The 112,090-nt window shown below is 60.7% G+C and carries 107 protein-coding genes (2 of these 107 cut by a window edge); 51 read left to right on the forward strand and 56 right to left on the reverse strand.

The window, feature by feature from the left end:
- The 5 genes from FBY12_RS15200 to pilG all read right to left on the reverse strand — a co-directional run.
- Nucleotides 1–2,341, reverse strand: partial view of an Hpt domain-containing protein gene (locus FBY12_RS15200; protein ID WP_145253627.1) — the beginning only. 3,629 nt of this gene lie to the left of the window's left edge; the window shows 2,341 of its 5,970 coding nt (coding positions 1–2,341); the start codon lies at nt 2,339–2,341; its stop codon lies off the left edge, out of view.
- A gap of 38 nt (nt 2,342–2,379) precedes the next feature.
- A complete protein-coding gene (locus FBY12_RS15205) occupies nt 2,380–4,437 on the reverse strand; it encodes a methyl-accepting chemotaxis protein (RefSeq protein ID WP_145253631.1) in 2,058 nt (685 codons plus the stop codon).
- Nucleotides 4,438–4,570: 133 nt separating this feature from the next.
- Nucleotides 4,571–5,125 (reverse strand): chemotaxis protein CheW, encoded by a 555-nt coding sequence (locus tag FBY12_RS15210; RefSeq protein WP_145253634.1) that lies wholly within the window; start codon nt 5,123–5,125, stop codon nt 4,571–4,573.
- Nucleotides 5,126–5,135: 10 nt separating this feature from the next.
- Complete coding sequence (gene pilH / locus FBY12_RS15215; RefSeq protein ID WP_101209186.1) at nt 5,136–5,501, reverse strand: twitching motility response regulator PilH; 366 nt, start codon at nt 5,499–5,501, stop codon at nt 5,136–5,138.
- A 60-nt stretch (nt 5,502–5,561) separates the two neighbouring features.
- Nucleotides 5,562–5,966, reverse strand: a complete 405-nt coding sequence (gene pilG, locus FBY12_RS15220) for a twitching motility response regulator PilG (protein WP_008152601.1) — start codon at nt 5,964–5,966, stop codon at nt 5,562–5,564.
- 225 nt (nt 5,967–6,191) lie between these two features.
- On the opposite strand from pilG, the gene gshB reads away from it, so the two are divergent.
- The 7 genes from gshB to FBY12_RS15255 all read left to right on the forward strand — a co-directional run bounded on the left by gshB (nt 6,192) and on the right by FBY12_RS15255 (nt 12,260).
- Nucleotides 6,192–7,163, forward strand: coding sequence for a glutathione synthase (gshB, locus tag FBY12_RS15225; protein ID WP_109502854.1), 972 nt, complete (start codon nt 6,192–6,194; stop codon nt 7,161–7,163).
- Nucleotides 7,164–7,268: 105 nt separating this feature from the next.
- The gene (locus tag FBY12_RS15230) at nt 7,269–8,168 is read left to right on the forward strand and encodes an energy transducer TonB (RefSeq protein ID WP_121733178.1); all 900 of its coding nucleotides are present in this window, start codon (nt 7,269–7,271) and stop codon (nt 8,166–8,168) included.
- 196 nt (nt 8,169–8,364) lie between these two features.
- Nucleotides 8,365–8,937 (forward strand): YqgE/AlgH family protein, encoded by a 573-nt coding sequence (locus FBY12_RS15235; RefSeq protein ID WP_092276814.1) that lies wholly within the window; start codon nt 8,365–8,367, stop codon nt 8,935–8,937.
- Nucleotides 8,937–9,374 (forward strand): Holliday junction resolvase RuvX, encoded by a 438-nt coding sequence (gene ruvX / locus FBY12_RS15240; RefSeq protein WP_005792259.1) that lies wholly within the window; start codon nt 8,937–8,939, stop codon nt 9,372–9,374. The genes FBY12_RS15235 and ruvX overlap by 1 nt, the downstream gene beginning before the upstream one ends.
- A gap of 82 nt (nt 9,375–9,456) precedes the next feature.
- A complete protein-coding gene (gene pyrR, locus FBY12_RS15245; RefSeq protein ID WP_121733179.1) occupies nt 9,457–9,960 on the forward strand; it encodes a bifunctional pyr operon transcriptional regulator/uracil phosphoribosyltransferase PyrR in 504 nt (167 codons plus the stop codon).
- 27 nt (nt 9,961–9,987) lie between these two features.
- Nucleotides 9,988–10,992, forward strand: coding sequence for an aspartate carbamoyltransferase catalytic subunit (locus FBY12_RS15250; protein WP_007913665.1), 1,005 nt, complete (start codon nt 9,988–9,990; stop codon nt 10,990–10,992).
- Nucleotides 10,989–12,260 carry a dihydroorotase gene (locus FBY12_RS15255; protein ID WP_145253638.1) on the forward strand — a complete coding sequence of 424 codons (1,272 nt, stop codon included), beginning with the start codon at nt 10,989–10,991 and terminating at the stop codon, nt 12,258–12,260. The genes FBY12_RS15250 and FBY12_RS15255 overlap by 4 nt, the downstream gene beginning before the upstream one ends.
- A gap of 106 nt (nt 12,261–12,366) precedes the next feature.
- On the opposite strand, the gene FBY12_RS15260 is transcribed toward FBY12_RS15255, so the two are convergent.
- The gene (locus FBY12_RS15260) at nt 12,367–12,801 is read right to left on the reverse strand and encodes a TM2 domain-containing protein (RefSeq protein ID WP_145253641.1); all 435 of its coding nucleotides are present in this window, start codon (nt 12,799–12,801) and stop codon (nt 12,367–12,369) included.
- Between the two features lie 250 nt (nt 12,802–13,051).
- On the opposite strand from FBY12_RS15260, the gene FBY12_RS15265 reads away from it, so the two are divergent.
- On the forward strand, nt 13,052–13,672 hold the full coding sequence (locus FBY12_RS15265) for a C40 family peptidase (RefSeq protein ID WP_145253644.1): 621 nt from the start codon (nt 13,052–13,054) through the stop codon (nt 13,670–13,672).
- A gap of 129 nt (nt 13,673–13,801) precedes the next feature.
- Here FBY12_RS15265 and FBY12_RS15270 read toward each other — a convergent pair whose 3' ends face one another.
- Nucleotides 13,802–14,836: a type IV pilus twitching motility protein PilT gene (locus FBY12_RS15270; protein WP_092276796.1), complete on the reverse strand. Its 1,035-nt coding sequence runs from the start codon at nt 14,834–14,836 to the stop codon at nt 13,802–13,804.
- A 57-nt stretch (nt 14,837–14,893) separates the two neighbouring features.
- On the opposite strand from FBY12_RS15270, the gene FBY12_RS15275 reads away from it, so the two are divergent.
- The 9 genes from FBY12_RS15275 (at nt 14,894) to FBY12_RS15315 (ending at nt 21,965) form a co-directional block, all read left to right on the forward strand.
- The gene (locus FBY12_RS15275) at nt 14,894–15,604 is read left to right on the forward strand and encodes a YggS family pyridoxal phosphate-dependent enzyme (RefSeq protein ID WP_145253647.1); all 711 of its coding nucleotides are present in this window, start codon (nt 14,894–14,896) and stop codon (nt 15,602–15,604) included.
- A gap of 34 nt (nt 15,605–15,638) precedes the next feature.
- Nucleotides 15,639–16,457 (forward strand): pyrroline-5-carboxylate reductase, encoded by an 819-nt coding sequence (gene proC, locus FBY12_RS15280; protein WP_145253650.1) that lies wholly within the window; start codon nt 15,639–15,641, stop codon nt 16,455–16,457.
- 24 nt (nt 16,458–16,481) lie between these two features.
- Complete coding sequence (locus FBY12_RS15285) at nt 16,482–17,069, forward strand: YggT family protein (protein ID WP_092276787.1); 588 nt, start codon at nt 16,482–16,484, stop codon at nt 17,067–17,069.
- A 523-nt stretch (nt 17,070–17,592) separates the two neighbouring features.
- Nucleotides 17,593–18,732 (forward strand): homoserine O-acetyltransferase, encoded by a 1,140-nt coding sequence (locus FBY12_RS15290; protein ID WP_145253653.1) that lies wholly within the window; start codon nt 17,593–17,595, stop codon nt 18,730–18,732.
- Between the two features lie 7 nt (nt 18,733–18,739).
- Nucleotides 18,740–19,360, forward strand: coding sequence for a methionine biosynthesis protein MetW (gene metW / locus FBY12_RS15295; RefSeq protein ID WP_121733186.1), 621 nt, complete (start codon nt 18,740–18,742; stop codon nt 19,358–19,360).
- Between the two features lie 26 nt (nt 19,361–19,386).
- The gene (locus FBY12_RS15300; protein WP_092276778.1) at nt 19,387–19,824 is read left to right on the forward strand and encodes a DUF4426 domain-containing protein; all 438 of its coding nucleotides are present in this window, start codon (nt 19,387–19,389) and stop codon (nt 19,822–19,824) included.
- Entirely contained in the window at nt 19,821–20,417 is a 597-nt protein-coding gene (gene rdgB, locus FBY12_RS15305) for an RdgB/HAM1 family non-canonical purine NTP pyrophosphatase (RefSeq protein ID WP_145253657.1), read from the forward strand. Before FBY12_RS15300 ends, rdgB begins: the two co-directional genes overlap by 4 nt.
- Nucleotides 20,414–21,619 carry a radical SAM family heme chaperone HemW gene (gene hemW / locus FBY12_RS15310; protein WP_145253660.1) on the forward strand — a complete coding sequence of 402 codons (1,206 nt, stop codon included), beginning with the start codon at nt 20,414–20,416 and terminating at the stop codon, nt 21,617–21,619. Before rdgB ends, hemW begins: the two co-directional genes overlap by 4 nt.
- A 22-nt stretch (nt 21,620–21,641) precedes the next feature.
- The gene (locus tag FBY12_RS15315; protein WP_121733189.1) at nt 21,642–21,965 is read left to right on the forward strand and encodes a DUF3392 domain-containing protein; all 324 of its coding nucleotides are present in this window, start codon (nt 21,642–21,644) and stop codon (nt 21,963–21,965) included.
- Between the two features lie 125 nt (nt 21,966–22,090).
- Here FBY12_RS15315 and trmB read toward each other — a convergent pair whose 3' ends face one another.
- From trmB to FBY12_RS15335, 4 genes are all read right to left on the reverse strand, one after another.
- Nucleotides 22,091–22,816, reverse strand: a complete 726-nt coding sequence (trmB, locus tag FBY12_RS15320) for a tRNA (guanosine(46)-N7)-methyltransferase TrmB (RefSeq protein WP_121733190.1) — start codon at nt 22,814–22,816, stop codon at nt 22,091–22,093.
- A 9-nt stretch (nt 22,817–22,825) separates the two neighbouring features.
- On the reverse strand, nt 22,826–23,620 hold the full coding sequence (locus tag FBY12_RS15325; protein WP_145253663.1) for a thiazole synthase: 795 nt from the start codon (nt 23,618–23,620) through the stop codon (nt 22,826–22,828).
- Between the two features lie 60 nt (nt 23,621–23,680).
- Entirely contained in the window at nt 23,681–23,881 is a 201-nt protein-coding gene (gene thiS, locus FBY12_RS15330) for a sulfur carrier protein ThiS (protein ID WP_167370430.1), read from the reverse strand.
- A 71-nt stretch (nt 23,882–23,952) separates the two neighbouring features.
- Entirely contained in the window at nt 23,953–24,333 is a 381-nt protein-coding gene (locus tag FBY12_RS15335) for a DUF423 domain-containing protein (RefSeq protein WP_092276757.1), read from the reverse strand.
- A gap of 74 nt (nt 24,334–24,407) precedes the next feature.
- On the opposite strand from FBY12_RS15335, the gene mtgA reads away from it, so the two are divergent.
- Complete coding sequence (gene mtgA / locus FBY12_RS15340; RefSeq protein WP_145253667.1) at nt 24,408–25,130, forward strand: monofunctional biosynthetic peptidoglycan transglycosylase; 723 nt, start codon at nt 24,408–24,410, stop codon at nt 25,128–25,130.
- Nucleotides 25,131–25,314: 184 nt separating this feature from the next.
- On the opposite strand, the gene rpoH is transcribed toward mtgA, so the two are convergent.
- The 4 genes from rpoH to ftsY all read right to left on the reverse strand — a co-directional run bounded on the left by rpoH (nt 25,315) and on the right by ftsY (nt 29,570).
- Nucleotides 25,315–26,169 (reverse strand): RNA polymerase sigma factor RpoH, encoded by an 855-nt coding sequence (gene rpoH, locus FBY12_RS15345; protein WP_007897890.1) that lies wholly within the window; start codon nt 26,167–26,169, stop codon nt 25,315–25,317.
- Nucleotides 26,170–26,281: 112 nt separating this feature from the next.
- Nucleotides 26,282–27,304, reverse strand: a complete 1,023-nt coding sequence (gene ftsX / locus FBY12_RS15350; protein ID WP_092276751.1) for a permease-like cell division protein FtsX — start codon at nt 27,302–27,304, stop codon at nt 26,282–26,284.
- Entirely contained in the window at nt 27,301–27,972 is a 672-nt protein-coding gene (ftsE, locus tag FBY12_RS15355) for a cell division ATP-binding protein FtsE (RefSeq protein ID WP_025215982.1), read from the reverse strand. Before ftsE ends, ftsX begins: the two co-directional genes overlap by 4 nt.
- Nucleotides 27,969–29,570 (reverse strand): signal recognition particle-docking protein FtsY, encoded by a 1,602-nt coding sequence (gene ftsY / locus FBY12_RS15360; RefSeq protein ID WP_145253670.1) that lies wholly within the window; start codon nt 29,568–29,570, stop codon nt 27,969–27,971. Before ftsY ends, ftsE begins: the two co-directional genes overlap by 4 nt.
- Before the next feature lie 343 nt (nt 29,571–29,913).
- Between ftsY and FBY12_RS15370 the strand changes: the two genes are divergently transcribed.
- The 6 genes from FBY12_RS15370 to FBY12_RS15395 all read left to right on the forward strand — a co-directional run bounded on the left by FBY12_RS15370 (nt 29,914) and on the right by FBY12_RS15395 (nt 37,393).
- On the forward strand, nt 29,914–31,269 hold the full coding sequence (locus tag FBY12_RS15370) for a pitrilysin family protein (protein ID WP_121733194.1): 1,356 nt from the start codon (nt 29,914–29,916) through the stop codon (nt 31,267–31,269).
- A complete protein-coding gene (locus FBY12_RS15375) occupies nt 31,262–32,752 on the forward strand; it encodes a pitrilysin family protein (RefSeq protein ID WP_145253673.1) in 1,491 nt (496 codons plus the stop codon). The genes FBY12_RS15370 and FBY12_RS15375 overlap by 8 nt, the downstream gene beginning before the upstream one ends.
- The gene (rsmD, locus tag FBY12_RS15380) at nt 32,752–33,366 is read left to right on the forward strand and encodes a 16S rRNA (guanine(966)-N(2))-methyltransferase RsmD (RefSeq protein ID WP_109502842.1); all 615 of its coding nucleotides are present in this window, start codon (nt 32,752–32,754) and stop codon (nt 33,364–33,366) included. The genes FBY12_RS15375 and rsmD overlap by 1 nt, the downstream gene beginning before the upstream one ends.
- A 135-nt stretch (nt 33,367–33,501) precedes the next feature.
- Nucleotides 33,502–34,863, forward strand: a complete 1,362-nt coding sequence (locus FBY12_RS15385; protein ID WP_145253676.1) for a pitrilysin family protein — start codon at nt 33,502–33,504, stop codon at nt 34,861–34,863.
- On the forward strand, nt 34,860–36,320 hold the full coding sequence (locus FBY12_RS15390; protein ID WP_145253679.1) for a pitrilysin family protein: 1,461 nt from the start codon (nt 34,860–34,862) through the stop codon (nt 36,318–36,320). The genes FBY12_RS15385 and FBY12_RS15390 overlap by 4 nt, the downstream gene beginning before the upstream one ends.
- Before the next feature lie 74 nt (nt 36,321–36,394).
- On the forward strand, nt 36,395–37,393 hold the full coding sequence (locus FBY12_RS15395) for a hydrolase (protein WP_145253682.1): 999 nt from the start codon (nt 36,395–36,397) through the stop codon (nt 37,391–37,393).
- 460 nt (nt 37,394–37,853) lie between these two features.
- On the opposite strand, the gene FBY12_RS15405 is transcribed toward FBY12_RS15395, so the two are convergent.
- Together FBY12_RS15405 and FBY12_RS15410 are read right to left on the reverse strand one after the other, a co-directional pair.
- Nucleotides 37,854–38,708 carry a sulfurtransferase gene (locus FBY12_RS15405; protein WP_145253688.1) on the reverse strand — a complete coding sequence of 285 codons (855 nt, stop codon included), beginning with the start codon at nt 38,706–38,708 and terminating at the stop codon, nt 37,854–37,856.
- A 33-nt stretch (nt 38,709–38,741) separates the two neighbouring features.
- Entirely contained in the window at nt 38,742–39,413 is a 672-nt protein-coding gene (locus FBY12_RS15410) for a TetR/AcrR family transcriptional regulator (protein WP_121733201.1), read from the reverse strand.
- 148 nt (nt 39,414–39,561) lie between these two features.
- Between FBY12_RS15410 and FBY12_RS15415 the strand changes: the two genes are divergently transcribed.
- The 5 genes from FBY12_RS15415 to FBY12_RS15435 all read left to right on the forward strand — a co-directional run bounded on the left by FBY12_RS15415 (nt 39,562) and on the right by FBY12_RS15435 (nt 44,270).
- Entirely contained in the window at nt 39,562–40,992 is a 1,431-nt protein-coding gene (locus FBY12_RS15415) for a coniferyl aldehyde dehydrogenase (protein ID WP_145253692.1), read from the forward strand.
- 28 nt (nt 40,993–41,020) lie between these two features.
- Entirely contained in the window at nt 41,021–41,566 is a 546-nt protein-coding gene (locus FBY12_RS15420; protein WP_145253695.1) for a twin-arginine translocation pathway signal protein, read from the forward strand.
- A 159-nt stretch (nt 41,567–41,725) separates the two neighbouring features.
- Nucleotides 41,726–43,321: a GMC family oxidoreductase gene (locus FBY12_RS15425; protein WP_145253698.1), complete on the forward strand. Its 1,596-nt coding sequence runs from the start codon at nt 41,726–41,728 to the stop codon at nt 43,319–43,321.
- 115 nt (nt 43,322–43,436) lie between these two features.
- Nucleotides 43,437–43,916 carry a pantetheine-phosphate adenylyltransferase gene (gene coaD, locus FBY12_RS15430; RefSeq protein WP_045059801.1) on the forward strand — a complete coding sequence of 160 codons (480 nt, stop codon included), beginning with the start codon at nt 43,437–43,439 and terminating at the stop codon, nt 43,914–43,916.
- Between the two features lie 102 nt (nt 43,917–44,018).
- Nucleotides 44,019–44,270 (forward strand): YfhL family 4Fe-4S dicluster ferredoxin, encoded by a 252-nt coding sequence (locus FBY12_RS15435; RefSeq protein WP_048722619.1) that lies wholly within the window; start codon nt 44,019–44,021, stop codon nt 44,268–44,270.
- A gap of 124 nt (nt 44,271–44,394) precedes the next feature.
- Here FBY12_RS15435 and FBY12_RS15440 read toward each other — a convergent pair whose 3' ends face one another.
- The 3 genes from FBY12_RS15440 to FBY12_RS15450 are packed head-to-tail and all read right to left on the reverse strand — an operon-like array spanning nt 44,395 to nt 46,443.
- Complete coding sequence (locus FBY12_RS15440) at nt 44,395–44,718, reverse strand: multidrug transporter (RefSeq protein ID WP_092276708.1); 324 nt, start codon at nt 44,716–44,718, stop codon at nt 44,395–44,397.
- Between the two features lie 54 nt (nt 44,719–44,772).
- Nucleotides 44,773–45,585 carry a bifunctional DNA-formamidopyrimidine glycosylase/DNA-(apurinic or apyrimidinic site) lyase gene (gene mutM, locus FBY12_RS15445; protein ID WP_145253701.1) on the reverse strand — a complete coding sequence of 271 codons (813 nt, stop codon included), beginning with the start codon at nt 45,583–45,585 and terminating at the stop codon, nt 44,773–44,775.
- Nucleotides 45,586–45,627: 42 nt separating this feature from the next.
- On the reverse strand, nt 45,628–46,443 hold the full coding sequence (locus FBY12_RS15450; protein WP_167370473.1) for an HDOD domain-containing protein: 816 nt from the start codon (nt 46,441–46,443) through the stop codon (nt 45,628–45,630).
- Nucleotides 46,444–46,672: 229 nt separating this feature from the next.
- On the opposite strand from FBY12_RS15450, the gene FBY12_RS15455 reads away from it, so the two are divergent.
- The 6 genes from FBY12_RS15455 to ilvD all read left to right on the forward strand — a co-directional run bounded on the left by FBY12_RS15455 (nt 46,673) and on the right by ilvD (nt 54,353).
- A complete protein-coding gene (locus tag FBY12_RS15455; protein WP_092276699.1) occupies nt 46,673–47,212 on the forward strand; it encodes a type 1 glutamine amidotransferase domain-containing protein in 540 nt (179 codons plus the stop codon).
- Nucleotides 47,213–47,376: 164 nt separating this feature from the next.
- Nucleotides 47,377–48,573 carry a class I SAM-dependent rRNA methyltransferase gene (locus FBY12_RS15460; RefSeq protein ID WP_092276696.1) on the forward strand — a complete coding sequence of 399 codons (1,197 nt, stop codon included), beginning with the start codon at nt 47,377–47,379 and terminating at the stop codon, nt 48,571–48,573.
- Nucleotides 48,574–49,010: 437 nt separating this feature from the next.
- Entirely contained in the window at nt 49,011–50,087 is a 1,077-nt protein-coding gene (locus FBY12_RS15465) for a SagB family peptide dehydrogenase (RefSeq protein ID WP_145253704.1), read from the forward strand.
- On the forward strand, nt 50,084–51,055 hold the full coding sequence (locus tag FBY12_RS15470; protein ID WP_145253707.1) for a diiron oxygenase: 972 nt from the start codon (nt 50,084–50,086) through the stop codon (nt 51,053–51,055). Before FBY12_RS15465 ends, FBY12_RS15470 begins: the two co-directional genes overlap by 4 nt.
- Nucleotides 51,048–52,253, forward strand: a complete 1,206-nt coding sequence (locus tag FBY12_RS15475) for an MFS transporter (protein ID WP_145253710.1) — start codon at nt 51,048–51,050, stop codon at nt 52,251–52,253. Before FBY12_RS15470 ends, FBY12_RS15475 begins: the two co-directional genes overlap by 8 nt.
- A gap of 258 nt (nt 52,254–52,511) precedes the next feature.
- Complete coding sequence (ilvD, locus tag FBY12_RS15480) at nt 52,512–54,353, forward strand: dihydroxy-acid dehydratase (protein WP_101209182.1); 1,842 nt, start codon at nt 52,512–52,514, stop codon at nt 54,351–54,353.
- 56 nt (nt 54,354–54,409) lie between these two features.
- Here the strand turns inward: ilvD and FBY12_RS15485 are convergent, their stop codons facing one another.
- Nucleotides 54,410–55,477, reverse strand: coding sequence for a haloacid dehalogenase-like hydrolase (locus FBY12_RS15485; RefSeq protein ID WP_145253713.1), 1,068 nt, complete (start codon nt 55,475–55,477; stop codon nt 54,410–54,412).
- A gap of 254 nt (nt 55,478–55,731) precedes the next feature.
- Here FBY12_RS15485 and FBY12_RS15490 point away from each other — a divergent pair, with 254 nt between their 5' ends.
- Nucleotides 55,732–57,123 carry an L-cystine transporter gene (locus FBY12_RS15490; protein ID WP_145253715.1) on the forward strand — a complete coding sequence of 464 codons (1,392 nt, stop codon included), beginning with the start codon at nt 55,732–55,734 and terminating at the stop codon, nt 57,121–57,123.
- Nucleotides 57,124–57,236: 113 nt separating this feature from the next.
- Here FBY12_RS15490 and FBY12_RS15495 read toward each other — a convergent pair whose 3' ends face one another.
- The gene (locus FBY12_RS15495) at nt 57,237–57,749 is read right to left on the reverse strand and encodes a dihydrofolate reductase (protein ID WP_145253718.1); all 513 of its coding nucleotides are present in this window, start codon (nt 57,747–57,749) and stop codon (nt 57,237–57,239) included.
- Nucleotides 57,750–57,834: 85 nt separating this feature from the next.
- On the opposite strand from FBY12_RS15495, the gene FBY12_RS15500 reads away from it, so the two are divergent.
- The gene (locus tag FBY12_RS15500; protein WP_145253721.1) at nt 57,835–59,205 is read left to right on the forward strand and encodes a DUF2868 domain-containing protein; all 1,371 of its coding nucleotides are present in this window, start codon (nt 57,835–57,837) and stop codon (nt 59,203–59,205) included.
- The gene (locus FBY12_RS15505; RefSeq protein WP_121733212.1) at nt 59,198–60,571 is read left to right on the forward strand and encodes a GTPase/DUF3482 domain-containing protein; all 1,374 of its coding nucleotides are present in this window, start codon (nt 59,198–59,200) and stop codon (nt 60,569–60,571) included. The genes FBY12_RS15500 and FBY12_RS15505 overlap by 8 nt, the downstream gene beginning before the upstream one ends.
- Before the next feature lie 395 nt (nt 60,572–60,966).
- On the opposite strand, the gene FBY12_RS15510 is transcribed toward FBY12_RS15505, so the two are convergent.
- From FBY12_RS15510 to FBY12_RS15545, 8 genes are all read right to left on the reverse strand, one after another.
- Nucleotides 60,967–61,389 carry a hypothetical protein gene (locus FBY12_RS15510; protein ID WP_145253724.1) on the reverse strand — a complete coding sequence of 141 codons (423 nt, stop codon included), beginning with the start codon at nt 61,387–61,389 and terminating at the stop codon, nt 60,967–60,969.
- Nucleotides 61,390–61,473: 84 nt separating this feature from the next.
- The gene (locus FBY12_RS15515) at nt 61,474–62,040 is read right to left on the reverse strand and encodes a phosphonate degradation HD-domain oxygenase (RefSeq protein WP_145253727.1); all 567 of its coding nucleotides are present in this window, start codon (nt 62,038–62,040) and stop codon (nt 61,474–61,476) included.
- Nucleotides 62,040–63,173: a TIGR03364 family FAD-dependent oxidoreductase gene (locus tag FBY12_RS15520; RefSeq protein ID WP_145253730.1), complete on the reverse strand. Its 1,134-nt coding sequence runs from the start codon at nt 63,171–63,173 to the stop codon at nt 62,040–62,042. Before FBY12_RS15520 ends, FBY12_RS15515 begins: the two co-directional genes overlap by 1 nt.
- Before the next feature lie 119 nt (nt 63,174–63,292).
- Nucleotides 63,293–64,318 (reverse strand): putative 2-aminoethylphosphonate ABC transporter substrate-binding protein, encoded by a 1,026-nt coding sequence (locus tag FBY12_RS15525; protein WP_092276662.1) that lies wholly within the window; start codon nt 64,316–64,318, stop codon nt 63,293–63,295.
- 33 nt (nt 64,319–64,351) lie between these two features.
- Complete coding sequence (locus tag FBY12_RS15530; protein WP_145253733.1) at nt 64,352–66,076, reverse strand: putative 2-aminoethylphosphonate ABC transporter permease subunit; 1,725 nt, start codon at nt 66,074–66,076, stop codon at nt 64,352–64,354.
- Nucleotides 66,076–67,152, reverse strand: coding sequence for a putative 2-aminoethylphosphonate ABC transporter ATP-binding protein (locus tag FBY12_RS15535; RefSeq protein ID WP_145253736.1), 1,077 nt, complete (start codon nt 67,150–67,152; stop codon nt 66,076–66,078). The genes FBY12_RS15530 and FBY12_RS15535 overlap by 1 nt, the downstream gene beginning before the upstream one ends.
- Nucleotides 67,153–67,377: 225 nt before the next feature.
- A complete protein-coding gene (locus FBY12_RS15540; RefSeq protein WP_145253739.1) occupies nt 67,378–68,241 on the reverse strand; it encodes a LysR family transcriptional regulator in 864 nt (287 codons plus the stop codon).
- 14 nt (nt 68,242–68,255) lie between these two features.
- Nucleotides 68,256–70,586 (reverse strand): heavy metal translocating P-type ATPase, encoded by a 2,331-nt coding sequence (locus FBY12_RS15545; protein WP_145253742.1) that lies wholly within the window; start codon nt 70,584–70,586, stop codon nt 68,256–68,258.
- A gap of 84 nt (nt 70,587–70,670) precedes the next feature.
- Between FBY12_RS15545 and cadR the strand changes: the two genes are divergently transcribed.
- Nucleotides 70,671–71,120: a Cd(II)/Pb(II)-responsive transcriptional regulator gene (cadR, locus tag FBY12_RS15550; RefSeq protein WP_121733221.1), complete on the forward strand. Its 450-nt coding sequence runs from the start codon at nt 70,671–70,673 to the stop codon at nt 71,118–71,120.
- Nucleotides 71,121–71,244: 124 nt separating this feature from the next.
- Here the strand turns inward: cadR and FBY12_RS15560 are convergent, their stop codons facing one another.
- From FBY12_RS15560 to FBY12_RS15570, 3 genes are all read right to left on the reverse strand, one after another.
- Nucleotides 71,245–72,216 (reverse strand): thymidylate synthase, encoded by a 972-nt coding sequence (locus FBY12_RS15560; protein ID WP_121733222.1) that lies wholly within the window; start codon nt 72,214–72,216, stop codon nt 71,245–71,247.
- 50 nt (nt 72,217–72,266) lie between these two features.
- Nucleotides 72,267–73,073 (reverse strand): prolipoprotein diacylglyceryl transferase, encoded by an 807-nt coding sequence (gene lgt / locus FBY12_RS15565; RefSeq protein WP_092276640.1) that lies wholly within the window; start codon nt 73,071–73,073, stop codon nt 72,267–72,269.
- A 94-nt stretch (nt 73,074–73,167) separates the two neighbouring features.
- Nucleotides 73,168–73,950: a sulfite exporter TauE/SafE family protein gene (locus FBY12_RS15570; protein ID WP_092276637.1), complete on the reverse strand. Its 783-nt coding sequence runs from the start codon at nt 73,948–73,950 to the stop codon at nt 73,168–73,170.
- A gap of 132 nt (nt 73,951–74,082) precedes the next feature.
- Here FBY12_RS15570 and FBY12_RS15575 point away from each other — a divergent pair, with 132 nt between their 5' ends.
- A complete protein-coding gene (locus FBY12_RS15575; protein WP_145253745.1) occupies nt 74,083–74,829 on the forward strand; it encodes an NRDE family protein in 747 nt (248 codons plus the stop codon).
- A gap of 209 nt (nt 74,830–75,038) precedes the next feature.
- Here the strand turns inward: FBY12_RS15575 and ptsP are convergent, their stop codons facing one another.
- Both ptsP and FBY12_RS15585 read right to left on the reverse strand, forming a co-directional pair.
- Nucleotides 75,039–77,318: a phosphoenolpyruvate--protein phosphotransferase gene (ptsP, locus tag FBY12_RS15580; protein ID WP_145253748.1), complete on the reverse strand. Its 2,280-nt coding sequence runs from the start codon at nt 77,316–77,318 to the stop codon at nt 75,039–75,041.
- 22 nt (nt 77,319–77,340) lie between these two features.
- Nucleotides 77,341–77,820: an RNA pyrophosphohydrolase gene (locus tag FBY12_RS15585; RefSeq protein WP_007945562.1), complete on the reverse strand. Its 480-nt coding sequence runs from the start codon at nt 77,818–77,820 to the stop codon at nt 77,341–77,343.
- Between the two features lie 143 nt (nt 77,821–77,963).
- Here FBY12_RS15585 and FBY12_RS15590 point away from each other — a divergent pair, with 143 nt between their 5' ends.
- Complete coding sequence (locus FBY12_RS15590; protein WP_145253751.1) at nt 77,964–78,620, forward strand: HAD family phosphatase; 657 nt, start codon at nt 77,964–77,966, stop codon at nt 78,618–78,620.
- Nucleotides 78,621–78,742: 122 nt separating this feature from the next.
- On the opposite strand, the gene FBY12_RS15595 is transcribed toward FBY12_RS15590, so the two are convergent.
- Both FBY12_RS15595 and ilvA read right to left on the reverse strand, forming a co-directional pair.
- Complete coding sequence (locus tag FBY12_RS15595) at nt 78,743–79,168, reverse strand: DUF2269 domain-containing protein (protein WP_145253754.1); 426 nt, start codon at nt 79,166–79,168, stop codon at nt 78,743–78,745.
- A 39-nt stretch (nt 79,169–79,207) separates the two neighbouring features.
- On the reverse strand, nt 79,208–80,722 hold the full coding sequence (ilvA, locus tag FBY12_RS15600; protein WP_145253757.1) for a threonine ammonia-lyase, biosynthetic: 1,515 nt from the start codon (nt 80,720–80,722) through the stop codon (nt 79,208–79,210).
- Between the two features lie 318 nt (nt 80,723–81,040).
- Between ilvA and rpiA the strand changes: the two genes are divergently transcribed.
- Nucleotides 81,041–81,712: a ribose-5-phosphate isomerase RpiA gene (gene rpiA, locus FBY12_RS15610; RefSeq protein ID WP_092276620.1), complete on the forward strand. Its 672-nt coding sequence runs from the start codon at nt 81,041–81,043 to the stop codon at nt 81,710–81,712.
- Between the two features lie 113 nt (nt 81,713–81,825).
- Here rpiA and FBY12_RS15615 read toward each other — a convergent pair whose 3' ends face one another.
- From FBY12_RS15615 to FBY12_RS15635, 4 genes are all read right to left on the reverse strand, one after another.
- Complete coding sequence (locus FBY12_RS15615; protein WP_145253760.1) at nt 81,826–82,743, reverse strand: SdiA-regulated domain-containing protein; 918 nt, start codon at nt 82,741–82,743, stop codon at nt 81,826–81,828.
- A gap of 130 nt (nt 82,744–82,873) precedes the next feature.
- Complete coding sequence (locus tag FBY12_RS15620; RefSeq protein WP_145253763.1) at nt 82,874–83,803, reverse strand: SdiA-regulated domain-containing protein; 930 nt, start codon at nt 83,801–83,803, stop codon at nt 82,874–82,876.
- A 247-nt stretch (nt 83,804–84,050) separates the two neighbouring features.
- Complete coding sequence (locus FBY12_RS15630) at nt 84,051–84,716, reverse strand: fumarylacetoacetate hydrolase family protein (protein WP_101208159.1); 666 nt, start codon at nt 84,714–84,716, stop codon at nt 84,051–84,053.
- A 37-nt stretch (nt 84,717–84,753) separates the two neighbouring features.
- Nucleotides 84,754–86,148 (reverse strand): FAD-binding oxidoreductase, encoded by a 1,395-nt coding sequence (locus FBY12_RS15635; RefSeq protein ID WP_145253766.1) that lies wholly within the window; start codon nt 86,146–86,148, stop codon nt 84,754–84,756.
- Nucleotides 86,149–86,352: 204 nt separating this feature from the next.
- Between FBY12_RS15635 and serA the strand changes: the two genes are divergently transcribed.
- Nucleotides 86,353–87,582, forward strand: coding sequence for a phosphoglycerate dehydrogenase (gene serA, locus FBY12_RS15640; protein ID WP_092276607.1), 1,230 nt, complete (start codon nt 86,353–86,355; stop codon nt 87,580–87,582).
- Between the two features lie 62 nt (nt 87,583–87,644).
- Here the strand turns inward: serA and FBY12_RS15645 are convergent, their stop codons facing one another.
- Nucleotides 87,645–88,076, reverse strand: a complete 432-nt coding sequence (locus FBY12_RS15645) for a DUF4399 domain-containing protein (RefSeq protein ID WP_145253769.1) — start codon at nt 88,074–88,076, stop codon at nt 87,645–87,647.
- A gap of 135 nt (nt 88,077–88,211) precedes the next feature.
- Here FBY12_RS15645 and FBY12_RS15650 point away from each other — a divergent pair, with 135 nt between their 5' ends.
- Complete coding sequence (locus tag FBY12_RS15650; protein ID WP_121733229.1) at nt 88,212–88,799, forward strand: transporter substrate-binding domain-containing protein; 588 nt, start codon at nt 88,212–88,214, stop codon at nt 88,797–88,799.
- A 1,788-nt stretch (nt 88,800–90,587) separates the two neighbouring features.
- On the opposite strand, the gene FBY12_RS15655 is transcribed toward FBY12_RS15650, so the two are convergent.
- Together FBY12_RS15655 and FBY12_RS15660 are read right to left on the reverse strand one after the other, a co-directional pair.
- Entirely contained in the window at nt 90,588–91,073 is a 486-nt protein-coding gene (locus tag FBY12_RS15655; RefSeq protein WP_145253772.1) for a DUF523 domain-containing protein, read from the reverse strand.
- A gap of 2 nt (nt 91,074–91,075) precedes the next feature.
- The gene (locus tag FBY12_RS15660) at nt 91,076–91,708 is read right to left on the reverse strand and encodes a 2OG-Fe(II) oxygenase (protein ID WP_145253775.1); all 633 of its coding nucleotides are present in this window, start codon (nt 91,706–91,708) and stop codon (nt 91,076–91,078) included.
- Nucleotides 91,709–91,816: 108 nt separating this feature from the next.
- Between FBY12_RS15660 and FBY12_RS15665 the strand changes: the two genes are divergently transcribed.
- Nucleotides 91,817–92,548: a DUF2059 domain-containing protein gene (locus FBY12_RS15665; protein ID WP_092276591.1), complete on the forward strand. Its 732-nt coding sequence runs from the start codon at nt 91,817–91,819 to the stop codon at nt 92,546–92,548.
- A 130-nt stretch (nt 92,549–92,678) separates the two neighbouring features.
- Here FBY12_RS15665 and FBY12_RS15670 read toward each other — a convergent pair whose 3' ends face one another.
- Nucleotides 92,679–93,626, reverse strand: coding sequence for an alpha/beta hydrolase (locus tag FBY12_RS15670; protein ID WP_145253778.1), 948 nt, complete (start codon nt 93,624–93,626; stop codon nt 92,679–92,681).
- A gap of 97 nt (nt 93,627–93,723) precedes the next feature.
- Here FBY12_RS15670 and FBY12_RS15675 point away from each other — a divergent pair, with 97 nt between their 5' ends.
- Together FBY12_RS15675 and FBY12_RS15680 are read left to right on the forward strand one after the other, a co-directional pair.
- Nucleotides 93,724–94,302 carry a DUF6436 domain-containing protein gene (locus FBY12_RS15675; protein WP_145253781.1) on the forward strand — a complete coding sequence of 193 codons (579 nt, stop codon included), beginning with the start codon at nt 93,724–93,726 and terminating at the stop codon, nt 94,300–94,302.
- Nucleotides 94,303–94,420: 118 nt separating this feature from the next.
- Nucleotides 94,421–96,823, forward strand: coding sequence for a penicillin acylase family protein (locus FBY12_RS15680; RefSeq protein ID WP_145253784.1), 2,403 nt, complete (start codon nt 94,421–94,423; stop codon nt 96,821–96,823).
- Between the two features lie 110 nt (nt 96,824–96,933).
- Here the strand turns inward: FBY12_RS15680 and FBY12_RS15685 are convergent, their stop codons facing one another.
- Nucleotides 96,934–97,839 carry an AraC family transcriptional regulator gene (locus tag FBY12_RS15685; protein WP_145253787.1) on the reverse strand — a complete coding sequence of 302 codons (906 nt, stop codon included), beginning with the start codon at nt 97,837–97,839 and terminating at the stop codon, nt 96,934–96,936.
- Nucleotides 97,840–97,949: 110 nt separating this feature from the next.
- Between FBY12_RS15685 and FBY12_RS15690 the strand changes: the two genes are divergently transcribed.
- A complete protein-coding gene (locus tag FBY12_RS15690) occupies nt 97,950–98,291 on the forward strand; it encodes a carboxymuconolactone decarboxylase family protein (protein ID WP_092276575.1) in 342 nt (113 codons plus the stop codon).
- Nucleotides 98,292–98,464: 173 nt separating this feature from the next.
- On the opposite strand, the gene FBY12_RS15700 is transcribed toward FBY12_RS15690, so the two are convergent.
- Nucleotides 98,465–99,430 carry a GlxA family transcriptional regulator gene (locus FBY12_RS15700; protein ID WP_145253790.1) on the reverse strand — a complete coding sequence of 322 codons (966 nt, stop codon included), beginning with the start codon at nt 99,428–99,430 and terminating at the stop codon, nt 98,465–98,467.
- A 339-nt stretch (nt 99,431–99,769) separates the two neighbouring features.
- Between FBY12_RS15700 and FBY12_RS15705 the strand changes: the two genes are divergently transcribed.
- Entirely contained in the window at nt 99,770–100,411 is a 642-nt protein-coding gene (locus tag FBY12_RS15705) for an HD domain-containing protein (RefSeq protein ID WP_145253794.1), read from the forward strand.
- 116 nt (nt 100,412–100,527) lie between these two features.
- Here FBY12_RS15705 and FBY12_RS15715 read toward each other — a convergent pair whose 3' ends face one another.
- From FBY12_RS15715 to FBY12_RS15750, 8 genes are all read right to left on the reverse strand, one after another.
- The gene (locus FBY12_RS15715) at nt 100,528–101,418 is read right to left on the reverse strand and encodes an ABC transporter permease subunit (protein WP_092276566.1); all 891 of its coding nucleotides are present in this window, start codon (nt 101,416–101,418) and stop codon (nt 100,528–100,530) included.
- A complete protein-coding gene (locus FBY12_RS15720; protein ID WP_178076580.1) occupies nt 101,415–102,296 on the reverse strand; it encodes an ABC transporter permease subunit in 882 nt (293 codons plus the stop codon). The genes FBY12_RS15715 and FBY12_RS15720 overlap by 4 nt, the downstream gene beginning before the upstream one ends.
- Before the next feature lie 35 nt (nt 102,297–102,331).
- Nucleotides 102,332–103,474 carry an ABC transporter ATP-binding protein gene (locus tag FBY12_RS15725; protein WP_109502942.1) on the reverse strand — a complete coding sequence of 381 codons (1,143 nt, stop codon included), beginning with the start codon at nt 103,472–103,474 and terminating at the stop codon, nt 102,332–102,334.
- A 73-nt stretch (nt 103,475–103,547) separates the two neighbouring features.
- Complete coding sequence (locus FBY12_RS15730; protein ID WP_145253797.1) at nt 103,548–104,645, reverse strand: polyamine ABC transporter substrate-binding protein; 1,098 nt, start codon at nt 104,643–104,645, stop codon at nt 103,548–103,550.
- 239 nt (nt 104,646–104,884) lie between these two features.
- A complete protein-coding gene (locus FBY12_RS15735) occupies nt 104,885–105,982 on the reverse strand; it encodes a polyamine ABC transporter substrate-binding protein (RefSeq protein WP_121733328.1) in 1,098 nt (365 codons plus the stop codon).
- Nucleotides 105,983–106,164: 182 nt separating this feature from the next.
- The gene (locus tag FBY12_RS15740) at nt 106,165–107,529 is read right to left on the reverse strand and encodes an aspartate aminotransferase family protein (RefSeq protein WP_121733329.1); all 1,365 of its coding nucleotides are present in this window, start codon (nt 107,527–107,529) and stop codon (nt 106,165–106,167) included.
- A 57-nt stretch (nt 107,530–107,586) separates the two neighbouring features.
- Nucleotides 107,587–108,945 (reverse strand): glutamine synthetase family protein, encoded by a 1,359-nt coding sequence (locus FBY12_RS15745; RefSeq protein WP_121733330.1) that lies wholly within the window; start codon nt 108,943–108,945, stop codon nt 107,587–107,589.
- A 50-nt stretch (nt 108,946–108,995) separates the two neighbouring features.
- The gene (locus tag FBY12_RS15750; RefSeq protein WP_145253800.1) at nt 108,996–109,376 is read right to left on the reverse strand and encodes a gamma-glutamyl-gamma-aminobutyrate hydrolase family protein; all 381 of its coding nucleotides are present in this window, start codon (nt 109,374–109,376) and stop codon (nt 108,996–108,998) included.
- Between the two features lie 279 nt (nt 109,377–109,655).
- Between FBY12_RS15750 and FBY12_RS15755 the strand changes: the two genes are divergently transcribed.
- Nucleotides 109,656–111,032 carry a glutamine synthetase family protein gene (locus tag FBY12_RS15755; RefSeq protein WP_054616983.1) on the forward strand — a complete coding sequence of 459 codons (1,377 nt, stop codon included), beginning with the start codon at nt 109,656–109,658 and terminating at the stop codon, nt 111,030–111,032.
- A gap of 215 nt (nt 111,033–111,247) precedes the next feature.
- Complete coding sequence (locus FBY12_RS15760; protein WP_121733331.1) at nt 111,248–111,886, forward strand: TetR/AcrR family transcriptional regulator; 639 nt, start codon at nt 111,248–111,250, stop codon at nt 111,884–111,886.
- Nucleotides 111,887–111,942: 56 nt separating this feature from the next.
- Here FBY12_RS15760 and FBY12_RS15765 read toward each other — a convergent pair whose 3' ends face one another.
- Nucleotides 111,943–112,090: the 3' portion of a molybdopterin-binding protein gene (locus FBY12_RS15765; RefSeq protein ID WP_003229256.1), read on the reverse strand. 68 nt of this gene lie beyond the right edge of the window; 148 of the gene's 216 nt are visible here — the last part of the coding sequence; its start codon lies off the right edge, out of view; its stop codon occupies nt 111,943–111,945.

The raw sequence follows: 112,090 nt of genomic DNA on the forward strand, positions 1-112,090 counted from the left end.
TGCGGAAGATCTCCAGCAGCAACGGATCCAGCGCCGCGACATCTTGGCTGTCTTCATCGGCCAGCGGTGCATCGCCCTTGGCCAAGGCATGTGCGCGCGCGGCCAAACGGTCGACATCGGTGCGCTGACGTTGCGCGTTGGCGGCGAATTCGCTGATCAGTTCGGGCAGCAATTGCAGCGCATCGCCGAGCAATTGCTCAACCGCCGGGCCGGGCGCGACGCTGTGTTCGAGCACGCGATTGAGCAGGTTTTCCACGGCCCAGGCCAGTTCGCCGAGGACCAGCGCGCGGACCATGCGGCCACTGCCCTTCAACGTGTGGAAGGCCCGGCGCAGTTCGCTCAAGGCCGGTTTGTCGGCGGTGTCGGCCGCCCAGCGCGGCAGGTATTCGCGCAGCACGTCGAGGACTTCGTCGGTCTCTTCGAGGAACACTTCGCGCAGCTCATCGTCCACCGGTTCTTCGCCAGCGGGCGGCGGCAACAGGCTGCCGGGGGTGTTCAGCGCGGGTGGGTTGACCGCCGACAGCGGGCTCGCGAGCATCTGCGCCAGCGACTGCGCGGCGGTGGGGTCGTCGATCTGCTGCAGGTCTTGCAGCGCCTGCGCGTCATCGGCACCGAGCACGTCTTCGAGCAGCGGCACATCTGGCCCCGGCCGACGTTTTTCGCTGGGGAAAAACCCGAGCAACGCCAGACCGTTTTCGCCGACATCCAGCAACTGTTCGTCCGACGCTTGCGGGTCGTCGCTCAGGCGTTCGAGGTAATACTCGATGCTGGTGATGACATCGGCGAGGTGGTCGAGTTGCTGCCAGCCGGGGTGGTCGGTGTCGACCAGCAGGTGCTCGCGGATGAAGTCGTTGCAGGCCTCGATCAGGCTCGCGGCGCGGTTCAGCGGAATCATCGCCAGCGCGCCCCGCACCTGCGTGAGCAAATCCGGCAGCGGTTGCAGTTGCGCGCGGTCCCAGTCGGCGTCGATGTAGTCGACGATGATGTCTTTGGCTTGTTGCAGGCAAATCCGCGCTTCACGGATGACAATCTGGTGAATCTGCGTCAGGTCGGTGGTCGGCAGACGGCTGTCTTCCTCGCTCTCCGGCTCGACGGTGCCGACCATTCCGGCCAGCGTCGCTTCGACGTAAAGCAAGGCGCCGGCGACGTCCATCAGGATCGCGTCGTCGGGTTCGCGCTGGCCCTGGACCAGGCTCAACACCACGGCCAATTGGTCGATGATGACTTTGCGCGGCTGGCCAAAACCGAGCACCGCCAGGGTGTCGGCGATTTGCCGCAGCGGCGCCAGCAGGCTGTCGAGGTCGGAAGTGTGCTGGCGGTCGCTGCGCACGAACAGGTCGAGGCGTTCCTTGACCCGCACCAACTCTTCGCACAGCGCGGCGAGCACCGAGCGCATCGCGTCGCGGTCAGGCCCGGCGAGGCGCGTGCGTTCTTCGTCGAGCATCGCGCTGTCGGGCAACGCATCGTCCAGTCCGTAGCGATCTTTCATGGTCAGCATCTGCCCGGTGGGGTGTTCGGCTTTGGCAATGTAGAACAGTAAACTTTTCAACAGCTCCGGCGGCGGCGCCTGATTGATGCCGCGCCAGCCCTGTTCCAGCAAGCGTTTGAGTTCTTTGTCGGCGTCCCTGAACAGGCTGCGCAGCGCCGGGCTGTTGGCAATCGAACCGTTGCGCAGGCCCTCGACCAGCGCCGAAGCAACTTGCCACAACGGGCTCAGCGGCGCCTCGGCGCACAGCGTTTGCAGGCGCGCAAAAACCTTGCTCAGGTCGTCCAGAGGCGTCTCGTTGTCTTGCTCGCGAAGCAGACCGAGCAGCGCCAATTGCAGCGTTTGGCGCAATTCGCGCAGCACTTCGGCAAAATTTGCTGGCGCCAGCTGCGCCAGCTCATCCTCATCCAGCGCCGGCAGGTCCGACAATTGCGGGCTGAACAGGCTGGTTTCCGACAACAGGCTTTCACCGCGCGCGCTGCGCAAATCATTGATCAGCGGCAGCACCACCAGCGGCAAATCACGCCGCGCGCCTTGCACCCGGTCGAGGTAAATCGGCAACTGGCCGAGCGCCTGGCGTAACAGGTGAATGGCTTCCTCGCGACGATTGATGCGGTTGTGTTGCAAGGCTGCGGTCAGTTGTTCCATTTCTTCGGCGAGCAGCGCCGCGCCGTAGAATTCGACCATCTGCAAACTGCCGTGAACCTGATGGATGCACGCCAGGCAAGCGTCCAGCGCTTGCGTCGCCTGCGGGTCATCGAGCAACACTTCCAGTGCCTGATGCGCCTGCTTCAGCGTTTCGGCAATCTCGCCTTTGACCCACTCGAGGGCCACATAGTCGTGCCGATCACCCATAACCACTCCGATCTGTTCTGCTTACGCCCGCAGGCGTTTCAAGCGTTGTCCGTGGCCGGTCTGGGCTCGGCCGGCAAGGTGAAACCCGACACCGACCGGCGCAATTGACTGGCCATTTTCGCCAGGTTGCCGATGCTCTCGGCGGTCGCCGTGGAGCCCGACGAGGTCTGCGAGGTGATCTGCTGGATCACGTTCATGGTCAGGGAAATCTGCCCGGCCGACGACGTCTGTTGCTGCGCCGCGTTGGAAATGCTCTGGATCAGCGCCGCGAGGGTTTTCGAAACCCCTTCGATCTCTTCCAGCGCCACCCCGGCATCCTGCGCCAGCCGCGCGCCACGCACCACTTCGGTGGTGGTCTGCTCCATCGAAATCACCGCTTCATTGGTGTCAGTCTGGATCGCCCGCACCAGCGTTTCAATTTGTCGGGTCGCCGCCGACGAGCGCTCGGCCAGGCGCTGCACTTCATCGGCGACCACGGCAAACCCGCGCCCGGCATCACCGGCCATCGAGGCCTGGATCGCCGCGTTGAGCGCAAGGATGTTGGTCTGGTCGGCAATGTCGTCGATCAGGCTGACGATGTCGCCGATTTCCTGCGACGACTCGCCCAACCGCTTGATGCGTTTGGCGGTGTCCTGAATCTGTTCGCGAATGTTGTCCATGCCGTGGATGGTGTTGTGCACCACCTCGTTGCCCTTGTTGGCGATTTCCACCGACCGCTCGGCCACCGCAGAGGATTCGGCGGCGTTGGCCGAGACCTGATCGATCGATTGCGCCATGTCGTTGATCGCTGTGGAGGCTTCGCTGATCTGTTGCGCCTGATGCTCGGAAGCCTGCGCCAGATGCATCGCGGTGGCCTGTGTTTCCTGCACCGCAGCAGCGACTTGCCCGGCGGTGAGGTTGATGGTCGCCACCAGATCGCGCAGTTGGTCGACGGAATAGTTGATCGAGTCGGCGATGGTCCCGGTGAAGTCTTCGGTGACCGAGGCGGTAACGGTCAGGTCGCCGTCGGCGAGGTCTTCGATCTCGTCGAGCAAACGCATGATCGCGTTCTGGTTGCGCTCGTTTTTCTCGGCGGTTTCCTGCAACTGGCGGTTGGTTTCCCGAACCATCACCAAGCCGATGAGGATGATCGACATCAGCGCCAACAGGCCCAATACATAACCGCCGATGGTGTCGGTGTCGCGCCCGCCGGCAAGGTTTTCGAAACCGCTGGCGAGGTGCGAGGCTTCGTCGAGCAGGGTTTGCGAGAGGGTGAAAATACTGGTGGCGGCTTCGCGAACCTTGAACAGTTCGGGCGAGGTTTCGAGGATTTCATCCACCGAGCCGGAGACGAATTCGAACAGCTCGGAGATTTCCGTCAGGCGCGCGCGGGCGTCCTTGTCTTCCACCTGGCTGACGCGCAGCGCCGGGTCGCCCTGCAACATGCCGTTGAGCACCTGGCCGAAACGCGCGGCATCGCGGCCAAAAGCGTCGGCGGCTTGCTGCGAATTTTCGTCACCGGACAATACCGTGTTGACCGCGCCGAGGATGCGTTCGGCCAGCAGCGACTGACGTTGGGCCATGGCCACTTGTGCAGCCGGGGCGCCGCGTTGCAGGAGGATTTCGACGACTTTTTCGTACTCGACCTGCAACTGCGGCACGGTTTCGGCCAGGGTCGCGGCGACCTGGTGCAGCGACAATACGGTTTGTTCGCTGGAGAGAATCGCGTCGGTGTTTTTCAGCAAGTGCTCCCAGTCCAGCTGCACCGCGCGCATTTGCGGGCGCACGATGGACGGCGCGGGCGGCAGGCCGGTATTCGGGTCGCCCTTCTTCAGGTAACCCCAGCGCTGGGCGAAGTCGTTGCGCGCATCGCTGAGCAATTTGAACGCGGGCGCCTTGCCGGCGGCGGCTTCGGTGGCGTTCTTGGCGATGCGTTGCGACAACACGCGCAGCTCACCGGCGTGGCCGATGTACTGTTTGTCGTAGGTGGCCTGGGTGTTGAGGTAAGCGAAGTTGGCGAACAGCAGCATGATGAAGATGATCAGCGCGATGAACAGCACGATGATCTGCGAACGACTGCGCGACCCTTCTGGCTTGCCTGTTTTTGCTTTTGTCATCGGTCCTCGCCCGTAGTGCCCAATTCAACCCGTCCTTGTAGGAGCGAGGCTTGCCCGCGAAGGCATCGTGTCAGTCGACATTAATGTTGAATGAATAACCGCCTTCGCGGGCAAGCCTCGCTCCTACAGAGGATCAAACCGCGACATGCATGAAATCCTGGGACTGCGCCAGCGCAAACGGGCTGAACACTTGCCAGCTCTGCTCACGTTGAAAGTGGCCACTGACGAACCCGGCCATCGTTGCGCTCAGTGCATTGGCCGGCAGTACTTGCAGGCTGTCCTGGGCGAAATGCTGCAAACCGTAGACTTCATCGACCATCAACCCGGCAAACACTTCTTTATATTCCACCACCAGCACCCGCCGCTGTTTGCGCAGCGCCGAAGGCTCGTGGCCCGGCTCCTGATCCGCAAAAAACCCGGCCAGATCCATGATCGGCAGCAACCGCCCGCGCAGGTTGGCGACACCCTTGACCCAGGGTTTTACCCCCGGCAATTGGGTGAAGCGCGGTTCATGCAGGACTTCGCTGACCTCACCCATCGGCGCCACGTACCAGTGCTCGCCGAGGCGAAAACCGATGCCGCTCCAACGGTCCTGGCGGATCGGCTGCGACGGCAAATCCGCCGCCAGCTCCCGGCAACGCTGGTCGATCTGCAGCAGCAGTTCGAAAGCCGTCAGCGATTCGCTCATGAGCGGGCGATCAACCGGCCAGCACGTTGTTCAGGGTTTTGATCAGGGTGTCTTCGTCGACCGGTTTGGTCAGGTAGTCCTTGGCGCCCTGGCGGGTGCCCCAGACCTTGTCGGTGTCCTGATCCTTGGTGGTGATGATGATCACCGGGATGTGCCCGGTTTCCGGGTCTTTGGTCAGTTGCCGGGTGGCCTGAAAACCGTTGAGGCCGGGCATGACGATGTCCATCAGCACGGCGTCGGGTTTTTCCTGACGGGCCAGCGCCACGCCGTCGGCACCGTTTTCGGCTTTCAACACTTCATGGCCATGCTTTTCGAGCATGCCAGTGAGTTTGTACATTTCGGTCGGCGAATCATCGACGATCAGAATTCGTGCCATGGTTTTCCCCATTCTTCTTGTCGACGCCGGGCCCGTTGGCCGAGCGTCTCTGTGCGTGTCCTACTGCGGCAAAACGGCGGCGAAGCCCGGAACGTGGGCCTGTATCGCGTTGAGCAGTTCTTCCTTGCTGAAAGGCTTGGTCAAAAATTGATCGGAGCCGACGATGCGCCCCTTGGCCTTGTCGAACAGCCCATCCTTGGACGACAGCATAATCACTGGCGTGGACTTGAACGCACTGTTGTTCTTGATTAAAGCGCAGGTCTGATAACCATCCAGACGCGGCATCATGATGTCGACAAAGATAATGCCCGGATGATTATCGGCAATCTTGGCCAGCGCATCGAAACCGTCGATGGCGGTGATGACTTCACAACCGACGTTTTTCAGCAGCGTTTCGGCGGTGCGGCGAATCGTCTTCGAATCATCGATGACCATCACCTTCAGGGCGCTGGAATGCTGTTCCATAAATGCTCTACCGTCGCCTCTGCGAAACAAATTGTCCGTTTGATGGCTCGAAACCCTTGATGCTCAAGGGCCAACAGCACTTGGCAGCCTTTTTAGCACAGTCTCCAACACCAATCTATCGGCCGGCCTTCGCGGTGGTTTTTCCTTGACCGGGAACACACTCAGCGCCACTCTGACGCCACTTTTTCGCGTCCACCCGGACCACCCCAATTCGAGGAAAAACCCATGAGCGTTCGCGTCGGGATTGTCATGGACCCAATCGCCAGCATTTCCTATAAAAAGGATAGCTCGCTGGCCATGCTGCTGGCTGCGCAGAAGCGCGGCTGGGAACTGTTCTATATGGAACAGCGCGACTTGTACCAGGGCGAAGGTGAAGCACGGGCGCGGATGCGTCCGCTGAAAGTCTTCGCCAACCCTGAGAAGTGGTTCGAACTCGAAGCCGAGACCGACGCGCTGCTGAGCGATCTGGACGTGATCCTGATGCGCAAGGATCCGCCGTTCGACATGGAATTCGTCTACTCCACTTATCTTTTGGAACAAGCCGAGCGCGCTGGCGTGCTGATCGTCAACAAGCCGCAGAGCCTGCGCGACTGCAATGAAAAGCTCTTCGCCACGCTGTTCCCGCAGTGCACGCCACCGACCGTGGTCAGCCGCCGCGCCGACGTGTTGCGTGAATTTGCCGCCAAGCACGGCGACGTGATCCTCAAGCCGCTGGACGGCATGGGCGGCACGTCGATCTTCCGCCATCGCGCCGGCGACCCGAACCTCTCGGTGATTCTCGAAACCCTGACCGCGCTGGGCACCCAGCAGATCATGGGCCAGGCTTACCTGCCGGCGATCAAGGACGGCGACAAACGCATCCTGATGATTGACGGCGAACCGGTGGATTACTGCCTGGCGCGCATCCCCGCTGCCGGCGAAACCCGTGGCAACCTGGCGGCCGGTGGTCGTGGCGAAGCGCGGCCATTGAGCGACAAGGATCGCTGGATCGCCGCTCAAGTCGGCCCGACGCTGCGTGAAAAAGGCTTGTTGTTTGTTGGCCTGGACGTGATCGGCGAGAGCCTGACTGAAATCAACGTCACCAGCCCGACCTGCATCCGCGAGATCGATAACGCTTTCGGCACCGACATCGGCGGCCTGCTGATGGATGCGATCGAGAAGAAGCTGCAAGCTGTCAGCCTCAAGCCAGAAGTTTGAAGCGCGTGCATACAGCCTGTCGCTTGAAGCTTGTTGCGTGAAGCTAAAAACCAACATTGCGTTATCATGCCGAGCCCGTAAAAACGCGATGTTGGTTTTTCTGTTATGACGCTCCCGTCCGATCTGCCTGCTGAACTCGCCCACCGTGGCGTGCGCCCGGCCGATCGCCTCGGTTTTACCCTGTTTCTGGCGGCGCTGATTCACCTGGCTTTGCTGTTGGGCGTCGGCTTCACGATGGTCGAACCCAAGCAAATCAGCAAAACCCTGGAAATCACCCTCGCCACGTTCAAAAGCGAAACCAAGCCGAAAAAGGCTGATTTCCTCGCGCAGGACAATCAGCAGGGCAGCGGCACGCTGGATAAAAAGGCGATTCCCAAGACCACCGAGGTCGCGCCGTTCCAGGACAACAAGGTGCAGAAAGTCACGCCACCGCCCGCCGCCAAGCCCGAAGTGCAGGAAGCGGCGCCCAAGGCTGCCGTGACCACCGTTGCGCCGAAACCGAAAAAAGCCCCGACCAAAACCGAAGAGCCGAAACCCAAAACCAAACCTGCCGTGGCCGCGCCGACGTTCGACAGCTCGCAGCTGTCCAGCGACATCGCCAGCCTTGAAGCGGAACTGGCCAAGGAACAGCAGTTGTACGCCAAGCGCCCGCGCATTCACCGTCTGAGCGCGGCGTCGACCATGCGCGACAAGGGTGCCTGGTACAAGGACGAGTGGCGCAAGAAGGTCGAGCGCATCGGCAACCTGAATTACCCCGAAGAAGCACGGCGCAAGCAGATCTACGGCAATTTGCGCCTGATGGTCTCGATCAACCGCGACGGCTCGCTGTACGAAGTGCTGGTGCTGGAGTCGTCCGGGCAACCGTTGCTCGATCAGGCTGCGCAGCGGATCGTGCGACTGGCCGCCCCGTTCGCGCCGTTCACCGGGGATTTGTCGGACATCGACCGACTGGAAATCATCCGCACCTGGAAGTTTGCACGCGGTGACAAGCTCTCCAGCAACTGATCGATGGATTTGTGGTGATCGAGCCGACGCCTTCGCGGGCAAGCCTCGCTCCTACAAGTAATCACCGTCCCTGTAGGAGCGAGGCTTGCCCGCGAAGAGGCCCTCAAGCAAACCCGAATCAAAAAGACACTCGCGCCAGCATTTCCTGTGCATCCCCAGCTTGTCAGTTCGCCCCTCCAACGCCACACTAGCGCTCATGAAAAACGTCAGCCCCAGCTACCTCAAGCATCACTTCCTGATCGCCATGCCACACATGGCCGACCCGAACTTTGCGCACACCTTGACCTACATCGTCGAGCACACGGCCAATGGGGCCATGGGGCTGGTGGTCAACCGTCCGCAAGACCTGAACCTGGCCGACATCCTCGAGCAACTGCGCCCCGACATCGAGCCGCCCGTGCTCTGTCAGCATGTGCCGATCTTCATGGGCGGCCCGGTGCAAACCGATCGCGGCTTCGTCCTGCACCCGTCCGGCAAAACCTTCCAGGCCACCGTCGAGCTGCAAGGCGAGCTGTCGTTGTCGACCTCCCAGGACGTCTTGTTCGCCATCGCTGACGGCGTCGGCCCGGCGAAAAGCGTGATCGCCCTCGGCTACGCCGGTTGGGAAGCCGGGCAACTGGAAGCCGAAATGGCCGACAACGCCTGGCTGACCTGCCCGTACGAAGCCGACATCCTGTTCAACACCAGCAGCGAATTGCGCCTCGAAGCGGCGGCCCGGCACTTGGGGATCAACCTCAGCCTGCTGACCAGCCAGGCGGGCCACGCCTGATGGCCCTGCGACTGATTCTGGGTTTTGATTACGGCACCAAACAGATCGGCGTAGCGGTCGGCCAGGTGATTACCGGCCAGGCCCGCGAGCTCTGTACGTTGAAGGCGCAAAACGGCATTCCCGACTGGAATCAGGTCGAAGCGCTGATCAAGGAATGGAAACCCGACGCCGTGGTGGTCGGCCTGCCGCTGAACATGGACGGCACGCCGAGCGACATGTGCCTGCGCGCCGAGAAATTCGCCCGTCGCCTCAATGGCCGCTACAACCTGCCCTTCTATACCCACGATGAACGCCTGACCACCTTCGAAGCCAAGGGTGAACGGCGTGATCGCGGCGGCCAGAAAGGCAGTTACCGCGACAACCCGGTCGACGCCATCGCGGCCGCCCTGCTGCTGCAAGGCTGGCTCGACGAAAACACCGCGCTGTTTGAATCCTGAAGAGCTGCAACAAGCGACTCTCTATAGCGACACCCCGAGCCACCTGCGGCAACAACCGGCTCGGGCCCAAGAAGGAGCAACCATGAGCCTGCCCAATCCCGCCGAACTGATCCGCCAGATGGCCACCGAGCTGGACACCTATCTGGCCAAACGAGGCATCAGCGAACCGCGTTTCATCGGCATTCGCAGCGGTGGCATCTGGGTCGCCCAGGCGTTGCTCGAAGCACTGGGCAGCGATTCGCCGCTCGGCACGCTGGACGTTTCCTTCTACCGCGACGATTTCAGCCAGAATGGCCTGCACCCGCAAGTGCGCCCTTCGGCGCTGCCATTCGAGATCGAAGGCCAGCATCTGGTGCTGATCGACGACGTGCTGATGAGCGGCCGGACCATCCGCGCAGCGATGAACGAATTGTTCGACTACGGCCGCCCGGCCAGCGTGACGCTGGTGTGTCTGCTGGACCTCGACGCCGGCGAGCTGCCGATCCGCCCGAACGTGGTTGGCGCGACGCTGGCCCTGGCCGCCCACGAACGGGTGAAGCTGTCGGGCCCGGAACTCAAGCTCGAACTGCAAGACCTCGCCCTTTAATCCGCCCTATTGAGAGTCCCCCTCGCGATGACGCCTCTAGATACCAAGCGCCCGCTGCAGCTCAATGATCAGGGCCAGCTGCGCCACTTCCTCTCGCTCGACGGCTTGCGCCGCGAGTTGCTGACGGAAATCCTCGACACCGCTGACTCGTTTCTCGAAGTCGGCGCCCGGGCCGTGAAAAAAGTCCCGTTGCTGCGCGGCAAAACCGTGTGCAACGTGTTCTTCGAGAACTCCACGCGCACCCGCACCACCTTCGAACTGGCGGCCCAGCGGCTGTCGGCGGATGTGATTACGTTGAACGTGTCGACATCGTCGGCGAGCAAGGGCGAAACCCTGCTCGACACCTTGCGTAACCTCGAAGCCATGGCCGCCGACATGTTCGTGGTGCGCCACGGCGATTCCGGCGCCGCGCACTTCATCGCCGAGCACGTGTGCCCGCAAGTGGCGATCATCAACGGTGGCGACGGCCGTCACGCGCACCCGACCCAAGGCATGCTCGACATGCTGACGATTCGTCGGCACAAGGGCGGTTTCGAGAATCTCTCGGTGGCGATCGTCGGCGACATCCTGCACTCGCGGGTGGCGCGCTCGAACATGCTCGCGCTGAAAACCCTCGGTTGCCCGGACATCCGCGTGATCGCGCCGAAAACCCTGCTGCCGATCGGCATCGAGCAGTACGGCGTGAAGGTTTACACCGACATGACCGAAGGCCTGAAAGACGTCGACGTGGTGATCATGTTGCGCCTGCAACGCGAACGCATGACCGGCGGCCTGCTGCCGAGCGAAGGCGAGTTCTACCGCTTGTTCGGCTTGACCACCGCGCGCCTCGCCGGGGCCAAACCGGATTGCATCGTCATGCACCCGGGGCCGATCAACCGTGGTGTGGAGATTGAGTCGGCAGTGGCCGACGGTCCGCATTCGGTGATTCTCAATCAGGTCACCTACGGCATCGCGATTCGCATGGCGGTGTTGTCCATGGCCATGAGTGGGCAGACTGCGCAACGTCAATTCGAGCAGGAGAACGCCCAGTGAAGCTCAGCATTCTCGGCGCCCGCGTCATCGATCCAAGCAGTGGCCTGGATCAAGTTACCGACATTCATATTGAAGCCTGCAAGATCGTCGCCCTTGGCGCGGCACCGGCCGGTTTCACCGCTTTGGAAACCATTGATGCCAGCGGCCTGGTGGCCGCGCCAGGGCTGGTTGACCTCAACGTCGCCCTGCGTGAACCGGGTTACAGCCGCAAAGGTTCGATTGCCAGCGAAACCCGCGCGGCCGCGGCCGGTGGTGTGACCAGCCTGTGCTGCCCGCCAAAAACCAAACCGGTGCTCGACACTTCGGCCGTCGCCGAATTGATCCTCGACCGCGCCCGCGAGGCCGGCAACACCAAAGTGTTCCCGATCGGCGCCCTGAGCAAAGGCCTCGACGGCGAGCAACTGGCAGAGTTGGTTGCGCTGCGCGACGCCGGTTGCGTGGCGTTCGGCAATGGCCTGGAAAGTTTTCGCAACACCCGCACCCTGTGCCGGGCGCTGGAATACGCGGCGACGTTTGACCTGACGGTGATTTTCAACTCGCAGGACCATGACCTCGCCGAAGGTGGTTTGGCCCACGAAGGCCCGACCGCGAGTTTCCTGGGCTTGCCGGGCATTCCGGAAACCGCCGAAACCGTGGCCCTGGCGCGCGATCTGTTGCTGGTCGAGCAAAGCGGCGTGCGCGCGCACTTCAGCCAGCTCACCAGTGCACGCGGCGTGGCGTTGATCGCCCAGGCGCAGGCGCGCGGACTGCCGGTGACTGCCGATGTGGCGTTGTATCAGTTGATCCTGACTGACGAAGCGCTGATCGACTTCAGCAGCCTCTATCACGTCCAGCCGCCGCTGCGCACCCGCGCCGACCGCGACGGTTTGCGTGCGGCGGTGAAGTCCGGGGTGGTTTCAGCGATATCCAGCCATCACCAGCCGCACGAGCGCGATGCCAAACTGGCGCCGTTCGGCGCCACCGAGCCGGGAATCAGCAGCGTTGAGCTGTTGCTGCCCTTGGCGATGACGTTGGTGGAAGACGGTTTGCTCGATCTGCCGACGCTGCTGTCGCGCCTGAGCACCGGGCCGGCCGAAGCATTGCGCCTGCCGGCGGGCAAATTGGCAGTGGGTGGCGCGGCGGACATCGTGCTGTTCGACCCGGCGACTTCGACCGTGGCCGGCGAACGCTGGTTGTCCAAAGGTGAAAACTGCCCGTTCATCGGCCACAGCCTGCCGGGCGTGGTGCGTTATACGCTGGTGGATGGGCGGATCAGCCACCAGGCGTAAGACCGCGTCGCTTTCATCGCGATCAAGCTCGTCCCACAGGGGAATGCATTCCAATGTGGGAGCGAGCTTGCTCGCGATGACTGACTTGAAAGCCCCCCTGCTCTGCTCAGCGCGAGCCCGCCCGGCTACTGATGTTGTTCACCTCAGACACTTGGGAGTTCAGCGTCCAGAAGTCATACAAAACCCCCAGAAAGAACAACCCGCCCGTCACCAGATACAGCAGTCCGCTGATCCATTTCCCCTGATACATCCGGTGTACGCCAAACACCCCGAGAAACGTCAGCAGAATCCACGCCACGGTGTATTCGATTGGCCCCGGCGTGAAACGCAGATCCGCCTCACGGTCCATCGCCGGGATCAGGAACAGGTCGATCAGCCAGCCAATGCCCAGCAAACCAAAGGTGAAAAACCAGATCGTCCCGGTGACCGGCTTGCCGAAATAAAAGCGGTGAGCGCCGGTAAATCCCAGGATCCACAGCAAATAACCAATCAGTTTGCTGTGGGTGCCTTGCGAGATTGCAGGCGGTCGATAGCTGTTCATGGAGGACCTCGATTCACGCGATAGATAAATATTGTTGAATTCTTTGTGACTTTTTTACAGGCGTCCGACGTATGGCAAATGCTACCTTCGCTGCCGTCAAAGCCTTGTAGTTCTTGAGTTCTGTCAGACAATTGCGTCCATTAACCGCGCATTTGGTTCCGTTGACCGCCGGGTTGAATCGACCAACGGCCCCGAAACGCTTAAAAAAGCTGTTATAAAGTTGCGCGCTAACCCATATGAGCCTTGCCTAATGCGTCCATTTTTCAAGACATGGCTAACCATTTGCCTATTATTGCCACTGGCCGCCCACGCCACCAATCGTGAGCAACGTCTTCCAAACGTTAATGGTTACACCCCCAAATCGCATGTTTCTGCTCCTTCGAGCAAAAACAAGAAAAACGTTAAACAGACTGCGACGTTGGCAAACGCCAACAGCAAGCTGGTGCCGCCAATGGCCACCAAGCAGAGCAGCAATGTGTTGAGCCGTGCGGTCAACGTCCTCGGTACTCCGTACCGTTGGGGCGGCAGCAGCCCAAGTAAAGGCTTCGATTGCAGCGGTCTGGTGAAATACGCGTTCAACGACGCGACATTCGACCTGCCGCGCACCTCGAATGCAATGGCCAGCGGCCATGGCGAGAAAGTCGATCGCAAGGATTTGAAGCCCGGCGACCTGATTTTCTTCAACCTCAAGAGCCGTCGGGTCAATCACGTTGCGATTTATCTGGGCAACGACCGTTTTATCCACGCACCGCGTCGTGGCAAATCGGTAAGCATCGATACGCTGAAGAAACCGTATTGGGCCAAGAACTACGTGGTTGCCAAGCGGGTTCTGCCCAAAGAGCCGAATCAACTGCGCGTTGTACAGCGCTGATCCGACACTTGCGTCGTTCTTGAGGTCCCCTTCGCGGGCAAGCCTCGCTCCTGCAGGTCATGCGCCAGTTTCGCGGCGCATATCAATCCTGCAGGAGCGAGGCTTGCCCGCGAAGGCGTTTCTGAACCATCAAAAATTATCCGGTGACCGCGCCTTCTCGCGCGCGTGATCGCGGCTGATCAAGCCTTTGCCGACCAATTCCTTCAGGCACATGTCCAGCGTCTGCATCCCCAGATTGCCCCCGGTCTGAATCGACGAGTACATCTGCGCGACCTTGTCTTCGCGGATCAGATTACGAATCGCCGAGGTGCCGAGCATGATCTCGTGCGCCGCAATGCGCCCGCCGCCGACCTTCTTCACCAGCGTTTGCGAGACCACCGCCAGCAGCGATTCGGACAACATCGAACGCACCATCGATTTCTCATCCCCCGGAAACACATCGACCACACGGTCGATAGTCTTGGCCGCCGACGTCGTGTGCAAGGTGCCGAACACCAGATGCCCGGTCTCCGCCGCAGTCAGCGCCAGGCGAATGGTTTCCAGATCGCGCATCTCGCCGACCAGAATCACGTCCGGGTCTTCACGGAGCGCCGAGCGCAACGCGGTGGCGAAGCTGCGGGTATCGCGGTGGACTTCGCGCTGATTGATCAGGCATTTGCGCGATTCGTGGACGAACTCGATCGGGTCTTCGATGGTGAGAATGTGGTGATGGCGATGGTTGTTCAGGTAATCGATCATCGCCGCCAGCGTGGTGGATTTGCCGGAGCCGGTCGGCCCCGTCACCAACACCAGCCCACGCGGCGCTTCGGTAATCTTGCGAAACACATCGCCCATGCCCAGATCGTCCATGCTCAGGACCTTCGACGGAATGGTCCGGAACACCGCGCCGGCGCCGCGATTCTGGTGGAAGGCGTTGACGCGGAAGCGCGCCACGCCGGGCACTTCAAAGGAAAAATCGGTTTCCAGGTGTTTCTCGAAGTCGACCCGCTGGGTGTCGTTCATGATGTCGTAGATCAGCTCGTGCACCTGTTTGTGGTCCAGGGCCGGCAGGTTGATGCGCCGCACATCGCCATCGACGCGGATCATCGGTGGCAGGCCGGCAGACAGGTGCAGGTCGGACGCGCCTTGTTTGGCGCTGAATGCCAGCAGCTCAGTGATATCCATAGCGCTCCTCAATTCCAGTAGAATGCCGCGAACCTCAGACCCGCTGGCGCCTCTTGAATGTCCACGATAGCAGACAACATCCTTCAGGTTAGTTCGCGCATCCACGCCGCCGCCCTTGCCGCCAAGCGCGACGAGCACAGCGTCCAGTTGCTGGCCGTGAGCAAGACCAAACCCGCCGAGGCGCTGCGCGAGGCGTATGCCGCCGGGCTGCGCGACTTCGGCGAGAACTATCTGCAGGAAGCCTTGAGCAAACAGCTCGAATTGGCCGACCTGCCCTTGATCTGGCACTTCATCGGCCCCATTCAATCGAACAAGACTCGCGCTATCGCCGAGCACTTCGCTTGGGTGCATTCAGTGGATCGATTGAAAATCGCGCAACGCCTGTCCGAACAACGTCCTGCCGATCTGCCGGCGCTGAATATCTGCATTCAGGTGAACGTCAGCGGCGAAGCGAGCAAATCCGGCTGTGCCCCCGCCGATCTGCCAGCCCTGGCCAAAGCCATCAGCGAACTGCCGCGCCTGCAATTGCGCGGGTTGATGGCAATTCCCGAGCCGACTGACGATCGCGCCGCCCAGGACGCCGCTTTTGCTGCCGTGCGCGACTTGCGCGACAGTCTGCAAACCAACCTGCAATCCACGCTGAGCCAGCCACTCGACACACTGTCCATGGGCATGAGCCACGATCTCGAATCGGCCATCGCCCAAGGCGCGACTTGCGTGCGTATCGGTACGGCCCTGTTCGGCGCCCGCGACTACGCTCGACCATGAACATGGCTGACGCTTCTCTTTATAAGGACCTGACATGAGCAAAACCCGTATTGCCTTTATCGGTGCCGGCAACATGGCCGCCAGCCTTATCGGCGGCATGCGCGCCATGGGTCTGGACGCGGCGCACATCCGCGCCAGCGATCCCGGCGCCGACACCCGCGCTCGCGTGAGCGCAGAACACGGCATCGAAGTGTTCGCCGACAACGCCGAAGCGATTGAAGGCGCCGACGTCGTGGTCCTGGCGGTCAAGCCGCAAGCGATGAAAGCCGTGTGCGAAGCGATCCGCCCAAGCCTCAAACCGCATCAACTGGTGGTGTCGATTGCCGCCGGCATTACCTGCGCGAGCATGAACAACTGGCTCGGCGCGCAACCGATTGTGCGCTGCATGCCCAACACTCCGGCGCTGTTGCGTCAGGGCGTGAGCGGTTTGTACGCGACTGCCGAAGTCGACGCCGAGCAACGCCAACAGGCGCAGGAGCTGTTGTCCGCCGTCGGTTTGGCATTGTGGCTGGACGAAGAGCAGCAACTGGACGCGGTCACCGCTGTTTCCGGCAGCGGCCCGGCGTACTTCTTCTTGTTGATCGAAGCGATGACGGCGGCTGGGGTCAAACTCGGTTTGCCGGCAGACATCGCCGCGCAGTTGACCGTGCAAACCGCCTTGGGCGCCGCGCACATGGCGGTCGCCAGTGACGTCGACGCCGCAGAATTGCGTCGCCGTGTGACTTCGCCTGCGGGCACCACGGAAGCCGCGATCAAGTCGTTCCAGGCCAATGGCTTCGAAGCCCTGGTCGAAAAAGCACTCGGCGCCGCCGCACATCGTTCAGCCGAGATGGCCGAGCAACTTGGGCGTTAATCAGCTCTTACAAAGGAATCAATGATGCTCGGACTCAATGACGCTGCCATTTTCATCATCAAGACCTTGGGCAGCCTGTACCTGCTGATCGTGCTCTTGCGTTTCATCCTGCAACTGGTTCGCGCGAACTTCTACAACCCGCTCTGCCAGTTCATCGTCAAAGCCACGCAACCGCTGCTCAAGCCGCTGCGCCGGGTGATCCCGAGCATGTTCGGTCTGGACATGTCGTCGCTGGTGCTGGCGCTGATCCTGCAAATGCTGCTGATCGCGGTGATCCTGTTGCTCAAAGGCTTCATGGTGAACTGGCTGTTCCTGCTGCCGTGGGCGCTGATTGCGCTGTTCTCGCTGTTCTTGAACATCATTTTCTACGCGATGATCATCAGCGTGATTCTCTCGTGGGTCGCACCGGGCAGCCACAATCCGGGCGCCGAGCTGGTGGCGCAGATCACTGAGCCGGTGCTGGCACCGTTCCGCCGGATCATTCCGAACCTCGGTGGCCTGGATATCTCGCCGATCTTTGCGTTTATCGTGATTCAACTGCTGCAGAGCTGGCTGATCCCGCGACTGGCCTACTACGCGCTGATGCCGACCGGGTTGCTTGGGTTGATCTGATCGGCTACTCGCTCTGAACAGGTGGCACTTTCCAAGAGCCACCCCTCACCCCAACCCTCTCCCCATGGGGGAGAGGGGAAAGGGAGCTGATCGGGGGCTTTTCAGAACCTGAGTTCGGCTCGGTATTTCAGGTCGATGTCATACGAAAAACAACTCGGTCAGTCCCCCCGCCCCTTTGGGGAGAGGGTAAAGGGAGCTGATCGGGGGTTTTTCTGGACCTGAGTTCGGCTCGGTATTTCAGGTCGATGTCATTCGAAAAACAACTAGGCCAGTCCCCCGCCCCTTTGTGGAGAGGGGAAAGGGAGCTGATTAGGGGCTTTTCAGAACCTGAGTTCGGCTCGGTATTTCAGGTCGATGTAATTCGAAAAACAACTCGGTCAGTCCCCTCGCCCCTTTGGGGAGAGGGTTAGGGTGAGGGGTCGATCCAAAGCCGATCACCTATTTCCCAAACACCCCGCCCATTGCTTGCCGCTAGCCACACCGGTCTTTAGACTTACGCCTCATTTCAACGAGAGCAGGGTCGATGCCAACTGCCTTTCCCGCCGATTCTGTTGGTCTGGTGACGCCGCAAGTGGCGCACTTCAGTGAACCCCTGGCCCTGGCCTGCGGCCGTTCGCTCCCAGCTTATGACCTCATTTACGAAACCTACGGCACGCTGAACGCCACGGCGAGCAACGCCGTGCTGATCTGCCACGCCTTGTCCGGCCACCATCACGCGGCTGGTTTCCACAGCCCCGACGACCGCAAACCCGGTTGGTGGGACAGCTGCATCGGCCCCGGCAAGCCGATCGACACCCGCAAATTCTTCGTCGTCAGCCTCAACAACCTCGGCGGCTGCAACGGTTCGACCGGCCCGAGCAGCCTCAACCCGGACACCGGCAAGCCGTTCGGTGCCGATTTCCCGGTGTTGACCGTCGAAGACTGGGTGCACAGCCAGGCGCGTCTGTCCGATGTGCTCGGCATCAGCCAATGGGCCGCGGTGATCGGCGGCAGCCTCGGCGGCATGCAGGCGTTGCAGTGGACCATCACCTACCCTGAGCGCGTGCGCCACTGCCTGGCCATCGCCTCGGCACCGAAGCTGTCGGCGCAGAACATCGCGTTCAACGAAGTGGCGCGCCAGGCGATCCTCACCGACCCCGAATTCCACGGCGGTTCGTTCCAGGAAGCAGGCGTGATCCCCAAGCGTGGCTTGATGCTGGCGCGGATGGTCGGGCACATCACCTACCTGTCCGACGATTCCATGGGCGAGAAATTCGGCCGGGGCCTGAAGAGCGAAAAGCTCAACTACGACTTCCACAGCGTCGAGTTCCAAGTCGAAAGTTACCTGCGTTATCAGGGCGAAGAGTTCTCCGGACGTTTCGACGCCAACACGTATCTGCTGATGACCAAAGCCCTGGACTACTTCGACCCGGCGGCCAACTTCGACGATGACCTGGCGAAAACCTTCGCCAATGCCACGGCCAAGTTCTGCGTGATGTCGTTCACCACCGACTGGCGCTTCTCCCCGGCCCGCTCGCGGGAACTGGTCGACGCGCTGATGGCCGCCAAGAAAGACGTCTGCTACCTCGAGATCGATGCTCCGCAAGGCCACGACGCCTTCCTGATTCCGATCCCGCGCTACCTGCAGGCGTTCAGCAACTACATGAACAGAATCCAATTGTGAGTAAGCCATGAGAGCCGATCTGGAAATCATCCAGGAATGGATCCCCGCCGGTAGCCGCGTGCTCGACCTCGGTTGCGGCGACGGCGAACTGCTGACCTGGCTGCGCGACAACAAGCAAGTCACCGGTTATGGCCTGGAAAACGACGCCGATAACATCGCCGAATGCGTGGCCAAGGGCATCAACGTCATCGAGCAGGATCTGGACAAAGGCCTCGGCAACTTTGCCAGCAACAGTTTTGACATCGTGGTCATGACCCAGGCGCTGCAAGCCGTGCATTACCCGGACCGGATCCTCGACGAAATGCTGCGCGTCGGCCGCCAGTGCATCATCACTTTCCCCAATTTCGGTCACTGGCGCTGCCGCTGGTACCTGGCGAGCAAGGGTCGGATGCCGGTTTCCGAGTTTCTGCCGTACACCTGGTACAACACGCCGAACATTCACTTCTGCACCTTCGGCGACTTTGAAGAGTTGTGCCGCGAACGTGAAGCCAAGGTCATTGATCGGCTTGCCGTGGATCAACAGCACCGCCACGGGTGGGCCAGTAAGCTTTGGCCTAATCTGTTAGGTGAAATCGGCATCTACCGCGTCAGCAGTCCAGGACTTCTGGACCACAAAGTCGCGATTTGAGCCACGCAATTCCAAGGAGAACGATCATGGGTCGTCTAGCACTGTTTGTACTTACTGCCTGCCTCAGCGTGACGGCGATGGCTGCCGATGCGATCAAAGGCGAGCGCCAGGAAAAACTGGGTAGCGGCGCGGTCGTGCATTACAACACCTTCAACTCGACTTTCTTGACGCCGGATATCGCCAAGGCTGCCGAGCTGATCCGCAGCAAAAACCAAGGCGTGATCAACGTCTCGGTGGTCAAGGATCGCAAACCGCTGATCGCCCAGGTGAGCGGCACAGTCAAAGACCTGACCAGCAAAAGCGTACCCTTGACGTTCCGCCAGATCACCGAGCAAGGCGCGGTCTATTACATCGCGCAATACCCGGTGGACCAGCAGGAAACCCGCACTTTCGACATCACGGTCAAGGTCGGCGATGAAACCAGAACCATCAATTTCAACCAAGAGCTCTTCCCCGGCGAATGATCAACTTCACGCAACTCGTATTGGCCAGCCATAACGCCGGCAAACTCAAAGAACTGCAAGCCATGCTCGGCGCGTCCGTGCAATTGCGCTCGATCGGCGAGTTCAGCAGCATCGAGCCGGAAGAAACCGGCCTGTCGTTCGTCGAGAACGCGATCCTCAAGGCGCGTAACGCGGCGCGCATCTCCGGTCTGCCGGCATTGGCCGACGATTCGGGGTTGGCGGTGGATTTCCTCGGCGGTGCGCCGGGGATTTATTCCGCGCGTTACGCCGACGGCAAGGGCGATGCGGCGAACAACGCCAAGCTGCTCGACGCCTTGAAAGACGTGCCGGAAGCCGAGCGCGGCGCGCAGTTCGTGTGTGTCTTGGCGCTGGTGCGACATGCCGATGATCCGCTGCCGATCCTCTGCGAAGGCTTGTGGCACGGGCGCATTCTGCCGGTGGCCAGCGGCGAGCACGGTTTTGGCTACGACCCGTTGTTCTGGGTGCCGGAACGCGATTGCTCCAGCGCTGAACTGAGCCCCAGCGAAAAGAACCTGATCAGCCACCGCGCCCGTGCAATGGATCTGCTGCGCCAGCGTCTGGGCTTGAAATGACCCATGAATCATCCGCGTCGCCGCTGATCTTCGGCGGCGCCGCCCAATCGCCCCGGGCCGCGCTGCCCGTGCTGCCGCCCTTGGCGCTGTACATCCACATTCCGTGGTGTGTGCGCAAATGCCCTTATTGCGACTTCAACTCCCACACCGCCAGCCCGGTGCTGCCGGAAGAAGAGTACGTCGACGCCCTGCTCGCCGACCTCGATCAGGACTTGCACGCGGTTTATGGCCGCGAGCTGAGTTCGATCTTCTTCGGTGGCGGTACGCCGAGCCTGTTCAGCGCCGCAGCGCTGGGCCGTTTGCTCAAAGGGGTGGAACAGCGGATTGCCTTTGCCAGCGACATCGAAATCACCCTGGAAGCCAATCCGGGGACGTTCGAGCAAGACAAGTTTGTCGCTTACCGTGCGTTGGGGATCAATCGCCTGTCGATTGGTATCCAGAGTTTTCAGGAAGAAAAACTCAAGGCGCTCGGGCGCATTCACAACGGTGACGAAGCGGTGCGCGCTGCCGGCATGGCGCGTCAAGCCGGGTTTGATAACTTCAATCTGGACTTGATGCACGGTTTGCCCGATCAGTCGCTGGACGATGCACTGAACGACCTGCGCACGGCCATCGCCCTGAAGCCGACGCATTTGTCCTGGTATCAACTGACGCTGGAGCCGAACACGGTGTTCTGGAATCAGCCGCCGGTGCTGCCGGAGGACGACACGCTGTGGGACATTCAGGAAGCCGGGCAGGCGCTGTTGGCCGAGCACGGTTACGCGCAATACGAAGTGTCGGCCTACGCGCAGCCCGGCAAACCGGCGCGGCATAACCTCAATTACTGGAGTTTCGGCGACTTCATCGGCATCGGCGCTGGCGCCCACGGCAAACTCAGCCACCCCGACGGGCGTATCGTGCGCACCTGGAAGACGCGGCTGCCGAAGGACTATCTCAACCCGGCGAAGAGCTTCAAGGCTGGCGAAAAAGCCCTGAGCAATGACGAGTTGCCGTTCGATTTCCTGATGAACGCCTTGCGCCTGACCGCTGGCGTGGAATCGCGGCTGTACCCGGAGCGCACCGGGCTGCCACTGGAAAGCCTCGCCGAGGGTCGCCGCGAAGCCGAACAAAGCGGCTTGTTGCAGGTCGAACCGTCACGTCTGGCGGCCACCGAGCGCGGACAACTGTTTCTCAATGACTTGCTGCAGACATTTCTGAGCTGATTTCAGCCTTAAGGGAAAACCAATGGATTTGATCCTCGACCTGCTTGCCACCGCATCTCGCTGGAGCCGCAGCAACCTGTCGGAAATCGCTCTGGCGCTGGTGGGCTGTTTGCTGGTGCTGTTTGGCGCAGACATCAAAGGCTGGATCGAACAACGCCTGGGCAGCATTGCCGGCGCACTGCGCGTGCCGATGATGGCGCTGGTGTGCATGGTCGGCAGCGGCGCCGCGCTGATCTACGCGACGCCGTGGATCGTCAAAGGCCTGAGCCAGTTCAACAACTACAGCCTGGCGCCGGTGCTGTTGGTGGTATTGGTGCTGATCGGCGTAGTCGCCGACCGCCGCTGAATCCCAGACACAAAAAAACCTGTAGGAGCGAGGCTTGCCCGCGAAGGCGTCGTGTCAGTCAGTGATGATGGTGACTGATACGGCGCCTTCGCGGGCAAGCCTCGCTCCTACAGGTTTCAGGGCGGTCAGGACTGTTTTTCGAACTTCAGGTCCCACACGCCGTGCCCAAGTCGTTCGCCGCGGCGTTCGAACTTGGTGATCGGGCGTTCGGCAGGGCGTGGTACGCACTTGCCGTCTTCGGCGAGGTTGCGGTAACCCGGCGCGACATTCATCACTTCCAGCATGTATTCGGCATACGGTTCCCAGTCGGTGGCCATGTGCAGAATGCCGCCAACCTTCAACTTGCTGCGCACCAGTTCAGCGAACGATGCCTGAACGATGCGGCGCTTGTGGTGACGGCTCTTGTGCCACGGGTCCGGGAAAAACAGCATCAGGCGATCGAGGCTGTTGTCGGCCACGCAATTGTTCAGCACTTCAATCGCATCACAATCGTAGACCCGCAGGTTGGTCAGGCCTTGCGTCAGCACGCCATTGAGCAGCGCGCCGACACCCGGACGGTGCACTTCCACGCCGATGAAATCCTGCTCCGGCGAGGCCGCTGCCATTTCCAGCAGCGAATGGCCCATGCCAAAACCGATTTCCAGCGAGCGCGGCGCCGAACGGCCGAACACCTGATCAAAATCCACCGGCGCATCGGCCAGCGGCAGGACGAACAGCGGCGTGCCCTGCTCCAGGCCTTTTTGCTGGCCCTCGGTCATGCGCCCGGCGCGCATCACAAAACTCTTGATGCGGCGGTGCTTGGACTCGTCGCCTTCTTCCACGGTGTTCGGCGTTTCGTTCGATTCAGTCATCAATGGCTCTTACTTGATCAGACCATCCAGCGGCGAGGAGGCGCTGGCATAGAGTTTTTTCGGCATGCGGCCGGCGAGGTAGGCCAGGCGACCCGCGACGATTGCATGTTTCATGGCTTCGGCCATCAGCACCGGCTGCTGGGCGTGGGCGATTGCCGAGTTCATCAGCACCGCGTCGCAGCCCAGTTCCATGGCGATGGTGGCGTCGGAAGCAGTACCGACACCGGCATCGACCAACACCGGGATTTTCGCTTCTTCAAGGATGATCTGCAGGTTGTACGGGTTGCAGATGCCCAGCCCCGAGCCGATCAGACCGGCCAGCGGCATGACCGCGATGCAGCCGATTTCCGCCAGTTGACGGGCGATGATCGGGTCATCGCTGGTGTAGACCATCACGTCGAAGCCTTCCTTGACCAGCACTTCGGCAGCCTTGAGGGTTTCGATCACGTTGGGGAACAGGGTTTTCTGGTCCGCCAGCACTTCCAGCTTCACCAGGTTATGGCCGTCGAGCAGCTCACGGGCCAGGCGACAGGTGCGCACGGCTTCGATGGCGTCGTAGCAACCGGCGGTGTTCGGCAGGAAGGTGTAGCGGTCCGGCGACAGCACTTCGAGCAGGTTCGGCTCGCCTTCGATCTGGCCAAGGTTGGTGCGGCGCACGGCGAAAGTGACGATCTCGGCACCCGAGGCTTCGATGGCCAGGCGGGTTTCTTCCATGTCGCGGTACTTGCCGGTACCTACCAGCAAACGCGACTGGTAAGTACGACCGGCCAGGACGAAGGGCTTGTCGTTACGAACGATGCTCATGGGAAATCCTCTGTAGGGGTGAGGTTCTTGCAGAATTCTGGGCCGTGGCGCGCCGGGCTGTCAGCCGCCGCCAATCGCATGAACCACTTCGACCGTGTCGCCGTCGTTCAATGCGGTGTCGGCGTGCTGGCTGCGCGGGACGATATCCAGATTGAGTTCGACCGCCACCCGGCGACCGGTCAGGTCCAGACGGGTCAGCAGGGCCGCAACGGTTTCACCGTCGGGCAGTTCAAGGGATTCGCCGTTCAACTGAATGCGCATGTTGCAAGCCGCCATCATTTTTTGGGGCTGGCATTCTAGCCCGATCATGACCCAAAGGTCAGCACCAAGCGTCAAGCGGTCAGCGGCAAGCGCCACGCGGCGAGGCCCAGACAGAACCAGCCGACCAGAAAGGCCAGGCCGCCGAACGGGGTGATGATCCCGAGTTTGCTGATGCCGGTCATCGTCAGCAGGTACAAACTGCCGGAGAACAGCAGAATGCCAAGCGCAAACGACACGCCGGCCCAGGTCACCAGACGGCCGGGAATCTGCGTCGCCAGCAGCGCCACGCCCAGCAGCGCCAGGGTGTGCACCAGTTGATAGGTGACGCCGGTGTGGAAAATCGTCAGGTATTCGGCGGTCAGGCGGTTTTTCAAGCCATGCGCGGCGAACGCGCCAAGGGCAACGCCAGTGAAGCCGAAAAAAGCGGCCAGCATCAGAAAGCCACGCAGCATGTAGAACTCCAGTCAGACTCGATCAACAGGGTCTGTATAATGGCCCGCTCAACGGGTTCGGCCAAGCCATCTCTATGCTGCGTTTATTTTTACGACGATTCATCAAGGCCCTGCTGTGGTTCGCGGGCGGCAGCGTATTGCTGGTGCTGATTTTTCGCGTTGTGCCGCCACCGGGCACGGCGTTGATGGTCGAGCGCAAGGTCGAATCCTGGATCGATGGCGAACCCATCGACCTGCAACGGACCTGGAAACCCTGGGAAGAAATCTCTGACGACCTGAAAGTCGCGGTGATTGCCGGGGAAGATCAGAAATTCCCCGAGCACTGGGGTTTCGACTTCGGCGCGATTCAGAAAGCTTTGGCGCATAACGAGCTTGGCGGTTCGATTCGCGGCGCCAGTACGCTGAGCCAGCAAGTCTCGAAGAATCTGTTTTTGTGGTCCGGCCGCAGTTGGCTGCGCAAAGGCCTGGAAGCCTGGTTTACCGGGCTGATCGAGGTGTTGTGGCCCAAGCAGCGGATTCTTGAGGTGTACCTGAACAGTGTCGAGTGGGATGACGGCGTGTTCGGCGCTGAAGCGGCGGCGCGGCATCACTTCGGCGTAAGCGCCAAAGGTCTGAGCCGCCAGCAGTCGAGCTTGCTCGCGGCGGTGTTGCCGAATCCCCGCGTATGGAGCGCGAGCCATCCGACCAATTACGTCGCACGGCGTGCCGGGTGGATTCGGCAGCAGATGAGCCAGTTGGGTGGCGACAGTTACCTCGTCGGGATCAACGATTCACGGCGGGCGCCTTGGGCTCAGTAGCGCTGAAGCGCCCCTGTAGGAGTGAGCCTGCTCGCGATAGCGTCAGGTCAGTCGCAATATATGTCGACTGATCGACAGTGATCGCGAGCAGGCTCACTCTTACAAGGATTTGCGTGCAGGACATACCAACAAAAACGCCCCGATCATTGCTGATCGGGGCGTTTTTTATTGCCTGCTCGCTGCGTTACGCGGCGATCGACAACTTGAGCTTGTTCATCGCGCTTTTCTCTAGCTGACGAATTCGCTCGGCCGACACGTTGTACTTCTGCGCCAGGTCGTGCAGCGTGGCTTTCTCTTCTGCCAGCCAGCGCTGGTAAAGGATGTCACGGCTGCGGTCGTCCAGCACTTCCAGTGCTTCGTGCAGGTTGTGATTGGAGTTGTCGCTCCAGTCGGCATCTTCCAGTTGACGGGCCGGGTCGTACCGGTGGTCTTCCAGATAGTTGGCCGGCGATTGGAAAGCACTGTCGTCGTCCGCTTCCGCAGCCGGGTCGAACGCCATGTCATGGCCGGTCAGGCGACTTTCCATCTCGCGCACTTCACGCGGCTCGACGCCGAGGCTTTCCGCCACACGGTGGACTTCCTCATTGTTCAACCACGCCAGACGCTTCTTCTGGCTGCGCAGGTTGAAGAACAGCTTGCGCTGGGCCTTGGTGGTCGCGACTTTCACAATGCGCCAGTTGCGCAGGATGAACTCGTGAATCTCAGCCTTGATCCAGTGCACCGCGAACGAGACCAGGCGCACACCCATTTCCGGGTTGAAGCGCTTGACCGCCTTCATCAGGCCGACGTTGCCTTCCTGGATCAGGTCAGCCTGAGCCAGACCGTAGCCGGAATAGCTACGGGCAATGTGTACAACAAAACGCAGGTGGGCGAGCACCATCTGCCGAGCCGCCCCCAAATCCTGCTCATAATAGAGACTCTCGGCCAGTTCACGCTCCTGCTCCGGCGTCAGCAATGGAATGCTGTTGACGGTGTGCACATAGGCCTCCAGGTTCGCACCCGGGACCAGAGCATATGCAGGTTGCAAAGAATTGGTCATACGAAAAAACCTCCGACTTACAAACTCGTGCAGTTCAGCACTGCGAAAATTGACCGGAAACCAAGGGACAAGTTCCCATTAAAACTGAAAGGTCAATACGCGCAAAAATTTACTACTTCGGCGCCAGCTCCCTGAGATGACGTGCGACTGCAATCCATGCACCGATATAACCCAACAGCACAGCGCCAAGCAAGAGCGACAGACCATCGGCGACTGGCACTCCGGCCAGCGCAAAATTACTGCCGTACAAGCCGGCCAGCCCAACCACCGCGTCGTTCAGCCAGTTCAGGCCAAACGCCAGGACGCCCCACGAAAGAAACCCAGCACCCAAGCCATATAGCGCGCCCATGTACAGAAAAGGCCTGCGTACATAGCTGTCCGTGCCGCCGACGAGTTTAATCACTTCTATCTCTGTGCGGCGGTTTTCGATATGAAGACGAATGGTATTGCCTATCACCAAAAGTAATGCAGAAACCAGCAACACGGTCAGCCCGAAGACAAAACGGTCGCCAAGCTTGAGGATCGCGGCCAGACGTTCGACCCAGACTAGATCAAGTTGCGCCTGCTGTACCTTGGGCAATTCGGAAAGTTTTTGTCTCAATGCTTCAAGCGCAGGCTTGTCGACTTCGTTCGGCGTCACCAGCACAACGCCCGGCAGCGGGTTTTCCGGCAGCTCTTTAAGCGCCTCGCCCAGCCCGGACTGTTGCTGGAATTCTTCCAGCGCCTGATCGCGGCCGACATACTCAGCCTCGGCAACCCCGGGGATGCCTTTGATCTGCTCGCGCAACGCCTCGCCCTGCTCGGTGCTGGCGTCGAGTTGCAGATACAGCGAAATCTGCGCCGCGCGCTGCCACGAACCGCCGAGACGTTCGACGTTATTCAGCAGAAGTGACAGCCCCATTGGCAAACTCAGGGCCACCGCCATCACCATGCAGGTGAAGAAACTGCCGATTGGCTGCTTGCCCAACCGACGCAGGCTGTCCAGCAGGCTGGCGCGATGGCTTTCGATCCAGGCGCGAAACAGCGTGGCGAAATCCGGGCCATCGTCATCGTCGCGTTTTTTCTTCTGCGGCTGCGGGTCGGCGGCTTTCGGCGCCACGCGCTCGGACAGTTTGTTACTGCGCGTCGCACTCATACGCCGGCCTCCCCGTCACCGATCAAGCGGCCGCGTTGCAAGGTCAGCATGCGGTGGCGCATGCGCGCGATCAGTGCCAGGTCGTGGCTGGCGATCAATACGCTGGTGCCCAGACGGTTGATGTCTTCGAACACGCCCATGATTTCTGCCGCCAGACGCGGGTCGAGGTTACCGGTCGGTTCGTCCGCCAGCAGCAGGGCCGGGCGATGGACGATGGCGCGGGCAATGCCGACGCGCTGTTGCTGACCGGTCGACAGGTCGCCGGGGTACAGGTCGGTTTTGTCCGACAGCGCCACGCGCTCAAGCGCTGAATCCACGCGTTTGACGATCTCGGCTTTGGACAAACCGAGAATCTGCAACGGCAACGCGACGTTGTTGAACACGGTGCGATCAAACAGCAACTGGTGATTCTGGAACACCACGCCAATCTGCCGCCGCAGATACGGAATCTGCGCGTTGCTGATGGTGCTCAGGTCTTGCCCGGCCAGCAGCAGTTTGCCGGTACTCGGACGCTCCATGGCCAGCAGCAGCCGCAACAAGGTGCTTTTACCGGCGCCGGAATGGCCGGTAACAAACAAGAATTCGCCTCGACGGACTCGAAAGCTCAGCTCATGCAAGCCGACGTGACCGTTCGGGTAGCGTTTACCGACCTGTTCGAAACGAATCATGAACGCTCCCGCTCGGCAAACAATGCCTGGACAAAGGGTTCTGCTTCAAAAGTGCGCAAGTCATCGATGCCTTCACCGACACCGATGTAGCGGATAGGCAAACCGAACTGTTTGGCCAGGGCGAAAATCACCCCGCCCTTGGCGGTGCCGTCGAGTTTGGTCAGCGCCAGGCCGGTCAGTTGCACGGTCTGGTTGAACTGCTTGGCCTGGTTGATGGCGTTCTGGCCGGTCCCGGCGTCGAGCACTAGCAGCACTTCATGCGGCGCGTCGGCGTCGAGTTTGCCGATAACCCGGCGAACCTTCTTCAACTCTTCCATCAAATTGTCTTTGGTGTGCAGACGGCCGGCAGTGTCGGCAATCAACACATCGATGCCGCGCGCCTTGGCGGCCTGCACGGCGTCGAAGATCACCGAGGCCGAGTCGGCGCCGGTGTGCTGGGCGATGACCGGAATCTTGTTGCGCTCACCCCAGACCTGCAATTGCTCGACGGCAGCGGCGCGGAAGGTGTCGCCGGCGGCGAGCATGACTTTCTTGCCTTCCAGTTGCAGCTTCTTCGCCAGTTTGCCGATGGTCGTGGTTTTGCCGGCGCCGTTGACGCCAACCACCAGAATCACGAAAGGCTTGTTCTGCGCATTGATTTTCAGCGGCTGTTCAACCGGCTTGAGCATCGCCGCCAGTTCCGCTTGCAGGGATTTGTACAGCGCGTCGGCATCGGCCAACTCTTTGCGCGCGACTTTCTGAGTCAGGCGCTGAATGATTACCGAGGTCGCTTCGACGCCAACGTCGGCGGTCAGCAAACGGGTTTCGATGTCTTCGAGCAACTCGTCATCGATGGTCTTGCGCCCCAGAAACAGGCTGGCCATGCCCTCGCCGATACTGGCGCTGGTCTTGGACAGGCCTTGCTTGAGGCGGGCGAAGAAACCGGCTTTGGTTTCTTCGGTGCGCGGCGCCTCGGCAGGGGTTTCGATGATGGCGACCGGAGCTTCAGCAACCACCGGGGCGATAACGGGTGCTGGTACTGGCGCAGGCACTGGCTCTGGCGTCACCACAATCGGCGCAGCCGGCGCGGCGAATACCGGCGCTTGTGGTTCTGGCGCAGCAGGTGCCGGTTCGGAGATCTGCATCAGCGCGGGAGCCAGCTCGATGACTGGCACCTGAACCGGCTCAGGGGTAAACGCAATCGGCGCAGGAATCGGCGGCGCGATGTGCGCGGCCTGCTCGTCTTCAACCAGTGCCACCGGCTCTTCCGCCACCGGCAAGGTCAGCCAAGGCTCGGCGACCGGCGTCAATGGCAGATCGGCGGCGATCTCAGCTTGCGGCTCGCGTCCAGGCTCACGTTCAGCGTCAGCCTCAAGCTCAGGCTCAGGCTCAGCCTCGGCAGCCGGTTGCAGCACCGGCTCGGCGATCGGCAGAACAATCGGCGCCGGTTCTTCCTTTATAAGCGGCTCGGGTTCTATCACCGGCTCGGGAGCGGGCTCAGGAATTGGCTGCGGCTGTTCGACCACGGGTTCCTGCGGCTTTTTGCGCAGCCATCCGAACAGGCCTTTCTTCTCGCCAGCCGCAGCTGGGGTCTTCTTGTCGTCGTTGGAACCAAACATGGAGGACGGCTATCTCACGCAAGCGAAGCGCCATGGGCGCCCCGGCAAATAAATATTCGATGCAGAACAGACTGCGATTCACCCAGCTTGTTCACGCGCAACAATTTGTCGAAGTGCCACGGGCACCTCAAAGGTCGACTAACACGAAGGACTGGACCGGCATCGTCGGCGAAAACGTTGAGTTTAGCGGACAAACTCAAAGCTTCTGCCGGGAACCCATACAACCTGTCGCCCGATAAAAGGGCTCACAGGCGTGGCCGCCAGTAAAACGGACCAGTATCCTAGCACCCTCTCGCCCGCTGACGCTAAGAACAAGCGGGCAGCCCCAAAGGTTTAAAAACGTATGAATGCTCTAGCCCGCCGCGCCGCAGGCCTGCTGCTCAGCACAGTTTGTCTGCCCCTCTCGGCCCTGGCTGCCGATCCACAACCCACTCATGAATTCACCCTCGACAACGGCTTGAAGGTCGTCGTGCGCGAAGACCATCGTGCGCCGGTGGTGGTGTCCCAAGTCTGGTACAAGGTCGGCTCAAGCTATGAGACGCCGGGCCAGACCGGTTTGTCCCACGCGCTGGAACACATGATGTTCAAGGGCAGCGACAAAGTCGGCCCCGGCGAAGCGTCGCTGATCCTGCGCGACCTCGGCGCGGAAGAAAACGCCTTCACCAGCGATGACTTCACCGCGTATTACCAGGTTCTGGCCCGCGACCGCCTCGGCGTCGCCTTCGAACTCGAAGCCGACCGCATGGCCAACCTGAAATTGCCGGCCGACGAATTCAGCCGCGAAATCGAGGTTATTAAAGAAGAACGTCGCTTGCGCACCGACGACAAGCCAATGGCCAAGGCTTACGAACGCTTCAAAGCCATGGCTTACCCGGCCAGTGGCTATCACACGCCGACCATCGGCTGGATGGCGGACCTTGACCGCATGAAGGTCGAAGAGCTGCGCCACTGGTATCAATCCTGGTACGTGCCGAATAACGCCACGCTGGTGGTAGTCGGCGACGTCACCCCGGACGAAGTCAAAACCCTCGCCCAGCGCTACTTCGGCCCGATCGCCAAGCGCGACGTACCGCCAGCGAAAATTCCGCTGGAACTCGCCGAGCCCGGCGAACGCTTGATGACCTTGCACGTACAGACGCAACTGCCGAGCCTGATGCTCGCCTTCAACGTGCCGAGCATCGCCACCGCCGAGGACAAACGTTCGGTCAACGCCTTGCGCCTGATCTCGGCGCTGCTGGATGGCGGCTACAGCGGTCGCATCCCGACACAACTGGAGCGCGGCGAAGAACTGGTGTCCGGCGGTTCGTCGAGCTACGACGCCTACACTCGCGGCGACAGCCTGTTCACGTTGTCGGCGACGCCGAACACGCAAATGAACAAGACCATTGCGCAAGCCGAGGCCGGGTTGTGGAAGTTGCTCGATCAACTGAAAACCACCGCGCCGTCCGCCGAAGAACTGGAACGGGTGCGCGCCCAAGTGATTGCCGGTCTGGTCTACGAGCGTGATTCGATCACCAGCCAGGCCACCGCTATCGGCCAACTGGAAACCGTCGGCCTGTCGTGGAAGTTGATGGACAGCGAACTCGCCGATCTCGAAAGCGTGACCCCGCAAGACATCCAGAACGCCGCCAAGCTGTATTTCACCCGCGAACGTCTCAGCGTCGCCCACGTACTGCCAGAGGAGACGACTCATGAGTGAGCGTAAAAAACCGCGCCTGGCGCTGATCGGGCTGATCCTCGTTGCGTTGATCGGCTCGGCCACCGTTTACCTGTTGCGCCCCGACGAGTCGACCGCCAGCGAAGCGCTCGACAACGCCAAGTCCAGCCAGAAATTGCAGTCGCTGGCCGAACTCGACGGCAAGGCCCCGAACCACCGCAACCTCGACGTGCAGCACTGGACCACCGCCGAAGGCGCGAAAGTGCTGTTCGTTGAAGCGCGCGAATTGCCCATGTTCGACATGCGCCTGATCTTCGCTGCCGGCAGCAGCCAGGACGGCGATGCGCCGGGCCTCGCGATGCTGACCAACGCCATGCTCAACGAAGGCGTGGACGGCAAAGACGTCGGCGCCATCGCGCAGGGCTTTGAAGGCCTCGGCGCGGATTTCGGCAACGGTGCCTACAAGGACATGGCCGTGGCGTCGTTGCGCAGTTTGAGCGCAGCGGACAAACGTGAACCTGCCCTGAAGCTGTTCTCGGAAGTGGTCGGCAAACCGACCTTCCCTGCCGACTCATTCGCGCGGATCAAAAACCAACTGCTCGCCGGTTTCGAATACCAGAAGCAGAACCCCGGCAAACTCGCCGGCATCGAGTTGATGAAGCGCCTGTACGGCGACCACCCGTACGCCAGCTCCAGCGACGGCACGGCGAAAACCATTCCGGCGATCACCCTCGCCCAGCTGCGCGCGTTCCATGAGAAAGCCTACGCCGGCGGCAATGTGGTGATTGCTCTGGTCGGTGATCTGTCGCGCGCCGAGGCCGAAGCGATTGCCGCGCAAGTCTCCAGCACCCTGCCAAAAGGCCCGGCGCTGGCGAAGATTGCGCAGCCAACCGAACCCAAGGCGAGCATCGGTCACATCGAGTTTCCGTCGAAACAGACCAACTTGATGCTCGCGCAATTGGGCATCGACCGTGATGATCCGGACTACGCGGCGCTGTCGCTGGGCAACCAGATTCTCGGGGGCGGCGGTTTCGGCACGCGCCTGATGAGCGAAGTGCGCGAGAAGCGTGGCTTGGCCTACGGCGTGTATTCGGGTTTCAGCCCGATGCAGGCGCGCGGCCCGTTCATGATCAATTTGCAGACGCGCGCGGAAATGAGCGAAGGCACCTTGAAACTGGTGCAAGACGTGCTCGCCGACTACCTTAAAACCGGTCCGACGCAAAAAGAACTCGACGACGCCAAGCGTGAACTGGCCGGCAGCTTCCCGCTGTCCACCGCCAGCAACGCCGATATCGTCGGCCAGCTCGGCGCCATGGGTTTCTACAATTTGCCGCTGAGTTATCTGGAAGACTTCATGCAACAGTCCCAGAGCCTGACCGTCGAGCAAGTCAAAACTGCACTGAACAAACACTTGAGCACGGACAAAATGGTCATCGTCAGCGCTGGCCCGACCGTGCCGCAAAAGCCGTTACCGGCCCCATCTGATAAACCTGCCGAGCAGCCGCTCGGGGTTCCGGAGCATTAATGGCCAGTCCATCGCGTCCAAAAAAACCCGTTCACAACGTGCATAACGGCGTGAATCAATTGCGCATCATTGGTGGCGAATGGGGCAGCCGCAAACTCAGCTTCCCCGACGCGCCGGGCCTGCGTCCGACCCCGGACCGGGTGCGTGAAACCCTGTTCAACTGGCTCGCGCCCTACATCGCCGGGGCCAAGGTGCTGGATCCATTCGCCGGCAGCGGCGCGTTGTTCCTCGAAGCGCTGTCGCGCGGCGCGGCCATGGGCCAGGCGCTGGACGCCAGCAACATCGCGGTTTCGAGCATCAAGGAACACCTGGGCACCCTGCGCTGCACCACCGGCCAGGTGCAAACCGCCGATGCCTTGCGCTACCTGGAAACCCAAACGGCAACCGCGTATGACGTGGTGTTCCTCGACCCGCCGTTCAATCAGGACTTGTTGCCGGGTGTGTGCGCCTTGCTCGAAGAACGCCAATGGCTGGCCGATGACGCGTGGGTCTACACCGAAAGCGAAAACGCCCCGTCGTCGCTGGGCTTGCCGGGCAACTGGCGCCTGCACCGCGAGCAGAAATCCGGTCGCGTGTATTACGCGCTGTGGCAGCGTAGCGCGCTGGCTAACTGAGCGGTCAAAACTGAGCCCGTTGTCCGCCAGGCATGCAAGTGCCTGGCGCGTGCGGTAAATAGTTACCGCCAACGGCGTCATGCGGTTCTCCACAGTGGTTTGGCCAATTTCGGCAAACCACTGGGATGAACACGCATGAACCTCTTATGCAGCAGGATGCTGCTTTTCGCCTGGCTACTGCCCTTCTCGGCCCTCGCCGAACCTGCGCAATTCGCGCTATCCACCGTACAACCCACGCACGAATTCACCCTGAGCAACGGCTTGAAAGTCGTCGTGCGCGAAGACCATCGCGCGCCGGTAGTCACTTCGCAACTGTGGTTCAAGGTCGGTTCCGCCGACGAACCACCGGGCCAGTCCGGCCTGTCTCACGCGCTCGAACACATGCTCTTCAAGAGCAGCAGCAAGCTTTGCGCAGGCGAAGCGTCGAGCATTTTCGACACGCTGGGCATTGCGCAAAACGCCTTCACCGACAAAGACGTCACCACTTATTACCAGACCATGCTGCCGCACCAACTCGGCGTTTCCTTTGAAGTGCTGGCGGACATGATGTCGACCGCACACTTGCGCGCCGAGGATTTCGTTCCGGAAATGGCGGTCATTCAGGCTGAACGCCGTTTACGCGTCGACGATGATTTCAGCGCCACTGCGCAATATCATCTGGAGAGCCTCGCCTACCCGGCCAGCAGCTACGGCGCGCCGATCATCGGCTGGATGCACGACCTGCAACGGATGAATGCCGCCGAACTGCGCGACTGGTATCAAGCACGGTATGCGCCGGGGAACGCGACGTTGGTGATCGTCGGTGACGTGACGCTGGAACGGGTGAAACCGCTGGTCGAACGCTATTTCGGCGTGCTGCCGAGCAAACCTTTTGTCGCCACCCGAACCTCCCTCGAACTCGCCGAACCGGGCGAACGCAAGATCATCCTGCATCAGCCGATTGCCGCGCCACGGCTGCTGATGGCGTTCAACGTACCGAGCCTTCGCACCGCGCAAAACCAGCGAACCGTGCATGCGCTTACCCTGCTCAGCACCCTGCTGGCCGGCTCCGACAGTTCGCGTGTGCGCAAACGCCTGCAATTCGGCGAGCGGCTGTTTTCGGCGACTGCGTCCGAATACAACTCGCTGTTTCGCGGCGACAGCCTCTTTACTCTCGACGCCGAACTGCATACCCGGCAAACCATTAGCCTCGACGAAGCGCAAAAACGCATCTGGCAGTTGCTCGACGAATTCAAGACAAACCCTCCCGGCGCAGAAGAACTGGAACGCGCGCGCACGCAACTGATCGCCAATCGGCTTTACGGCCGCGACGCCATCGAGGATCAGGCTGACCGTTTGGGTTCCTTCGAAAGCATCGGCGTGTCGTGGCGCGAGATGGACGACGAGGTCAATCAACTGAAACAGGTGACGCCCGAAGATATCCAGCAAGCCGCCGCGACCTATTTCACCCGGCAACGCCTGAGCACCGCCCACGTTCTCGTTGGAGCACAACCATGAATACCTTCACCGTCACGGCGCTCGGTTTGCTGTTGCTCAATTGCCTGCCAGCCGCGCCAGTGTTTGCCGCCGACCAAGCTGCGTCTTCGCGTCTGCAATCGCTGGCAGAACTGCACCAGCAACCGATCGCCACGCGCAACCTGAACATCCACGGCTGGAAATCCCCTGCCGGCGGCAAAGTGCTGTTTATCCGCACGCAGGAACTGCCGATCTTCGACGCACATGTCAGCTTCGCCGCTGGCAGTGCGCAGGACGGCGAACACCCGGGGCTCGCTGCTGCAGCCTTCAACTCGATCAACCAAGGTGTCGCGGGCAAAGACCTGGCGGCCATTCTGGAAAGTTTTGATGGGCTGGGCGCGAAGTTCGACATGAACATCCACTACGACCGTGCTTCGTTGTCCCTGCGCAGCCTCGCCGCTGACGAACAACGCGAACCGGCGCTGCGGTTGTTTACGCAGATGCTCGGCCAGCCAGTGGTCAGCGAAAAGTCCCTCACTCGGGTGAAAACCCAGATAACCGAGTTGCTGAACGTCCAGCATCACGATCCCGATCTGCAAATCAACCAAGCGCTCAACGCGGCGCTGCTGGCCGGCCATCCTTATGCACAACCGGTGTTTGGCACGGCGCAAAGTCTCGAAAAGTTGTCGATTGCTCAGGTTCAGGCATTTCATCGTCAGGCCTACAGCGCGGCGAATGTGCAGATTACGCTGGTCGGCGACCTGACGCTGGAGCAGGCGCAGACGATCAGTCTGCAAATCATCAATGCCTTGCCGGCGAATGTGCTTGTGATGCCGGCAACGCCGCTTCCACAGCCAATCGCCGTGGCTACTGCGCGGCACATTGAGCGCGCGTCGAACCAGACGCACATTGTTCTCGGCCAACTGAGCGTGCCGCGCCAGCACCCGGATTACGCAGCGCTGCGGGTGGCGCATGCAATCTTCGGCGGGCAGCGTGTCAGCTCTCGATTGATGACCGAGCTGCGTGAAAAACGTGGGCTCACCTACACCGCGCAACTCAAATCGCCGCCGCTGCACGCGGCCGGTCTGGCGGTGATCGAATTCACCACGCGGCCACAGTTTCGCGACGGCACGGTGGCGTTGGTCAAAGAGCTTTATCGCGAGTTCCTGGTGCAAGGTCCGACGCAGCAGGAACTGGATAATGCCAAGGGTTATTTGCGCAACAACAGTGCGCTGACCAGCGCCAGCAACACGCATATCCTGTCGCGGCTGGTCGAGATCAATGAGCGCGACTTGCCGCTCGATCTGGACTTTACGACTTTGCAGGCGCGCGACCTGACCCTCGCCGACATCAAAGCCGCGCTGAACCGCCATGTGGATGCGGAAAAATGGTCGGTGGTGAGCGTCGGCCCGAGCGTCGCGCAATTGCCCTTGCCTGCCCCGGCGCAGGTTGTGCCGCAGACTATGTGTCGCGCCGACACGGCGACTGTGGCAAGTTAAGCGCCATGAATACAGGCTGTAGGGCAGCGCGTTTCCGCCCTGCCGCCGATTGTTTGACCTTGCAGAGAACCCACTTGTACCAGCCTGACGAACGTTTCACCCCGGCCTTCGGCCTGAGCAATCCGCACTTGCAAACCTTGTGGGGCCCGTTGTGGCGCAAAACCACGCACATCGAACGTGAGCGCGAACGGCTGTGGCTGGAGGACGGCGATTTCCTCGACCTCGACTGGCACGGCCCGCACAGCGCCGACGCACCGTTGGTTCTGGTGCTGCACGGGTTGACCGGTTCGTCCAATTCGCCCTACGTCGCCGGCCTGCAAAAAGTTTTGGCGGCGCAGGGTTGGGCCAGCGTCGCGCTGAACTGGCGCGGCTGCTCGGGCGAGCCGAACCTGTTGCCACGCAGCTACCATTCCGGCGCCAGTGAAGACCTCGCCGAAGCGATCAAACACCTGAAAGCCAAGCGCCCGCTCGCGCCGTTGTACGCGGTCGGCTATTCGCTGGGCGGCAATGTCTTGCTCAAGCATCTGGGCGAAACCGGCAGCGACAGCGGCGTGCTAGGCGCGGTGGCGGTGTCAGTGCCGTTTCGTCTTGATCAGTGCGCCGACCGAATCGGCAAGGGATTTTCCAAGGTCTATCAGGCGCACTTCATGCGCGAGATGGTCGCCTACATCAAGAACAAACAGCGTCAGTTTCAGCATGACGGGCGCGAGGATGGCTTGGCGGCACTGGCCGCGCTGGGTTCGCTGGAGAACATGCGCACGTTCTGGGATTTCGACGGCCGGATCACCGCGCCGCTGCATGGTTTTGTCGATGCCGAGGATTACTATCGTCGCGCCTCGAGCCGCTATTTCCTCGGCGAAATTCGCACACCGACGCTGATCATCCAAGCGGCTGACGACCCGTTTGTGTTCCCGCACAGCTTGCCGCTGGCCGAGGAATTGTCGGCATCAACGCAATTCGAGTTGCAGCCAAAGGGTGGGCACGTCGGCTTCGTCGACGGCTCACTGCGCCAGCCGGGCTACTACCTGGAACGGCGCATCCCGCAATGGCTGACGGCCGCACATCGCCAATAATCCGCGTCAGACACGAACCTAATGTAGGAGTGAGCCTGCTCGCGATAGCGCCGGGTCAGTCAACGTTTTTGCTGAATGACCTACCGCGATCGCGAGCAGGCTCGCTCCTACAGGGGATCGGCGTATACCGCCGAGGATCGCGAATAGCGTGATTCGGCATTCGCTGAAATTAAGCCTGCCACCCAACCAAATGTAGGAGCGAGCCTGCTCGCGATAGCGCCGGGGCAGTCAACGTTTTTGCTGAATGACCCACCGCGATCGCGAGCAGGCTCGCTCCTACAAGGGATCGGCGTATACCGCCGAGGATCGCGAATAGCGTGATTCGGCATTCGCTGAAATTAAGCCTGCCACCCAACCAAATGTAGGAGTGAGCCTGCTCGCGATAGCGCCGGGTCAGTCAACGTTTTTGCTGAATGATTTACCGCGATCGCGAGCAGGCTCGCTCCTACAGGGGGTTGGGTTATTCGCCGGTGGCGATGCCCCGTGCCGGTTGGTTGATCCATTCGCTCCACGAGCCGGCGTACAGCGCCGCCAATGGATAACCCGCCAGGCACAACGCGAACAAATTGTGGCAAGCCGTCACGCCCGAGCCGCAGTAGGCGACCAGCTCTGTCGGTGAACGATCAGCGAGTTTCGCCGCGAAACGCTGCTTGAGTTGCTCGGCCGGCAGGAAACGGCCGTCGCTGCCAAGGTTGTCGGTAAACGCCGCGCACTGCGCGCCGGGGATGTGCCCGGCGATCGGGTCGATCGGTTCCACTTCACCCTTGAAACGCGGCAAGGCGCGGGCGTCGAGCAAGGTCAGTTGAGGTTGGCCGAGACGCTGCTGCAGTTGCTCCGCATCGAGCACCATGGCCGCATCCGGCGTACCGCTGAACGTGCCACGGACAATCGACGGCGCGTCCAGACTCAGCGGCAGCCCCGCCGCGTGCCAGGCCTTGAGCCCGCCATCGAGAATAAACACGCCGTCGCGTTTGCCCAGCCACGCCAGCAACCACCAGGCCCGCGCGGCGAAAGCACCGGGGCCGTCGTCATACAAAACCACCTCGCTGTCGGCGTTGACGCCCCAGGCTTGCAGACGCTCGACAAAGTCTTCGGGTGCCGGCAACGGATGGCGCCCGGTCACACCTTTGATCACCGGCCCGCTCAGATCACGCTCAAGATCGGCAAAACTCGCCCCGGCGATGTGCCCTTCGGCATAACTGCGCTGACCGTAGTCCGGGTCTTCGAGGGCAAAACGACAATCGAGGATCACCAGCCCCGGCTGCTCCTTTTTCAGGTCCAACGCGTGCGGGCTGATCAGTTGCGCAATGGGCATAACGGGCTCCTGCAGTTGAGTCGATGGCTGATCCTAGTGCTTTTCTTCCAGGGCCTGGGCGAGTGGCACGTAAAACTCTTCAAACAGCGTGTTGACCTCGTGCCGCGCCTCATCGGTGACAAACCCGGCTTCAAGCACCAGCACCTGATACACGCCGCGTTTGATCGCCTGCTCGCTCAAGTGGTTGGAGTTTTCGCGCGTGGTGCACAGAAAACGCACCCACGAGGTGAGGATGATCCAGGCATTGATGGTCAGGGATTCGATCTGCACTTGATCCATTTTGAGGATCCCGGCCTCGACAAACCCTTGGTAGATCGCCGAGCCCTGAATCACGCAGCGCTGGGAAAAGCGCCGGTAACGCGCGGCCAGATCCGGGTCGCTCTCAAGCAAATGTTCGAGGTCGCGGTGCAGGAACCGGTAACGCCACATCGCCGACAGCAGCTCTTTGAGGTAATAGCGCTTGTCTTCAACCGTGGCACCTCGCCCCTGCGGCGGACGCAAAAAGCTGTCCACCAGGGTTTCGTACTCACTGAACAGCACCGCGATAATCGCCTGCTTGTTCGGGAAGTGGTAGTACAGGTTGCCCGGGGAAATTTCCATGTGGGCGGCAATGTGATTGGTGCTGATGCTGCGCTCACCCTGCTGATTGAACAGCTCCAAGCTGTTCTGCACGATGCGCTCGCTGGTTTTGATCCTGGGGGCCATGGCTTGAGCTTTAATTCAGAGTGCGGTGACGCGCATCTTACGGCCTATCCGTGAACGGATAAAACAAAGCTGCGTCAGGAAGTCGTTTGACTTTCTAGAGCTTAGACTCTAAAAAGCCTGTTATCAGAATAAAAATCCGGAGCCTTCCATGACTGCCGACATCGCGTATTTGCAGAACTTACAGCAGCCGTTGGACGAGCTCCAGACCTTGTTTAACTCACAGCGCGCCGCGTACGCCGCCAACCCGATGCCGCCCGCCGCCCAGCGCCAGCAATGGCTCAAGGCATTACGCGACTTGTTGAGCGACGAGCGCCAAGCGTTGATCGCGGCGATCAGCAAGGATTTCAGCCATCGCAGCGCCGATGAAACCCTGCTCGCCGAACTGATGCCGAGCCTGCACGGCATTCACTACGCCAGCCAGCACCTCAAGGGCTGGATGAAAGCCTCGCGGCGCAAAGTCGGCCTCGCGTTTCAACCGGCCTCGGCCAAAGTGGTTTATCAGCCATTGGGCGTGGTCGGCGTGATCGTGCCGTGGAATTATCCGCTGTACCTCGCCATCGGGCCGCTGGTGGGCGCGTTGTCGGCGGGCAATCGGGTGATGCTCAAACTCAGCGAATCGACCCCGGCCACCGGGTTGCTGCTCAAAGAATTGCTCGGGCGGATCTTCCCGCAAGACCTGGTGTGCGTGGTCCTCGGCGAAGCGGACATCGGCGTCGCGTTCTCGCGGCTGCGCTTTGATCATTTGTTGTTCACCGGCGCCACCAGCATCGGCAAACACGTGATGCGCGCGGCGGCGGAAAACCTCACGCCGGTAACCCTGGAACTGGGCGGCAAATCCCCCGCCATCGTCTCCCGCGACGTGCCGCTCAAGGACGCCGCCGAGCGCATCGCCTTCGGCAAAACCCTTAATGCCGGGCAAACCTGTGTCGCCCCCGATTACGTGCTGGTCCCCGAGGACCGCGTCGGCGCGTTCGTCGAAGCCTATCGTCAGGCGGTTCGCGGGTTTTATCCGACACTCGCCGACAACCCGGACTACACCGCAATCATCAATGACCGACAACTGACGCGGCTAAACGGCTATGTCAGCGATGCCACCAGCAAGGGCGCATTGCTGATTCCGCTGTTCGAGCAAGGTCAGGGCCGGCGCATGGCCCACAGTCTGCTGCTGAATGTCAGCGATGAGATGACCGTGATGCAGGACGAAATCTTCGGCCCGCTGCTGCCGATCGTGCCGTACACCGACCTCGATCAGGCGTTTGCCTACATCAATCAGCGACCTCGGCCACTGGCGCTGTACTACTTCGGCTACGACAAACGCGAACAACAACGCGTGCTCCACGAGACTCATTCCGGCGGCGTGTGCCTGAACGACACGTTGCTGCATGTTGCTCAGGACGACATGCCGTTCGGCGGCATCGGCGCTTCGGGCATGGGCCATTACCACGGCCACGAAGGTTTCCTGACGTTCAGCAAAGCCAAAGGTGTGCTGATCAAACAGCGCTTCAACGCGGCGAAGCTGATCTATCCGCCGTATGGCAAAGCGATTCAGAAACTGATTCAGAAGCTGTTTATCCGCTAACGCTGCAGACCCTCGGGTAATAACAAGAATGAGCCCTAGCCTGTCCGATTCCCCCGCGCTGTCCCGCCGCGACTTGCTCAAATTCAGCCTCGGCGCCAGTGCTTTTCTGGCCACCGCCGGCCTCGGCGCCAGCCTCAGCGGCTGTTCGTCGAGCGTTGCGGCGGACGGTTTCGCCACGCTGCGCCGCAGTGATTTGCTGTTTCTGCGCGCGTTGATTCCGGTGATGCTCGACGGCGCCGTGGCGGTCGATGCTATGCCGAGCGCTGTCGACGGCACGTTGAAAAACCTCGACAACGGCCTGGATCACCTATCGCCGGAAATGCTCAAGCTGACTCGCCAATTGTTCGACGTGCTCGGGATGACCGTGACCCGTGGTCCGCTGACGGGAGTTTGGGGCAGTTGGGAAAATGCTTCGGCGCAGCAGATTGGGCATTTTCTAGAGCGCTGGGAGAACAGTTCGTTGAATTTGCTGCGCATGGGCCACAGTTCGTTGCTGCAACTGGTGATGATGGCGTGGTACAGCCGCAAGGAATCGTGGGCGCATTGCGGGTATCCGGGGCCGCCGGTGGTTTGAAAAATGTGTCGCCCCCATCGCGAGCAAGCTCGCTCCCACAGGGGTTGCGGGTTGCTGATCAGATTGTGTGAACAGCGCAATTCCAATGTGGGAGCGAGCTTGCTCGCGATGACGTCCGCCGCCACACCACAGAACCCAAAATAAAAAGAGAAGCCGAACATGCCCGTACCCGATCCGTTTCGCGAAGGCCTGGCCCGTGGCTGGAAAACCTATAACGGCGCGCAACTGACCGGCGACCTGACGCTGGAAGCGGACGTGGCAATCATCGGCAGCGGTGCCGGCGGCGGCACCACCGCAGAAATCCTCAGCGCCGCTGGCTACAAAGTGTTGCTGATCGAAGAGGGCCCGCTGCGCACCAGCAGCGATTTCAAGATGCTCGAAGATCAGGCCTACGCCAGCCTGTATCAGGAAGGCATCGGCCGCATGAGCAAGGACGGCGCGATCACCATCCTCCAGGGCCGCGCGGTCGGCGGCACCACGCTGATCAACTGGACATCGAGCTTCCGCACCCCGCAGCCAACCCTCGAACACTGGGCGCGCGAACACCAAGTCAAAGGTCACAGCCCCGCCGAAATGGCGCCGTGGTTCGAGAAAATGGAACAGCGCCTCGGCGTCGCCCCGTGGCTGGTCCCGCCCAACGCCAACAACGACGTGATCCGCAAAGGTTGCGAGCAACTCGGCTATAGCTGGCACGTGATCCCGCGCAATGTGCGCGGCTGCTGGAACCTCGGTTATTGCGGCATGGGTTGCCCGACCAACGCCAAGCAATCAATGCTGGTGACGACCATTCCGGCGACCCTGGAAAACGGCGGCGAGCTGCTGTACCTGGCGCGCGCCGAGAAGTTGTCGATCAACAACGGCAAGGTCACTGGCCTCGAATGCGCGGCGATGGATGAGCGCTGCGTCGCGCCAACCGGGCGCACCATCACGGTCAAGGCGCGGCATTACGTGCTGGCCGGCGGCGGGATCAACAGCCCGGCGCTGCTGCTGCGTTCCGAGGCGCCGGACCCGCACAAGCGGCTCGGCAGACGCACGTTTCTGCACTTGGTGAATATGTCGGCCGGGTTGTTCGATGAGGTGATCAACCCGTTCTACGGTGCGCCGCAGTCGATTTATACCGACCACTTTCAATGGCAGGACGGCACCACCGGCAAAATGTCTTACAAGCTCGAAGTGCCGCCGCTGCAACCGGCATTGGCGGCGACTTTGCTTGGCGGCTTCGGCCAGGAAAATTCGCAACACATGGAAAACCTGCCGCACACCCACGCCATGCTCGCCTTGCTGCGCGACGGCTTTCACCCGGACAGTGTCGGCGGCAGCGTCGAGTTGCGCGGCGACGGCACGCCAGTGCTCGACTATCAGGTCTCGCCCTACACCTGGGACGGTTTGCGCCGGGCGTTTCACAGCATGGCCGAGATCCAGTTTGCTGGTGGCGCGAAAGCGGTGATGCCGATGCACGCCGATGCGCGCTACGTGAAAACGACTGCCGAGGCGCGCAGTTTGATCGACGGCTTGAGCCTTGAGTTGTACCGCACACGCCTGGGCAGCGCGCACGTGATGGGCGGTTGCGCAATGGGCGAAGACCCCAAATACGCCGTGACTGACAGCCTTGGCCGCCATCATCAGCTCGACAATCTGTCGATCCACGACGGCTCGCTGTTCCCCACCAGCATTGGCGCCAACCCGCAATTGTCGGTGTACGGCCTGACCGCGCAACTCGCCACAGCGCTGGCCGAACGCCTGAAAAACCCGTGAAAAAACCCGAGTTGGCCATCGTCTATAGTGCTTTCTTACCGAAAAGGCGACTTTCCCGACCGGGAAGGCTGCGATACCATCCGAGTCCCCAACGGACTCCCGCCAGGACGACGCGATGAACCGAGTGTTGTACCCAGGTACCTTCGACCCTATTACCAAGGGCCATGGCGACTTGGTCGAACGCGCCTCGCGCCTGTTCGATCACGTGATCATTGCCGTCGCTGCCAGCCCGAAGAAAAACCCGTTGTTTCCTCTGGAACAGCGTGTGGAGCTGGCCCGCGAGGTCACTAAACATCTGCCCAACGTTGAAGTCGTCGGTTTCTCGACGCTGCTCGCGCACTTTGCCAAAGAGAAGAACGCCAACGTGTTCCTGCGTGGTTTGCGGGCGGTTTCGGACTTCGAGTACGAATTTCAGCTGGCCAACATGAACCGCCAATTGGCGCCGGATGTGGAGAGTCTGTTTCTCACGCCTTCGGAGCGTTATTCGTTCATTTCCTCGACGCTGGTGCGTGAAATTGCAGCGCTGGGCGGCGACATCACCAAGTTTGTCCACCCTGCGGTGGCCGACGCCCTCACCGAACGCTTCAAGAAGTAACGACCGCTCAAGCGGCGCCCGCGTGCACTGCGGGCGCCAATGCGGCACAATTGCGCGCATTGGTTTATTGCGCCCGGGCCTGCCGCCCCGGCTGGAGTTAGCATGTCCCTGATCATCACCGACGATTGCATCAATTGCGACGTCTGCGAACCCGAGTGCCCGAACGCCGCCATTTCCCAGGGCGAAGAAATCTATGTCATCGACCCGAACCTGTGCACGCAGTGTGTCGGCCACTATGACGAGCCACAGTGCCAGCAAGTCTGCCCGGTGGATTGCATCCCGCTGGATGAAGCGCACCCGGAGACTGAAGAACAGTTGATGGCGAAATATCGGGTGATTACCGGTAAGGCTTGAGGCTTTTGGCGTCTGTCAGGGCGCCTTCGCGGGCAAGCCTTGCTCCCACATGGACCGCGCTATACCTGTGGGAGCGAGCTTGCTCGCGATGAGGCCATCCGCCACACCTGAAATCCAACTGCCTTCACTCGCGCTGCTCGAACCCTTCCCCGATACACCCCAGGCACCTGACAAACGCCGCTCTCGCCGGATCGACCACCAACGCCTGCCCCGCATCCCCCACGCCGCCGCCCAGCGCGGTAAATGGCAGCGACACCACAAATACCCCCGCGCCAATCACCGTCGCCGCGACCAGCAAGGGTCGGGCGATCAGCAAGTCGCCGATCATGGCAAACGCCGGAGGGTTCTGAATGGTGTAGCGCGGGTCGCCGCTGCCGTGTTCAGCCGCCAGCGCGGGCGGGCCGACGCTCAGCAGCAGGGCAACGACAAAGGTGCGAAACGAAATCATGGCACGGTCCTTCGGCTAGGCAGTGAGAACACTGACTATAGACCGTCGGGCGAATCAGCTCTGGCAGCGCGGGCAAAACACGCTGGCGCGCTGGCCGAGCTTCACCTCGCGCAGCAGCGTGCCGCAGACTTTGCACGGTTCGCTGCCCCGCCCGTAAGCAAACAATTCCTGCTGAAAATACCCCGGCTGACCGTCGCCGCCGATAAAGTCGCGCAGCGTCGTGCCGCCACGCTCGATGGCGTGGACGAGGATGCGTTTGATCTCGATTGCCAGCTTCAGATAACGCGCGCGGGAAATGCTCTTGGCCTCGCGACGCGGATCGATGCCGGCGGCGAACAGCGCTTCGGTCGCGTAAATATTGCCGACGCCGACCACCACCGCGTTGTCCATGATGAACGGCTTGACCGCCATCGAGCGCCCGCGCGATTGCTGGAACAGACGCTCGCCGTCGAACAGCTCGGTCAACGGTTCCGGGCCCAGGCGAATCAGCAATTCGTGATTCAGCGGGTCGAGGCTCCAGAGCATCGCGCCAAACCGGCGTGGGTCGGTGTAGCGCAGGGCCAGGCCGGATTCGAGTTCGATGTCGACGTGCTCATGCTTGGCCGCCGGCGAGCCGACTTCCACCAGACGCAAATTGCCCGACATGCCCAAATGGCTGATCAACGTGCCGACTTCGGCGTTGATCAACAAGTATTTGGCGCGGCGCTCCACCAGCACGATGCGCTGGCCGGACAGGCGCACGTCGAGGTCTTCAGGGATCGGCCAGCGCAGGCGTCGATCACGCACGATCACCCGGCTGACGCGCTGGCCTTCCAGGTGCGGGGCGATGCCGCGGCGGGTGGTTTCGACTTCCGGCAATTCAGGCATGGGGCTCTCGGATCAGACGCTTTTGAGCAAAAATGCGGCGCCTCAGTGATGAGCACCGAGGTCGCGAATGGTTTGCTTGAGGGTTTCGAAATCGTAGTCCGAGAGGCCGACGTAATCGAGCACCAGCGGGCCGATGCTGTTCCATTCGTGGTCTTCGTTCTGGTTGCCCAGCACCCGGTACGACGCGCAAATGTGCTCGGCCATTTTCAGGATCGCCAGCAGGTTTTTCAGTTGCGTGTTGCGCGCCGACTCGTCGCTGAAAATCGCCAGCGCATTGTGGTGATTGGCGATGGCGGCGGTGATGTGTTCCGGCAGGCGCCAGGATTTGGCGGTGTAGTACCCGACCACGGCGTGGTTGGTGTTGAACACGCGGTTTTCGGTGTCGACCACCCGGCACTCAGGGCTCGCGTTGGCGTAGGCCTCTTCGAGGGTTTTCATGTATTCGGGGAAGCGCTTGAGCATCAGCGGCACGCCGCAATCGTGGAACAGGCCCAGCGCATACGCCTCGTCGCCGGCCTGCGAGCCAATGCGTTTGGCCAACGTCAGGCAGGTCATCGCGACATCTTGCGCGGTGTCCCAGAAGCGGTTGAGCGTGACGATGGTGTCGTCGTTCATCTCGCCTTTGATCGATTGCGCGTTGATCAAGTTGATGATCGAACGGCTGCCCAGCAGGTTCACCGCACGCTGGATCGAGGCGATCTTGTTGCTCAAACCGTAATACGGCGAGTTGACGATTTTCAGCAACGCCCCGGAGAGGCCCGGGTCCTGGGCGATCAACTTGGCGATCACTTCCAGGTCCGGATCAGGCATGTACTGCTCCATCTGCAAATCCACCATGATCTGCGGCTGGGCCGGCACGCTGATGCCTTGCAGGGACTGTTGGATCTGTTCGGACGTCAACTCTTGGGACATAAGTACACACTCTGGGACAGGCGCCGATTCTAACCTTTAAAAACCACCACCCGACACACCGGTGGGCACATCGTCGGAACTTTCATTTGCGATAAAGCTTCGGAGTTTGTAATGCCGGCGAGGCGATTGCGCTTCGGCCAGCGACAAATTCCCACTCAAGTCAGGAGCTTATCCAATGTCCAATTCCCTGAATGGCAAGCGCGTCGCGATTCTGGTCACCGACGGTTTCGAGCAAGTCGAACTGACCGGACCCAAGCAGGCGCTGGAGCAGGCGGGCGCCAAAGTGGACATCCTTTCGGCCGAGGAAGGCCAGGTCAAAGGTTGGAACCACGACAAACCGGCGGACGATTTCAAGGTTGATCTGACCTTCAAGGCTGCCCACATCGAGCAATACGATGCGGTAGTGTTGCCCGGCGGCGTGCAAAATTCCGACACAATTCGTATCGATCAAGATGCCCAGCACCTGGTCAAGACCGGTGCTTCGGCGGGCAAGCCAATCGCAGTGATTTGCCACGGTGGCTGGCTGCTGATCTCGGCCGGGCTGGTCAATGGCAAAACCATGACCAGTTTCAAAACCCTCAAGGATGATTTGGTCAATGCCGGCGCGCATTGGGTTGATCAGGAAGTGGTCAAGGACGGCAACCTGATCAGCAGCCGCCAACCGGATGACATCCCGGCGTTCAACCGCGAGTTGATTGGCGCGCTGTCGGCGTAACCTCCAGAATCGCCTTCGCGGGCAAGCCTCGCTCCTACCTTCGGAATGCATTTCCCTGTAGGGGTGAGATTTGCCTGCGAAGGCGGCATCAGCGTTTCATCGCCGCCCGGCCACCCGCCTGGCACAACACGCTATACTCCCGCTCTTTTTTCCGGAGCGACGTCATGTCCCTGCCTAGCCTGCGCCTCAAAGCCAACGCCGACCGTCGCCTGCGAAACGGCCACTTGTGGGTCTACAGCAACGAAATCGATGTAGCCGCGACTCCTTTGCACGGCTTCAAGGCCGGCGATCAGGCGATCCTCGAAGCTGCCGGCGGCAAGCCGCTGGGCATCGTCGCCATGAGCCCAAACAACCTGATCTGCGCGCGCCTGCTGTCGCGCGACATCAAGTTGCCGCTGGACAAATCGCTGCTGGTGCACCGCATCAACGTCGCGTTGTCGCTGCGCGATCGCCTGTTCGACAAGCCGTTCTATCGTCTGGTCTACGGTGATTCCGACCTGCTGCCGGGCCTGGTGGTCGACCGTTTCGGCGACATCCTCGTGGTGCAAATCGCTTCTGCGACCATGGAAGCGCATAAGGAAGACGTGATCGCCGCGTTGACCCAAGTGCTCAAGCCAAGCGGCATTCTGTTCAAGAACGATTCCGCCGCGCGCGACGCCGAAGGCCTCAACCGCTACGTCGAAACCGTGTTCGGCCTCGTGCCGGAGTGGGTTGCTTTGGAAGAGAACGGCGTGAAGTTCGAAGCGCCGGTCATTCAGGGCCAGAAAACCGGCTGGTTCTACGACCACCGCATGAACCGCGCGCGCCTGGCACCGTATGTCAAAGGCAAACGCGTCCTCGATCTCTATAGCTACATCGGTGGCTGGGGCGTGCAGGCTGCCGCTTTCGGCGCCAACGAAGTGTTCTGCGTCGACGCATCGGCCTTCGCCCTCGACGGCGTCGAGCGCAACGCTGCGCTGAACGGCTTTGCCGAGAAAATGACCTGCATCGAAGGCGACGTGTTTGAAGCCTTGAAAGAGCTGAAGGCCAGCGAAGAACGTTTCGACGTGATCGTTGCCGATCCTCCGGCCTTCATCAAACGCAAGAAAGACATGAAGAACGGCGAAGGCGCTTACCGTCGCCTGAACGAGCAAGCCATGCGCCTGCTGACCAAGGACGGCATCCTCGTCAGCGCTTCGTGCTCGATGCACCTGCCGGAAGATGACCTGCAGAACATCCTGCTGACCAGCGCCCGTCACCTGGATCGCAACATCCAGATGCTCGAACGTGGCGGCCAGGGTCCGGATCACCCGGTTCACCCAGCCATCGCCGAAACCCGCTACATCAAAAGCATCACCTGCCGTCTGCTGCCAAACAGCTGATTACGCGGGTTTGACGGGGGGCCAGCAGGCTCCCCGCTCATTCGCCGCCATCGAAATCCCCTTCCCTTTATCCTCTGCGTCTTACACTTGCCGTCCTACTAACGTGCAGGAAGTTTCGCTATATCTTCCAAATTGAAGAATAAGACTTACACGCACTTACCTCCTATAAGATAGCTCCCACAAAATTACTGGATATTTCCTACTGATATTCTTCTTGATAAGAACTCATTACAAACTATGATTGAGTTGTCACCAAGGAGTGGCACTCACTATTACTTACAAGGAGTTCACAACATGAAAGCAGTTACTCTGGAAACCAACAAAATCGCTAACCTGGCTTTTCTGGTCGCACCAAAAGCCCGCTAAGTAAATGAGACGCTGGGGAGTGCCGGCTTACCCAGCGTTTTCTATGGCCCCGCCAGAGCGAACAGCCCTTCATGCAGATAAACCCGTATCTCTTCATGCTTCCCCGCACGCCCGGTCAAATAGTCTGGGATTACCGCAACCACAAGCAATTTGAACTCAACCTCGAATACTCGACGCGGCTCGCGCAACTTATCGACAACCCACGAGCGTTCGACACCAACAATATAATCGATACACAGTTTCTTAATACTGGAATATTGATAACTTCCACCCAGCGAGCAATCGAATGGGGCTGGGATGAACTATCAAAAATATTTCATATCGGCACTAAAAACATCCCTTGCGAATATACACCCAAGAACATTCATGAATGGTCGAGACATTATCTGGACCATTGCAACGAAGTATTGGCCTCCAGCGGCTCAGGCGCGGATAACACCCGCCATGCGACCGGCAAGCTGATTGCCCTGCCCATCCCTGCACGCCTGCCGGAAAGTTATCTGGCCGATGCCCTGGTGAACCGGAAAACCTGCCGCTCTTTCACCGGCGACGCAGTATCGCTCGACCACCTCAGCACCCTGCTCTACCTGTCGCTCGGCCATCTGAAAGAGCGTGAAGACGATCTCGACGACTCAGTCGCCGACGGCCTCGGCGCCCGCCGCAGCAGCCCTTCGGGGGGCGGATTGAATGCCTGCGAGGGGTTCGTGCACGTGCAAAACGTCGAGTGCCTGGAACCCGGACTTTATGCCTACCACGCCGCCGATCACGCCCTGAGTTTCGTCAATCCCTTGCCGGCCGCGCCGCTGGGCCAACTCCTGTGCGGGCAACACTTCATCAACAACTTGCCGGTCGGCCTGTTCATCAGTGCGCGTTTCGACAAGTTGTGGTGGAAGTACCAACATTCGCGCGCCTACCGAATGGCCTACGTCGAAGCCGGGCATATCTCCCAGACCTTTCAACTGGTCGCTACTTCCCTGGGTTTAGGCACCTGGCTGACCGGCGCGCTGAAAGACGATCAGGTCGAAGCGCTGCTCGGACTTGAAGACAACACTGAACAACCGTTGTTTTTCGTCGGTTGTGGCCGCAGCGATGGGCAAGTGATGTGCAAGGAACTGAAAGCGTTGCTGAACCAGAGACAGCAACAATGACCGCCGACTCTGCGATAGCGGAGTTCCCGGTCGGGCACTTCACCCTCGGCGACTGGAATAACCGCGCGTCGGTGCGCACGAGCGGCAACACGTATCTATTGCCATCGCCGCCGGAGCTGGAACGGCAATTGATCAACCGGCACTGGTTTCCGCCGGGTTTTCTGCCCTATCTCGATCACCCGAGTATCCAGGCTGCCGGCCCAGCGGTGGTTCATCGCCTGACGGCCAATCACTTGGTGTATTTCCTCGACTACACCACGTTGCTGGAACACCGCATCGTCAATCGCGCGGTGGAAACCATCGTCCACGACGAACTCGGCGTCGCTATCCCGCAGCAGATGAAAACTGCCGGATTGCAGCTCTACACCGACGAAGGTTTTCACGCGCTGTTCTCCAACAGCGTCGCCGAGCAGATCGCCGACCTGTACGGGATCACCTCGCGGCCGTTGATGCCCCGGCGGATCACCCGGCTCAACGACCTGCTCGCCCGTGCCCCTGACGAACACCAAACGCTGGCGCTGTTTCTGGTCGGTTTCGTTTCCGAGACGATCATCGCCCGCGAACTGCTTGATCTGTGCCGCGACCTGCTGGTGTCCGGCGTTCAGGAAATGCTCAGGGATCACCTCACCGACGAGGCTCGGCACAGTCGCTATTTTGCGCAAGTGTTCCATTACGTGTGGCTTAACCTGCCGGGCACCCGGCGCGCCCTCGCTGCGCATTGGCTGGTGGAAATCATCCTGCTGTTCTTTGAAATCGATGACCGATGGCTCAGGGAAAGCCTGCTCAGCGCCGAACTGGATGCCGTTTGCATCACCGACATCCTCGGCGGCCTGTCGGGCACAAAGGCCGTTGTGGCCCGTGCGCGTTCAGGGGCGGGCGCCACGTTTAGGGCACTGCACACGGCGGGATTTTTTGACCTGCCCGGCAATCGACAACTTTTCGCGCAGGCAGGGCTTATTGATGAATGAAGACGACACCGCTGTGAGTGTTAAAAAGCGCCGTGTCGCGGTCATTCTGCTGATGACCATGGTGCTGCTCGGGGTCTTCCCACTGGACGTGCTGCTGCCTTCATTTCCGGCATTGGCTGAACACTTTCGCACCAGCCCCGCCGATATCGCGTTGTCCATCAGCCTGTTCGCCGTCGGCATTTCATTGTCGCAACTGCTTATAGGGCCGCTGTCGGACCGCATGGGGCGCAAAGGCTTGCTGCTGGCGGGCATGGCGGTATCGATAATCGGCGCGACAGGCTGTCTGTTAGCCACCGATTATTCCTGGTTTCTGCTGTTCCGGATGATCCAGGCCATCGGCTGCGGATGTTTTGTACTGACCCAGGCGCTGGTTCAGGACTTGTTCGCGGGCAAGGAGCGCGATCGGCTGAGAATCCTCATGGTCACCGCCAGCGGAATTTTCATCTCCATCTCGCCGCTGGCTGGCACGTTGCTGCAACAAGCACTCGACTGGCCTGGAAGTTTTGTGGTGTTCATCGCGCTGGCCGGCGCGGTGTTCCTCAAAGCCTGCTTTTTCCTTGAGAACCAGCGCCCGACCAACGTTATGCACCGAGGTATCGTCCAGTCATACCGGGTGGTTTACCGCGACGTCGGTTTCACCGGTTACTGGTTGATTGCCGCCATTGCATTCGCCTGCCATTTCTCCTTCATCGTCATTTCGCCGCTGATCTTCATGGATCAATTGCAGCTCTCGCCCTACGAATTCTCGCTGACGCTGTTGCTCTACGGGTTGGCGTACATCATCGGCGGCATCGTCGCGCGGATCCTCGGCGGCCGGATCGCGCCGAACACGCTGATCATCGTCGGCCTGGGCCTGATCTTCTTTTCCGGACTGGTGATGTTAATGCTGGCGAAATTTTTCGGGCTTTCGACGCTGACGGTGCTGGTGCCAATGATCATCTGCACCGCCGGCACGACCATTGCGCGCCCGGTCGCGACGTCCAAAGCCATGGAGATATTCCCGGACAGAGCTGGCACCTCGGCGGCGGCGGGCAACACACTGGTATTCATCTTCGGCGGACTGATCAGCGCACTGATCAATCTCAGTGCGACTGATTTGCAGACCACTCTGGCACTGAGCTTTCTGCTGTTGAGCGCCAGCGCGATCATCTTGAATGCACTGATCACCCGGCGACATCGGGCGCTGACGGCCGGGTGAATACTGCCGGTCGTCATCCCGCACGCGGCGTCAGCGCGGGATCAACGCTTTCCGGCATTCCCTCCTGACGCCAGCGGTGTAGAATCGCGGGATTCATCGCCATTCATCCCCCGGCGGGTTTATGAGCTCAGGCTGAGGCAAGCGGCGATCCCGCAAAGTCATCGGCAACTTCCGGACACACGGCCATTTCTGAGTGTTCCAGACGTTCATAGAAGCTCACTTCCCCTTTAGCACCTGATTAGCCGCCCGGAGTGTTCCATGCCTGATTACCGCTCGAAAACATCCACCCATGGCCGCAACATGGCCGGCGCGCGCGCACTGTGGCGCGCCACGGGGATGAAAGATGACGACTTCAAAAAGCCGATCATCGCCATTGCCAACTCCTTCACCCAGTTCGTACCGGGCCACGTCCACCTCAAGGACCTCGGCCAACTGGTTGCGCGCGAAATCGAACGCGCCGGTGGCGTCGCCAAAGAATTCAACACCATCGCCGTGGATGACGGCATCGCCATGGGCCACGACGGCATGCTTTATTCGCTGCCGAGCCGCGAGATCATCGCCGACTCCGTCGAGTACATGGTCAACGCCCACTGCGCCGACGCCATCGTCTGCATCTCCAACTGCGACAAGATCACCCCTGGCATGCTGATGGCGTCCCTGCGCCTGAACATCCCGGTGATCTTCGTTTCCGGCGGCCCGATGGAAGCCGGCAAGACCAAACTGGCCAGCCACGGCCTCGATCTGGTCGATGCCATGGTCATCGCCGCCGACTCCAGCGCTTCTGACGAGAAAGTCGCCGAGTACGAGCGTAGCGCTTGCCCGACGTGCGGTTCGTGCTCCGGCATGTTCACCGCCAACTCGATGAACTGCCTGGTTGAAGCTTTGGGCCTGGCGTTGCCGGGCAACGGTTCGACATTGGCCACCCACAGCGACCGCGAGCAATTGTTCCTGCAAGCCGGCCGCACCATCGTCGAGCTGTGCAAGCGCTACTACACCGACAACGACGAGTCGGTATTGCCGCGCAACATCGCCAACTTCAAGGCGTTCGAAAACGCCATGACTCTGGACATCGCCATGGGCGGTTCCACCAACACCATCCTGCACTTGCTGGCCGCCGCCCAGGAAGCCGAGATCGACTTCGACCTGAAGGACATCGACCGCCTCTCGCGCCACGTACCGCAACTGTGCAAAGTCGCGCCGAACATCCAGAAGTACCACATGGAAGACGTGCACCGCGCCGGCGGGATCTTCAGCATCCTCGGTTCGCTGGCGCGCGGCGGTTTGCTGCACACCGACCTGCCGACCGTGCACAGCACGTCCATGGCCGAAGGCATCGCCAAGTGGGACATCACCCAGACCACCGACGAAGCCGTGCACCATTTCTTCAAGGCTGGTCCGGCGGGCATCCCGACGCAAACTGCGTTCAGCCAGTCGACCCGTTGGGAAACCCTCGACGACGACCGTGAAAACGGCTGCATCCGCAGTGTCGAGCACGCCTACTCGCAAGAGGGCGGCCTCGCCGTGCTGTACGGCAACATCGCGCTGGACGGTTGCGTGGTGAAAACCGCCGGCGTCGACGAGTCGATTCACGTCTTCGAAGGCAACGCGAAAATCTTCGAAAGCCAGGACAGCGCCGTACGCGGCATCCTCGCTGACGAAGTGAAGGCCGGCGACATCGTGATCATTCGTTACGAAGGCCCGAAGGGCGGCCCGGGCATGCAGGAAATGCTTTACCCGACGTCGTACCTGAAATCCAAAGGCCTGGGCAAAGCCTGCGCCCTGCTCACCGACGGCCGTTTCTCTGGCGGCACCTCGGGCCTGTCCATCGGTCACGCATCGCCGGAAGCCGCTGCCGGCGGCGCGATTGGTCTGGTGCAGGACGGCGACAAGGTGCTGATCGACATTCCGAACCGCTCGATCAACCTGTTGATCAGCGACGAAGAACTGGCCGCACGCCGGGTCGAGCAGGATCAGAAAGGCTGGAAACCGGTGGAAAAACGCCCACGCAAAGTCACCACCGCGCTGAAAGCCTACGCCCTGCTGGCCACCAGCGCCGACAAGGGCGCCGTGCGTAACAAAGCCATGCTCGACGGCCTGTAACGCTTAACCGTCGAACAAAAAAATACCCCGCCCAGTGCGGGGTATTTTTTTGCCTGTTACTGAATCTCTTCCGGTTTGACGATCACCCAGTTTTTGTCCGCCGTCACTGGCAAGCCTTCTTTCGCTTGCGCCGCCGCGTGTTTGGCCATCATGCCGTTTATCTGGGTCATGTATTTGTCCTTGCGGTTGACCCACAAATGAATGCCGCCCTTGGCCACGTCCACGCCGTGGAACAACATGAAACCGTCGCTGGTCGGTGTATCGCCACCGACCAGAATCGGTTTTTTCCACTCGTCGATGTAAGTCAGGATCGCCGCTTGCTTGCCGGCCATCCAGGTCGCCGGGGTCCACAGGTACGGGGTCAATTCGAGATCGAGGTTGGCTTTCTCGTCATAGTTGCCGGCGGTGATCTGCTTGCGCGCGGTGGTCAATTCGCCGGTCTTGCGATCCTTGAGCAGTGTGGTGACACCGATGACGTTCTGCGGTTTGACGTTGTAGCCATACTTCGGATCGGCCGCGACCATGCGCACCAGTTCCTCGGACGCGGCGGTCATCACGTAAACCTCGATGCCGTTTTCCATCAACTTGGTGTACAGCTCGGCCTGGCCGGTGAAGACTTTCGGCGGCTGGACCTCGATGGTCTTGACCACATCGCCCTCGTAATAAGTGCTCGGCACCGGTTTGCCGGAGGCCATCAGCTCATCGACATAACCCTTGAGTTCTTTGAGGGTGAAGCCGGAAAACACCTGCGCGACCCACGGATAACAAACCATGTCGTCGATTTCGCAGAGGCGATAGTAGTAGCTGAACAGGCTTTCCTTGTGCTCGGCGGTGTCCTTGAACGGAATCAGCTTCAGCGACGGGTCGAGGGTGTCGCGGGTGATCAGCCCTTTGTTTTCCATGAACGGCAGCAACGACTCTTCGAGGTCGTAGCGGTAACTGGTGTTGTCCATGTCGAACACCGCGAAATTACCTTTGTTGGCATTCGCCGCGATCATTGCGTCCAGCGCCTTCGCCTGATCGAGCGGCCAGTGTTTCAGATCAGTGGCGAATGCCTGGCCGCAGAGGCTCAAGCCCAAACCAAATCCCAGCGCGACGGCGAGCATTTTCGGTGCGAACTTCATGTGCGTGCTTCCTTATGAAGAGAACCTGATGCAAAGGCATCGACGCTAACAAAAAACCGTGACAGTTCTCGCCTGCCCGCGACCGCTTGCGTCCCCATCGCGCCAGCTGCATCTCCGAGAGCGACACGCGCTTATTCCAAAAACGACAGTCAACCTCCGATATCGGTATTAATTCATTAGATATCAAGCTGTTAGGCTTGCCTGTTCGCAGCTGCCCCGGAAGGTAGCTGGCACAAGTCGCTTTCGGAGTTTTTATGAATCTGCCGCTGATTCTCAACTTGCTGGTGTTCCTCGCCCTGCTCTTTGGCCTGGCACAAACCCGTCACACCTCGTGGAGCCTGGCGAAAAAAGTCCTGCTCGCGCTGGCGCTCGGCGTCGCGTTCGGCGTGGCGCTGCACACGATTTACGGCGCCGGCAACCCGGTGCTCAAAGCCTCGATCAGTTGGTTCGATCTGGTCGGCAACGGTTACGTGCAGTTGCTGCAAATGATCGTGATCCCACTGGTGTTCGCCTCCATCCTCAGCGCCGTGGCCCGCCTGCACAACGCTTCGTCGCTGGGCAAAATCAGTTTCCTGACCATCGGCACGCTGCTGTTCACCACCGCCATCGCGGCGCTGATCGGTATCGGTTTGACCAACCTGTTTGGCCTGACCGCTGAAGGCCTGGTCGCCGGCACTCAGGAAATGGCCCGCCTGCAGATCATTCAAAGCGACTACGCGGGCAAGGTCGCTGACCTGAATGTGCCGCAGTTGCTGCTGTCGTTCATCCCGCAGAACCCGTTCGCCGACCTCGCGCGGGCCAAGCCGACGTCGATCATCAGCGTGGTGATCTTCGCCGCTTTCCTCGGGGTCGCGGCGCTGCAATTGCTCAAGGATGACGTCGAAAAAGGTCAGAAAGTGATCAACGCCATCGACACCCTGCAAGCCTGGGTGATGCGTCTGGTGCGTCTGGTGATGAAGCTGACCCCGTACGGCGTGCTGGCGCTGATGACCAAAGTGGTCGCAGGTTCCAACCTGCAAGACATCATCAAGCTCGGCAGTTTTGTCGTGGTGTCGTACATCGGCCTGGGCCTGATGTTCGTGGTCCACGGTTTGCTGGTGTCGGCGGCCGGGATCAACCCGCTGCGCTTCTTCCGCAAGATCTGGCCGGTGCTGACGTTTGCGTTCACCAGCCGTTCCAGCGCGGCGAGCATTCCGCTGAGCATCGAAGCGCAGACCACGCGTCTGGGCATCCCGCAATCGATCGCCAGTTTCGCTGCCTCGTTTGGCGCCACGATTGGCCAGAACGGTTGCGCCGGTTTGTACCCGGCGATGTTGGCGGTGATGGTCGCGCCGACGGTTGGCATCAACCCGCTGGATCCGCTGTGGATCGCGACGCTGGTGGCGATTGTGACCCTGAGTTCGGCCGGTGTGGCGGGCGTGGGTGGCGGCGCGACGTTTGCCGCGTTGATCGTGCTGCCGGCGATGGGCTTGCCGGTGTCACTGGTGGCGTTGCTGATTTCGGTCGAGCCGCTGATCGACATGGGCCGCACGGCGTTGAACGTCAGCGGTTCGATCACCGCCGGGGCGATTACCAGCCAGGTGATGCAGCAAACGGATAAACAGCTGCTGGATGCGGATGAGCATACGGAGTTGGCTCACGCTTAAGATTCTCATCGCCTGAGCGGCCCCCTTCGCGGGCAAGCCTCGCTCCTACAGGTTATGCGCCGTCTATGAAATGGCGCCAATCCTGTAGGAGCGAGGCTTGCCCGCGAAGCTTTTCAGGCCTTCTCCCATACCTCAAAGCTGTACGCCGGTTTGTCATCCACCGCCGGGTTCTCGACGTTCGACACCAGTCTCCACTGTTGCTGATCAAACTCCGGAAACCACGCATCACCCTGCGGGCTCAACGCCACGCGGGTCAGGTACAGCCGATCGGCCTGCGCCAGGCCTTGCGCATACAACTGCGCGCCGCCAATCAGCATCAACTCATCGACGCCCTGCGCCTTCGCCCACTCTTCGGCGCGAACCACCGCAGCTTCCAGCGACGAAAAAACTTCCGCGCCTTCCAGCAGCAGATCGGCCTGACGGCTGACCACGATGTTCAACCGGCCCGGCAACGGACGCCCGAGCGAATCCCAGGTCTTGCGCCCCATGATGATCGGCTTGCCGAGGGTCGTCGCCTTGAAGTATTTGAAATCCCCCGGCAAGTGCCAGGGCATGCTGTTATCGACGCCGATCACGCGGTTTTCACCGAGGGCTGCGATCAGGCTGAGGGGAAGTGATTTAGTCATGGCGGCGAGGATACCAGAGCCTCCCATACCCCGATAAGCGCCACAGCGGTTATGCTCAGCGTTCATTTGAGCGACGGGAAGCCGCGTGACTGAACTGAATAACCTCTGGCTGACGGAAACCATTCGCTTGCGCGAAGAACACGCCGGCCCTCTCGACGATCTCGAAGCCAACCGACTGGCCCGCAACGCGGGCGGCGACCTGCCGACGCGGATTCAGCGCCGCGCCTTGTGGCTGGCCGAGCGCGACGGCCTCACCGGCGCCCTCAAGCACTGGCTGCAAGGGGCGCGACTGGCCCTGCTGCTGATGGTCGTGCTGGCCCTCGTCAGCGGCGCCGGCCTGGCGTTTTCGGCACTGGGCAACGGATCACAACCGGTCAACATATTCTGGGCGCTGGGCACGCTGCTCGGTTTGAACCTGATCCTGATGATCAGTTGGGCGCTGGGCTTGGTGTTCGCCGGTGAACACGGCGCCGCGCTCGGCCGGTTGTGGTTGTGGCTCAGCGAAAAATTCGCCCGCGACGCCAAAGCCGCGCAACTGCCGCCGGCCCTGCTGCTGTTGCTGCAACGGCACAAACTCAATCGCTGGGCGCTGGGCTCGTTGGTCAACGGTTTGTGGCTGCTGATCATGCTCAGCACGCTGAGCATGCTGGTGCTGATGATGGCGACCCGGCGCTACGACTTCATCTGGGAAAGCACGCTGTTTGGTGCCGACTTCTTTGCCGCGCTCACCGACGCCCTCGCCGCCGTGCCGCACGCGCTGGGCTGGAGCGCGCCGCGCGTCGACATGATTCGCGTGACCCTCGACACCGATTACAACCGCGAGCTGGTGCGTCAGAGCTGGGCTATCTGGCTGGTCGGCGCAGTGCTGATCTACGGCGTATTGCCGCGACTGGTGCTGATGCTGCTGTGCCGCTGGCGCTGGAAACGCGGGCGCGCGGCGCTGCGTCTGGACCCGACACTGCCGGGCTACGCGCAATTGCGCGAACGCTTGATGCCGACCAGCGAACGCCTGGGCGTCAGCGACGCCGCGCCGGAGCAACTGCACCGCGTCGAAAGCGGCGTCAGTGCTTTGCAAAGTGATGGCGCGCTGCTGGTCGCCATCGAGCTGGACGAGCAACGCCCCTGGCCGCCGAAACTGCCGAAATCGGTGAGCAATGCCGGCATCCTCGACAGCCGCGAATCGCGCCACAAACTCCTCGAACAATTGAGTCGGTTTCCCCCGGCGCGCCTGGCGATTGCCTGCGATCCACGACGCTCGCCGGATCGCGGCAGCCTGGCGTTGATCGGCGAACTGGCGCGCAACGCCAGCGCCACCCGCGTCTGGCTGCTGCAAGCGCCGCCCGGCGAAGCGCTGGATGCCGCGCGCCTCGGTGACTGGCACGCAGCGCTGGAACAATTGGCATTGCCCTTCGCCGATTGCGCGCCGATGAATTGGCTGGAGACCGGTCATGACTAAGCCTTTGAAGCTCGCGGTGGTCGGCCACACCAACGTCGGCAAAACCTCGCTGCTGCGCACCCTGACCCGCGACGTCGGTTTCGGCGAAGTGTCGCATCGGCCAAGTACCACGCGGCATGTCGAAGGCGCGCGGCTGTCGGTCGACGGCGAGCCGTTGCTCGACCTCTACGACACGCCGGGGCTGGAAGACGCGATTGCCCTGCTCGATTACCTCGAACGCCTGGAACGTCCCGGCGAACGCCTCGACGGCCCGGCGCGCCTCGCGCGGTTCCTCGACAGCAGCGAAGCCCGGCAGCGTTTCGAGCAGGAAGCCAAAGTGATGCGGCAACTGCTGGCCTCGGACGCCGGCCTCTATGTGATCGACGCCCGCGAGCCGGTGCTGGCCAAGTACCGCGACGAACTCGAAGTGTTGGCCAGTTGCGGCAAACCGTTGCTGCCGGTGCTGAACTTCGTCAGCAGCGCCCACCAGCGCGAAGCTGATTGGCGCGAAGCCTTGGCGCGCCTGGGTTTGCATGCGCTGGTGCGGTTTGACAGCGTCGCCCCGCCCGAGGACGGCGAGCGCCGACTGTATGAAAGCCTGGCGCTGCTGCTGGAAAACGCGCGGCCGCAACTCGAGCGCTTGATTGCCGATCAACAAGCGCAACGCCTCGCGCGTCAGCACAGTGCCGCGCGGCTGATTGCCGAGTTGCTGATCGATTGCGCGGCGTGCCGGCGCAGTGTGGTCAGCGAAGCTGCAGAGGAACAACAGGCGATCAGCGAATTGCGCAAAGCCGTGCGCCAACGCGAACAGCGTTGCGTCGAGGCGCTGCTCAAGCTCTACGCCTTTCGCCCGCAAGATGCGGCGGCCAGCGACTTGCCGCTGCTGGACGGGCGTTGGGGCGATGACTTGTTCAACCCGGAAACCCTCAAGCAATTGGGCGTGCGGGTCGGCGGCGGGATCGCGGCGGGCGCGGCGGCGGGGGCTGGCGTCGATCTGCTGGTCGGCGGCCTGACCCTCGGCGCGGCGGCCCTGGCCGGAGCGATTGCCGGCGGCGCCCTGCAAACGGCGCGCAGTTATGGCAGCCGCTTGCTCGGCAAGATCAAAGGTCAGCGCGAATTGACCGTCGATGACAGCGTGCTGCGCCTGTTGGCGCTGCGTCAGCGTCAGTTGGTCCAGGCATTGAACCTGCGCGGGCACGCGGCGATGGACAGCATTCAGGTCGCAACGCCGCAGGACAAAACCTGGCGCGAAGGCAAACTGCCGGAAGCATTGAACAAGGCACGCGCGCATCCACAATGGTCGTCGCTCAACCCCCACGCCAAATTGAGCCAGGCTGAGCGGCAAGAACAAATTGAAGCCTTAGCCGAGAAAGCCCTAAACCCATAAACCCCTTGTAGCAGCTGCCGAGCAACGCGAGGCTGCGTTCGGCTGCGCAGCAGTCGCCAAACCAATCACCGCGCATGTTCAGGCACACCGCACACACCGGATTGGCGAGGACTTCGTCCTCGAACGCAGCCTCGCGGGCTCGGCAGCTGCTACAGGGCGCGTGCGCAGTGGTCTTCGGCAGGGTGAGCGCTGGAACACAAGTGTTAGCCGAGAAGGTCGTAAACAACACATAACCCCCTGTAGCAGCTGCCGAGCAACGCGAGGCTGCGTTCGGCTGCGCAGCAGTCGTAAAACCAATCACCGCCCCATGTCAGGTTTACCGCGCACAACCGATTGGCGAGGACTTCGTCCTCGAACGCAGCCTCGCAGGCTCGGCAGCTGCTACAGGGGTTGTGTTACCAATTGATCTGCAAATACTGTTTCACCAACGCCATCACTCGACTCCGATCGGTGCGGTTCGAGTGCCCGTCATTGTCGACATCCGAACTCAAAATCACTTCCAGCCTGCCGTCGTTATCCTGATCATGCGCCGCAGCCTTATAGGCAATCTGCGCGCCGTCATGAAAATGCAGCCGCACCGTTTCCGCTGTGCCATCGCCTGAAGGGTTCTGCGAGAAAATCCGCAGGTGTCGCTCCTCGCCTTCCCCAACGTTGAACCACGCGCATTTCAAATAGGTTTTACCCAGCACCTTGAGGCGCCGAAGCTCCGCCGCCGTTGCCTCGCGCAACAGCCGGTCATCCTGATAAAACCGGAAGAGCAGAAAATCCCCGACGCCCTGCGCGCTTCGATCCTGCGCCACCACTTGCAAATAACGCATCCGTGCGTCCTCTTGGAAAAACCCAGCTTGCAGCGCAACGGCAGCGCAATCCATCCGGCGTTTCCGAATGTCCTGTGCGACGGTTCAGCAGGTCACGCCAGACAACAGCCGCAACGCCTTGTCCTTCAACGCCGCAAGGTCGATCACCGGCACGTGCATTTGCTTGGCTTGCTCATCCCACTGGCGCATGCGCAGGCTGATCGCGCATAACGGATCGCGCTCGAAATCCTCGGCCTCGGCCAGCGTCATCACGCCGCCCTGATAGGCCAGCGTGCGACGGCTGGCTTCGCTCAAGCGCTGGAAATAGCCCGGCTGTTTCAGCGTCAGGTAGCGCTTGGCTTGCACGTGATATTCCACCAGCCGCGCCAGGCGTTCGCTGAAACCGGCGCGGCGCAGGTAATCGGCGCCCAGCCGTTCATGGCTGACCACGCCGAAGCCGCCCATGTTTGGCGCGTGCTCGGCGCAGATGTGGCCGATGTCATGGAAAAACGCCGCGAGCACCACTTCATCGTCGAAACCTTCGGCCATCGCCCGTTCGGCGGCTTGCGACATGTGCTCGATTTGCGACACCGGTTCGCCGATGTAATCGCTGTCGCCTAAGCGTTCGTACAGTGCGAAAACCTCGGCGATTACTTGCTCGTGGCGTGTCATCAAACCTCTCCCAGCAACATCGCGACATTGCGCTCAGCCAGCGCCGGCCCGACGCTCATGCCGACCCCGGAATGCATCAGCGCCACGCTGACACCGGGTTGCGGGCGCAGGAACGAGAACGGTCCCGGCCCTCTTGCGCCGTAGACGCCCTGCCAGCGCTCGATCACCTGAATCCGGCAGTCCAGGGTTTGTTCGGCCAGTTCGATCATCCAGTCGTCGACTTGCTCGGCGTTGAATGGCGACGGATCGCGGCCGTAATGGTGGGAATCGCCGATGATCAGTTCGCCGTAAGGCGTCGGGCTGATCAGCAGATGAATGCCGTTTTCATGCAGGTGCGGCGTCTCGCGGAGGATTTGCGCTTGCACGGCAGCGGCCTCCGGCAAGTCGGCGAAGGCGCCGTAATGGACGCAACTCAACCCGGTGAGCAACGCGTGTTGCAGATTGAGATTGAGCTGCGGCCGCGCGCGCAGCATTTGCAGACGACAGATTTGTGGGTCGAGCGCGGCAATCGGCTCGGCGAGCAAGGTCTGATAATCGTGGCCGGAGCAGACGATGATCTGCTCGGCGCTGAAACTGCCGGCGGTGCTGTGCAAGCGGCCGGGCTCGATGTCGCGCACCAGCGTCGAGAAGTGAAACTCGACGCCGAGTTCGCGGTGCAGATAGTTGATCAGCGCCGGAATCGCTTCGCGCGAATACAGCTGTTGATCGTCCAGCCCGTGCAGCGCCGCGCGATGATGGCCGAACTGGCCGCCGTACAGATCGCGTAACGCGGCACCACGCAACAGTTCGACGTTGTAGTGGTGTTCAACGGCGCGGCCGGCGCAGAAGGCTTCCAGCAAATGCTCTTCAGCTTCGCTGCGGGCGAACAGGTATGAGCCGTTGCGCTTGAGTTGCAGCCCGGCGACGTTGGCCCAATGCCCCCAGATGTCGCGGCTGGCCTTGGCCAGTTCAAGCATCGGCCCGGGTGGCTGGCCGGTGACCAGCGCCTGGCCGAAGTTGCGCACCGAGGCGCCGAGCGGGGTTTCACTGCGTTCGAAAACGGCGACTTTCAGCCCGCGTTTGGCGGCAGCGTAGGCGTGGGACAAACCGAGAATCCCGGCGCCGACGATGAGCATGTCTTGGTGGTGTGTCATTGAGAGATGTCCTGAATTTGAAGCTGCCTTCGCGGGCGAGCCTCGCTCCTACAGGGAATCGCGTCCCCGTGTAGGAGCGAGGCTCGCCCGCGAAGAGGCCCTTCCAGCCAATAAAGATCTTACTTGGCGACGACTTTCTCGGACTTGCCGTCATAACGCTTGCGCCATTCGGCGAGGATTTCATCGCGATTCTTCGAGGCCCAGGCAAAGTCATTCTTGATCAAACGCTGCTCATAATCGGCCGGCAACTCGGTTTGCGGTTTGGCGATCCCCGGTTGCGCGAGCACCGCAAAGTTCTCTTTGTACAACTCCATCGCCGCCGGGCTTGCCGAGAAGTCCGCGAGTTTCTTCGCCGCTTCTTCGTGTTGCGAACCCTTTATCAGCGCGGTCGCTTCGATCTCCCAACCGAGGCCTTCCTTCGGCAGGATGATGTCCAGCGGCGCGCCTTGACGCTTCAGCTGAACCGCCGGGTATTCGAACGAAATACCAATCGGAAACTCACCCGAAGCCGCCAGTTTGCAAGGCTTGGAACCGGAGTGAACGTACTGGCCGATGTTCTGGTGCAAGCCGTCCATATAGGCCCAGCCCTGCTTCTCGCCGAAGGTTTGCAGCCACGCGCTGACGTCGAGGAAACCGGTGCCGGACGAGGCCGGATTAGGCATGACGATCTTGCCTTTGTATTCGGGTTTGGTCAGGTCCTGCCAGCTCAGCGGCTTGCTCAAGCCCTGCTTTTCGGCTTCGACGGTGTTGAAGCAAATGGTCGCGGCCCAGACGTCCATGCCGACCCAGGCTGGCGGGTTGGCGGCATCGCGGTAGTTGCTGCCGATCTTGTCGAGGTCCTTCGGCGCATAGCTTTGCAGCATGCCTTGCTGATCAAGAATGGCCAGGCTCGACGCCGCCAGTCCCCACACTGCATCGGCTTGTGGACGGGCCTTTTCGGCGAGCAATTTGGCGGTGATGATCCCGGTCGAATCGCGCACCCATTTGATTTCAACGTCCGGGTTGGCTTTCTCGAACGCGTCTTTATAGGTCTTCAATTGTTCGGCTTCGAGGGCGGTGTACACCGTCAACTCGGTTTTCGCCGCGAAGGCGTTCAGGCTGAAAGCGGTGAGGACAGCAGCGGCCAGGGCCAGGGGCTTGAACATGATCTTTTCCTGTTTTTGAGTTGAGGGTGTGAGTCAGTGGCCGGGCGCGGTTTGCCGCCAGGCCTGGGAGCGGCGCAGCAAACCGCGCGAGGCCCAGGCCAGCAGCAGCGATACGCCCGCCGAGGTGAACAGAATCAGGGTCGACATCGCCGCCGCGCCGCCGACATTGCCGGCGTCGTCCATGTTCAGCACCGCCACCGCCGCGAGGATGGTGTCGGGGCTGTAGAGGAAGATCGCCGCCGACACCGTGGTCATCGCCGATACGAACAAATAGCGCACGATGTCCAGCAGCGCCGGCAGGCAAATCGGCACGGTGACGCGCAGGTAATGCCGATACAGCGGCGCTTTCAGCGACAGCGCGGCGGCTTCGAACTCGGCGTCGAGTTGGCGCAGCGCGGTGGTCGCGGTCATTTGCGCGGTGGTCAAATAATGCGCAATGGTGCACACCACCAGCAGCGTCATGGTCCCGTAGAGCACGTGCAACGGGTTGCCGCTGAGATTGAAAAAGAAGACGTAACCCAAACCCAGCACCAGGCCCGGCACCGCCATCGGGATAAAACTGAGCATGCGCAGCGTCAGGTTGAGGCCGCGCTGGCCCTTGGTTTTTTCCATCAGGTAAGCGCCGGTGAAGATCAGCACGCTGCCGATCAACGCGGTGCCCAAGGCCATTTTCACGCTGTTGCCGTAGGCCAGCCAGCCGCCGCCCGCCGTGTCGTTGAACTGGTAATGGTTGAGCGACAGCGACAGGTTGTACGGCCAGAATTTCACCAGCGACGAGAACACCGCCATGCCGAACACCAGCAGCAATACCGCGCAAATCAGCAACACAATCGCCAGATAACAGCTATCGCGCAGCTTCGACGGCGCCGATTGAAACACTTGCGCGCGACCGCTCATGGCATCGCCCTGGCGCCGCCGCAGCCAGGCATCGACGCCAAAACTCAGCAGCGCCGGCAGCAGCAACACCATGCCGATCAACGCGCCGCGACCAAATTGTTGCTGGCCGACCACGGCTTTGTAGGCTTCCAGCGCCAGCACTTGATAGTCGCCACCGACCACCACTGGCACGCCGAAGTCGGTGATGGTCAGGGTGAACACCAGACAAAACGCGGCGAACACGGCTTGACGCGTCGCCGGCCAGGTGATGCTGCGAAAGGCTTTCGCCGGGCTGGCGCCCATGCTCGACGCCGCATCGAACAATCGCGCGTCCGCCAGCGAAAGCGCTGACAGCAGAATCATCAAGGCGTGTGGGAAGGTGTAGATCACCTCGCCGAGGACAATGCCCCAGAAGCCGTAGATATTCTCCGAAAGCAGTCCGCGCAACATGCCTTGGTTGCCGAACAGATAAACCAGGGCAATCCCCGGCAGCATCGACGGCGCCATCAATGGCAGCAGCGAGATGCCGCGAAAAATGCCTTTGCCGGGAATCAATGTGCGCTGCAACGCGTAGGCAAACAGGTAGGTCAGCGGTACGACAATCGCCGCGACGCTGAGGGAAACTTTCAGGCTATTGCCGAGCAACCAGTGAAAATTGGCGCTGATCAGCAGTTCTCGCGCGGCGACCAGCCCACCGCCCTGCCCGGCTTCGGCGCTGAAGCCGCGCCAGAAGATCGCCAGCAACGGCATCAACACCGCGACGCCGAGCAGCACCAACAGCAGCACTTTGCCGCCGACCACGAACAGCCGATCACCAAGCTCGGCGCGGGAGGTCTGCCGAACCTGCTTGTGCGCAATCGGCAGCGCGAGGTTCGCGCTCATCAGGCGAACACCTGCAGGCTGCGCGGTGGCAAAGCGACCATGATCTGCTGCGCGCCGAGCCGTGGCATGGCTTCCGGCGCCAGTTCGGCGAGCAAGGCATGGCCCGGCAATTGATCGAGTTCAAAACTCATGCGGCAGCGATTGCCGAGGAAAGTGATCTCGCGAACCTTGGCCGGGAACAGGTTTTCTTCGTGCACGGGCGGGTTGACGTTGATCGCTTCCGGGCGACAGAACAGCCGACCGGACGCGGTTTTCGCACTGCCCTCGGCCAGGCGCATGTTCATTCCGCCGACCTGCGCATGGCTGTCGCTGCGGCGCTGGAACGGCAGCCAGTTGCCCTGACCGACAAACTCGGCAACAAACGGCGTCGCCGGGCGATCGTAGATTTCCTGCGGCGTGGCGTATTGCTCGACTTTGCCGTTGTTCATCACGGCGATGCGATCGGCCATCAGCATCGCTTCGTCCTGATTGTGCGTGACCATCAATGTGGTCACGCCGAGGTTGCGCTGCAATTGGCGCAGCTCGGTGCACAAGTGCTCGCGAACACGGGCGTCGAGGGCTGACATCGGTTCGTCGAGCAGCAATAACGAAGGCGCCGGGGCCAGAGCGCGGGCCAGCGCGACACGCTGTTGTTGGCCGCCGGACAATTGGCCGGGGTACTTTTTCTCGCTGCCGAGCAGGCCGACCAGTTCGAGCATCTGCCCGACGCGCTTGCGCACTTCGTCGCGACCACTGCCGGCGAGGCCGTAGGCAATGTTCGCTTCGACGGTCAGATTGGGGAACAGCGCGTAGGACTGAAACAGAATGCCGTAGTCCCGAGCCTGCGGGGCGAGGTGGGAAACGTCGCGATCACCGAGGTAGAGCTCGCCGCTGTCCTGTTTCTCCAGGCCGGCGATGCAGCGCAGCAAAGTGGTTTTGCCGCAACCCGAGGGGCCGAGCAGGCACACCAGTTCACCGGCGGCGACGTCGAGCGAAACATTGTCCAGCGCGGTAAACGCACCGAAGCGTTTCTGCACGCCACGCACTTTCATCGGCGCGCCGGGGTGGGTCAGGGCAGTTGCGTTCGAGTGGTTCATGGACAGACCTCATCAAGCAGATGAAGCCCATCCTAGGTTTGTAATGCGTCCGTCATGTGGCAGCGAGGCAAAAACGACTGATAGTGGTATTCGGGGATTTGGGTTGAAGGCATGCGGTGCCTGAACTGACGCCTTCGCGGGCAAGCCTCGCTCCTACAATTCGATCGCATTCCCCTGTAGGAGCGAGGCTTGCCCGCGAAGAGGCCCGCACAGTCACCGCAAATCTCAGGCAGGGGCCATTTCCTGCGCCAACCCGAGGAACGCCGCCGGCAGCCGCGCACCTTTGCGTTCCTTGAGGCAATACAAATACTCGGGAATCTGCGGCGCATTCTCGATGGTCAGCACGCGCAATTGCGGATCGTGCGGCACTTCCTGCCGAGCAATGATGCTGATGCCGATATTGCGCAGCACCGCTTCGCGAATCGACTCGCGACTGCCGATCTCCAGCAACGGCCCGAAACCTACACCGGCGCCGGCGAGCAATTCCTCGGTCATGCGCCGCGTGGTCGAACCCGACTCGCGCATCAGCAAGGTATGCCCGGCCAGCGCACTCAACGGCACATGGTCGAGCACCGCCAACGGATGATGACGATGCACCGCCAGCACCAGCGGATCGCTGCCGAGCACCCGGCGGATCAGCCGCGCGTCGTCGAGCAATTGCGATGACGCAGCGACATCGACGCGGTAATCCTCCAGCGCTTCCAGCACCTGCTGCGAATTGCCGATTTCCACCGACACTTCGACGTGCGGCAAGCGCTCGCGGAAGGTTTTCACCAGATCCAGAATGTAATACGGCGCCGTCGCGGCGATGCGCAACGTGCCTTGGAGCTGACCACTGTTGCGCAGGAAAAACTCGATATCGGCTTCCTGCTGCAACAGCGTCTTGACCATCGGCAACAACCGCGCGCCCTCGTCGCTGACGCTCAGACGACGGCCGCCACGGTAGAACAGCTCAACCGAATACTGACTTTCCAGATTGCGAATCTGCGTGGTCACCGTCGGTTGGCTCAAGCCGAGCTTCTTCGCTGCCAGGGTAATGCTGCCCAGGCGGGCCACCATGTAAAACGCCTTCAGCTCGGCACTCAGCACAGCCGTTCCTCATGCTATTTGCGCAACAGGCGCAAACCGTTGAACACCACCAACAGGCTCACGCCCATGTCGGCAAACACCGCCATCCACATGGTGGCGATCCCGGCGAAGGTTACCCCAAGAAAGATCACTTTGATGACCAAGGCAAGGGCGATGTTCTGTTTGAGGATGCTCGACGTCTGCCGCGACAGGCGAATGAACGCCGGGATCTTGCGCAGATCGTCGTCCATCAGGGCGACATCGGCGGTTTCAATCGCGGTATCGGTGCCGGCAGCGGCCATCGCAAAACCGATCTCGGCGCGGGCCAGCGCCGGCGCATCGTTGATGCCGTCGCCGACCATGCCGACGTTATGGCCCTGTGCATAAAGCGCTTCGATGGCTTGCAGTTTGTCGGTCGGCAGCAAATCGCCTTTGGCCTCATCGATGCCGACTTGTGCGGCAATCGCCTGCGCGGTGTGGGCGTTGTCGCCGGTGAGCATCAGGGTTTTGATGCCCAGGTCATGCAGCTGTTGAATCGCTTCGCGGCTGCTTTCCTTGACGGTGTCGGCGACGGCGAACAGCGCCAGCGGCCCGGATTTATCCAACAGCAACACCACGGACTTGCCCTGTTTTTCCAGCGCAAAAAGCTTTTCTTCCAGCTCCGGCGAGCAGAGATTCAGCTCCTCAACCAGTCGGTGGTTGCCCAAGTGGTAGACCTGACCGTTGATTTCGCCGCGCACACCGCGCCCGGCCAAGGCTTCGAAGTTATCCACAACCTGCGGCGCGAACTGTTTGTCCACAGCTGCGTTGGCGATGGCCAGCGACACCGGGTGATCCGAGCGACCGGCCAGCGCCGCCGCAATGGCCGGGGCGGTTTGGTCGGCAGTCGGGTCGAGGGACAAATAGTCGGTCTGCACTGGTTTGCCGTGGGTGATCGTGCCGGTCTTGTCCAACGCCAGGTAATCGAGTTTGTAACCGCCCTCCAGGTACACGCCGCCCTTGACCAGAATGCCTTTGCGCGCCGCCGCCGCAAGGCCGCTGACGATGGTCACCGGCGTCGAAATCACCAGCGCACACGGGCAAGCCACTACCAGCAAGACCAGCGCGCGGTAGATCCAGTCGAACCACGCGGCAGCCATGAACAGCGGCGGAACCACTGCCACCGCCAACGCCAGCACAAACACTGCCGGGGTGTAGATTTTCGAGAACTGATCGACGAAGCGCTGAGTCGGCGCGCGCGCACCTTGCGCTTGTTCGACCGCGTGGATGATCCGCGCCAGCGTGGAATTATTCGCCGCCGCCGTCACGCGGTATTCCAGCGAACCTGCCTGGTTGATGGTGCCGGCGAAGACTTTGTCGCCGATGGTTTTCTCGATCGGCAGGCTTTCGCCGGTGATCGGCGCCTGATCGATGGTCGAAGTCCCGGAAACCACTTCACCGTCGAGGCCAATGCGCTCACCGGGCTTCACGCGCACGCGCGCGCCGAGTTCGATGGCTTTGACATCTTGCTCGAGCCAGCTGCCGTCGGCCTGCTGCACCGTGGCTTGCTCGGGGGTCATCTGCATCAGGCCGCCGATGGCATTGCGCGCACGGTCGAGGGATTTCGCCTCGATCAGCTCGGCGACCGTGAACAGGAACATTACCATCGCCGCTTCCGGCCACTGGCCGATCAGGATCGCGCCAGTCACCGCGATGCTCATCAGCGCGTTGATGTTCAAGTTGAGGTTTTTCAGGGCAATCCAGCCCTTTTTATAGGTGCCGAGGCCGCCGCTGAGGATCGACACCAGCGCGATGATTGCCACCACCCAGTTCGGCGCGGCGTTGGTGAAATGGATGACTTCGGCGCCCAGCGCAGCGACGCCGGACAGCGCCAGCGGCCACCAATGTTTTTTCTCGACAACCGCTGCCGGCGCGTCGACGCCCTGCTCCAGCGGCTCGGCAACCATGCCCAGCGACTTGATTGCATCGATGATCGGCGCGTTGCTCGGCAAGTCGTGAGTGACGCCCAGCACGCGGTTGATCAGGTTGAATTCCAGTTGCTGCACGCCCGACAGCTTGCCCAGTTTGTTCTGGATCAGCGTCTGCTCGGTCGGGCAGTCCATCGCGTCGATGCGAAAACTGCTCAGGCGTGCGCCCGCTGTCGGTGCTTCGGTCAATTGCACAAGTGATGGCGCGGCGACTTTCGATGAACAGCAGGAATCGGCTTGGGCGCCGTGGTCATGTTCATCGTTATGGCCATGCTCATGTGCATGTGCATGTTCATGTTCATGGCCGTGACTGCCGTGGTCGTGCTTGGCCACGGGCTGCGGTTTGCTGCAGCAATCGTCGCCAGCATTGGGTTTGTGCGTGTGCAGGGAATCGCTCATTGGTCGCGTCCGGAAAGGTGCCTGTTGCCAAGTAAAGACCCTGTAGCCACTATAGGGTCAAGCAACCTTTTGGAGATTGTCGCGATGAAGATCGGCGAACTGGCAAAACTCACCGACTGCGCGGTGGAAACCATCCGTTATTACGAGCGGGAAAACCTGCTGCCAGAGCCGGCCCGCAGCGACGGCAATTACCGCGTCTACACCCAGGCCCACGCCGAACGCCTGACGTTTATCCGCAATTGCCGCACGCTCGACATGACTCTTGAAGAAATCCGCAGCCTGCTGGCGTTGCGCGACAGCCCGCAGGACCAGTGCGAAAACGTCAACGCGCTGATCGATGAACACATTCATCACGTTAAAGCGCGGATCGACGGGTTGCTGGCGTTACAGGCACAACTGCTCGACCTGCGCCAACGCTGCGGCGAAGGGCCGGGAGCCGATCAATGCGGGATTTTGCAGCGGCTGGAAGTCAGTGGCGGGGTTGTTGCGACGGAGGTTGAGCATTCGCACGTGGGCAGAAGCCACGGGCATTAAGAACACCCTGGAACAAATGTGGGAGTGAGCTTGCTCCCGATGAGGCCATCACATTCAACATCCATGCTGACTGTCAGGGCGCTATCGCGAGCAAGCTCGCTCCCACGGGGTCTTTGATCGTTCTTTAGACCGCCATCGGCGCGGTCATTGGCGCATGGTGTTGATAGCCTTCGAGCGAGAAGTCGCTCGGTTCGATCAATTCCAGCCATTCCGGTTGGTACACGCCGGTTTCGGCAAACGCCGGCACGCGCTCACTGATCACCAGTTTCGGCATCGGGAACGGCTCGCGGGTCAGCTGCTCATTGAGCATGTCCAGATGGTTTTCGTAGACGTGCGCATCACCGATGAAATAGGTGAACCAGCGCGGCGTGTAGCCGGTCAGGCGCCCGATCAGGCTCAGCAGCGCGGCGCCTTCGGTGAGGTTGAACGGCGTGCCCAGGCCCAGATCATTCGAGCGGATGTACAGCGTCAGCGAAATCTCTTTGGTCTCGACGTTCGGGTGGAACTGGTACAGCAAGTGGCACGGCGGCAAGGCCATTTCATCCAGCTGCGCGACGTTCCAGCCGTGGAACAGAATGCGGCGGCTGCCCGGATCCTTGATGATCGTGTCGACGCACTGGCGGATCTGGTCGATGGCCTTGTACAGCACGACGTAGGCCTGACCGTCTTCTTCGCCCTCGGCAATCTGCCGATAACCCTGGCTCAGCGTCTGCTCGATCGCGGCTTTATTGCTCACGGGGATCTGCTTGTACGCTGGCCATTTGCGCCACTGCACGCCGTAGATTTCGCCGAGGTCGTCTTCGCCCTGACGGAACGGGTTGGCCAGCCACTGCGCGTTTTCGTTGGCGTTCTGGTCCCAGACCTTGCAGCCCAAGGCGCGGAATTCAGCGGCGTTGTTGACGCCACGGAGGAAACCGCACATCTCGCCAATCGCCGATTTGAAGGCCATTTTGCGCGTGGTGATCGCCGGGAAACCTTCTTTCAGGTCATAGCGCAACATCGCGCCAGGGAAGCTGATGGTGTTGACGCCGGTGCGGTTGGCTTGTTTGGTGCCGTTCTTGATGACGTGCGCCACCAGATCGAGATATTGCTTCATGAGTTACCTGTGTCCTTGAACCCGGGAGCCGTCGCCCCCGGGATTCGAATTTATACGGCCGCTGCCGGTGCCGCCGGGGCGCGATGATACGCCAGCCAGATCAGGAACAGACCGGCGAGCACCATCGGCACGCACAGCACCTGACCCATGGTCAGCCAGCCCCACGCCAGGTAGCCCAGTTGCGCATCCGGTACGCGGACGAATTCGACGATGAAGCGGAAGATGCCGTAGAACAGCGCGAACATCCCGGACACCGCCATGGTCGGCCGTGGCTTGCGCGAGAAGATCCAGAGGATCGCGAACAATGCCACGCCTTCCAGCGCAAATTGGTACAGCTGCGATGGGTGACGCGCCAGTTGTGCCGGGTCGGTCGGGAAGACCATCGCCCAGGCAACGTCGGTCGGCTTGCCCCACAATTCGGCGTTGATGAAGTTGCCGATGCGCCCGGCACCCAGACCAATCGGCACCATCGGCGCGACGAAGTCCATCAACTGGAAGAACGACTTGCCGTTCTTCTTACCGAACCACAATGCCGCCAGCATCACGCCGATGAAGCCGCCGTGGAACGACATGCCGCCCTTCCACACTTCGAAAATCAGGGTCGGGTTGGCCAGATAGGCGCTCAGGTCGTAGAACAACACGTAGCCCAGACGCCCGCCGACGATTACGCCCATCGACATCCAGAAAACCATGTCGGAGAGTTTCTCCTTGGTCCAGGTCGGGTCGAAACGGTTCAGCCGACGCGACGCCAGCAGCCAGGCGCCGCCGATGCCGATCAGGTACATCAGACCGTACCAGTGGATTTTCAGCGGACCGATGGCCAGGGCCACCGGGTCGATCTGCGGGTAAGGCAGCATTGCGACTCCTCGTTAGAGTTGAAACCGAAAGACTTGAAGCAAAATTCTCAGGGGACGCTGTCACCCCAGGATTAAGCCAGGATTGTGCCGTGCGTCAGAGCAGGAAATTCACGCCCACGCAGAACAACAATGCGGCGAACAATCTTTTCAGCAGGCGCGGCGACAAATTGTGCGCCAGTCGCGCGCCGAAGCGGGCGAAGACCATGCTGGTCAGGGCGATCCCCAACAGCGCCGGCAGATAGATAAAACCGAGACTATGAGCCGGCAGCAACGGATCGTGCCAGCCCAGAATCATGAAACTTAATGCACTTGCCAACGCGATCGGCAGCCCGCAGGCCGATGAAGTCGCCACCGCTTGCTGCATCGGCACGCTGCGCCAGGTCAGGAACGGCACGGTCAGCGAGCCGCCGCCAATGCCGAAAATCGCCGAGGCCCAGCCAATGAAACTGCCGGCGATGGTCAGACCGACTTTGCCCGGCACGGTTCGGCTGGCCTTGGGTTTGAAGTCCAATGCCAACTGCACGGCGATGATCAACGCAAAAACGCCGATAATCTTTTGCAAGTGCGGGCCGGAAATCGCCTCGGCAGTCAACGCGCCGAACCCGGCGCCGATGAGAATGCCGACGGTCATCCAGGCAAAAATCGGCCAGCGCACCGCGCCGCGTCGGTGATGCTCGCGAACCGCATTCACCGAGGTAAAAATAATCGTCGCCAGCGACGTACCGACCGCCAAATGCGTCAGGATCGACGCGTCAAAACCTTGCAGCGTGAAACTGAACACCAGCACGGGGACGATGATGATCCCTCCACCAACCCCGAACAATCCAGCCAACACGCCTGCACAGGCGCCCAGCGCCAAGTAGAGCAGAAATTCCATTGCTGTCTTCTCGCGCATCCCGAAATAGGAGCGGCATGGTAACGGATGCATGGCCTCAAGCTCTACTGGATGGCGATGGATGCGCGCGCAATGTCTGCGTAGAGTGGGCAAAAAACACACAAGGACCACCTTATGTGCCTGATTGTCTTTGCCTGGCGGCCAGATCATCCCCAACCGCTGATCGTCGCGGCCAACCGCGACGAGTTCTATGCGCGGCCCACCCAACCCCTGGCGCAATGGCCACACGCGCCCGGCGTGCATGCCGGCCGCGACCTCGAGGCCGGCGGCACCTGGCTGGGGATTGGCTCCAACGGGCGCTTTGCGGCGCTGACCAATATCCGTGATCCGGGGCAACCGGCGTCGTTGAAGTCGCGCGGTGAACTGGTCGCGGGATTTCTGACCGGCGAGATGTCGATTGATGACTATTTAAGCGATGTGGTCGGGCGTTCGCAGGAATATGCCGGGTTTAATCTGCTGGTCGGCAATGCCAACGAACTGTGGCACTTCAACGCGCGCAACAGCGAAGCGGTGATGCTCGCGCCGGGGGTTTATGGGTTATCGAACGCGGGGCTGGATACGCCGTGGCCGAAGGTGTTGAAGGCCAAAGCGGCGCTGAGCGAACGGCTGGACGATCCGCAGCCCGAGGCGTTGCTGGCGATTTTGAGCGATGCGCAGACTGCGCCGTTTATCGAATTGCCGGACACCGGGGTTGGCTTGGCGACCGAGACGTTGTTGTCGAGCGTGTTTATTGCGAGCCCGACTTATGGGACGCGCGCGAGTACGGCGCTGATCGTGCAGGCGGATGGCACGCGGTTGATGGTTGAGCGGAGTTTCGGGCCGTATGGCGGGCGATTGGGGGAGGTGGAGATCAGGGTTTAGCTTTTGTGGAGTCAGTTAGAACCACCCCTCACCCTAACCCTCTCCCCAGGGGGTAGAGGGGACTGACCGAGTTGTTTTTTTGATACTTTGCGACCGAGGAAATCGAGTCGAACTCAGGATTTGAACAGCACGGAGATCGGCTCCCTTTCCCCCTCTCCCCCATGGGGAGAGGGCTGGGGTGAGGGGGCGATGTCAGAGGCGCCGCAGGTTTAGAGGGTTTTGGCCGGAGCCGGATTGCCCAACCGCGCCAACCCGAGATTCTTCAGCGCCAATTGCAGCGAGCTGTGGATAACTTGCGGGTTGTCGATGGTTATCAACTCCGCCAGCAGCTCCTTGGCTTTACTCAGGTTGATCTGGCGCAGCATCCATTTCACTTTCGGCAAGTTGGTGGCGTTCATCGACAAGCTGTCGAAACCCATCGCCATCAACAGCACTGCCGCCGCCGGGTCACCGGCCATTTCGCCGCAGATGCTCACCGGTTTGCCCTCGGCATGCGCGTCGCGCACCACGTTCTGCAAGGCTTGCAGCACTGCCGGGTGCAGGTAGTCGTAGAGGTCGGCGACCCGTGGGTTGTTGCGGTCCACGGCCAGCAAATACTGGGTCAAGTCATTGGAGCCGACCGACAGGAAGTCGACCATCCGCGCCAGTTCCTTGGTCTGGTACACCGCCGCCGGAATCTCGATCATCACGCCAATCGGCGGCATCGGCACGTCGGTGCCTTCGTCGCGGACTTCGCCCCAGGCGCGGTGGATCAGGTGCAGCGCTTCTTCCAATTCATGAATGCCGGAGATCATCGGCAGCAGAATCCGCAGGTTGTTCAGGCCTTCACTGGCCTTGAGCATGGCGCGGGTCTGCACCAGGAAGATTTCCGGGTGGTCGAGGGTCACGCGAATCCCGCGCCAGCCGAGGAACGGGTTGTCTTCCTTGATCGGGAAGTACGACAGCGACTTGTCACCGCCGATGTCCAGGCTGCGCATGGTCACCGGTTGCGGGTGAAACGCCGAGAGCTGCTCGCGATAGATCGCCAGTTGCTCTTTTTCACTCGGGAAGCGCTGGTTGATCATGAACGGCACTTCGGTGCGGTACAGACCGACACCTTCGGCGCCACGCTTCTGCGCCCGCGCCACGTCCGCCAGCAGGCCGGTGTTGACCCACAGCGGCATGCGGTGGCCATCGAGGGTCACGCATGGCAGGTCGCGCAGGGTATCGAGGCCCAGCGCCAGTTGTTTCTCTTCTTCGACCACCTCGGCGAACTGCTTGCGCAGCACTTCGCTGGGGTTGGTGTAGACCTCACCCTTGGTGCCGTCGACGATCAGGTCGATGCCATCGACCTTGGCGTATGGCAGGTCGACCAAGCCCATGACCGTCGGAATGCCCATGGCGCGGGCGAGGATCGCGACGTGCGAGTTGCCCGAACCGAGTACCGACACCAGACCGACCAGCGTGCCTTCCGGCACCTCGCCGAGCATGGCCGGCGTCAGCTCTTCGCTGACCAGAATGGTTTTTTCCGGGTAGACCAGATTTTGCTGACGCTCTTCCTGCAGATAGGCCAGCAGGCGTCGGCCAAGGTCTTTGACGTCGGAGGCGCGCTCACGCAGGTAAGCGTCGTCCATCAATTCGAAACGGTTGACGTGATCGGTGACTACCTGACGCAACGCGCCCTGGGCCCACTGGCCAGTCTTGATCACGGTAGTGACTTCGCTGCCGAGCGCGGCATCGTCGAGCATCATCAGGTAGACGTCGAACAGCGCGCGTTCTTCCGGGCGCAGCTGCGTGGCGAGTTTCGCCGACAACGCGCGCATGTCGGCGCGCACGCCTTCGATGGCAGTCTTGAACAACGCCAGTTCGGCGTCGATGTCAGTGATGTTCTTGTCCGGCACCACGTCCAGATCGGCCGGCGGCAGCATGACCACGGCAGTACCGACAGCAGCGCCCGGCGAGCCCGGCACGCCGACGAACTTGGCTTCCTGGATGCCTTTGCCCTGACGCCCGAGGCCGCGGATCGAACCGGTGGCTTCGGCGTGGGCGATAACCCCGGCGAGCTGCGCGCTCATGGTCACGAGGAAGGCTTCTTCACCTTCGTCGAACTGGCGGCGTTCTTTTTGCTGAATGACCAACACGCCGACGACGCGGCGGTGGTGAATGATCGGTGCACCGAGGAATGAGGCGTAGCGCTCTTCACCGGTTTCGGCGAAGTAACGGTAGCGCGGGTGATCCGCAGCGTTTTCGAGGTTCAGGGGTTCTTCACGCGTCCCGACCAGGCCGACCAGACCTTCGTTGGGCGCCATGCTGACTTTGCCGATCGAGCGCTTGTTCAAGCCCTCGGTGGCCATCAGCACGAAGCGGTTGGTCTCCGGGTCAAGCAGATAGACCGAGCAGACCTGGCTGCCCATGGCCTCTTTGACGCGCAACACAATAATCCCCAACGCCGCCTTGAGATCCTTGGCGGAGTTAACTTCCTGGACGATCTTGCGCAGCGTATTGAGCATGGCTCGGGGTCGAACTCCGTCGTCAGTCGCGCGTTAAAAGGCGCGGGGCAAGCTCTTTGAGAGCGCGTCGATACACCTCGCGCTTGAATGTCACCACCTGACCCAACGGATACCAATAACTGACCCAGCGCCAGCCATCGAATTCCGGTTTACCGGTCAAATCCATCCGCACCCGCTGCTCGTTGGAGATCAGGCGCAGGAGAAACCATTTCTGTTTCTGGCCGATGCACAGCGGTTGGCTGTGGGTACGGACCAGACGTTGCGGCAAACGATAGCGCAACCAGCCCCGGGTGCAGGCGAGAATTTCAACATCTTCGCGCTCCAGGCCGACTTCTTCGTTCAACTCGCGATACAAGGCGTCTTCCGGCGTCTCCTGAGGGTTGATACCACCCTGTGGAAACTGCCAGGCATCTTGATTGATACGGCGAGCCCATAGCACCTGGCCGGCATCATTCGTGAGAATAATCCCGACATTGGGGCGGAAACCATCGGGGTCGATCACGGCAACAACCTCGCAAACGCATGTCGCCGCATTGTTCCACAAAGGTTGTGAAGGCAGCAACGCGCCGACCGACCTTATGTGCACTTGTGTGAAAAGTCCGTATTCTGGGCGCCTTTCTACAGACTTTTCAGCGAGTAACTGCAATGCGCCTGGCTTTATTCGACTTGGACAACACGCTTTTGGGCGGTGACAGCGATCACGCCTGGGGCGATTACCTGTGCGAACGCGGCTTTCTCGACGCCGTGACCTACAAGGCGCGCAACGACGAGTTTTACCAGGATTACCTGGCGGGCAAGCTGGATAACGCCGAGTACCTGAACTTCTGCCTGGAGATTCTCGGCCGCACCGAGATGGCCACGCTGGATCAATGGCACCTCGACTACATGCGCGATTGCATCGAACCGATCGTGTTGCCCAAAGCCATGGCGCTGCTCGCCAAACACCGCGAGGCCGGCGACAAATTGGTGATCATCACCGCGACCAACCGCTTCGTTACCGGGCCAATCGCCCAGCGTCTGGGCGTCGAAACTTTGATCGCCACCGAGTGCGAAATGATCGATGGCCGCTACACCGGCCGCAGCACCGACATCCCTTGCTTTCGCGAAGGCAAGGTCACGCGCTTGAGCCGTTGGCTGGAAGAGACCGGGCATTCGCTGCAAGACAGTTATTTCTACAGCGATTCGATGAATGATCTGCCGTTGCTGGAGCAGGTGACGCATCCGGTGGCCGTAGACCCAGATCCAAACCTGCGCGCCGAAGCCGAGAAGCGCGGTTGGCCGGTGATGTCACTGCGCGGCTGAAACCCTTTGTAGCAGCTGCCGAGGCACGAGGCTGCGTCGGGCTGCGCAGCGGCCCCCGAGGGCGGTCCTGCGGACACGCAACGCAGCCTCGTACCTCGGCAGCTGCTACATATTGATTCGTGTCAAACCGGTTTCGCGCCCATCAATCCGGCGATTGCGATCAAGCAGACAAAACTGAACAACGCCAACGCGAAGGTAAATTTCCCTACGCCACCCGGCGCCTTGCGCAGTTTGTTCAACCGCACCAGCAGCCAGAACCACGCCAGCGCCGCGACGGTGTAGAGCACGCTCGACGCCAGAATCCACGTCTGCCCCAGCGGCCAGCCCACCAGATGCACCATCCACCAACCGGTAAACGGCATGCTCAGCAACGCCAGGCCCATCAGCAGCCAGACAAACACTCGCGGCCGTTGCAAGGTGCGCGCGGGCGCGGTCGGATCACCGTTGCGCCGCGTGCGCCATACCCAGATCGCCAGCCCCAGCGCGCTGACCAGCAGCAACACCGTTGCCACAACATGCGCAACTTTCAGGGCGGTTAACGTTTCCATGGTTCGATTTCCTCAGGGCTTGCCCATCAGCGTAGCCGCTCAGCCCAGAAACAGCTGATAGGCCGGGTTGTCGCTTTCATCCCAGTACGGGTAGCCGATTTCTTCCAGCGCTGCGGGCACCAGATGGCGTTCGTCGTGCGGCACTTGCAGGCCGGCGACCACTCGGCCGTCCGCCGCGCCATGGTTGCGATAGTGGAACATCGAGATGTTCCAGCGCCCGCCGAGTTTGTTGAGGAAGTTGAACAGCGCGCCCGGGCGTTCCGGGAACTCGAAGCGCAGCACCACTTCATCGACCACCTGCGCCGCGCGGCCGCCGACCATGTGGCGGATGTGCAACTTAGCCAGTTCGTTGTCGGTGAGGTCGAGCACCGGGAAACCCTGCTCGGTGAGGCTGGCGATCAACGCAGTGCGCGGGTCAGTGTCCGGGTGGGTCTGCACGCCAACGAAGATGTGCGCTTCGCTGCCGGTGTTGTAGCGGTAGTTGAATTCGGTGATCTGGCGTTTGCCGACGGCTTCGCAGAAGGCCTTGAAGCTGCCCGGTTTCTCGGGGATGGTCACGGCGATGATGGCTTCGCGGCCCTCGCCCAGTTCGGCGCGCTCGGCGACGTGGCGCAAGCGGTCGAAGTTGACGTTGGCCCCGGAGTCGATGGCGACGAAGGTCTGCCCGCTGACGCCGCGCTGCTCGACGTACTTCTTGATCCCCGCCACGCCGAGAGCGCCGGCAGGTTCGGTGATCGAGCGGGTATCGTCGTAGATGTCCTTGATCGCTGCGCAGATTTCATCGGTGCTGACGGTGATCACTTCATCGACATAGTCTTTGCAGATTTCAAAGGTGTGATGGCCGATCTGCGCCACCGCCACGCCGTCGGCAAAGATGCCCACAGTCGGCAGCACCACACGCTCGCCAGCGGCCATTGCCGCTTGCAGGCAATTGGAGTCGTCCGGCTCGACGCCGATGATCTTGATCTCCGGGCGCAGGTATTTCACGTAAGCGGCGATGCCGGCGATCAGCCCGCCGCCGCCGACCGGGACGAAAATCGCGTCCAGCGGCGCCGGGTGCTGGCGCAGAATTTCCATGGCCACCGTGCCCTGCCCGGCAATGGTGTGCGGATCATCATAAGGATGGATGTAGACGTAGCCTTTTTCGTCGACCAGTTTCAGCGAGTAGGCCAGGGCTTCGGGGAACGAATCACCGTGCAGCACCACCTTGCCGCCACGCGAACGCACGCCTTCGACTTTGATTTCCGGGGTGGTCTTGGGCATGACGATGGTCGCTTTCACGCCCAACACCTTGGCCGCCAGGGCCAGGCCTTGCGCGTGATTACCCGCCGATGCGGTGACCACGCCACGCGCGCGCTCTTCATCGCTCAGCTGCGTCAGTTTGTTGTACGCGCCGCGAATCTTGAACGAGTAGACCGGCTGCAAGTCTTCACGCTTGAGCCAAATGCTGTTGCCCAGCCGCTCGGAGAGCTGGCGAGCAGTCTGCAACGGGGTTTCTACGGCAACGTCATAAACGCGCGAGGTGAGGATCTTCTTGACGTACTGTTCGAGCATCGGAAAGCATCACTGAGCGGGTTGGCAGGGCCAAGGAGTCTAACCCGGCTTCCGCCCGAGCGACCACACTAAACCGGTGGTTTTACCTGTGGCGAGAGGGTTTACCTGTGGCGAGGGGGTTTACCCCCGTCGGAGCGCGAAGCGCTCCCCTGCATTCGTTCAAACACAATCTGGCCAGCAGGTTTTACGACGGCTACGCCGCCGAACGGGGGTAAACCCCCTCGCCACAGGTAAACCCCCTCGCCACAGGGACACGCGCAACCCATCAGCCTATAATGCCGGCCTTTCCGTTCTCCCCTTGCCCGCTTCGGAGCCCGCATGACCCAGGATCAACTCAAACAGGCAGTGGCTCAGGCCGCCGTCGACTTCATCCTCCCGAAACTCGACGACAAAAGCATCGTCGGGGTCGGCACCGGCTCCACCGCCAACTGCTTCATCGACGCACTGGCCAAGCACAAGGGCGCTTTCGACGGCGCCGTCGCCAGTTCCGAAGCCACCGCCGCGCGCCTCAAGGGCCACGGCATTCCGGTGTATGAACTCAATACCGTCAGCGACCTCGAGTTTTACGTCGACGGCGCCGATGAAAGCGACGCGCACCTGAACCTGATCAAGGGCGGCGGCGCAGCCCTGACCCGCGAGAAGATTGTCGCGGCAGTGGCCAAGACCTTCATCTGCATCGCTGACGGCAGCAAACTGGTGTCGGTGCTCGGCGAGTTCCCGCTGCCAGTCGAAGTGATCCCGATGGCCCGCAGCCACGTCGCTCGCGAGTTGGTGAAACTAGGCGGCGACCCGGTTTATCGCGAAGGCGTGCTGACCGACAACGGCAACATCATTCTCGATGTGTTCAACATGCAAATCACCAATCCGGTCGAACTGGAAAAGCAGATCAATGCGATTGTCGGCGTCGTCACCAACGGCCTGTTCGCGGCGCGCCCGGCGGACTTGCTGTTGCTGGGCACCCCTGAAGGCGTGAAAACCCTCAAGGCCTGACGCATAGCGCTCTTGTAGGAGCAAAGCTTGCTCGCGAACAGCGGTGTGTCTGACGGACCGCGTTTTCGTTGTTCGCGAGCAAGCTTTGCTCCTACAGGTTTTGGGGGTGACGGCTAGGGTTGTGGCGGTTTTTTGAAGGTGTAAAACAGGTTCGGCTCGCTGACCAGGTACAACACGCCGTCGTCATCCATCGCAATCCCTTCCGCCTGCGGCACTGTCCGCTTCAGCCCCTGACGCCCCTTGTTCAGTGACATCGTGCTCAACGGTCGGCCGTCCACGTCCATTTCGATAATCAGCCGCGACTCATCCGACAGCGCCATCAAGTGGCCGCTGCGCTCGTCGTATTGCAGGCTCGACAGGTCTCGCACAAACATCCCGGCATCGCGCTTGGGGTTGTTGACCACGTGCACCGCGTAGGATTTTTCCGGGTTGTAATGCGGGAAGCCCTGCACTTCGTAGATCAGCATCGGGTCGCGTTCCTTGGCGACAAACAGGCGCTTGCCCACCGAGTCGTACGCCAGCCCTTCGAAACCCTTGTTGCTGCTCATGTGCACACCGAGGGTCATCTGTTCGGCGTCATCGGCGTCGAGGAACGTCGTGTCTTTTTCCAGATGAATCTTGATCAGGCGCTGCTGGCGCTCGTCGGAGATCACGTAGGTGTCGGCGCTGATGTATTCCACCGCTTCCGCATCGCCGAAACCGATCAGCGAGATGCGTCGCAGGATCTTGCCCTCCAGCGACATCTCGACCAGTTCGGCATTCTTGTTGGTCACCGTGAACAGGCTTTTGCGCACCGGATCATAGGTCAGCGCCGAGACATCGTCGTCGAGCCCGTCGATCACCTGCGCCTCGATCACCACTTGGTACTGGTCGAGGCCAATCGACTGCTCGCCGTAAGGGTGCCAAGCCACTTGCAGGTTGAACCACGCGCGCTCGAACAGGCGCATGTATTGACCGATCGCGACCAGCGCGATCAGGGCAATCACCAGGAAAATCATGACCAGTGGTTTGGGGCGGGCAAGTCGGCGCATTCGGGCAGCTCAAAAACAGGGCGGGCGGGATGAAATACCACGGCTGTCTGAACTGAAGCTTAATGGCCTATTGCCGCGGTGCAGCAGATTTACCCTAACCGGCGTCCGCGCGCCACCCTTGCGCTGTAGGCTATTTCTGTTTTTCGAAGCGATAAAACAGATTCGGCTCGCTGACTATGTACAGCGTGCCCGCCTCGTCCATGGTCACGCCTTCGGCGCGGGGGATGGTTTTCTTCAAACCGTTGAAGCCGCCGAGCAGGGTCATGAAGCTGACCTGCTCGCCCGTCTCGTCCAGTTCCAGCAACAAGTGCGAGTCGGCCGACAGCACCAGCGTGTGCCCGGTGCGCGGGTCGATGGCCAGCGCCGAGAGGTTACGGATGTCCAGTTCGTTGCTGGCGAGTTTCTGCTTGTCGCCGCTGAGCGTCTGGCTGCCGTCGCTTTTCCAGGTGAATAACGCGGGCGGGCGTTCTTCGCCGAGCAACAGTTGTTGATTGCGCGAATCCCAGGCGACCGCCTCGAACGCTTTGTTCTGATCCTCAGAGGTGCCGAGGTCGTATTTGGGGAAGTTGTCGCGTTGCAGTTCGCGAGTATCGGCATCGACTTTGACGATCGACAACATGTGTTCGCGCTCATCGGTGATGGCGATCAAACCATTGGCCATGACGGTCAGGCCTTCCGGGTTGCTCCAGCCCACCAGCGGCATTTTGCGCAGCACGTCGCCCTGCAGATTGAGCTCAACCAGGAACGGATTTTTGCCCATGACGGCAAACAGGGTTTTGGTTTGCGGGTTGTAAGCGAGGTCGGACGCCTCGTCCTTTTCCATGCCCGGCAGCGCTTTGCCATCGATCACTGCCTGGTAATCCGGCAGCCAGATGCTTTCCTTGCGCTCGGTCGGGCTCTCGAAACGCTCGAGCACCCACAGCAGGCCACGGTCGTCCCAATGCATCGCAAACGCCAAGCCGTAACCCGCAACGATCACCAGTAACAACCAGTAATACCAGCGCATGAAAAAGCGTGGACGGCGGGAAGTTTGTGCACTTGGAAGCGGTCGGGTGGCCATCGGGAATGCGTTCCAGAAATTCAGGCTAAGGGTAATAGCACAATCAGGGCTGGCTCAGCGGCCAGTGACCGAAGAATTATCCGGATGGGATGTGAAAAAAACGGCAAATGGCAAAACACCCTTTCCGGCCTCCACTAAACCAATGTGGGAGCGAGCTTGCTCGCGATGAGGCCGTGTCAGTCAACAGAGATGTCGAATGACAGGGCCTCATCGCGAGCAGGCTCGCTCCTACAGGGTTCAGCAGGGTTCAGCGGACGCTGCTGTTGAAGCTGCTTGCGCCAGGCAATTCCAGCACCAGTTCGTCGCCGACGTTCAGCGGGCCGACGCCGACCGGTGTGCCGGTCAGGATCACGTCACCGGCCTGTAGCGAGAAGCAGCCGGCCATGTACTGAATCATCGGCACGATCGGGTTGAGCATGTCCTTGCTGTTGCCGTCCTGGCGCACGTCGCCATTGATGGTCAGGCGAATGCCGATGTCGGTGAGGTCGGCGAAAGTGCTGGCGGCCACGAACGGCGCGATCACAGCGGCGCCATCAAACGACTTGGCGATTTCCCACGGCAAACCCTTGGATTTCAGCTCGGCCTGCTTGTCGCGCAAGGTCAGGTCGAGCGCCGGGGCGATGCCGGAGATCGCGTCGAGGACTTCTTCGCGGCTCGGTTTGGTCGACAGCGGTTTGCCGATCAACACCGCAATTTCCGCTTCGTAGTGCACCGAGCCACGCTCGGTCGGAATCGCAAAACCGCCTTCCAGCGGCACCACACAACTGCCTGGCTTGATAAACAGCAGCGGCTCGGTAGGCACCGGGTTGTCCAGTTCCTTGGCGTGTTCGGCGTAGTTACGGCCAATGCACACCACTTTCCCCAACGGGAAGTGAATCCGCGTGCCGTCGACATACTGGTGCTGATAGCTCATTTCCCGACTCCTGTTGCGTAGCGCTTAAGTTCGAAAATCAAACCGCGAAAATCTTGCCCGGGTTCATGATGCCGTTCGGGTCGAACACCGCTTTCACGGCTTTCATGTACTCGATCTCGACCGGCGAGCGGCTGTAGGTCAAGTAATCACGTTTGGTCATGCCCACACCGTGTTCGGCGGAAATCGAGCCGTTGTACTTCTCGACGGTCTCGAACACCCACTTGTTGACGGTCGCGCACTTGGCAAAGAACTCGTCCTTGCTGAGGTTTTCCGGTTTGAGGATGTTCAGGTGCAGGTTGCCGTCGCCGATGTGGCCAAACCAGACGATTTCGAAGTCCGGATAATGTTCGCCGACGATCGCGTCGATTTCCTTGAGGAACGCCGGGACTTTCGACACGGTGACCGAAATGTCGTTTTTGTATGGCGTCCAGTGCGAGATGGTTTCGGAGATGTACTCGCGCAGCTTCCACAGGTTCTGCAACTGGCTTTCGCTCTGGCTCATCACGCCGTCGAGCACCCAGCCCTGCTCCACGCAATGCTCGAAGGTTTCCAACGCGTGGTTGGCCACTTCTTCGGTGGTCGCTTCAAATTCCAGCAATGCGTAGAACGGGCAATCGGACTCGAACGGCGCCGGCACGTCACCGCGCGCCATGACTTTGGCCAGGGCCTTGTCGGAGAAGAATTCGAATGCGGTCAGGTCGAGCTTGCTTTGGAAGGCGTGCAGCACCGGCATGATCGAGTCGAAATCGGCGGTGCCGAGGACCATCGCGGTGAGGTTCTTCGGCGCGCGGTCGAGGCGCATGGTCGCTTCGACGACAAAACCCAGGGTGCCTTCAGCGCCGATAAACAACTGACGCAAGTCGTAACCGGTGGCGTTCTTGATCAGGTCGCGGTTGAGTTCCAGCACATCGCCCTTGCCGGTGACGACTTTCATGCCGGCGACCCAGTTGCGGGTCATACCGTAGCGAATCACCTTGATCCCGCCGGCATTGGTGCCGATGTTGCCGCCAATCTGGCTCGAACCTGCGGAGGCGAAGTCCACCGGGTAGTACAAGCCTTTTTCTTCAGCGACGTTCTGCAGATGCTCGGTGACCACGCCTGGCTGGCAAACGGCCGTGCGGTCAGTCAGGTTCACTTCGAGGATCTGGTTCATGTAATCGAACGACACCACCACTTCGCCATTCGCCGCCACGGCAGCGGCGGAAAGCCCGGTGCGACCGCCAGACGGCACCAGCGCCACTTTGTGCGTGTTGGCCCAACGGACGATGGCCTGGACTTGTTCGGTGGTCTTGGGAAACACGATGGCCGTCGGGGCCGGGGCGAAATGCTTGGTCCAATCCTTACCGTAAGCATTCAGGGAGTCGGCATCGGTCAGGACCTTGCCAGGCTCAACCAGGGTCTTCAGCTCTTCAATCAGGGCAGGATTGGTCATCGACAGAACTCTCGAACAATTCATGGTCATCCTGAGAACGCTTCACGTCGCAGGAATGAGTGTTTAGCGGGGTGCGTATGCTAGCATACCGACCCCGCAGGGTAGTGCCCAACGGCTATTCTGCGGCGACGGCTTTCCTGCCGTCCGGGTCAGCGTCTGCTGGCTATTTCCTGCCATTTTTCTCCGGGATACAGGTTTACGCAGATGAGCAAGACTTCTCTCGATAAGAGCAAGATCAAGTTCCTTCTTCTCGAAGGCGTCCACCAATCGGCTGTCGACGTTCTCAAGTCGGCTGGCTACACCAGCATCGAGTACCTCACCGGTTCTCTGCCGGAAGCCCAGCTGAAGGAAAAGATCGCTGATGCACACTTCATCGGCATTCGCTCCCGCACGCAGCTGACCGAAGAAATCTTCGATCACGCGAAGAAACTCGTCGCGGTCGGCTGTTTCTGCATCGGCACCAACCAGGTTGACCTGAACGCTGCCCGCGAACGCGGTATTGCCGTGTTCAACGCGCCGTACTCCAACACCCGCTCCGTGGCCGAGCTGGTGCTGGCCGAAGCGATCCTGTTGCTGCGCGGCATCCCTGAGAAAAACGCTTCCTGCCACCGTGGCGGCTGGATCAAGAGCGCGGCCAACTCCTTCGAGATCCGCGGCAAGAAGCTCGGCATCGTCGGTTACGGCTCGATCGGCACGCAGTTGTCGGTTCTGGCCGAAGGCCTGGGCATGCAGGTGTTCTTCTATGACACCGTGACCAAGCTGCCGTTGGGCAACGCGACGCAGGTCGGCAAGTTGACCGATCTGCTGGGCATGTCTGACATCGTCACCCTGCACGTTCCGGAAACCGCTGCCACCCAGTGGATGATCGGCGAGAAGGAAATCCGCGCCATCAAGAAGGGCGGCATTCTGATCAACGCGGCGCGCGGCACCGTGGTCGAGCTCGAAGCACTGGCGGACGCGATCAAGGACAAGCACCTGATCGGCGCGGCCATCGACGTCTTCCCGGTGGAGCCACGCTCCAACGACGAAGAGTTCGAAAGCCCGTTGCGTGGCCTCGACAACGTGATCCTGACCCCGCACATCGGCGGCTCCACCGCTGAAGCGCAAGCCAACATTGGTCTGGAAGTGGCGGAAAAACTGGTCAAGTACAGCGACAACGGTACGTCGGTGTCGTCGGTCAACTTCCCGGAAGTGGCCCTGCCGGCTCACCCTGGCAAGCACCGTTTGCTGCACATCCACGAGAACATTCCGGGCGTGATGAGCGAGATCAACAAGGTTTTTGCCGAAAACGGTATCAACATTTCCGGCCAGTTCCTGCAGACCAACGAGAAAGTCGGCTACGTCGTAATCGACGTCGACGCCGATTACTCGGAAATCGCCCAGGAGAAACTGCAGCACATCAACGGCACCATTCGTTGCCGGGTGTTGTTCTGACAGTTGCTTGAGCGATAAAAAAAGGGAGCCTTCGGGCTCCCTTTTTCATGCTTGCGAAAACATCATTCGACGTTGACGGTGATCTTTTTCGAAACGATTGGCGGCTCGAAAGCCATGTGTCCCTTGTCGCCCAACTCCAGCTGCAAAGTGTGTTTGCCTGGAGTCAGTTTCAGATCGGAAACCTTCACTTCCGTCTGCGCCTTGCCAAAATGCACATGTTTGGCATCTACCGGGATGACTTGACCGGCAGCAATCGGCGCGGTGTCGATCAGCAAATGGTGGTGACCTGAATGCGCAGTCGTGTCACCGGCAGGCGCCAGGGAGATGTCCTTGACGCCGAACTTGATTACCGCGTCCTGTTTGATGGTGGCGCCGTCTTCCGGGGAAACAATGAACGCTTCGGCGCCCTTGGGGGCCGGCGTGGCGGCCGTGGCCAGCATCGAAGCACCCATCAACAGGCCAGCCAACGCAGCTCGTGACATGAACGTTTTCATTCTCTTCTCCAGTTTTTCCGTAAAATCCGCACGGCCGTGACAACTTCACGGCCATTCGTTGTCGAAGGACCTCGACAACCATAGCAAAGCGAGCCTGAATCAGAGCATCGCAATAATGAATTCAAAGGAGTGACCATGCGCTTTTTGCCTGGCCTGATCTGCCTGCTACCCCTTTTGAGCCCGTTGGCTCATGCCGAACTGATTGACGATGTGTTCGATCGCGGTGAATTGCGCATCGCTTTAGAGGCTAATACACCGCCCTTCAATTTCAAGGACGACGGCAAACTGACCGGGTTCGAAGTCGAGTTGGGTCAGTTGCTGGCCAATGAGCTGGATGTGCGCGCCGATTTCGTCGTCACCGATAACGGCGACATGCTGCCCGGTGTCGAAACCGGCAAGTACGACGTCGCCATCAACCACATAGCAATGACCGCGGAACTCAAGGATCGTTTCGACTTCAGCCAGCCTTACAGCCACACCGATGCGCAATTGATCGCGCAGAAACCGGCGCAACCGCAGTCGATGCTGCTGGTGCAATCGTTGAACGCCGAGGCGCCGAAGGCCAGCGAGCCGGTAAGCCTGGCGATTCCGTTCCAGAAAGGTAACCCGGCGTTTCACGCAAGCCTGGACAACGCGCTGCAACGGATCAAGGCCGATGGAAGGCTGGAGGCGTTGACGCAGAAATGGTTCGGGGCGGATACGAGTGTAGAGCCCAAGCCCTGAGATTTTTGAGGCCTTTAGATCCACCCCTCACCCCAACCCTCTCCCCAGAGGGGAGAGGGGAAAGGGAGCCGATCTCCATGGTCTTCAAGGCCTGAGTTCGGCGTTTGATCGCGGCAGACCTGCTTTTTTCAAGACTTGAGTTCAACTCGGTCATTCAGGTCGATGTAGCGCCAAGGACAACTCGGTCAGTCCCCTCTACCCTCTGGGGAGAGGGTAAAGGGAGCCGACCTCCATGGTCTTCAAGGCCTGAGTTCGGCGTTTGATCGCAGTAGACCTGCTTTTTTCAAGACTTGAGTTCAACTCGGTCATTCAGGTCGATGTAGCCCCAAGGACAACTCGGTCAGCCCCCTCTACCCTCTGGGGAGAGGGTAAAGAGAGCCGATCTCCATGGTCTTCAAGGCCTGAGTTCGGCGTTTGATCGCAGTAGACCTGCTTTTTTCAAGACTTGAGTTCAACTCGGTCATTCAGGTCGATGTAGCGCCAAGGACGGCTCGGTCAGTCCCCTCTGCCCTCTGGGGAGAGGGTAAAGGGAGCCGATCTCCATGGTCTTCAAGGCCTGAATTCGGCGTTTGATCGCAATAGACCTGCTTTTTTCAAGACTTGAGTTCAACTCGGTAATTGAGGTCGATGTAGCTCCAAGGACAACTCGGTCAGTCCCCTCTACCCTCTGGGGAGAGGGGAAAGGGAGCCGATCTCCATGGTCTTCAAGGCCTGAGTTCGGCGTTTGATCGCAGTAGATCTGCTTTTTTCAAGACTTGAGTTCAACTCGGTAATTCAGGTCGATGTAGCCCCAAGGACAACTCGGGCAGTCCCCTCTACCCTCTGGGGAGAGGGGAAAGGGAGCCGATCTCCATGGTCTTCAAGGCCTGAATTCGGCGTTTGATCGCAGTAGATCTGCTTTTTTCAAGACTTGAGTTCAACTCGGTCATTCAGGTCGATGTAGCCCCAAGGACAACTCGGTCAGTCCCCTTTACCCTCTGGGGAGAGGGGAAAGGGAGCCGATCTCCATGGTCTTCAAGGCCTGAGTTCGGCGCTTGATCGCAGTAGACCTGCTTTTTTCAAGACTTGAGTTCAACTCGGTCATTCAGGTCGATGTAGCTCCAAGGACAACTCGGTCAGTCCCCTCTACCCTCTTGGGAGAGGGGTAAGGGAGCCGATCTCCATCGTCTTCAGGGCCTGAGTTCAGCGTTTGATCGCGGTGGACCTGCTTTTTTCAAGACTTGAGTTCAACTTGGTCATTCAGGTCGATGTAGCTCCAAGGACAACTCGGTCAGTCCCCTCTACCCTCTGGGGAGAGGGGAAAGGGAGCCGATCTCCATGGCCTTCAAGGCCTGAGTTCGGCGTTTGATCGCAGTAGATCTGCTTTTTTCAAGACTTGAGTTCAACTCGGTCATTCAGGTCGATGTAGCTCCAAGGACAACTCGGTCAGTCCCCTCTACCCTCTGGGGAGAGGGGAAAGGGAGCTGATCTCCATGGCCTTCAAGGCCTGAGTTCGGCGTTTGATCGCAGTAGACCTGCTTTTTTCAAGACTTGAGTTCAACTCGGTCATTCAGGTCGATGTAGCGCCAAGGACAACTCGGTCAGTCCCCTCTACCCTCTGGGGAGAGGGGAAAGGGAGCCGATCTCCATGGCCTTCAAGGCCTGAGTTCGGCGTTGGATCGCAGTAGACCTGCTTTTTTCAAGACTTGAGTTCAACTCGGTCATTCAGGTCGATGTAGCTCCAAGGACAACTCGGTCAGTCCCCTCTACCCTCTGGGGAGAGGGTTAGGGTGAGGGGTGGATTCAGGATCAGCTCAAAGCTCTCAAAGCCAGCGCCGCCTCAATCAACTCCAGCTCACTGAACACTTGCACGCCATGGCGCTTGAGCAACGCCGCCGTCACGCCTTCGCCGGCGACTTTCACGCCGCTGAACGTGCCGTCATAGGTCAGCAGATTCCCGCACGACGGGCTGTTGGCCTTCAACACGGCAATCCGGATCGCGTGCTTTTGCACCAGTTCCAGCGCCTGCCATGCCCCCGACAGAAACGCCGCGCTGACGTCCTCGCCGTCAGTGGTGATCACCAAAGCCTGGCCATCAAGCACTTCAGCGCCCTGCCCGCCCGGTATTTCCGCCGCCGCGCGCGGCGTCGGCAGCCCGCCCGCGACTTCCGGGCACAACGGCACCACCCGACCTTCGGCGATCCACTGGTCCAACAGATCAAACGGCCCACTCGCCCCGCCGTCGTAGCGCACGCGGTGACCGAGCAGGCAGCGGCTTACCAGAATCTTTTGCATGATCAGAACGGCTCGCTGCCGCGCCGGCGAAACCACCCGGTCAATGACAGGCGATCACGGGTCGCGGGCATGACTTCGTGAGGCACTTCGCCGGAAAGGAACACCACCAGGCAGCCGCCGATGGGCACCACGTTGTGCTCGACGTCGTCCTTCAAATACATGCGCAATTCGCCGCCGTGCTCCGGCAGCCAGGCGTCGTTGAGGTAAATCACCGCCGACACCATTCGCCGGTCGTCGTCACGGAAACGGTCGACATGCCGGAGGTAGAACGCGCCGGGCGGGTACATCGCGAAGTGGCTTTCGAAGTCTTCCAGACCGAGGAACAAACCTCGGTTCATCGCCTCGCGCAGGCTGTCCATCAGGCTCAGGTAGCTGTCGCAGGACTCGGCTTCACCTGGTTCGAGCCACTGAATATGGTCGCCGCGAATGCCTTCGCGAATCTCCGACGTCGGCCCCCGGCCTACCGCTGCCGGCGCCAACTCACCCTCGGCTGCACGTTTACGGCACTCAGCCGCCAACTCCCGGGTCAGACCCAGAGGCAGGAAAATATTCTGCTGCGACCAGCCCCGTTCGGCCAGGTCGTCGACGATACGCAACAGCAGTGGGTGATCAGAGGATATTTGCATGGCGCGCATAGTATTCCTGTGCCTGCAAATCCGACAGAGCCGCGCAGCGGGCTGATACGAATTCTCGACAAGTTCTTGTACCGCACGGAGAATAGTCGCCTGCTGACAGGAGTCCCTATGCGCCGTTTGCTTTTCTCACTGCTGATGTTCTGCGTTTTGCCCGCGTGGGCAGACGACCATGACCAGTTGTACAAGGTCGCCGGTTGGCCAGAACAACGCGCGCATTTCAACGAAGCCCTGTCGGCCGCGCAGCAGCGCTACCAGAACAGCCTGCCGCCAGCGGTGTTTCAGGCATTGCTGAACAACAGCAACCAGCGTTTCGCCCCGCAAGCCATGGATCAGCGCGCCGAAGCGCAATTTCGCCAGACCCTCGCCGATCCGAAACCGGCACTGACGTTTTTCCAGTCGCCGCTGGGCAAGAAGATCGTCGCTGCCGAATTGCTCGCGACTCGCCGCGATCAACTGGCGAAAAATGCCACGGGCTTGCCCAAGATCCAGGCCAGTGACAGCCGCCTGCTGATCATCGGCCACCTCGCCCAGGCCCTGCCCGCCCGCGAGGCCGGCGCCGAAGTGACCCTGGCGATTGCCGGCATCGCCGCTGACAGCTTGAGTTCGATGATCCCCGGTTTGCTCGGTGGCGGTCAGGCGCCGGGCATGTTGAACGGGCAGCGCCAGCGCTTGATGGATCAAATGAGCGCCGACCTCAACAACACGCTGCTCTACGTCTATCGCGACTTGTCGGATAACGAACTGGAAGAATTCGCAACGTTCGCCGAGTCGGCGGAAGGCAAAGCGTATTACCAGGCTGCGCTGGCGGCGATTCGCGCGGGGTTGGCGGTGGGGCAGTAGGATTTTTAGCCCTACCCAGTGATTTTTTGGTTCTTGATAGATCGCCTTCGCGGGCAAGCCTCGCTCCTACAGGGGATATGCATTCCAAATGTAGGAGCGAGGCTTGCCCGCGAAGAGGCTGGTAAGGCCGCTAAAGATTCCGCCCCTTGATCCGCTTGGTCAAAAACCCGAAATACTCCTCCCGCAACGCCGCCGTCTCATTCGCCAAATGATGCCGCGCCAACGGCAGCATCAACACCTGCGGCCGATCGAACTTGGCGTTCAGCACTGCAAGGTTATGCTGCCAATCCACCGTCATGTCCGCTTGCCCCTGCACAATCAGCGGTCGCCGCAAACTTTTCGGCGCCCCTTCGACACGCCTGATCCAGCGCCGCAGCGCCCCGACCCAAGCCGTCGGCAAACGCAGCGGCTGCAACGGATCGGCCTGCAGAAACGGCAGGAACGCCGGGTCATTGGAATTCTCGCTGAAGCGCCGTGCGATGCCTTTGACGAACGGCCGCAGCACGTGATAACTCAGCTGCGACCAGCCCCACGCCCGTGGCCGAACCAGCGGCGAGAGCAAAATAACCTGGCCCTGCGCCGGACTATCGACGCCGTGATTGAGCACATGATCGATCACGATCGCGCCGCCAGTGCTCTGCCCGCAGAGGTGCCACGGTTGCGGCAGACCCAGCGTTTGCGCTTCGACGAACAAGCCTTGCAGGGTGTCCTGATACTCGGCGAAATCCTTGATGCTCGCGCGCTCGCCGCTGGACAAGCCGTGCCCCGGCAAATCGCAGGCGATCACCGCAAAACCCTGATCCAGCGCCCATTCGATCACATGCCGATACAAACCGGTGTGATCGTAGAAACCGTGAAACACAAACAACGTCGCTTTCGCCCGCTCCGGCCACCAGACCTGGCCGACCACCTCATATTCCGCCACCTGAAAACGCCCCAGACCCTGGCGCAACGCGCGGCCCGGAAAGTCCAAAGCATAAAAATGCTGGTACGCCTGGCCCTGCGCCGACAACGGCTGCCACTCGGCCAATGGCCGCAGGCTGGCGCGTAGGTGATCGGGATCGAAAGTGGCAGGCATGGGTTATTCCAGAGCACGAAACAGACTTTATGGGCCTGCGATATTCATCTGTCGCGGCAAGCATGGCAAGCTGGGCGATCTTCGAGGATTGAAAGCCATGCGTCCGGCCTACCGCACCACTCTGCTTGCCAGCCTGCTCGCCCTCGTGTGCGCCGGCGTGTTGTGGGCGGCTTACGACTGGTTTCAGGGCCGCTACTTGCGCGCGTTCAGCGAACACACGGCAGTGTTTTCCGGCGACCCGCTGCGCCTGCCCGACGACCTCGCCGGCCCCGGCGCGATCCGCCTCGTGCATTTCTGGGACCCGGCCTGCCCGTGCAATGTCGGCAATCAACAGCACCTCAGCGAACTGGTCGAGCACTACGTGCCGCAAGGCGTCGAGTTTTACGCAGTGCAAAAACCTGGCAGCCACGGCCAATTGCCCAGCACCTTGAGCAGCCTGAAAAGCATCAACGTGTTGCCCGGCTCCGAGCAGATCCCGGCCAGCCCCGCCGTAGCGATCTGGGACCGCGCCGGAAAACTCGCCTATTTCGGCCCGTACAGCGAAGGCCTGACCTGCAACTCCAGCAACAGCTTTATCGAACCGATCCTGCAAGCGTTGAACCAGGGCCGCAGCGTCAGCGCGACGCACACGCTGGCGGTGGGTTGCTATTGCCCGTGGCCGGTGCAAACGCAGTAAGGCATTCCGGACTATTCAAGGACCACAGTGCCCGGCACGGGAGGTCTGTGCTAAACGTTGGCAGCTCACAGCGGCGGCCATGCAGAAAAGCGGTTCGCCAGAAGAACAGGGAGTCACCATGAAGCGCGTCCTGACCGTACTTGCCTTGCTGATCATCGCGCTGGCCGTTGGCGTCGGCGTTTATCTGTACAGCAAGCAGCCGACACGCCAGGGCCAGGTCGAGTTGCGCAACCTGCAAGGCTCGGTGACTGTGCGCTACGACGAGCGCGGCGTGCCGCACTTGCGCGCCGAGAATGAAACCGACCTTTATCGCGCCCTCGGCTACATCCACGCCCAAGACCGCTTGTTTCAGCTGGAAGCCATGCGCCGTCTCGCTCGTGGTGAACTGGCGGAAGTTCTCGGGCCGAAACTGCTCGACACCGACAAACTGTTCCGTAGCCTGCGCATCCGCGAACGCGCTGACCGTTATGTCGCCGCACTGGATCGCCAGTCGCCGGCGTGGAAAGCCCTGCAAGCGTATCTGGACGGGATCAACCAATATCAGGACAGCCACGCCGCGCCGGTCGAGTTTGACGTGCTGGGCATCCCTAAACGCCCGTTCACCGCTGAAGACAGCATCAGCGTCGCCGGTTACATGGCCTACAGTTTTGCCGCCGCGTTTCGCACCGAGCCGTTGATGACGTACGTGCGCGATCAGCTCGGCGCCGATTACCTGAACATCTTCGACCTCGACTGGCAGCCCAACGGCGTCCTCGCCAAAACCCACAGCCAACCCGGCGTGGCCCTCGCCGCCAGCGATTGGAAAGACCTCAACGCCCTCGCCCGTTTGAGCGAACAGGCGCTGGCCGACAACGGCTTGCCGCAGTTCGAGGGCAGCAACGCCTGGGCCATCGCCGGCAATCGCAGCAAGAGCGGCAAACCGCTGTTGGCCGGTGATCCGCACATACGCTTTTCGGTTCCGTCGGTGTGGTACGAGGCGCAATTGTCGGCGCCGGGTTTCGAGTTGTACGGGCATCATCAGGCGCTGGTGCCGTTTGCGTTTCTGGGGCACAACCTGGATTTCGGCTGGAGCCTGACCATGTTCCAGAACGACGATCTGGACCTGATCGCCGAGAAGGTCAACCCGGACAATCCGAATCAGGTCTGGTATCGCGGCCAGTGGGTGGACCTGCTCAACAGCGAACAGCAGATCGCCGTGAAAGGTCAGGCGCCGGTCACGCTGACCCTGCGTCAATCGCCGCACGGGCCGATCATCAACGACGCGCTCGGCACTGCTGCAGGCAAAACGCCGATTGCGATGTGGTGGGCGTTTCTGGAAACGCCGAACCCGATTCTCGAAGGCTTCTACCAACTCAACCGCGCCGACACGCTGGCCAAGGCGCGCGCCGCCGCAGCCAAGGTGCAAGCGCCGGGGCTGAACATCGTTTACGCCAATGCCAAGGGTGATATCGGTTGGTGGGCTGCGGCGTTATTGCCCAAGCGGCCGGCCGGGGTCAAGCCGGGTTTCATCCTCGACGGCAGCAGCAATCAGCCGGACAAGGAAGGTTTTTACCCGTTCAACGCCAACCCGCAGGAAGAAAACCCGGCGCGCGGCTACATCGTCTCGGCCAACTTCCAGCCGGTTTCGCCGACCGGCATGGAAATCCCCGGTTACTACAACCTGGCTGATCGCGGCCAGCAGCTGAATCGCCAACTCAGCGACAAAAACGTGAAGTGGGACAACGAGGCCAATCAGCAGCTGCAACTGGGCACCACCACCGCGTACGGCCCGCGCCTGCTCGCGCCGCTGCTGCCGATATTGCGTGAGGTGGTCAGCGACCCGGCCGAGCGCAAACTGCTTGAACAACTGGCGTTGTGGCCGGGCGACTATCCGCTGGACTCGATCAGCGCCACGCTGTTCAACCAGTTTCTGTTCAACCTCACCGACGCGACGCTGCGCGATGAGCTGGGCAATGACTTTTTCGAAACCCTGCTTTCCACCCGCGTGATCGACGCCGCGTTGCCGCGCCTGGCTGCCAGCGCCGATTCGCCGTGGTGGGACAACCGCGCCACGCCCGCCAAAGAGACCCGCGCCGACACGGTCAAAGTCGCCTGGCAGGCGAGCATCGCGCATCTGAAAACCACGCTCGGCGCCGATTCTGCGCAATGGCTGTGGGGCAAGGCGCACACGCTGACTCATGGTCATCCGTTGGGCACGCAAAAGCCGTTGGAGCGGATTTTCAACGTCGGCCCGTTCGAGGCACCCGGCACCCACGAAGTGCCGAACAACCTTTCGGCGAAAATCGGCCCGGCGCCGTGGCCGGTGACTTACGGGCCATCGACGCGGCGGCTGATCGACTTCGCCGACGCGGCGCACAGCCTGACCATCAACCCGGTCGGGCAAAGTGGCGTGCCGTTTGATCGGCACTATGAGGATCAGGCTGAGGCGTATATCGACGGCATGTACGTGCAGGCGCATTTCAGCGATGAAGAAGTCACGGCGAATACGCGCAGCACGTTGAAGCTATTGCCCGCGCGGTAGTTTTTTGTTGTTTGTACTGCCGTCTTCGCGGGCAAGCCTCGCTCCTACAGATCTCACCGTCCGCAGGAGCGAGGCTTGCCCGCGAAGAGGCCATCATTGGCGCCGAAGATCTAAATCCCGCGCCGCACCCGACCCGGCGCTTCGCCGTAGATCTCCTTGAATTTCTTGCTGAACGCCGCTTGCGATTGGTAGCCGACCTGCAACGCGATATCGCTCAAACCCAGGTGCGATTGGCTGAGCAGACTGAACGCCAATTCCATCCGAATCTGCGTCAGCAACACCCACGGCGAAACCCCCGCCACTTTCACGAACGCCCGCATGAACGTCGCGCGGGACATGTTCGCGGCGTCGGCGAGGCTGTCGATGGTCCACTCGTGCGCCGGGTCCGCGAGCATCGCTTGCCAGGCGCGGCCGAGGCGTTTGTCGGCGAGTAACGCCAGCGCACCGCTGGCCGGGCCGAGCGTTGCCAGATGCGCGCGCAGCATCAGGGTGAACAAGGCTTGCGACAACGCGTCGAGCAAGAACTTCGCCCCCGCCTGATTGCCGTCCGCCTCGCCGCGCAGCACCTCGACCAGCGCCGGCAACGGCCCGTTGGCTGGCAGTGCGCCGCTGGGGATTACCAGATAATCCGGCAGCGAGGCAAACAGCAGTGAGGCGCGGTTGTAGTGAAAAGTGCCGCAGAGCATGTCCAGGTCCGGGCTGGCGTTGCCGATGCGATGCACCGGCAACGCACCGCCACGGATGATTTGCCGGTCGCTGGGCGCAACGGTTTTGCCGGGGCTGTGGATAACGTGGGGCGTACCGCCGGGCAGCAGCAGAATATCCCCGGCGCGCATCGGCAGACGCTGGCCGTCGGGGAATTCGACGCGGCAATCGCCGGCCAGCACGATGTGATACGGCGCCTTGCCCAACACTTCCTGCTCGTGGGCCAGCGCCCAGTCGCCCTGGAATTGGCAGCGCAAATCCAGAGTCCCGCGCACGTTGGCGAGGGTAATGAGTTTATCGATCGGATTCATTTGAGCGCATCGAAGAAATGACTGAGCGCATCGGACAAAACCGGGCCGCGCCAAAGGGCAAAACTGAGCGTGTCGAAACAGTACACCCAACCTGCTCAGGAGTTAATGCAATGTTCAATAACTGGTCCGAACTGCTGCCCACCATCCAGAAAGCCTTTGGCGCGCTGGGCAAAAGCAACCCGAAAATGGTCAAGGCCTACATGGCGCTGGGCGAGGCCGCTGCCGAAAACGATGTGCTGGATGTGAAAACCCGCGAGTTGATCTCGATTGCGGTGGCGATCACCACGCGCTGCGACGGCTGTATCGCTTCGCACACGGCAGCGGCGATCAAGGCTGGCGCCAGTCGTGAGGAAGTCGCGGCGACCCTGGCCACTGCAATTTCGCTGAATGCCGGCGCGGCGTACATCTACTCGCTGCGCACGCTCGAGGCGTATGACACCCTGAAAAACTGAAGCGAAAACTGTGGCGAGGGGGCTTGCCCCCGTTGGGTTGCGAAGCAACCCCAAATCCCCAACCCGGTTGCATCAGGCACACCGCGGTTTATGGATTTGGGAGTGCTTTGCACTCCAACGGGGGCAAGCCCCCTCGCCACAGCAAGCTCGCTCCCACAAGGTCGGTGTTTTGCCTAGACCATCGCGGTGAAGTTGCGGCGAAATTGCTGCGGCGTCACGCCCAGTCGGCGGTTGAACACGCTGCGCATGTGCTGGGCGTCGCGAAAGCCGCATTGATAGGCCACGGTTTTCAACGGCGAACGCGTGCTTTCCAGCAACACCCGCGCCGCATCCACGCGCGCCCGCTCGACAAACTCCGCCGGCGTCACTTTGGCTTCCTTGGCAAACACCCGGGAAAAATTGCGCGCGCTCATGTTGGCGGCGTTCGCCAAATCGGACAGCGCCAGATCGCCAGTCAGATTGGCCAGCACGTAGAGCTGCACCAACGCCACCGCTGAAGTCGGTTCGGCGTGCGGCGTGAGGAACGGGCTGAACTGCGATTGCCCGCCCGAGCGCTGGGTGAACACCACCAGCCGCTTGGCGACGCTGAGCGCGACTTCCGGGCCGTGATCGCGCGCCAGCAGATACAGCGACAAATCGATCCCCGCCGTGACCCCGGCCGAGGTGTAAAGCTCGCCGTCCTGCACGTACAAACGATCGGCCTCGACCTGCGTGCCCGGCAACAACGCCGCCAGCGCAGGCGCGTCGTCCCAATGCGTGGTCACGGTGCGCCCGTCGAGCAAACCCGCACGCGCGAGAATAAACGCGCCGTTGCAGATCGAGCCAAAACGCCGCGCCCGCGCGCAGGCATCGCGCAGCCAGGCATCAAACGTCGCGCCAAAGTTCATGAACGGCAACTGCGGCCCGCCCGCCACCAGTAGCAAGTCGTAAGCGTCGAGTGCGGTGCTGAAATGCCGATGCGCGTTGAGCGACAAACCGTTGGAGCACGGCATCATCCCGCGCTCGACGCCAATGACCTCGAGCCGATAGTGATCGTCCGGCGCAAGAAAACGATTGGCCTCGGAAAACACATCCATGGGCCCGGTGACGTCCAGCGCCTGAACCCCGGAAAACACCACGATGGCGACGGTTTTTTGCATGGCTCGAATCGCCTCTCTGACTTCAAGTTTCAACATGGCAAATACAAAACTGTGGTGAGGGGGCTTGCCCCCGTTGGAGTGCGCAGCACTCCCATTCCGGCACACGCGGTGACGAGAAACAGGGCTGCTGCGCAACCCAACGGGGGCAAGCCCCCTCGCCACAAAAAAAGCTCAAACGCTGCGGTCAACCCTAGCCAATCCGCGCGCAACTAGCGAGGTTGGCGCGATTTGCATGCTCATTGGCCGGGATCGCAGGCATGCCGCGATTGTTCGTCGCTCGCGGCGAGAACAGACTTTCCCCAGCAGCGCCGCCACGGCGTTCCCCACGAGGAAAGCAGCATGAGCAACATCATTGCCGGCATCAAAATCCCCGACAGCGCGTTGGCCAAAGCCACCACCGAATACATCCGCGACGTCGAATCCGATCTGCTTTACCACCACTCGCGCCGGGTGTTCCTGTTCGGCGCGTTGAGCGGTGAACGCCAACAACTGGCCTACAACCCCGAGCTGCTTTACGTCGGCGCGATGTTCCATGATTTGGGGCTGGTTGAAGGTCAGCGCAGCGATGGCGAGCGTTTCGAAGTCGACAGTGCCAACGCTGCCAAAGCGTTTCTCAAACCGTATGGTTTGAGCGATGACGACATCGAGCAAGTCTGGCTGTCGATTGCCCTGCACACCACTCCAGGCGTGCCGCAGCATTTACGGCCGAACGTGGCGTTGGTGACGGCGGGGGTCGAGATGGATGTGCTCGGCATCGATTACGCGGCGTTCCCGAGCGAGCAGCGTGAAGCGGTGGTGCACGCTCACCCGCGTGGCGACGGGTTCAAGGAATGCATCCTGTGTGCCTTCGCCAACGGCTTCAAGCACAAACCAGAGACCACGTTTGGCACGGTCAACGCGGACGTGCTGGTGGACAGCGAGCCGGGATTCAAACCGATGAACTTCGTCGAGATCATCCGCAAATCCCCTTGGGTGTCCTGAAACAACGGTGGGAGCGAGCTTGCTCGCGATGAGGGCATAACATTCAACGAAAGCGTTGAATGACAGTCCGCTATCGCGAGCAAGCTCGCTCCCACAGGGGAACGAGCATTGCAGGGTCAGGCCGCTTGCGGCGCTTGCGGACGGCGCACGTCCGGTTGCTTCCACGAATCGGCGGCGCTTTCTTCGATGGCTTGCTGGATTGCGCGTTTGCGGTTTTCTTCGGCGCGGCGGCTGAAGAACCAGACCAGGAAGGTCACGATCGACACCGCCAGCAGAATCAGGCTCGCCACCGCGTTGATTTCCGGTTTCACGCCCAGACGCACCGCCGAGAACACTTCCATCGGCAAGGTCGTCGAGCCCGGCCCGGAAACAAAACTCGCCAGCACCAGGTCATCCAGCGACAGCGCGAACGACATCATCCCGCCCGCCGCCAGCGACGGCGCGATCATTGGAATGGTGATCAGCAGAAACACCTTCCACGGCCGCGCGCCGAGGTCCATCGCCGCCTCTTCGATCGACAGGTCCAGCTCACGCAAGCGCGCCGACACCACCACCGCCACATACGCCGCACAGAATGTCGTGTGCGCGATCCAGATGGTGACGATGCCGCGTTCCTGCGGCCAACCGATCATCTGCGCCATCGCCACAAACAACAGCAACAGCGACAGACCGGTGATCACTTCCGGCATCACCAACGGCGCCGTCACTAGCCCGCCGAACAGCGTGCGGCCCTTGAAGTGGGTGATGCGCGTCAGCACAAACGCTGCCAGCGTGCCCAGTGCCACTGCGGCAATCGCGGTGTAGCAGGCGATTTCCAGCGAGCGCAATACCGAGCCCATCAGTTGCGTGTTGTCGAGCAAACCGACGTACCACTTGATCGACCAGCCGCCCCACACCGTCACCAGTTTCGAGGCGTTGAACGAGTAGATCACCAGGATCAGCATCGGCGCGTAGATGAACAGCAAACCGACGATCAGCATGAAACTCGAGAAACGGAAGCGCTTCATTCTTTACCCTCCATTTCCTTGGCCTGACTGCGGTTGAACAGGATGATCGGCACGATCAGGATCGCCAGCATCACCACCGCCAGGGCAGACGCCACCGGCCAGTCACGGTTGTTGAAGAATTCTTGCCAGAGCACTTTACCGATCATCAAGGTTTCCGGACCGCCGAGCAGTTCCGGAATCACGAACTCGCCGACCACCGGAATGAAGACCAGCATGCACCCGGCGACAATGCCGTTTTTCGACAGCGGAATAGTGATTTTCCAGAAGCTGTTGAACGTGCTCGAACCGAGGTCCGACGCGGCTTCCAGCAGGCTGTTGTCGTGTTTCACCAGGTTGGCGTAGAGCGGCAGGATCATGAACGGCAGATAGGAATAAACCACGCCGATGTAGACCGCCAAGTTGGTATTGAGGATCTGCAGCGGTTCGTCGATCCAGCCCATGGTCATCAGGAAACCGTTGAGCAAACCGTTGTTGCTGAGGATGCCCATCCACGCGTACACGCGGATCAGAATCGCGGTCCAGGTCGGCATCATGATCAGCAACACCAGCACCGTTTGCAGCTCTTTGCGCGCGGTGGCGATGGCGTAGGCCATCGGGTAGCCGATCAGCAGACAGAGGACGGTGCTGATCAGTGCCATCTTCAGCGAGCCGAGGTACGCGGCGATGTACAGTTCGTCGTCGCCGAGCATCGCGTAGTTGCCGAGGTTGAGCAGCAGTTGCAGCTTCTGCTCGGCGAAGGTGTAGATCTCGGTGTACGGCGGGATGGCCACGTCGGCTTCGGCGAAGCTGATCTTCAAGACGATGAAGAACGGCAACATGAAGAACAGGAACAGCCAGATGAACGGGACCCCGATGACCAGTTGGCGGCCATTGGGGATTATTCGGTTGATACGGCGTTTGAATTTGCGCATGTTCATGAGCGAAGTACCACGCCGCTGTCGTCTTCCCAATACACGTAAACCTGATCGCCCCAGGTCGGACGCTGGCCACGGCGCTCGGCGTTGGCCACGAACGACTGCACCAGTTTGCCGCTCGGCAATTCGACGTAGAACACCGAATGGCCGCCGAGGTAGGCGATGTCGTGGACCTTGCCGCTCGACCAGTTGTATTCGCAGGTCGGCATCTCGGCGGTGACCAGCAGTTTCTCCGGACGAATCGCGTAAGTGACCGACTTGTCCTGCACCGAGGTGCTGATGCCGTGGCCGACGTAAATCTGCCGATCGAGGTCTTTGCAGGTGATGGTCGCGTAACCCTCGGCGTCGTCGATCACTTCGCCTTCGAAGATGTTGACGTTGCCGATGAATTCGCAGACCAGACGGCTGGTTGGGGTTTCGTAGATGTCGATCGGGCTGCCGATCTGCGCGATCCAGCCCAGGTGCATGATCGCAATGCGTTCGGCCATGGTCATGGCCTCTTCCTGGTCGTGGGTGACCATGACGCAGGTTACGCCGACGCGCTCGATGATCTCGACCAGCTCAAGCTGCATCTGCGAACGCAGTTTTTTATCCAGTGCGCCCATCGGTTCGTCGAGCAGCAACAGCTTTGGCCGTTTGGCCAGCGAACGCGCCAGCGCCACACGCTGACGCTGGCCGCCGGACAACTGATGCGGTTTGCGTTTGGCGAACTGGCTCATCTGCACCAGTTTGAGCATTTCCGCCACACGCGCATCGACTTCAGCCGCCGGGATCTTGTCCTGCTTGAGGCCGAACGCGATGTTCTGCGCCACGGTCATGTGCGGGAACAAGGCGTAGGACTGGAACATCATGTTGATCGGCCGCTCGTACGGCGGCATATCGGTGATGTCCACGCCATCGAGGAAAATGCGCCCCTCCGTGGGCCGTTCAAACCCTGCGAGCATGCGCAGCAAGGTGGATTTGCCCGATCCCGAACCGCCGAGCAGGGCGAAGATTTCGCCCTTCTTGATTTCCAGGGACACGTCGTCCACGGCAATCGTCTCGTCGAACTTCTTCGTGACCCGGTCGATTTTGACCAACACCTGTTTCGGTGTCTGGTCGCCCTCGAGGGCTTTCTTGTAGGCGCCGGAGGCAACTGCCATTTACGAAACTCCCAAAACAAAAGAGTGCAGTTCGCTCAAGGTGAGCCAACCTTGGTTAGTTTGATCCTTGCCGCTATTTGCCCGACTTGACCTTGGTCCAGCTGCGGGTCATCAAACGTTGAATGTTCGGTGGTAACTCGGTCGATACGTAAGTTTTGTCGAGCACCGCTTGCGGCGGATAAACCGAAGCGTCGGTGCGAATCGACTGTTCCATCAACTTGTCCGACGCCGGGTTCGGGTTGGCGTAACCCACGTAATCACTGACCTGGGCAATGACTTCGGGTTTGAGCAGATAGTTGATGAACGCATGCGCTTCTTTGACATTGGCCGAGTCCTTAGGAATCGCCAGCATGTCGAACCACAGCGCCCCGCCCTCTTTCGGAATCGAGTAAGCGATGTTCACGCCTTTCTTCGCTTCTTCGGCGCGGTTTTTTGCCTGGAACATGTCGCCGGAGAAACCGATGGCGATACAGATGTCGCCGTTGGCCAAATCCGAGATGTATTTGGACGAGTGGAAATACGTCACGTAAGGCCGTACCGCGAGCAACTTGGCTTCAGCCTTTTTGTAATCCTTGGGATCGGTGCTGTTGGCGTTCAGGCCCATGTAGTTGAGAACGGTGGGCATCATTTCATCGGCGGAATCGAGGAACGCGACGCCGCAGCTGTGCAGTTTCTTGATGTTCTCCGGCTCGAACAGCACGCTCCACGAATCGATCTTGTCGACGCCGAGCACGGCTTTGATTTTGTCGACGTTGTAACCGATGCCGTTGGTGCCCCACAGGTACGGCACGGCGTACAAGTTGCCCGGATCATTCTGTTCCAGGCGCTTGAGCAAGACCGGATCAAGGTTGGCGTAGTTGCTCAGTTGTTTCTTGTCGAGCTTCTGGAAAGCGCCAGCCTTGATCTGCTTGCCGAGGAAGTGGTTGGACGGCACGACCACGTCGTAACCGGTACGCCCGGCCAGCAACTTGCCTTCCAGGGTTTCGTTGGAGTCGAAGACGTCGTAAACCGGCTTGATCGAACTCTCTTTCTCGAAGTCGGCCAAGGTGTTCGGACCGATGTAATCCGACCAGTTATAAATATGCACAGTGCCGGCAGCCTGGACACTGAAGGCCAGTGTCAACCCGGCGCCGACCAGCATGGCGTTGCGCAACAAAGAAAAAATAGGCAAGTGGAGGTCCTCTAAAATTAGTTGGGCCCAAGTTGCCCCGCGTGCATGACAGCCGTAGCTGCCTGACAACAAAACCGGCGCGCAACTTACCCTCGATAAACCTTTGCAGCAAACTTTATGCAGAAACCTGTAGGAGTGAGCCTGCTCGCGATGCTCTTTAACGATCGCGCTGGAGTGCCTGATAAAACGTGGCGCTCTCAGGTTCATCGCGAGCAGGCTCGCTCCTACAGGGTTAACACTTACTTACCGGATTTAATCTTGGTCCAGCTGCGAGTCATGATCCGCTGGGTCGCGGCCGGCAGGTCGGCAATCGCGTACAGCTTGGCCAATACGTCAGCCGGTGGATAAACGCCCGGGTCGCTGGTGATGTCTTTATCGACCAGTGCCGTGGCCGCAGCGTTACCGTTCGGGAAACGCACCGCGTTGGTGATTTCAGCCATGATTTCCGGCTTCTGCAGGAAGGTCATGAACTTGTAGGCGCCTTCGACGTTTTCGGCATCTTTAGGGATGGCGACCATGTCGTAGAAGCTGCCCGCACCTTCTTTCGGAATGTTGTAACTGACTTTCACCTTGTCACCGGCTTCAGCCGCGCGGGACTTGGCCTGGTAAATGTCACCCGAGTAACCGACCGCGACGCAGATGTTGCCGTTGGCCAGGTCGGAGATGTACTTGGACGAGTGGAAGTAGCCCACCGAAGGACGAATCTTCAGGAACAGTGCTTCGGCTTCGGCCAGTTGTTTTTTGTCCTGGCTGTCGGTTGGATAGCCCAGGTAATGCAACGCCACCGGAAGCATCTCGGTTGGCGAATCGAGGAAACTGATGCCGCAGGATTTCAACTTGGCAGCGTTTTCAGGTTTGAACAGCAAGTCCCAGGAATTGGTTGGCGCATCGGCACCCAGTGCAGCCTTGACCTTCTCGGCGTTGAAGCCAATGCCGATCGAACCCCACATGTACGGGAAGGCATGTTCGTTGCCCGGGTCGCTGACCGACACGGCTTTGAGCAGGTCCGGATTCAGGTTCTTCCAGTTAGGCAGCTTGGACTTGTCCAGCTTCTGGTAAACGCCGGCCTTGATCTGCTTGGCGAGGAAGTTGTTCGACGGCACAACGATGTCATAGCCGGACTTGCCCGCGAGCAACTTGGCTTCCAGCGTTTCGTTGCTGTCGAACACGTCGTAGACCACTTTGATCCCCGACTCGGCTTCGAACTTCTTGACGGTATCCGGCGCGATGTAATCGGACCAGTTGTACACGTGCAGGACCTTGTCATCCGCCTGAACTGCACCCGCCATCACGCCCATAAGGGACATGGCGAGGAGGGTCTTGCCAGCTAACTTCATACCTAATGCCTTCATGGGTAATGCTCCAGTTTTTCTTTTTAACCACGTGTCCGGCGATCTGTCACAGGGCATCCGAACGACCGGTAGTCTGGCAAGTTCCGAGGCAGGCTTTCAAGGAAAGTCCGAGCCTTTGTTTGCGCTGAGCGAAGTGCCGACCGCGCACCTCGCTCAGAGCCTAGCACTTAGCCCTGCAGCGCACTCAGGGTCAGGTCCAGGCACTTGCGTGCCTTGGTCACCAGTTCATCGATCTCCGCCTCGGTAATCACCAGTGGCGGCGAGATGATCATGGTGTCGCCCACCGCGCGCATGATCAGCCCGTTGTCGAAGCAGAAGGTCCGGCAAATCATGCCGACGCCCTTGCCTTCGTAACGCTTGCGAGTGGCTTTGTCCTGCACCAGTTCAATCGCCCCCAGCATGCCGACGCCGCGCACTTCCCCCACCAACGGGTGATCGCTCAGCTCCCGCAGACGCTTTTGCAAATAGGGTGCCGTTTCAGCGTGGACGCGCTCGATAATTTTTTCTTCGCGCAGGATGCGGATGTTTTCCAGCGCCACCGCAGCAGCCACCGGGTGCCCGGAATAAGTGAAACCGTGGTTGAAATCGCCGCCCTCGTTGAGCACTTTCACCACCTCGTCACGGACGATCAGGCCACCCATTGGGATGTAACCGGAAGTCAGACCCTTGGCGATGGTCATCATGTCCGGTTGCAGATCGTAATGATCGCTACCGAACCACTCACCGGTGCGGCCGAAACCACAGATCACTTCATCGGCGACGAACAGGATGTCGTACTTCGCGAGGATTTCCTTGATGCGCGGCCAGTAAGTCTCTGGCGGCACGATCACGCCACCGGCGCCCTGGATCGGCTCGGCAATAAAGGCACCGACGTTATCCACGCCGACTTCGAGAATTTTTTCTTCCAGTTGATTGGCCGCCCAGATGCCGAATTCTTCCGGGCTCATGTCGCCGCCTTCACCGAACCAGTACGGCTGGGCGATGTGGACGATGCCCGGGATCGGCAAGTCGCCCTGTTCGTGCATGTAAGTCATGCCGCCAAGGCTCGCGCCGGCCACGGTGGAACCGTGATAACCGTTCTTGCGGCTGATGATGACTTTCTTGTTCGGCTGGCCTTTGATCGCCCAATAGTGGCGAACCATCCGCAGCATGGTGTCGTTGCCTTCGGAGCCGGAACCGGTGAAGAACACGTGGTTCATGCCCTTCGGCGCGATGTCGGCGATGGCTTTGGCCAGCTCCAGCACCGGCGGGTGCGCAGTCTGGAAAAACAGATTGTAGTAAGGCAGTTCGCGCATCTGTTTGGCGGCGGCATCGGCCAGTTCATCGCGACCGTAACCGATCGCCACGCACCACAGGCCGGCCATGCCGTCGAGGATCTTGTTGCCTTCACTGTCCCAAAGATAAACGCCCTTGGCGCTGGTGATGATGCGCGGGCCTTTCTCTTTGAGTTGTTTGAAATCGCTGAACGGCGCCAAGTGGTGATCGCTGCTCAAGGCTTGCCATTCACGTGTTTGCGGATTGTTGCTGGTCATGCGAATTCTCCTGTTGATCCAGTGAAAGCGCCGCCAGCATCGGCGGCGCCCGGCGTATCAGACGGCGAAGAGCAGGAATTCCCGCTCCCACGAACTGATCACGCGCTTGAAGTTTTCATGCTCGGCCCGCTTGACCGCGACGTAGCCAGTGATGAATTTCTTGCCCAGGTATTTCTCGATGGTCGCGCTGTTTTCCATGCGTTCCAGCGCGTCCTCGATGGTCAGCGGCAGGCGCAGGTTGCGGCGTTCATAGCCACGACCGACCACCGGCGCACTTGGGTTCAGGCCTTCGACCATGCCGATGTAACCGCAGAGCAGGCTCGCGGCAATCGCCAGGTACGGGTTGGCGTCGGCGCCCGGCAGGCGGTTTTCCACCCGACGGTTCTGCGGCCCGGCGTCCGGCACGCGCAAGCCGACAGTGCGGTTCTCTTCGCCCCACTCGACGTTCACCGGCGCCGAGGTGTCCGGCAGGAAGCGGCGGAACGAGTTGACGTTCGGGGCGAACAGCGGCAGCAGTTCCGGAATCAGTTTCTGCAGGCCACCGATGTGATTCAGGAACAGCTGGCTCATGGTCCCGTCTTCATTGGAGAAGACGTTCTTGCCGGTCTCGATGTCGATGATGCTCTGGTGCAAGTGCATCGCGCTGCCCGGCTCGCCGGTCATGGGTTTGGCCATGAAAGTCGCGGCCACGTCATGCTTGAGCGCCGCTTCGCGCATGGTGCGCTTGAACACCAGAATCTGGTCGGCCAGCGACAGGGCGTCGCCGTGACGGAAGTTGATTTCCATCTGGGCCGTGCCGTCCTCGTGAATCAACGTGTCGAGGTCCAGCTCTTGCAATTCGCACCAGTCGTAGACGTCTTCGAACAATGGGTCGAATTCGTTCGCCGCTTCGATCGAGAACGACTGGCGACCGGTTTCCGGGCGACCGGAACGGCCAATCGGCGGTTGCAGCGGGAAGTCCGGGTCTTCGCAGCGCTTGGTCAGGTAGAACTCCATTTCCGGCGCGACAATCGGCTGCCAGCCTTTGTCGGCGTAGAGTTTCAGCACCTTCTTCAAAACGTTGCGCGGCGACAGCTCGATCGGGTTGCCTTGCTTGTCGTAGGTGTCGTGGATCACCTGCGCCGTCGGCTCGATGGACCAGGGCACCAGGTACACGGCGTTCTGGTCGGGACGGCAGATCATGTCGATGTCGGCCGGGTCGAGCAGTTCGTAATAGATGTCGTCTTCGACATAGTCGCCGGTCACGGTCTGCAACAGAACGCTCTCGGGCAGGCGCATGCCTTTTTCGGCAATGAACTTGTTGGTCGGCGAAATCTTGCCCCGGGTGATCCCGGTCAAGTCGGCGATCATGCATTCGACTTCTGTGATCTTGTGGTCTTTCAACCAATCGGTGAGCTGGTCGAGGTTGTTACTCATAAATGCCTCTTAGGCTGGGTTTCCTGACTCGTATAAGTCAGGCGTTTAAGTCAGGCGTTAATTGACGCATCGGCGTGACTTGATACAGATTGCCACTGCGCCGACCACGCACACATGCCGGTGAAGGCTGCGCAAGAGTGTAGAGGGGTGACGGCGGTGCGTGCAGAATCGTGAGCAGTTCGCCGCGCCTCGGCTGAGCCGACGCGAGCAAACGGTTCTATATTGGAAAGACGCGGCGTAAAGAGAATGTGCTGCGAACCGTCCAGAATATCGGACGGGGCCAGCGAGATCACCGGGGAAGGAAGAGTCGACGCCGCACCATTGGCAACACTGGCCTTGGCGTGGACGTAACAATCGCCACTGATGTGATAAGCATACAGACCGATCTGCCTGGAGCAGTCGGTGACGCCGATTAACGGCAGGCGAGACATGAAGCACCCCGGTATTATTGCTGTTATGGGTTTGAATCGGAGCTTAGCCTTGTTCATTTTTTTACACAACACCCCCGTAAAAAATACAACACGGCCCGCTCAAGCCCGCAGACATCAAAGTATCCAAAGGCACAAAAACGCCCCAAAGTGCCGCAAAAAAGCCACTTGAGCGCTTTTTCAGGGCAAAAAAGGCCTTGCTTGACTTCGGCATGCCGTTCGGGTTGACTGAAACCCGAAGAGCTCAATGATTGATATTTTTAACAACAAAGGTGTTGCATCATGTCGGTACCCCCGCGTGCCGTTCAGCTTAACGAAGCGAACGCGTTCCTTAAGGAACATCCTGAGGTTCTGTACGTTGACCTTCTGATTGCGGATATGAATGGTGTGGTGCGCGGCAAGCGCATTGAACGCACCAGTCTCCACAAGGTTTACGAGAAAGGCATCAACCTGCCGGCCTCTCTATTTGCTCTGGATATCAATGGCTCGACGGTGGAAAGCACCGGCCTGGGCCTGGACATCGGCGATGCTGACCGAATCTGCTATCCAATCCCAGACACCCTGTGCAACGAGCCTTGGCAAAAGCGCCCTACCGCGCAACTGTTAATGACCATGCACGAACTCGAAGGTGAACCCTTCTTCGCGGATCCCCGTGAAGTCCTGCGCCAAGTTGTTACCAAGTTTGACGAGATGGGCCTGACCATCTGCGCCGCATTCGAACTTGAGTTCTACCTGATCGACCAGGAGAACGTGAACGGCCGCCCGCAACCGCCGCGCTCGCCGATCTCCGGCAAACGCCCGCATTCGACACAGGTCTACCTGATCGACGACCTCGACGAATACGTCGACTGCCTCCAGGACATTCTGGAAGGTGCGAAAGAGCAAGGCATCCCGGCCGACGCCATCGTCAAGGAAAGTGCCCCGGCGCAGTTCGAAGTGAATCTGCACCACGTCGCCGACCCGATCAAGGCATGCGACTACGCGGTACTGCTCAAGCGCCTGATCAAGAACATTGCCTACGACCATGAAATGGACACCACTTTCATGGCCAAGCCTTACCCGGGCCAGGCAGGCAATGGTTTGCACGTCCACATCTCGATTCTCGACCGCGACGGCAAAAACATTTTTGCCAGCGAGGATCCCGAGCAGAACGCCGCACTGCGTCACGCGATCGGCGGTGTGCTCGAGACCCTGCCCGCGCAGATGGCTTTCCTCTGCCCGAACGTCAACTCGTACCGTCGTTTCGGCGCACAGTTCTACGTGCCGAACTCGCCGTGCTGGGGCTTGGACAACCGCACCGTGGCGATTCGCGTGCCGACCGGTTCGTCCGATGCCGTGCGTATCGAGCATCGTGTAGCCGGTGCCGACGCCAACCCGTATCTGCTGATGGCTTCGGTTCTGGCGGGCGTGCATCACGGCCTGACCAACAAGATCGAGCCGGGCGCACCGGTTGAAGGCAACAGCTACGAGCAGAACGAGCAAAGCCTGCCGAACAACCTGCGCGACGCATTGCGCGAGTTGGACGACAGCGAGGTGATGGCCAAGTACATCGATCCGAAGTACATCGATATCTTCGTCGCCTGCAAGGAAAGTGAGCTGGAAGAGTTCGAACACTCCATCTCCGACCTTGAGTACAACTGGTACCTGCATACCGTTTAAGCGGTTGCAGTAAAAAAACGCCGCCGGCTGCTGAAGCCTGCGGCGTTTTTTTATGGCCGCCTGCGGCGGATCGCGAGCAAGCTCGCTCCCACAGTCATGCGCCGTCTTCAAATTGGCGCATGACCGTAGGAGCAAGGCTTGCCCGCGATGGCGTCCGGGCAGACAACAACACAACCCTGCTCGTACAATGCCCGCAGCCCCGCAGGAGGACTTCAATGACGCGCCCCGCCCCTATTCGCAAACCCCGCGCACGCAGCCAGGCGCGGATCGATTCGATCCTCGATGCCGCCCGCACGCTGCTGGCCGCCGAGGGCGTGGCGAGCCTGTCGATCTACAGCGTCGCCGAGCGCGCGGAGATCCCGCCCTCCTCCGTCTACCACTTCTTCGCCAGCGTCCCGGCGCTGCTCGAAGCGCTGACCGCCGACGTGCATGGCGCCTTCCGCGCCTGCCTGCAAGCGCCGATCAATCACGACCAACTAAACAGTTGGCGCGACCTCTCGCAACTGGTCGAGCAACGCATGCTTGACATCTACGACGAAGACGCCGCCGCGCGCCAGTTGATCCTCGCGCAACACGGCTTGACCGAAGTCACCCAGGCCGACCGCCAGCACGACCTCGAACTTGGCGATCTGATGCACAAGCTGTTCGACCACCACTTTGAATTGCCGCGACTGCCGAGCGATGTCGACGTGTTTGCACTGGCGATGGAATTGGGCGACCGCGTTTACGCGCGCTCAGTGCAGCAGCACGGGCAAATCACCCCGCGCATGGCCGAGGAAGGCATGCGGGTTTTCGATGCCTATCTGGGACTGTATCTACCGCCCTACCTGCCCAAACGCAGATTGTCGGCCTGAGCTGATCGCTCCCACGCGGAGCGTAGGAACGATCAAGGGCAGACGCTCGCCGCTGCTTACAACTTGGCGATCGACACTTCGGTGGATTTGACGAAGGCGATTACTTCGCTGCCGACCACCAGTTCCAGCTCTTTCACTGAACGGGTGGTGATCACCGAAGTGACGATGCCCGAAGCAGTCTGCACGTCGATTTCCGACAGCACG

It is taken from the genome of Pseudomonas sp. SJZ131 (assembly GCF_007828705.1).
Classification (GTDB): domain Bacteria; phylum Pseudomonadota; class Gammaproteobacteria; order Pseudomonadales; family Pseudomonadaceae; genus Aquipseudomonas; species Aquipseudomonas prosekii.

Excerpts from the sequence above, each read along its gene's own strand:
- FBY12_RS15475 (WP_145253710.1), top strand. The coding sequence starts at position 51,048 with ATGAATGAAGACGACACCGCTGTGAGTGTTAAAAAGCGCCGTGTCGCG.
- FBY12_RS15740 (WP_121733329.1), bottom strand. The coding sequence starts at position 107,529 with ATGACCAGCAACAATCCGCAAACACGTGAATGGCAAGCCTTGAGCAGC.
- FBY12_RS15210 (WP_145253634.1), bottom strand. The coding sequence starts at position 5,125 with ATGAGCGAATCGCTGACGGCTTTCGAACTGCTGCTGCAGATCGACCAG.
- FBY12_RS15655 (WP_145253772.1), bottom strand. The coding sequence starts at position 91,073 with ATGCAAAAGATTCTGGTAAGCCGCTGCCTGCTCGGTCACCGCGTGCGC.
- ruvX (WP_005792259.1), top strand. The coding sequence starts at position 8,937 with ATGGCCCTGCGACTGATTCTGGGTTTTGATTACGGCACCAAACAGATC.
- ftsE (WP_025215982.1), bottom strand. The coding sequence starts at position 27,972 with ATGATTCGTTTCGAACAGGTCGGTAAACGCTACCCGAACGGTCACGTC.
- FBY12_RS15460 (WP_092276696.1), top strand. The coding sequence starts at position 47,377 with ATGTCCCTGCCTAGCCTGCGCCTCAAAGCCAACGCCGACCGTCGCCTG.
- FBY12_RS15440 (WP_092276708.1), bottom strand. The coding sequence starts at position 44,718 with ATGATTTCGTTTCGCACCTTTGTCGTTGCCCTGCTGCTGAGCGTCGGC.
- FBY12_RS15560 (WP_121733222.1), bottom strand. The coding sequence starts at position 72,216 with ATGAAGCAATATCTCGATCTGGTGGCGCACGTCATCAAGAACGGCACC.
- FBY12_RS15285 (WP_092276787.1), top strand. The coding sequence starts at position 16,482 with ATGCTCGGACTCAATGACGCTGCCATTTTCATCATCAAGACCTTGGGC.
- FBY12_RS15510 (WP_145253724.1), bottom strand. The coding sequence starts at position 61,389 with ATGCGTTATTTGCAAGTGGTGGCGCAGGATCGAAGCGCGCAGGGCGTC.
- FBY12_RS15485 (WP_145253713.1), bottom strand. The coding sequence starts at position 55,477 with ATGAAGTTCGCACCGAAAATGCTCGCCGTCGCGCTGGGATTTGGTTTG.
- FBY12_RS15390 (WP_145253679.1), top strand. The coding sequence starts at position 34,860 with ATGAATACCTTCACCGTCACGGCGCTCGGTTTGCTGTTGCTCAATTGC.
- FBY12_RS15760 (WP_121733331.1), top strand. The coding sequence starts at position 111,248 with ATGACGCGCCCCGCCCCTATTCGCAAACCCCGCGCACGCAGCCAGGCG.
- FBY12_RS15470 (WP_145253707.1), top strand. The coding sequence starts at position 50,084 with ATGACCGCCGACTCTGCGATAGCGGAGTTCCCGGTCGGGCACTTCACC.
- gshB (WP_109502854.1), top strand. The coding sequence starts at position 6,192 with ATGAGCGTTCGCGTCGGGATTGTCATGGACCCAATCGCCAGCATTTCC.
- FBY12_RS15675 (WP_145253781.1), top strand. The coding sequence starts at position 93,724 with ATGCGTCCGGCCTACCGCACCACTCTGCTTGCCAGCCTGCTCGCCCTC.
- ilvA (WP_145253757.1), bottom strand. The coding sequence starts at position 80,722 with ATGCTCGAACAGTACGTCAAGAAGATCCTCACCTCGCGCGTTTATGAC.
- rsmD (WP_109502842.1), top strand. The coding sequence starts at position 32,752 with ATGGCCAGTCCATCGCGTCCAAAAAAACCCGTTCACAACGTGCATAAC.
- FBY12_RS15300 (WP_092276778.1), top strand. The coding sequence starts at position 19,387 with ATGGGTCGTCTAGCACTGTTTGTACTTACTGCCTGCCTCAGCGTGACG.
- rpoH (WP_007897890.1), bottom strand. The coding sequence starts at position 26,169 with ATGACCAATTCTTTGCAACCTGCATATGCTCTGGTCCCGGGTGCGAAC.
- FBY12_RS15425 (WP_145253698.1), top strand. The coding sequence starts at position 41,726 with ATGCCCGTACCCGATCCGTTTCGCGAAGGCCTGGCCCGTGGCTGGAAA.
- coaD (WP_045059801.1), top strand. The coding sequence starts at position 43,437 with ATGAACCGAGTGTTGTACCCAGGTACCTTCGACCCTATTACCAAGGGC.
- FBY12_RS15700 (WP_145253790.1), bottom strand. The coding sequence starts at position 99,430 with ATGCAAAAAACCGTCGCCATCGTGGTGTTTTCCGGGGTTCAGGCGCTG.
- FBY12_RS15630 (WP_101208159.1), bottom strand. The coding sequence starts at position 84,716 with ATGAGCTATCAGCACCAGTATGTCGACGGCACGCGGATTCACTTCCCG.
- FBY12_RS15455 (WP_092276699.1), top strand. The coding sequence starts at position 46,673 with ATGTCCAATTCCCTGAATGGCAAGCGCGTCGCGATTCTGGTCACCGAC.
- FBY12_RS15415 (WP_145253692.1), top strand. The coding sequence starts at position 39,562 with ATGACTGCCGACATCGCGTATTTGCAGAACTTACAGCAGCCGTTGGAC.
- FBY12_RS15270 (WP_092276796.1), bottom strand. The coding sequence starts at position 14,836 with ATGGATATCACTGAGCTGCTGGCATTCAGCGCCAAACAAGGCGCGTCC.
- FBY12_RS15235 (WP_092276814.1), top strand. The coding sequence starts at position 8,365 with ATGAAAAACGTCAGCCCCAGCTACCTCAAGCATCACTTCCTGATCGCC.
- FBY12_RS15495 (WP_145253718.1), bottom strand. The coding sequence starts at position 57,749 with ATGACTAAATCACTTCCCCTCAGCCTGATCGCAGCCCTCGGTGAAAAC.
- ilvD (WP_101209182.1), top strand. The coding sequence starts at position 52,512 with ATGCCTGATTACCGCTCGAAAACATCCACCCATGGCCGCAACATGGCC.
- FBY12_RS15660 (WP_145253775.1), bottom strand. The coding sequence starts at position 91,708 with ATGCGCGCCATGCAAATATCCTCTGATCACCCACTGCTGTTGCGTATC.
- FBY12_RS15595 (WP_145253754.1), bottom strand. The coding sequence starts at position 79,168 with ATGGAAACGTTAACCGCCCTGAAAGTTGCGCATGTTGTGGCAACGGTG.
- FBY12_RS15750 (WP_145253800.1), bottom strand. The coding sequence starts at position 109,376 with ATGTCTCGCCTGCCGTTAATCGGCGTCACCGACTGCTCCAGGCAGATC.
- FBY12_RS15745 (WP_121733330.1), bottom strand. The coding sequence starts at position 108,945 with ATGAGTAACAACCTCGACCAGCTCACCGATTGGTTGAAAGACCACAAG.
- FBY12_RS15275 (WP_145253647.1), top strand. The coding sequence starts at position 14,894 with ATGTCCACGATAGCAGACAACATCCTTCAGGTTAGTTCGCGCATCCAC.
- FBY12_RS15615 (WP_145253760.1), bottom strand. The coding sequence starts at position 82,743 with ATGCGCCGACTTGCCCGCCCCAAACCACTGGTCATGATTTTCCTGGTG.
- FBY12_RS15685 (WP_145253787.1), bottom strand. The coding sequence starts at position 97,839 with ATGAATCCGATCGATAAACTCATTACCCTCGCCAACGTGCGCGGGACT.
- lgt (WP_092276640.1), bottom strand. The coding sequence starts at position 73,073 with ATGCTGCCTTACCCGCAGATCGACCCGGTGGCCCTGGCCATCGGTCCG.
- FBY12_RS15620 (WP_145253763.1), bottom strand. The coding sequence starts at position 83,803 with ATGGCCACCCGACCGCTTCCAAGTGCACAAACTTCCCGCCGTCCACGC.
- FBY12_RS15370 (WP_121733194.1), top strand. The coding sequence starts at position 29,914 with ATGAATGCTCTAGCCCGCCGCGCCGCAGGCCTGCTGCTCAGCACAGTT.
- FBY12_RS15705 (WP_145253794.1), top strand. The coding sequence starts at position 99,770 with ATGAGCAACATCATTGCCGGCATCAAAATCCCCGACAGCGCGTTGGCC.
- FBY12_RS15405 (WP_145253688.1), bottom strand. The coding sequence starts at position 38,708 with ATGCCCATTGCGCAACTGATCAGCCCGCACGCGTTGGACCTGAAAAAG.
- FBY12_RS15645 (WP_145253769.1), bottom strand. The coding sequence starts at position 88,076 with ATGAAAACGTTCATGTCACGAGCTGCGTTGGCTGGCCTGTTGATGGGT.
- pilG (WP_008152601.1), bottom strand. The coding sequence starts at position 5,966 with ATGGAACAGCATTCCAGCGCCCTGAAGGTGATGGTCATCGATGATTCG.
- trmB (WP_121733190.1), bottom strand. The coding sequence starts at position 22,816 with ATGACTGAATCGAACGAAACGCCGAACACCGTGGAAGAAGGCGACGAG.
- FBY12_RS15570 (WP_092276637.1), bottom strand. The coding sequence starts at position 73,950 with ATGGAATTTCTGCTCTACTTGGCGCTGGGCGCCTGTGCAGGCGTGTTG.
- FBY12_RS15420 (WP_145253695.1), top strand. The coding sequence starts at position 41,021 with ATGAGCCCTAGCCTGTCCGATTCCCCCGCGCTGTCCCGCCGCGACTTG.
- FBY12_RS15515 (WP_145253727.1), bottom strand. The coding sequence starts at position 62,040 with ATGACACGCCACGAGCAAGTAATCGCCGAGGTTTTCGCACTGTACGAA.
- FBY12_RS15690 (WP_092276575.1), top strand. The coding sequence starts at position 97,950 with ATGTTCAATAACTGGTCCGAACTGCTGCCCACCATCCAGAAAGCCTTT.
- FBY12_RS15520 (WP_145253730.1), bottom strand. The coding sequence starts at position 63,173 with ATGACACACCACCAAGACATGCTCATCGTCGGCGCCGGGATTCTCGGT.
- FBY12_RS15410 (WP_121733201.1), bottom strand. The coding sequence starts at position 39,413 with ATGGCCCCCAGGATCAAAACCAGCGAGCGCATCGTGCAGAACAGCTTG.
- cadR (WP_121733221.1), top strand. The coding sequence starts at position 70,671 with ATGAAGATCGGCGAACTGGCAAAACTCACCGACTGCGCGGTGGAAACC.
- pyrR (WP_121733179.1), top strand. The coding sequence starts at position 9,457 with ATGAGCCTGCCCAATCCCGCCGAACTGATCCGCCAGATGGCCACCGAG.
- proC (WP_145253650.1), top strand. The coding sequence starts at position 15,639 with ATGAGCAAAACCCGTATTGCCTTTATCGGTGCCGGCAACATGGCCGCC.
- pilH (WP_101209186.1), bottom strand. The coding sequence starts at position 5,501 with ATGGCACGAATTCTGATCGTCGATGATTCGCCGACCGAAATGTACAAA.
- metW (WP_121733186.1), top strand. The coding sequence starts at position 18,740 with ATGAGAGCCGATCTGGAAATCATCCAGGAATGGATCCCCGCCGGTAGC.
- FBY12_RS15735 (WP_121733328.1), bottom strand. The coding sequence starts at position 105,982 with ATGAAGTTAGCTGGCAAGACCCTCCTCGCCATGTCCCTTATGGGCGTG.
- rdgB (WP_145253657.1), top strand. The coding sequence starts at position 19,821 with ATGATCAACTTCACGCAACTCGTATTGGCCAGCCATAACGCCGGCAAA.
- FBY12_RS15325 (WP_145253663.1), bottom strand. The coding sequence starts at position 23,620 with ATGAGCATCGTTCGTAACGACAAGCCCTTCGTCCTGGCCGGTCGTACT.
- FBY12_RS15435 (WP_048722619.1), top strand. The coding sequence starts at position 44,019 with ATGTCCCTGATCATCACCGACGATTGCATCAATTGCGACGTCTGCGAA.
- FBY12_RS15530 (WP_145253733.1), bottom strand. The coding sequence starts at position 66,076 with ATGAGCGCGAACCTCGCGCTGCCGATTGCGCACAAGCAGGTTCGGCAG.
- FBY12_RS15715 (WP_092276566.1), bottom strand. The coding sequence starts at position 101,418 with ATGAAGCGCTTCCGTTTCTCGAGTTTCATGCTGATCGTCGGTTTGCTG.
- FBY12_RS15385 (WP_145253676.1), top strand. The coding sequence starts at position 33,502 with ATGAACCTCTTATGCAGCAGGATGCTGCTTTTCGCCTGGCTACTGCCC.
- FBY12_RS15725 (WP_109502942.1), bottom strand. The coding sequence starts at position 103,474 with ATGGCAGTTGCCTCCGGCGCCTACAAGAAAGCCCTCGAGGGCGACCAG.
- mtgA (WP_145253667.1), top strand. The coding sequence starts at position 24,408 with ATGCTGCGTTTATTTTTACGACGATTCATCAAGGCCCTGCTGTGGTTC.
- FBY12_RS15230 (WP_121733178.1), top strand. The coding sequence starts at position 7,269 with ATGACGCTCCCGTCCGATCTGCCTGCTGAACTCGCCCACCGTGGCGTG.
- FBY12_RS15670 (WP_145253778.1), bottom strand. The coding sequence starts at position 93,626 with ATGCCTGCCACTTTCGATCCCGATCACCTACGCGCCAGCCTGCGGCCA.
- FBY12_RS15265 (WP_145253644.1), top strand. The coding sequence starts at position 13,052 with ATGCGTCCATTTTTCAAGACATGGCTAACCATTTGCCTATTATTGCCA.
- FBY12_RS15315 (WP_121733189.1), top strand. The coding sequence starts at position 21,642 with ATGGATTTGATCCTCGACCTGCTTGCCACCGCATCTCGCTGGAGCCGC.
- FBY12_RS15465 (WP_145253704.1), top strand. The coding sequence starts at position 49,011 with ATGCAGATAAACCCGTATCTCTTCATGCTTCCCCGCACGCCCGGTCAA.
- FBY12_RS15260 (WP_145253641.1), bottom strand. The coding sequence starts at position 12,801 with ATGAACAGCTATCGACCGCCTGCAATCTCGCAAGGCACCCACAGCAAA.
- FBY12_RS15205 (WP_145253631.1), bottom strand. The coding sequence starts at position 4,437 with ATGACAAAAGCAAAAACAGGCAAGCCAGAAGGGTCGCGCAGTCGTTCG.
- FBY12_RS15755 (WP_054616983.1), top strand. The coding sequence starts at position 109,656 with ATGTCGGTACCCCCGCGTGCCGTTCAGCTTAACGAAGCGAACGCGTTC.
- FBY12_RS15680 (WP_145253784.1), top strand. The coding sequence starts at position 94,421 with ATGAAGCGCGTCCTGACCGTACTTGCCTTGCTGATCATCGCGCTGGCC.
- FBY12_RS15335 (WP_092276757.1), bottom strand. The coding sequence starts at position 24,333 with ATGCTGCGTGGCTTTCTGATGCTGGCCGCTTTTTTCGGCTTCACTGGC.
- rpiA (WP_092276620.1), top strand. The coding sequence starts at position 81,041 with ATGACCCAGGATCAACTCAAACAGGCAGTGGCTCAGGCCGCCGTCGAC.
- hemW (WP_145253660.1), top strand. The coding sequence starts at position 20,414 with ATGACCCATGAATCATCCGCGTCGCCGCTGATCTTCGGCGGCGCCGCC.
- FBY12_RS15650 (WP_121733229.1), top strand. The coding sequence starts at position 88,212 with ATGCGCTTTTTGCCTGGCCTGATCTGCCTGCTACCCCTTTTGAGCCCG.
- FBY12_RS15250 (WP_007913665.1), top strand. The coding sequence starts at position 9,988 with ATGACGCCTCTAGATACCAAGCGCCCGCTGCAGCTCAATGATCAGGGC.
- FBY12_RS15535 (WP_145253736.1), bottom strand. The coding sequence starts at position 67,152 with ATGAACCACTCGAACGCAACTGCCCTGACCCACCCCGGCGCGCCGATG.
- FBY12_RS15505 (WP_121733212.1), top strand. The coding sequence starts at position 59,198 with ATGACTAAGCCTTTGAAGCTCGCGGTGGTCGGCCACACCAACGTCGGC.
- ftsY (WP_145253670.1), bottom strand. The coding sequence starts at position 29,570 with ATGTTTGGTTCCAACGACGACAAGAAGACCCCAGCTGCGGCTGGCGAG.
- FBY12_RS15575 (WP_145253745.1), top strand. The coding sequence starts at position 74,083 with ATGTGCCTGATTGTCTTTGCCTGGCGGCCAGATCATCCCCAACCGCTG.
- FBY12_RS15525 (WP_092276662.1), bottom strand. The coding sequence starts at position 64,318 with ATGTTCAAGCCCCTGGCCCTGGCCGCTGCTGTCCTCACCGCTTTCAGC.
- FBY12_RS15290 (WP_145253653.1), top strand. The coding sequence starts at position 17,593 with ATGCCAACTGCCTTTCCCGCCGATTCTGTTGGTCTGGTGACGCCGCAA.
- thiS (WP_167370430.1), bottom strand. The coding sequence starts at position 23,881 with ATGCGCATTCAGTTGAACGGCGAATCCCTTGAACTGCCCGACGGTGAA.
- mutM (WP_145253701.1), bottom strand. The coding sequence starts at position 45,585 with ATGCCTGAATTGCCGGAAGTCGAAACCACCCGCCGCGGCATCGCCCCG.
- FBY12_RS15490 (WP_145253715.1), top strand. The coding sequence starts at position 55,732 with ATGAATCTGCCGCTGATTCTCAACTTGCTGGTGTTCCTCGCCCTGCTC.
- serA (WP_092276607.1), top strand. The coding sequence starts at position 86,353 with ATGAGCAAGACTTCTCTCGATAAGAGCAAGATCAAGTTCCTTCTTCTC.
- FBY12_RS15665 (WP_092276591.1), top strand. The coding sequence starts at position 91,817 with ATGCGCCGTTTGCTTTTCTCACTGCTGATGTTCTGCGTTTTGCCCGCG.
- FBY12_RS15545 (WP_145253742.1), bottom strand. The coding sequence starts at position 70,586 with ATGAGCGATTCCCTGCACACGCACAAACCCAATGCTGGCGACGATTGC.
- FBY12_RS15590 (WP_145253751.1), top strand. The coding sequence starts at position 77,964 with ATGCGCCTGGCTTTATTCGACTTGGACAACACGCTTTTGGGCGGTGAC.
- FBY12_RS15635 (WP_145253766.1), bottom strand. The coding sequence starts at position 86,148 with ATGACCAATCCTGCCCTGATTGAAGAGCTGAAGACCCTGGTTGAGCCT.
- FBY12_RS15375 (WP_145253673.1), top strand. The coding sequence starts at position 31,262 with ATGAGTGAGCGTAAAAAACCGCGCCTGGCGCTGATCGGGCTGATCCTC.
- ptsP (WP_145253748.1), bottom strand. The coding sequence starts at position 77,318 with ATGCTCAATACGCTGCGCAAGATCGTCCAGGAAGTTAACTCCGCCAAG.
- ftsX (WP_092276751.1), bottom strand. The coding sequence starts at position 27,304 with ATGAGTGCGACGCGCAGTAACAAACTGTCCGAGCGCGTGGCGCCGAAA.